Origin of the sequence: Collinsella sp. AF04-24 (assembly GCF_003465685.1) — a bacterium.
GTDB classification, from domain to species: Bacteria; Actinomycetota; Coriobacteriia; order Coriobacteriales; family Coriobacteriaceae; genus Collinsella; species Collinsella aerofaciens_AP.
In genome coordinates, this window is record NZ_QSBK01000007.1 from 1 (window position 1) to 112,542 (window position 112,542).

General features: G+C 58.9%; 87 protein-coding genes, 1 pseudogene and 1 riboswitch. Of the genes and pseudogenes, 46 read left to right on the forward strand and 42 right to left on the reverse strand.

What is annotated here, in order from left to right; genetic code table 11:
- The 3 genes and pseudogenes from DWV32_RS03775 to DWV32_RS03785 form a co-directional block, all read right to left on the reverse strand.
- Window positions 1-222 (reverse strand): annotated as a pseudogene (locus tag DWV32_RS03775) (hypothetical protein); the annotation flags it as partial.
- Complete coding sequence (locus tag DWV32_RS03780; protein WP_117645867.1) at window positions 210-908, reverse strand: hypothetical protein; 699 nt, start codon at window positions 906-908, stop codon at window positions 210-212. The pseudogene DWV32_RS03775 and the gene DWV32_RS03780, both read right to left, overlap by 13 nt.
- A 3-nt stretch (window positions 909-911) precedes the next feature.
- Complete coding sequence (locus DWV32_RS03785) at window positions 912-1,889, reverse strand: Sir2 silent information regulator family NAD-dependent deacetylase (protein WP_199407956.1); 978 nt, start codon at window positions 1,887-1,889, stop codon at window positions 912-914.
- Between the two features lie 143 nt (window positions 1,890-2,032).
- On the opposite strand from DWV32_RS03785, the gene DWV32_RS03790 reads away from it, so the two are divergent.
- Window positions 2,033-2,593, forward strand: a complete 561-nt coding sequence (locus DWV32_RS03790) for a TetR/AcrR family transcriptional regulator (protein ID WP_117645865.1) — start codon at window positions 2,033-2,035, stop codon at window positions 2,591-2,593.
- A 417-nt stretch (window positions 2,594-3,010) separates the two neighbouring features.
- Entirely contained in the window at window positions 3,011-4,300 is a 1,290-nt protein-coding gene (locus DWV32_RS03795; protein WP_117645863.1) for an ATP-binding protein, read from the forward strand.
- Between the two features lie 98 nt (window positions 4,301-4,398).
- Here the strand turns inward: DWV32_RS03795 and DWV32_RS03800 are convergent, their stop codons facing one another.
- The gene (locus tag DWV32_RS03800; RefSeq protein ID WP_117645861.1) at window positions 4,399-6,639 is read right to left on the reverse strand and encodes a DNA gyrase subunit A; all 2,241 of its coding nucleotides are present in this window, start codon (window positions 6,637-6,639) and stop codon (window positions 4,399-4,401) included.
- 45 nt (window positions 6,640-6,684) lie between these two features.
- Complete coding sequence (locus DWV32_RS03805) at window positions 6,685-8,682, reverse strand: type IIA DNA topoisomerase subunit B (RefSeq protein WP_117757251.1); 1,998 nt, start codon at window positions 8,680-8,682, stop codon at window positions 6,685-6,687.
- 234 nt (window positions 8,683-8,916) lie between these two features.
- On the opposite strand from DWV32_RS03805, the gene DWV32_RS03810 reads away from it, so the two are divergent.
- The 3 genes from DWV32_RS03810 to DWV32_RS03820 all read left to right on the forward strand — a co-directional run bounded on the left by DWV32_RS03810 (window position 8,917) and on the right by DWV32_RS03820 (window position 10,572).
- Window positions 8,917-9,477 carry a sugar O-acetyltransferase gene (locus tag DWV32_RS03810; protein WP_117757252.1) on the forward strand — a complete coding sequence of 187 codons (561 nt, stop codon included), beginning with the start codon at window positions 8,917-8,919 and terminating at the stop codon, window positions 9,475-9,477.
- A 270-nt stretch (window positions 9,478-9,747) separates the two neighbouring features.
- Window positions 9,748-9,978, forward strand: a complete 231-nt coding sequence (locus DWV32_RS03815; RefSeq protein ID WP_055252407.1) for a helix-turn-helix transcriptional regulator — start codon at window positions 9,748-9,750, stop codon at window positions 9,976-9,978.
- Between the two features lie 9 nt (window positions 9,979-9,987).
- The gene (locus DWV32_RS03820; protein WP_055252406.1) at window positions 9,988-10,572 is read left to right on the forward strand and encodes a hypothetical protein; all 585 of its coding nucleotides are present in this window, start codon (window positions 9,988-9,990) and stop codon (window positions 10,570-10,572) included.
- Between the two features lie 90 nt (window positions 10,573-10,662).
- Here the strand turns inward: DWV32_RS03820 and DWV32_RS03825 are convergent, their stop codons facing one another.
- Together DWV32_RS03825 and DWV32_RS10295 are read right to left on the reverse strand one after the other, a co-directional pair.
- Window positions 10,663-14,976, reverse strand: coding sequence for a hypothetical protein (locus DWV32_RS03825; RefSeq protein WP_147346209.1), 4,314 nt, complete (start codon window positions 14,974-14,976; stop codon window positions 10,663-10,665).
- Between the two features lie 209 nt (window positions 14,977-15,185).
- On the reverse strand, window positions 15,186-16,190 hold the full coding sequence (locus DWV32_RS10295; RefSeq protein ID WP_199576984.1) for a helix-turn-helix transcriptional regulator: 1,005 nt from the start codon (window positions 16,188-16,190) through the stop codon (window positions 15,186-15,188).
- A gap of 296 nt (window positions 16,191-16,486) precedes the next feature.
- On the opposite strand from DWV32_RS10295, the gene guaA reads away from it, so the two are divergent.
- Window positions 16,487-17,467, forward strand: coding sequence for a glutamine-hydrolyzing GMP synthase (gene guaA, locus DWV32_RS03835; RefSeq protein WP_117757254.1), 981 nt, complete (start codon window positions 16,487-16,489; stop codon window positions 17,465-17,467).
- A gap of 116 nt (window positions 17,468-17,583) precedes the next feature.
- Here guaA and DWV32_RS03840 read toward each other — a convergent pair whose 3' ends face one another.
- On the reverse strand, window positions 17,584-18,732 hold the full coding sequence (locus DWV32_RS03840; RefSeq protein ID WP_117757255.1) for a HAMP domain-containing sensor histidine kinase: 1,149 nt from the start codon (window positions 18,730-18,732) through the stop codon (window positions 17,584-17,586).
- A complete protein-coding gene (locus tag DWV32_RS03845) occupies window positions 18,729-19,403 on the reverse strand; it encodes a response regulator transcription factor (protein ID WP_117655540.1) in 675 nt (224 codons plus the stop codon). The genes DWV32_RS03840 and DWV32_RS03845 overlap by 4 nt, the downstream gene beginning before the upstream one ends.
- A gap of 89 nt (window positions 19,404-19,492) precedes the next feature.
- On the opposite strand from DWV32_RS03845, the gene DWV32_RS03850 reads away from it, so the two are divergent.
- From DWV32_RS03850 to DWV32_RS03870, 5 genes are all read left to right on the forward strand, one after another.
- Complete coding sequence (locus tag DWV32_RS03850; RefSeq protein WP_199408149.1) at window positions 19,493-19,639, forward strand: CD1871A family CXXC motif-containing protein; 147 nt, start codon at window positions 19,493-19,495, stop codon at window positions 19,637-19,639.
- On the forward strand, window positions 19,632-20,543 hold the full coding sequence (locus DWV32_RS03855; RefSeq protein ID WP_117655538.1) for a 4Fe-4S binding protein: 912 nt from the start codon (window positions 19,632-19,634) through the stop codon (window positions 20,541-20,543). Before DWV32_RS03850 ends, DWV32_RS03855 begins: the two co-directional genes overlap by 8 nt.
- A gap of 35 nt (window positions 20,544-20,578) precedes the next feature.
- Window positions 20,579-21,541, forward strand: coding sequence for a redoxin domain-containing protein (locus tag DWV32_RS03860; RefSeq protein ID WP_117757256.1), 963 nt, complete (start codon window positions 20,579-20,581; stop codon window positions 21,539-21,541).
- 227 nt (window positions 21,542-21,768) lie between these two features.
- Entirely contained in the window at window positions 21,769-25,023 is a 3,255-nt protein-coding gene (locus DWV32_RS03865) for an ABC transporter ATP-binding protein/permease (RefSeq protein ID WP_117757257.1), read from the forward strand.
- Between the two features lie 365 nt (window positions 25,024-25,388).
- Window positions 25,389-26,669 carry an MFS transporter gene (locus DWV32_RS03870; protein WP_117757258.1) on the forward strand — a complete coding sequence of 427 codons (1,281 nt, stop codon included), beginning with the start codon at window positions 25,389-25,391 and terminating at the stop codon, window positions 26,667-26,669.
- Window positions 26,670-26,805: 136 nt separating this feature from the next.
- Here DWV32_RS03870 and DWV32_RS03875 read toward each other — a convergent pair whose 3' ends face one another.
- A complete protein-coding gene (locus DWV32_RS03875) occupies window positions 26,806-27,369 on the reverse strand; it encodes a TetR/AcrR family transcriptional regulator (protein ID WP_158566050.1) in 564 nt (187 codons plus the stop codon).
- Between the two features lie 239 nt (window positions 27,370-27,608).
- Between DWV32_RS03875 and DWV32_RS03880 the strand changes: the two genes are divergently transcribed.
- The 3 genes from DWV32_RS03880 to DWV32_RS03890 all read left to right on the forward strand — a co-directional run bounded on the left by DWV32_RS03880 (window position 27,609) and on the right by DWV32_RS03890 (window position 31,313).
- The gene (locus tag DWV32_RS03880) at window positions 27,609-28,847 is read left to right on the forward strand and encodes an agmatine/peptidylarginine deiminase (protein WP_117757260.1); all 1,239 of its coding nucleotides are present in this window, start codon (window positions 27,609-27,611) and stop codon (window positions 28,845-28,847) included.
- Window positions 28,848-28,971: 124 nt separating this feature from the next.
- Window positions 28,972-30,036: an ornithine carbamoyltransferase gene (locus DWV32_RS03885; RefSeq protein ID WP_117757261.1), complete on the forward strand. Its 1,065-nt coding sequence runs from the start codon at window positions 28,972-28,974 to the stop codon at window positions 30,034-30,036.
- An 11-nt stretch (window positions 30,037-30,047) separates the two neighbouring features.
- The gene (locus DWV32_RS03890) at window positions 30,048-31,313 is read left to right on the forward strand and encodes an MFS transporter (RefSeq protein ID WP_117757262.1); all 1,266 of its coding nucleotides are present in this window, start codon (window positions 30,048-30,050) and stop codon (window positions 31,311-31,313) included.
- Between the two features lie 358 nt (window positions 31,314-31,671).
- Here the strand turns inward: DWV32_RS03890 and DWV32_RS03895 are convergent, their stop codons facing one another.
- Entirely contained in the window at window positions 31,672-32,805 is a 1,134-nt protein-coding gene (locus DWV32_RS03895) for a hypothetical protein (RefSeq protein WP_117757263.1), read from the reverse strand.
- Window positions 32,806-33,058: 253 nt separating this feature from the next.
- On the opposite strand from DWV32_RS03895, the gene DWV32_RS03900 reads away from it, so the two are divergent.
- On the forward strand, window positions 33,059-34,012 hold the full coding sequence (locus tag DWV32_RS03900) for a tRNA-dihydrouridine synthase (protein ID WP_117757317.1): 954 nt from the start codon (window positions 33,059-33,061) through the stop codon (window positions 34,010-34,012).
- 187 nt (window positions 34,013-34,199) lie between these two features.
- On the opposite strand, the gene DWV32_RS03905 is transcribed toward DWV32_RS03900, so the two are convergent.
- Window positions 34,200-34,445 carry a glutaredoxin gene (locus tag DWV32_RS03905; protein ID WP_117757264.1) on the reverse strand — a complete coding sequence of 82 codons (246 nt, stop codon included), beginning with the start codon at window positions 34,443-34,445 and terminating at the stop codon, window positions 34,200-34,202.
- 52 nt (window positions 34,446-34,497) lie between these two features.
- Entirely contained in the window at window positions 34,498-35,325 is an 828-nt protein-coding gene (locus DWV32_RS03910) for a TipAS antibiotic-recognition domain-containing protein (RefSeq protein WP_117757265.1), read from the reverse strand.
- 140 nt (window positions 35,326-35,465) lie between these two features.
- Here DWV32_RS03910 and DWV32_RS03915 point away from each other — a divergent pair, with 140 nt between their 5' ends.
- Together DWV32_RS03915 and DWV32_RS03920 are read left to right on the forward strand one after the other, a co-directional pair.
- Window positions 35,466-36,203 (forward strand): tRNA (N6-threonylcarbamoyladenosine(37)-N6)-methyltransferase TrmO, encoded by a 738-nt coding sequence (locus DWV32_RS03915; RefSeq protein WP_233524950.1) that lies wholly within the window; start codon window positions 35,466-35,468, stop codon window positions 36,201-36,203.
- Between the two features lie 112 nt (window positions 36,204-36,315).
- Entirely contained in the window at window positions 36,316-37,527 is a 1,212-nt protein-coding gene (locus tag DWV32_RS03920; RefSeq protein ID WP_117757266.1) for a MalY/PatB family protein, read from the forward strand.
- A gap of 96 nt (window positions 37,528-37,623) precedes the next feature.
- On the opposite strand, the gene DWV32_RS03925 is transcribed toward DWV32_RS03920, so the two are convergent.
- Both DWV32_RS03925 and DWV32_RS03930 read right to left on the reverse strand, forming a co-directional pair.
- Complete coding sequence (locus DWV32_RS03925; RefSeq protein ID WP_117757267.1) at window positions 37,624-38,103, reverse strand: pyridoxamine 5'-phosphate oxidase family protein; 480 nt, start codon at window positions 38,101-38,103, stop codon at window positions 37,624-37,626.
- A 42-nt stretch (window positions 38,104-38,145) separates the two neighbouring features.
- On the reverse strand, window positions 38,146-40,950 hold the full coding sequence (locus tag DWV32_RS03930) for a transporter substrate-binding domain-containing protein (RefSeq protein ID WP_158566052.1): 2,805 nt from the start codon (window positions 40,948-40,950) through the stop codon (window positions 38,146-38,148).
- A 213-nt stretch (window positions 40,951-41,163) separates the two neighbouring features.
- Here DWV32_RS03930 and DWV32_RS03935 point away from each other — a divergent pair, with 213 nt between their 5' ends.
- From DWV32_RS03935 to DWV32_RS03945, 3 genes are all read left to right on the forward strand, one after another.
- Window positions 41,164-41,589 carry a potassium channel family protein gene (locus DWV32_RS03935; RefSeq protein ID WP_117862347.1) on the forward strand — a complete coding sequence of 142 codons (426 nt, stop codon included), beginning with the start codon at window positions 41,164-41,166 and terminating at the stop codon, window positions 41,587-41,589.
- A gap of 36 nt (window positions 41,590-41,625) precedes the next feature.
- Window positions 41,626-42,159 carry a TIGR00730 family Rossman fold protein gene (locus DWV32_RS03940; protein ID WP_117757269.1) on the forward strand — a complete coding sequence of 178 codons (534 nt, stop codon included), beginning with the start codon at window positions 41,626-41,628 and terminating at the stop codon, window positions 42,157-42,159.
- A 126-nt stretch (window positions 42,160-42,285) separates the two neighbouring features.
- Window positions 42,286-43,590 (forward strand): chloride channel protein, encoded by a 1,305-nt coding sequence (locus tag DWV32_RS03945; protein WP_117757270.1) that lies wholly within the window; start codon window positions 42,286-42,288, stop codon window positions 43,588-43,590.
- Between the two features lie 181 nt (window positions 43,591-43,771).
- Here the strand turns inward: DWV32_RS03945 and DWV32_RS03950 are convergent, their stop codons facing one another.
- Genes DWV32_RS03950 through DWV32_RS03960 form a run of 3 tightly spaced genes read right to left on the reverse strand, consistent with a single transcriptional unit; the run spans window position 43,772 to window position 45,752 of the window.
- Window positions 43,772-44,470 (reverse strand): ABC-2 transporter permease, encoded by a 699-nt coding sequence (locus DWV32_RS03950; RefSeq protein ID WP_117757271.1) that lies wholly within the window; start codon window positions 44,468-44,470, stop codon window positions 43,772-43,774.
- Complete coding sequence (locus tag DWV32_RS03955; protein WP_117757272.1) at window positions 44,467-45,348, reverse strand: ABC transporter ATP-binding protein; 882 nt, start codon at window positions 45,346-45,348, stop codon at window positions 44,467-44,469. The genes DWV32_RS03950 and DWV32_RS03955 overlap by 4 nt, the downstream gene beginning before the upstream one ends.
- A gap of 23 nt (window positions 45,349-45,371) precedes the next feature.
- Complete coding sequence (locus DWV32_RS03960; protein ID WP_117757273.1) at window positions 45,372-45,752, reverse strand: GntR family transcriptional regulator; 381 nt, start codon at window positions 45,750-45,752, stop codon at window positions 45,372-45,374.
- A 215-nt stretch (window positions 45,753-45,967) separates the two neighbouring features.
- Here DWV32_RS03960 and DWV32_RS03965 point away from each other — a divergent pair, with 215 nt between their 5' ends.
- The 8 genes from DWV32_RS03965 to DWV32_RS04000 all read left to right on the forward strand — a co-directional run bounded on the left by DWV32_RS03965 (window position 45,968) and on the right by DWV32_RS04000 (window position 59,667).
- The gene (locus DWV32_RS03965; RefSeq protein ID WP_117757274.1) at window positions 45,968-47,581 is read left to right on the forward strand and encodes a peptide chain release factor 3; all 1,614 of its coding nucleotides are present in this window, start codon (window positions 45,968-45,970) and stop codon (window positions 47,579-47,581) included.
- A gap of 156 nt (window positions 47,582-47,737) precedes the next feature.
- A complete protein-coding gene (locus DWV32_RS03970; RefSeq protein WP_233540396.1) occupies window positions 47,738-48,460 on the forward strand; it encodes a VUT family protein in 723 nt (240 codons plus the stop codon).
- A gap of 9 nt (window positions 48,461-48,469) precedes the next feature.
- Window positions 48,470-49,150, forward strand: coding sequence for an SDR family NAD(P)-dependent oxidoreductase (locus DWV32_RS03975; protein ID WP_117757275.1), 681 nt, complete (start codon window positions 48,470-48,472; stop codon window positions 49,148-49,150).
- 132 nt (window positions 49,151-49,282) lie between these two features.
- A complete protein-coding gene (locus DWV32_RS03980; RefSeq protein WP_117757276.1) occupies window positions 49,283-50,926 on the forward strand; it encodes an ATP-binding protein in 1,644 nt (547 codons plus the stop codon).
- 2 nt (window positions 50,927-50,928) lie between these two features.
- Window positions 50,929-51,882, forward strand: a complete 954-nt coding sequence (locus DWV32_RS03985) for a MoxR family ATPase (protein WP_117757277.1) — start codon at window positions 50,929-50,931, stop codon at window positions 51,880-51,882.
- Between the two features lie 35 nt (window positions 51,883-51,917).
- Window positions 51,918-53,090, forward strand: coding sequence for a DUF58 domain-containing protein (locus tag DWV32_RS03990; protein WP_117757278.1), 1,173 nt, complete (start codon window positions 51,918-51,920; stop codon window positions 53,088-53,090).
- A 1-nt stretch (window position 53,091) separates the two neighbouring features.
- Window positions 53,092-55,404 carry a transglutaminase domain-containing protein gene (locus DWV32_RS03995; RefSeq protein WP_158566054.1) on the forward strand — a complete coding sequence of 771 codons (2,313 nt, stop codon included), beginning with the start codon at window positions 53,092-53,094 and terminating at the stop codon, window positions 55,402-55,404.
- Between the two features lie 159 nt (window positions 55,405-55,563).
- Window positions 55,564-59,667: a leucine-rich repeat protein gene (locus DWV32_RS04000; RefSeq protein WP_147346210.1), complete on the forward strand. Its 4,104-nt coding sequence runs from the start codon at window positions 55,564-55,566 to the stop codon at window positions 59,665-59,667.
- Window positions 59,668-59,672: 5 nt separating this feature from the next.
- Here the strand turns inward: DWV32_RS04000 and DWV32_RS04005 are convergent, their stop codons facing one another.
- Window positions 59,673-60,401, reverse strand: a complete 729-nt coding sequence (locus tag DWV32_RS04005) for a uracil-DNA glycosylase (protein WP_117757281.1) — start codon at window positions 60,399-60,401, stop codon at window positions 59,673-59,675.
- 86 nt (window positions 60,402-60,487) lie between these two features.
- On the reverse strand, window positions 60,488-61,390 hold the full coding sequence (locus DWV32_RS04010; RefSeq protein WP_117757282.1) for a DMT family transporter: 903 nt from the start codon (window positions 61,388-61,390) through the stop codon (window positions 60,488-60,490).
- 158 nt (window positions 61,391-61,548) lie between these two features.
- Here DWV32_RS04010 and DWV32_RS04015 point away from each other — a divergent pair, with 158 nt between their 5' ends.
- Window positions 61,549-62,415 (forward strand): LysR family transcriptional regulator, encoded by an 867-nt coding sequence (locus DWV32_RS04015; protein ID WP_117757283.1) that lies wholly within the window; start codon window positions 61,549-61,551, stop codon window positions 62,413-62,415.
- Window positions 62,416-62,442: 27 nt separating this feature from the next.
- Here DWV32_RS04015 and DWV32_RS04020 read toward each other — a convergent pair whose 3' ends face one another.
- The 3 genes from DWV32_RS04020 to DWV32_RS04030 form a co-directional block, all read right to left on the reverse strand.
- The gene (locus tag DWV32_RS04020) at window positions 62,443-63,825 is read right to left on the reverse strand and encodes an MATE family efflux transporter (protein ID WP_117757284.1); all 1,383 of its coding nucleotides are present in this window, start codon (window positions 63,823-63,825) and stop codon (window positions 62,443-62,445) included.
- Window positions 63,826-64,006: 181 nt separating this feature from the next.
- Window positions 64,007-66,952 (reverse strand): response regulator, encoded by a 2,946-nt coding sequence (locus DWV32_RS04025; RefSeq protein ID WP_199576985.1) that lies wholly within the window; start codon window positions 66,950-66,952, stop codon window positions 64,007-64,009.
- 5 nt (window positions 66,953-66,957) lie between these two features.
- Complete coding sequence (locus tag DWV32_RS04030; protein WP_117757285.1) at window positions 66,958-68,823, reverse strand: ABC transporter substrate-binding protein; 1,866 nt, start codon at window positions 68,821-68,823, stop codon at window positions 66,958-66,960.
- 411 nt (window positions 68,824-69,234) lie between these two features.
- Here DWV32_RS04030 and DWV32_RS04035 point away from each other — a divergent pair, with 411 nt between their 5' ends.
- The gene (locus DWV32_RS04035; RefSeq protein ID WP_117757286.1) at window positions 69,235-70,047 is read left to right on the forward strand and encodes a putative RNA methyltransferase; all 813 of its coding nucleotides are present in this window, start codon (window positions 69,235-69,237) and stop codon (window positions 70,045-70,047) included.
- A 130-nt stretch (window positions 70,048-70,177) separates the two neighbouring features.
- Here the strand turns inward: DWV32_RS04035 and DWV32_RS04040 are convergent, their stop codons facing one another.
- On the reverse strand, window positions 70,178-70,579 hold the full coding sequence (locus tag DWV32_RS04040) for a hypothetical protein (RefSeq protein ID WP_117757287.1): 402 nt from the start codon (window positions 70,577-70,579) through the stop codon (window positions 70,178-70,180).
- Between the two features lie 435 nt (window positions 70,580-71,014).
- On the opposite strand from DWV32_RS04040, the gene DWV32_RS04045 reads away from it, so the two are divergent.
- Window positions 71,015-71,719, forward strand: coding sequence for a class I SAM-dependent methyltransferase (locus DWV32_RS04045; RefSeq protein WP_117757288.1), 705 nt, complete (start codon window positions 71,015-71,017; stop codon window positions 71,717-71,719).
- 35 nt (window positions 71,720-71,754) lie between these two features.
- Here the strand turns inward: DWV32_RS04045 and DWV32_RS04050 are convergent, their stop codons facing one another.
- Complete coding sequence (locus DWV32_RS04050) at window positions 71,755-72,051, reverse strand: hypothetical protein (protein WP_117757289.1); 297 nt, start codon at window positions 72,049-72,051, stop codon at window positions 71,755-71,757.
- Between the two features lie 76 nt (window positions 72,052-72,127).
- Between DWV32_RS04050 and DWV32_RS04055 the strand changes: the two genes are divergently transcribed.
- The 4 genes from DWV32_RS04055 (at window position 72,128) to DWV32_RS04070 (ending at window position 78,682) form a co-directional block, all read left to right on the forward strand.
- The gene (locus DWV32_RS04055; protein WP_117757290.1) at window positions 72,128-72,616 is read left to right on the forward strand and encodes an N-acetyltransferase; all 489 of its coding nucleotides are present in this window, start codon (window positions 72,128-72,130) and stop codon (window positions 72,614-72,616) included.
- 305 nt (window positions 72,617-72,921) lie between these two features.
- Window positions 72,922-74,925, forward strand: a complete 2,004-nt coding sequence (locus DWV32_RS04060) for a translation factor GTPase family protein (protein WP_117757291.1) — start codon at window positions 72,922-72,924, stop codon at window positions 74,923-74,925.
- A gap of 93 nt (window positions 74,926-75,018) precedes the next feature.
- Window positions 75,019-76,137, forward strand: coding sequence for an AAA family ATPase (locus DWV32_RS04065; RefSeq protein WP_117757292.1), 1,119 nt, complete (start codon window positions 75,019-75,021; stop codon window positions 76,135-76,137).
- A gap of 52 nt (window positions 76,138-76,189) precedes the next feature.
- A complete protein-coding gene (locus DWV32_RS04070) occupies window positions 76,190-78,682 on the forward strand; it encodes an excinuclease ABC subunit UvrA (RefSeq protein WP_117757293.1) in 2,493 nt (830 codons plus the stop codon).
- A 42-nt stretch (window positions 78,683-78,724) separates the two neighbouring features.
- On the opposite strand, the gene DWV32_RS04075 is transcribed toward DWV32_RS04070, so the two are convergent.
- The 7 genes from DWV32_RS04075 to DWV32_RS04105 form a co-directional block, all read right to left on the reverse strand.
- Window positions 78,725-79,825: an AAA family ATPase gene (locus DWV32_RS04075; RefSeq protein WP_117757294.1), complete on the reverse strand. Its 1,101-nt coding sequence runs from the start codon at window positions 79,823-79,825 to the stop codon at window positions 78,725-78,727.
- A 111-nt stretch (window positions 79,826-79,936) separates the two neighbouring features.
- Window positions 79,937-80,536: a tRNA (cytidine(34)-2'-O)-methyltransferase gene (locus tag DWV32_RS04080; RefSeq protein ID WP_117757295.1), complete on the reverse strand. Its 600-nt coding sequence runs from the start codon at window positions 80,534-80,536 to the stop codon at window positions 79,937-79,939.
- 95 nt (window positions 80,537-80,631) lie between these two features.
- Window positions 80,632-81,762 carry a GTP-binding protein gene (locus DWV32_RS04085; RefSeq protein WP_117757296.1) on the reverse strand — a complete coding sequence of 377 codons (1,131 nt, stop codon included), beginning with the start codon at window positions 81,760-81,762 and terminating at the stop codon, window positions 80,632-80,634.
- An 86-nt stretch (window positions 81,763-81,848) separates the two neighbouring features.
- The gene (locus DWV32_RS04090; protein ID WP_022093957.1) at window positions 81,849-82,190 is read right to left on the reverse strand and encodes an arsenate reductase family protein; all 342 of its coding nucleotides are present in this window, start codon (window positions 82,188-82,190) and stop codon (window positions 81,849-81,851) included.
- Window positions 82,191-82,207: 17 nt separating this feature from the next.
- Window positions 82,208-82,831 (reverse strand): flavodoxin family protein, encoded by a 624-nt coding sequence (locus DWV32_RS04095; RefSeq protein WP_117757297.1) that lies wholly within the window; start codon window positions 82,829-82,831, stop codon window positions 82,208-82,210.
- Between the two features lie 111 nt (window positions 82,832-82,942).
- The gene (locus tag DWV32_RS04100) at window positions 82,943-84,475 is read right to left on the reverse strand and encodes a diguanylate cyclase domain-containing protein (RefSeq protein WP_117757298.1); all 1,533 of its coding nucleotides are present in this window, start codon (window positions 84,473-84,475) and stop codon (window positions 82,943-82,945) included.
- Window positions 84,476-84,601: 126 nt separating this feature from the next.
- Window positions 84,602-87,319 carry an EAL domain-containing protein gene (locus DWV32_RS04105; RefSeq protein WP_117757299.1) on the reverse strand — a complete coding sequence of 906 codons (2,718 nt, stop codon included), beginning with the start codon at window positions 87,317-87,319 and terminating at the stop codon, window positions 84,602-84,604.
- Between the two features lie 329 nt (window positions 87,320-87,648).
- Between DWV32_RS04105 and DWV32_RS04110 the strand changes: the two genes are divergently transcribed.
- Complete coding sequence (locus DWV32_RS04110; RefSeq protein ID WP_117757300.1) at window positions 87,649-88,518, forward strand: patatin family protein; 870 nt, start codon at window positions 87,649-87,651, stop codon at window positions 88,516-88,518.
- Between the two features lie 223 nt (window positions 88,519-88,741).
- Here DWV32_RS04110 and DWV32_RS04115 read toward each other — a convergent pair whose 3' ends face one another.
- Genes DWV32_RS04115 through thiM form a run of 3 tightly spaced genes read right to left on the reverse strand, consistent with a single transcriptional unit; the run spans window position 88,742 to window position 90,618 of the window.
- Complete coding sequence (locus tag DWV32_RS04115) at window positions 88,742-89,437, reverse strand: thiamine phosphate synthase (protein WP_117757301.1); 696 nt, start codon at window positions 89,435-89,437, stop codon at window positions 88,742-88,744.
- On the reverse strand, window positions 89,434-89,775 hold the full coding sequence (locus DWV32_RS04120; RefSeq protein WP_006234516.1) for a thiamine-binding protein: 342 nt from the start codon (window positions 89,773-89,775) through the stop codon (window positions 89,434-89,436). Before DWV32_RS04120 ends, DWV32_RS04115 begins: the two co-directional genes overlap by 4 nt.
- 3 nt (window positions 89,776-89,778) lie before the next feature.
- Complete coding sequence (gene thiM / locus DWV32_RS04125; protein ID WP_117757302.1) at window positions 89,779-90,618, reverse strand: hydroxyethylthiazole kinase; 840 nt, start codon at window positions 90,616-90,618, stop codon at window positions 89,779-89,781.
- 51 nt (window positions 90,619-90,669) lie between these two features.
- A riboswitch (TPP riboswitch) is annotated at window positions 90,670-90,780 on the reverse strand.
- 61 nt (window positions 90,781-90,841) lie between these two features.
- Between thiM and DWV32_RS04130 the strand changes: the two genes are divergently transcribed.
- The 4 genes from DWV32_RS04130 (at window position 90,842) to DWV32_RS04145 (ending at window position 95,401) form a co-directional block, all read left to right on the forward strand.
- Window positions 90,842-91,750 (forward strand): HAD-IIB family hydrolase, encoded by a 909-nt coding sequence (locus DWV32_RS04130; protein WP_117757303.1) that lies wholly within the window; start codon window positions 90,842-90,844, stop codon window positions 91,748-91,750.
- Between the two features lie 10 nt (window positions 91,751-91,760).
- Window positions 91,761-92,657 carry a LysR family transcriptional regulator gene (locus tag DWV32_RS04135; RefSeq protein WP_117757304.1) on the forward strand — a complete coding sequence of 299 codons (897 nt, stop codon included), beginning with the start codon at window positions 91,761-91,763 and terminating at the stop codon, window positions 92,655-92,657.
- 152 nt (window positions 92,658-92,809) lie between these two features.
- Window positions 92,810-93,943: a 5-methyltetrahydropteroyltriglutamate--homocysteine S-methyltransferase gene (locus DWV32_RS04140; RefSeq protein WP_233540397.1), complete on the forward strand. Its 1,134-nt coding sequence runs from the start codon at window positions 92,810-92,812 to the stop codon at window positions 93,941-93,943.
- 123 nt (window positions 93,944-94,066) lie between these two features.
- A complete protein-coding gene (locus tag DWV32_RS04145) occupies window positions 94,067-95,401 on the forward strand; it encodes a uracil-xanthine permease family protein (RefSeq protein WP_117757306.1) in 1,335 nt (444 codons plus the stop codon).
- A 63-nt stretch (window positions 95,402-95,464) separates the two neighbouring features.
- On the opposite strand, the gene DWV32_RS04150 is transcribed toward DWV32_RS04145, so the two are convergent.
- The 4 genes from DWV32_RS04150 to DWV32_RS04165 all read right to left on the reverse strand — a co-directional run bounded on the left by DWV32_RS04150 (window position 95,465) and on the right by DWV32_RS04165 (window position 101,621).
- Window positions 95,465-96,130 (reverse strand): alpha/beta hydrolase, encoded by a 666-nt coding sequence (locus tag DWV32_RS04150; protein WP_117757307.1) that lies wholly within the window; start codon window positions 96,128-96,130, stop codon window positions 95,465-95,467.
- A 207-nt stretch (window positions 96,131-96,337) separates the two neighbouring features.
- Complete coding sequence (locus DWV32_RS04155) at window positions 96,338-98,050, reverse strand: hypothetical protein (protein WP_117757308.1); 1,713 nt, start codon at window positions 98,048-98,050, stop codon at window positions 96,338-96,340.
- A 271-nt stretch (window positions 98,051-98,321) separates the two neighbouring features.
- Window positions 98,322-100,103, reverse strand: a complete 1,782-nt coding sequence (locus DWV32_RS04160) for a hypothetical protein (RefSeq protein ID WP_117757309.1) — start codon at window positions 100,101-100,103, stop codon at window positions 98,322-98,324.
- A 207-nt stretch (window positions 100,104-100,310) separates the two neighbouring features.
- The gene (locus tag DWV32_RS04165; protein WP_117636875.1) at window positions 100,311-101,621 is read right to left on the reverse strand and encodes an NCS2 family permease; all 1,311 of its coding nucleotides are present in this window, start codon (window positions 101,619-101,621) and stop codon (window positions 100,311-100,313) included.
- Window positions 101,622-101,814: 193 nt separating this feature from the next.
- Between DWV32_RS04165 and DWV32_RS04170 the strand changes: the two genes are divergently transcribed.
- Window positions 101,815-102,234 carry a peptide deformylase gene (locus tag DWV32_RS04170; RefSeq protein ID WP_117757310.1) on the forward strand — a complete coding sequence of 140 codons (420 nt, stop codon included), beginning with the start codon at window positions 101,815-101,817 and terminating at the stop codon, window positions 102,232-102,234.
- Between the two features lie 131 nt (window positions 102,235-102,365).
- Entirely contained in the window at window positions 102,366-103,331 is a 966-nt protein-coding gene (gene bsh / locus DWV32_RS04175) for a choloylglycine hydrolase (protein ID WP_117757311.1), read from the forward strand.
- 79 nt (window positions 103,332-103,410) lie between these two features.
- On the opposite strand, the gene DWV32_RS04180 is transcribed toward bsh, so the two are convergent.
- Window positions 103,411-105,660: a KUP/HAK/KT family potassium transporter gene (locus DWV32_RS04180; protein WP_117757312.1), complete on the reverse strand. Its 2,250-nt coding sequence runs from the start codon at window positions 105,658-105,660 to the stop codon at window positions 103,411-103,413.
- A 139-nt stretch (window positions 105,661-105,799) separates the two neighbouring features.
- Window positions 105,800-106,711 carry a DMT family transporter gene (locus DWV32_RS04185; protein WP_117757313.1) on the reverse strand — a complete coding sequence of 304 codons (912 nt, stop codon included), beginning with the start codon at window positions 106,709-106,711 and terminating at the stop codon, window positions 105,800-105,802.
- 118 nt (window positions 106,712-106,829) lie between these two features.
- Between DWV32_RS04185 and DWV32_RS04190 the strand changes: the two genes are divergently transcribed.
- Together DWV32_RS04190 and DWV32_RS04195 are read left to right on the forward strand one after the other, a co-directional pair.
- On the forward strand, window positions 106,830-107,687 hold the full coding sequence (locus tag DWV32_RS04190) for a LysR family transcriptional regulator (RefSeq protein ID WP_117757314.1): 858 nt from the start codon (window positions 106,830-106,832) through the stop codon (window positions 107,685-107,687).
- A gap of 202 nt (window positions 107,688-107,889) precedes the next feature.
- Window positions 107,890-109,371, forward strand: a complete 1,482-nt coding sequence (locus DWV32_RS04195) for an aminotransferase class I/II-fold pyridoxal phosphate-dependent enzyme (RefSeq protein ID WP_117757320.1) — start codon at window positions 107,890-107,892, stop codon at window positions 109,369-109,371.
- 221 nt (window positions 109,372-109,592) lie between these two features.
- On the opposite strand, the gene DWV32_RS04200 is transcribed toward DWV32_RS04195, so the two are convergent.
- Window positions 109,593-110,003 (reverse strand): peptide deformylase, encoded by a 411-nt coding sequence (locus tag DWV32_RS04200; protein ID WP_117655208.1) that lies wholly within the window; start codon window positions 110,001-110,003, stop codon window positions 109,593-109,595.
- A gap of 204 nt (window positions 110,004-110,207) precedes the next feature.
- Between DWV32_RS04200 and DWV32_RS04205 the strand changes: the two genes are divergently transcribed.
- Together DWV32_RS04205 and DWV32_RS04210 are read left to right on the forward strand one after the other, a co-directional pair.
- Window positions 110,208-111,623 (forward strand): MFS transporter, encoded by a 1,416-nt coding sequence (locus DWV32_RS04205; RefSeq protein WP_117757315.1) that lies wholly within the window; start codon window positions 110,208-110,210, stop codon window positions 111,621-111,623.
- A 152-nt stretch (window positions 111,624-111,775) separates the two neighbouring features.
- On the forward strand, window positions 111,776-112,542 hold a 767-nt coding region (locus DWV32_RS04210; protein WP_117757316.1), incomplete at its 3' end, for a hypothetical protein.

The window sequence follows — 112,542 nt, forward strand, 5'->3', positions numbered from 1 at the left end:
CTGCTGCTCGAGGCTGGGGTAGAGGTGGTAGAAGCCGTCGAAAAGGCTCTTGAAGCCAAAGGCTTGCTGCCAGTCCGTCATTCCGGCGCGCGCCATGCCTGCGCGGTTGTAATGGTTGAACCCGGCGGCGCTTGACATGCCCGAGCCGATGCCGACGATGATGGCGTCGGCATCGTCGATAAGGCTTCGAAGCCTATACGCTTCCCTCTCTAGAGACGGCATTGGGCAATCTCCTCGAAAGCCGGGGTCATATCGCCGTCAACGAGAATCGTCTCGCACGAGGCGTCGGGCGCCATGGCCTGGCTGTAGTTGAACACGATGTAGGTGGCGTGCTCGCAGACGTTCGCGATCTGGGCGAGCATGTGCTTTATGATGCCGTTGCGCAGTCCCACGCCAAGTTCGAGGATGGCGACCCTGCCGTTGCGATGGGCTTGCACAAGGCGCTCGAGCTCCTCGAGCTGGGCCGTGGCGAGGGCGTCTGGATGGGCGAGACGCCGCTCGTCGATCGACGTGCGTATGCCCCCCTCCGTCTCGAGCACGCGGTTCTCGTCGAACCCGGCGCGCGCGAAGTGCCCGTCGATGTTGCATGTGACCACGAAGGTGTCGGCGTGCTCCGTAAGACGCCGCAGCCCGTTCATGAGCGAGCCGGGCTCATATTCGAGATACTCCTTTTGATGGAACCGCTCGGCCCATCGGCGTCGCACGCTGGCATCCGGGGAAGCGAGCCCCTGCAGTATGCAGCCGATGCCGTCTGCCTGGGCGAGGTCCCCGTACGCCTCTTGGAAATGAGCATCGGCGCAGAAAAGGTTGAGCCCCTCCGCCATGTCGAGTCCGTTGCTAGCGCCGATGATGACAAGATCCGCTTCGGCTAGCGCCCTGCCTATGCGAACTGCTTTCGCCGTCTCCATGCGCTACCTCCCCAGCGTCTTGCGCACGTCGGCAAGCACGTCGGCAAGCACGTCGGCGATGTCGGCGCGAACGGCGAGCCCCCGATCCTCGATCGCGCGGGGGAGAAACTGCGTCTTGTTGTTTACGGCGATGTAGCTGGCCTGCGGTAACTGCGCCGTGAGGGCCCAGAACGGCTCCTGGATAAACGCGGGCGTCATGCGGCCCACACCCAGCTCGAGGAAGAGGATCCTCTGCCGTGCGTGCGCGTCGAGCCATTCGGACACCTTGCGGTACTGCTCCTCGTAGAGTTCGCCCTGCAGGAAGTTGCCGTAGCCGCGAACCCAGGGGAACGCCTCTGCCCCGCAGTGCGGGCAGCGCGGCACGAGCTCTGTCGGAACCTCAAGGCCGTCTCCCATGGCCTCTACCATGTTGGAGACCGGCTCGACCGCATCCCACACCGCGTCGGTGCAACAGCGGGAGCACTGAAAGAAGCGGTGGTCGCCTTGGATCTCTGCCACTTTCTCCCAGGGATAGAGCTTCACAAACTGCGTGTCCTGGTTGGTGGTGAGCACGAAGAAATCCTTCTCGGCGAGAATGGCGTCGAGGTCCCTGTAGGGCTTGCGCAGCGGGGCGTTGAGCGTGGTGTCGAGGAAGGTGGCGAGGTATCCCCAGCGCGCCTCGGCGGTGGGCCAGCGGTAGAACGACCCCTCGAAAGCGCCCTTGAAACCGTAGCGCTCGGCGAATTTGCCGAAATGCTTGCGATAGGTCGCGTTGTCCTCGTAGTAGAAGTCGCCGCCGCCCGCCGCGGAGAGCCCGGAGGCCCCGCCCACCAGCACGCAATCGGCTTCTTCGATCATACGGGCGAAGTCCTCGATTTGCTGGTCGTAGGGCTCGGGCTCGCGGTCACTCAGCTCATAGGGCGTGCTGCCGCTGCGGTAGGCGGCATGAAGGGAAAACGATCGGTTGGTGAGCTCGATAACGAGCTGCTCGTACAGGGTCACTGGATACCTTCTTTCAGCTATTATAAACAGGTGTCTATAAAAAGTATCCATGTCGATTTGCTTAAGAGCAATGAACAGCTTCGGCCTGCTGTCGATAAACGAGCGTTTGCCGGGCATTGTCGAGCGTTGCAATTGGAGGGGTAATGGAAGCGGGGAAGATCGATCGTCGCCGACGCTATACACTCTCGGTCATACGGGAGGCGTTCTTCGCGCTGCTGGCCGAGGTCGGCTTCGCGAAGATGACGGTAGCGGATATCTGCCGCCGCGCCGATATCAACCGTGGCACGTTCTATCTGCACTACGAGGACAAGTTCGCCCTGCTCGACGCGCTTATCGACGAGGCCTTGGCGGCGGTGCCGCCGCTCGAGGGAACGGAGGCGGGTGCCCTCTGCCAGCGTCCGCCGGCAAACGATGACTATTATCTGCTCTACTCGGATGACGACGCGTACGCCCGGGTGGCACAGCGCGTCGTCGAGCGCGGCGCCGAGCAGATGGTTCCCTCGATCATGGAGGAGACTGGGCTTTCGCGCGAGGAGGCCTATCTGCTCTTCGTCCACAACGTCCAGGGAAATCTCGCGGTCAACCGCCTGCTCGGTTGGAGGCGAGGGCCCGAGTTTGCCCACGCTCAGGAGCTGCTCAGCGCCTATTCCGAAGGAGGCTTGCAAGCGGTTACGACTCGCCATGATTCCTGCAGTTCATCTTGACTGCGGGTCATTTCAGGCAGGCGGCGCAGCTATGAACAAGAAGATCGCATGGCAATCGGTGTTGGTGGAAATGCTTGCTGCCCTTACCAAGAGGAGTGCTGATTGCCATGCGTTGATGCTCCCGCGGACAATTCCGTCAGCCACCGCTTGCATCCATTTTGGCTAGCTCTGCATACCGAACATGGCGTTGAAGAGCGTGTTCTGCTCCGGGGTGAGCTGTGCAATGACGTTTTTATCGTTCTGCATTGGGCCCCTTCGCTGGCGTCTCGTGCAATCGAATGTAGCGCGAGTATATGAATAGGGGCGCATTCCCTCAAGTGCTGTATAGAACAATTTTTAAACGCAGAAAAATAACTGAAAACAAATTAATCCGCGTTAAAATATTGTCAAACAGAAGTTCATGAGGGAAGGTTGCGCATGCGTCGCAAGGCAGACGAGCTCCTTAGGGAATGGCGAGACAGAGCCGATAGAAAACCTTTGCTGGTCAAAGGCGTGCGCCAGTGTGGCAAGACCTATTTGCTCAGAACGTACGCCCAGGATCTTTTCGAATCGGTTGTCTACGTTAATCTTGAGAACGACCGGTCGGCGCGAGCGGATTTTTCGGGCGGTCTTGACCCTCATTCGATTGTACGCGCGATCGAGGCTCGTACGGGACAGCGTATCGTGCCTGGCAAAACCTTACTGTTCATTGATGAGATCCAGGTATGCGAGGAAGCGCTCACTTCCCTTAAATACTTTTGCGAAGATGCTCCCGAGTATTACGTTGCGGCTGCTGGGTCGCTTCTTGGGGTTGCCATTAACCATCAGTCGTATTCGTTCCCCGTCGGAAAGACCGACTTGATTGAGATGGCTCCACTCGATTTCGAGGAGTTTCTCTGGGCGATGGGGCACGATCAGCTGGTCGACGAGATACGCTCATCATTCGAGTTTATGGGTCCTCTTGCGCCAAGCCTTCATGAAAAGGCGCTTGGGCTCTATCGGCAGTATCTTGTTGTTGGCGGAATGCCCGAGGCGGTCCAAACGTACATCGATGATCAGTCAATCATTGATGTGGCCGAAAAGCATCGGATTATTCTCGACGGATACTCCGCCGACACTAATAAATATGCTGATGAGCGCTTGAGCGCAAAGACGCGTGCGTGCTTCGATTCCATTCCACAGCAGCTTGCCAAAGAGAATCGTAAATTTCAATACAAGGTAGTGCGAGCGGGGGGCAATGCGTCTCTCTTTGGAGATGCTCTCGACTGGCTTGTATTGTCGGGTACGGTGGCGCGCTGCAGCCTAGTCGGGCAGATCGAAAGCCCTTTAGAGGCCTTCGTTAACCCTTCTGCTTTTAAAATCTATCAGGCGGATACAGGGCTGCTCGTCTCCAAGGCCGGTGCTCAACGCGCCGATATTCTTGCCGGCATCGGCGGCACATTCATGGGTGCACTTACCGAAAACTACGTCGCCCAACAGCTTTCAGCCATGGGCTATCCGCTGTATTATTGGGCGCGAGATAATCGTGCGGAAATCGACTTTGTAGTAGAGAAGCAGGGATGCTTGTCTGCGATTGAAGTCAAGGCGGGAGAGAACACAAGATCTCGAAGCCTGTCCTCACTTAAAAAGACCCATCCGGGCGTGCGCCGAATCAGGCTATCGACTAAGCCCTTCGGAATGAATGATGGGCTGATGTCTGTTCCACTTTATGCGGCATTTTGTCTATAGGGATGATGCTGCTGTAATGCATGGGGCCCGGAGTGCGATGTTGCTGCGCTCCGGGCCCCGCTGCTTAGTTAAACCATGACGGTTTGGTCGCCGTTGTTTTAGTCAAACAAGCTCGGCATGTCGTTTTCCTTCATGAGCGCACCGGCAGAGGGGAGGCTCTGTGCGGTGAACTTCTCGGCCGAGACACCGGCGCCAAGAATCTCCTCGGTCGTGCCGACGGTGGTGACCGAGCGGCCTTTCTTGGCCGTGAAAGCCTGGACGCCCTGCGTGTTGGTGGTCGTCTTGGTCTTGAGCAGCGACGTGTTGAAGTTCATCAGGCGGTAGTCGCTCGAGACCAGCGCGAGGTCGCGGTCTTCCTTGAGCACCTGCGCATACAGCAGCTTGCTGCCGCCGTAGATGGCGTTCTTGAGGCGCTTGCGGTTGGTCTTGGTGACGTATCCGGAAAGTGCGACGCGCACCACGCGGCCGTTCTCAAAGACGAACAGCACATCGGCCTTGTAATCCTCGGGGTCGATGACCCAGATGACGCTCTCGTCGGGTTCCATCTCAAGATCGGTCGGCAGGTACGAGCCCAGCTGGGCCGACTTGGTGTCCTCAAACGCCGCAACCTTGCACTTGTACACCTGGCTCTTATTGGTAAAGACCAGCAGCTCGTGGGTGTTGGAGGACGGGAACTCGATAAAGGGTTTGTCGCCGTCCTTGTACTTGAGCGTGGTCGCCTTCTTGAGCACGCGGTCCGTCATCTTCTTAAGATAGCCATCGCGCGAGAGCATGATGGTGACCGGGTACTCCTCGACCTCGGGCTCCAGGCTCACCTCGATAACCTCATGGGGCTCGATCCTGCCCGTGCGGCGCGGCATCACGTACTTCTTGTTGACCGCTGCCAGCTCGTCGCTGATGACTTTCTTGATGTTCTCCTCGCTGGAGAGGATCTCCTCAAGCTCGGCAATCTCGCCCTCAAGCTTGGCAATGTCCTTGGTGCGGTTGAGGATGTACTCCTCGTTGATGTTGCGGAGCTTGAGCTCGGCAACAAACTCGGCCTGGGTCTCGTCGATGTCGAAACCCTTCATAAGGTTGGGCACGACCTCGGCCTCGAGCTTGGTGCCGCGGATGATGGCGATCGCCTTGTCGATGTCGAGCAGAATTGCCTCGAGGCCGTGCAGCAGGTGCAGACGCTCGGACTTTTTGCCCAGGTCAAAGTTAATGCGGCGACGCGTGGACTCAATACGCCACTTGACCCACTCGTGCAGGATCTGGCGCACACCCATAACGCGAGGGTAACCATCGGCCAGCACATTGAAGTTGCACGAGAACGAATCCTGCAGCGTGGTCGAGCGATAGAGCTTGGCCATGAGCTTGTCGGGGTCGACGCCGCGCTTAAGATCGATGGCGATACGCAGGCCCGAAAGGTCGGTCTCGTCACGGATGTCGGCGATCTCTTTGACCTTGCCCTCCTTGGAGAGCTTGACGATGCGCTCGATGATGACATCGGTTTTGGTGGTGTAGGGGATCTCGTAGACCTCGATGATGCGCTCTTCGGGAATCCAGCGCCAGCGGGAGCGGATCTGGAAGCTGCCAAGGCCGGTCTCGATTATCTTTTCCATCTCCTCGCGGCGGTAGATAATTTCGCCGCCGGTCGAGAAGTCGGGCATGGGCATGTACTCGAGCAGGTCGCAGTCGGGATCCTGCAGGTAGTGCATCGTGGCGGTGCAGACCTCGTTGAGGTTGAAACCGCAGATGTCGGACGCCATGGCGACGCCGATGCCCTTATTGGCCGAGACAAGGATGTTGGGGAACGTGGTGGGCAGCAGGCGCGGCTCCTTCATGGCGCCGTCGTAGCTGTCGACGAAGTCGACCGGGTCCTTGTCGATGTCCTTGAAGATCTCGGCGCTAATGGGGGAGAGCTTTGCCTCGGTATAGCGCGAGGCGGCGTAGCTCAGGTCGCCCGAATAGTACTTGCCAAAGTTGCCCTTCGACTCCACGAAGGGGGCGAGCAACGCCTCGTTGCCGGTGGCCAGGCGCACCATCGTCTCGTAGATCGCGGCGTCGCCGTGCGGGTTGAGCTTCATGGTCTGGCCCACGATGTTGGCGCTCTTCTGGCGCTCGCCCTTGAGCAGACCCATCTTGTACATGGTGTAGAGCAGCTTGCGGTGCGAGGGCTTAAAGCCGTCAATCTCGGGGAACGCACGCGAGACGTTGACGCTCATAGCGTAGGGCATGTAGTTGACCTCGAGCGTCTGCGTGATCGGCTGATCGGTGACCTCGGAGTGCAGGCCGATGACGTTCTCGGCGTTGACCTGCTTTTTCTTGGGCTGGTTCTTCGTCTTCTTCTTTGCCACGATTTCCTCTTGAACTTCTTATGGGCCGTCGTTATCGATTTGCTGCTACTGCAGGTCCAGCTGGTCCAGGTATTCCTTGCCGTGCTCGGAGATGTGACGCTTGCGGCCCGTCTCGTCGTTGCCCAGCAACAGGTTGAACATGGTCTCCATCTTGGTGACGTCCTCGGGTTCTACCTTGATCAGGCGGCGCGTCTCGGGGTTCATGGTGGTGAGCCACATCATGTCCGGATCGTTCTCACCAAGACCCTTGGAGCGGTTGATGGAGCACTTCTGGTCGCCAATCTCCTTGAGGATCCCGTTCTTCTCGAGCTCGGTGTAGGCAAAGTAGGTCTTCTCTTTGCAGTTAATCTCGTAGAGCGGCGACTCGGCGATATAGACGTAGCCCTCGTCGATAAGCGTGGGCACCAGGCGATAGAGCATGGTGAGCACAAGCGTGCGGATGTGATAACCGTCGACGTCGGCGTCCGTACAGATGATGACCTTGTTCCAGTTGAGGTTGTCCAGGTCGAAGGCACCGAGGTTCTTGATGCGCTTGTCCTTGATCTCTACGCCGCAGCCCAGCACGCGCATGAGGTCCATGATGATGTCGGACTTAAAGATGCGCGGATAATCTTCCTTTAGGCAGTTGAGGATCTTGCCGCGGACGGGCATGACACCCTGGAACTCGGCATCGCGCGACGTGCGAATGGCGCCTGCTGCCGAGTCGCCCTCTACGATGTAGATCTCGCGGCGGCTCTTGTCCTTGGAGCGGCAATCGATGAACTTTTGCACGCGGTTGGCCATGTCGGTCTTCTGTTGCAGATTGGTCTTGATGCTCTGGCGCGTCTTCTCGGCGTTCTCGCGCGAGCGCTTGTTGATGAGCACCTGCTCCATGATCTTGTTGGCGGCGTCTTTGTTCTCGATCAGATAGGTCGAGAGGCGCTCCTTAAAGAATGCCGTCATCGCCTGCTGGATAAAGCGGTTATTGATGGCCTTCTTAGTCTGGTTTTCGTAGGACGTCTGGGTGGAGAAGCAGTTGGTCACCAGCACCAGACAGTCCTGGACGTCCTGCCACTTAATGCCGCTCTCGTTTTTGTTGTACTTGCCCTGTTGCTTGATGTAGGCATCGATGGCGCTGGTCAGAGCACTACGGGCGGCCTTTTCGGGCGAACCGCCGTTCTCGAGCCATGATGAGTTGTGGTAGTACTCCTGCATCATGAAGGTGCGCGAGAAGCACATGCACGCGGTAATCTTGACGTTGTAGTCGGGCAGGTCCTCGCGGTCGCGACCGCGGCGGTCGGCCTCGATAAAGAAGGGCTCGGTGAGGTAGTCGGCACCGACCTTCTCGAGCACGTAGTCCTCGATGCCCTTGGGATAGCAAAAATCCTCTTCGGAAAACTCGCCATCGTCGCCCTCAATGCGCAGGCGGAAGGTCACGTTGGCGTTGACCACGGCCTGGCGGCGCATGGTCTCGCGATACCAGTCGTGGGGAATGCTGATCGAGGTAAAGACCTCAAGATCGGGGCGCCACTTGATGGTGGTGCCGGTGCGGTCCTCGTCGCTGGGCTCGATCTCAAGCGCTTTCTTTTTGGCGCCAACGACCTTGCCTTTCTTAAAGTGCAGGGAGTACTTGTTGCCGTCGCGCCAAACCGTGACGTCCATGTACTCGGATGCGTACTGGGTCGCGCACGAGCCCAGGCCGTTGGTACCGAGCGAGAAGTCGTAGTCGCCGCCCTGGTTGTTGTTGTATTTGCCACCTGCGTAGAGCTCGCAAAAGACGAGCTCCCAGTTAAAGCGCTTCTCGGAGGGGTTCCAGTCGAGCGGGCAGCCGCGGCCGTTGTCCTCTACCTGAATGGAACCATCGCGAAAGGCGGTAAGGGTGATGAGCTTGCCGTAGCCCTGGCGCGCCTCGTCAACGGCGTTGGACAGGATCTCGAAGGCGGCATGCGCGCAGCCGTCGAGTCCGTCCGAGCCAAAGATAACGGCGGGGCGCAGGCGTACGCGCTCCTCGTCCTTGAGCTGACGAATACTGTCGTTACCATAGTTTGCGGTGTTTTTTGCCATGCTCGCTCTCTCGATGCTCCTTTGCTGCGTTGTAGTCATATAGATAGTCAAGGTAGCATAGCCCAGGCCTCGGACGATTCCAACTAACACGAATTCCATCGAACGCGCGTTCGGAGTCGGTGACCTTTAGCTTCTGCGGTCATTCCCTGCGCGGCGTGGTGCTCGTGTTAAAACCGTGGCTTATCGGCTGGTAGAATTGCCGCATCAAGACTGCATGTTGTTTGAGGGGGCGCAATGACTGAGAAAGAGAAGATGGAGCGCGGGGAGTGGCATGATGCCAACTTTGACGAGGAGCTCCTGGCGCAACGCGCAAAGGCGGAGGCGCTCTGCTATGACTTTAATATGGCAAAACCCGGAAGCGACGCGCAGCTTGACGCTTTGAAATCCTTGCTCGATACCGATCTTCCGCAAGGGCTGACGGTCCTTTCGCCTGCCTACTTTGACTACGGGAGCAAGACGAGCTTTGGTGAGGGCTGCTTTGTAAACCATGGCTGCTACTTTATGGACGGCGGCTCTATCACCTTTGGTGGCAACGTGTTTATCGGGCCGTTTTGCGGCTTCTACACCGCTTCGCACCCCCTAAAGTCAAAGGACCGCAACTTGGGTCTCGAGAAGGCTCTGCCTATTGTTGTAGGCGATAACTGCTGGTTTGGCGCGAACGTATCCGTGTTGCAGGGGGTTACCATCGGCAGCGGTTGCGTAATTGCCGCGGGCAGCGTCGTGACGGAAGACCTTCCGGACAACGTGGTGGCGGCAGGCGTTCCCGCGGTCGTCAAGAAGATCATCGAACAATAACGGAGCTATTAAACGATGGGGCACGCATGGTTCCGGCAAATCCGGTTATTGGCGTGCGCGTTGGCCATGCTGATAAGTTCCACTTACTCGGGTCCTTCCGACTCGGTTTTGTCCGAGTAAGATTGAATAGCGAATCGAAATTGTTATGTCCACATGGCGATGGCGGACATGGTTTCCATAATGACAGATATAGTTGACATCTTGTGAAGGATGCAATATATTTCTGTCATGTTGCAACGGATATCTGTCCATTACTACGAAAGGAACTCCATGCCGGGCAAAAAGAACCTACGCATGAAGGCGGCACGCGCGGCGGCTGGCCTTTCGCAAGCTGACTTAGCCCAAGCCGTGGGCGTTACGCGCCAAACCATCGGCCTTATCGAGGCGGGCGGCTACAACCCCACGCTCAATTTGTGCGTGGCAATCTGTAAGGCGCTGCGCGTTACGTTGAACGACTTGTTTTGGGAAGACGAAACCGACGCCGACCCTAATGCTCTTTAGGAGTTCACTATGAAATATGAAGATCTGAAAATCGTGCAAAAGTGGCGCGAATATGCCGGCCCAAAGGATGAACGCCTGGAGGCTGAGAACGCGAAGATCTACAAGATTGGCTTCGTGCTGCTTTCGTTTGGCATGTTGATGATCTTTTTCTACCAGTTTATAGCTCGACAGGTTACGTGGGTTCACAGCGACGCTAGTGAAATGCCGCATGGCTTTGCAACGCCGTTCGAGGCAGCCATGTATTTGTGGCTCGTTCTCGTGATGTTGATTTGCGCAGGACTGCAAACGCGGAAGGGCTATGTCGATACCAATCGTTTTGGGCAAACCGAGCATCTTCCTGTTGGATATTTCCTGCTTGTCAGCGGTCTTAGCGGCGCCGCGTTCGCGCTTGTTATTGCCGCAATGCGCTGTATCGCTGAGGCGCAGATCGTACCGCTCGAAAGCGTCTTTTGGTTGGCGAACCTGGTCACGGGCGTGTTCTGCGGTGCGACGATTTTCGCGGCCACGTTTGCTGTCCTGTGCGCAACGTTTTTCACGGCGAAAAGACGCCGTGCCAAGCTCGAGGCAGAACTCGACTCCTCAGACGACATTTAATGCGCAATGGGCTGGCTCTGGGTATTCAGAACCAGCCCATTTTGATGTTCGATGAGCCGAGTCGGCGTCTCTCACAAAGGTAACTAGGAGCTAGCGAGGCCTATCCGAATTGACCTCATTGGCGGTGTCGGTTTCGAGCGCCGTGCGGCGGGCGCTGTAGGCGACGAGGCCGGCGCCTGCCGCGGCGAGTGCTGCAGCGGCTGCCGTAAGGGGAGCGTTGACATCGCCCGTGCCCGCAAGTGCGCCCGCTTTTCCGGAGCGCTTGTTATTGTCGTGGTCCTTGCCACTGCCGGAGCCACTGCCGCCACCGGAGCTGCTTCCGCCGGAGCCACCTCCACTCGAGCCGCCATCGCCATCAATCGTCATCGGTGCATCGTGAAGCCCCGTCGTATCCGCGCTGTCGCATACGCCGACCTGAATTTCTGAGCGTTCGCATGCCGCGTCGGGCACATGAAGCTCGTGCAGTACGGCACCCAGCGCCGAGTTTGCGCCCGGTCGGATTTCCTTGAGCGTTACGGGATCGAGCGCCACCAGGTCACGCGCCTTCGCATACAGCGTTACGCGTTTGCCCACTTCGTCGCTCCAACTCTCGGGGATAGCGAAGCTCATGCGGAACTGTGCCGTGCAACCCGGTGCCAGCACGGCGTTGCCGTTGTCGGCTACCAGCGGGTGCGTTGCAAAACATGCGCCCAGCGTCTCGAGCGCGTACTTCACGCGTGCCATGTCGTTGGCCGAAGCGTCTTCGGCAAGCTCTGGATCGTGGATCGAAGCCATGCGTGCGTTCGCTCCGAATCCGATGGATGCGCTGGAGAACGGCTGGCTGGAGCCCTCTCGGTACAGATCGATCGTGCCGGCGGTCAGCAAAGTGTTGCCGTCGTTTCGCACCGTGACCATGAAGGACTCGCCTGCTGCTCCGGGCACCACCGCGCCCGAGGTAGCGACCGCGCCCGTCGGAGTGGCACACGCCACCAAGGGCACTTCGATGCCGTGCAGCTCCGCCTTGCTCTGCTCGGCACTCACAATGTGCGTGGCGAGCGCGGAGAGCATGCCTCCCGACGTCAAAAATGTCGTTATCTGATCGACGGGATGGTCCAGCTCGCACATCACGAACGGCTCCGTGAACAGATCGCCTGCCAAGGTGCTGGCGAAGATGCGGAAGTGCTTGCCCATCACTGCTACCGGGTTGCCTTCTTCGTCGTAGGTTTGTCCCACCTTGCCATCGGTGTTCTCTACATAGAGCACGCACCTGCCGTTGCTGCTTACGCTAAACGATGCCGGGCCACAGCCTGCGGCACCCACGGGCTGCGTTGCAAATGCCGATGCGCCTCGCGTCCAAGTAATATGCTGCAGTTGTTCGTTGACGGTGGCCAAAAAGCCCGTGTGCTGCGGCCATGGCACCGCATGGGGCACCGCGGCGTCCGGCGGCATAACGCCCCAGCCCGCGATAGACTGGCCGATCACGGCGTACGATGCGCAGCCGCAACCGTTTGCGGTCTCGTACGTAACGGGCACCACCATTTTGCCGTTGATATTCTCGGGCTCGCCCAGCTCGATACTCGACGGTGCTTGCGGAAAGCGGAGAACTTGGCGGAACGTCAGGCTGTCGCCCGAAACGTCCGACCACAGGGTAAAGCACTCCAGCGCAACCTCAGCCTCGCTGCCGAGCGCCTTTTCTGCGGTGGTTCCGCGGCGGTGGAGGTAGGCACCCGACAGGCGCCCGTCGACCAGCGTCTTGCCCACCGTGATACGTGGGCACTGCAGGCAATGGTAGCCATCCTCTTGCAGGCGGCCGCGCGAGATGCTGCGCCATGACGTATGCGACACCACGCGGGTCTCGTCATTACTTATGCGCAGGCGCACGACGGACAGTATGCCGGCTGTGCTTGCCGTATCGAAAAGGGTGTTGTCGCCGTCGGGGCGCTCGCCCGAGACCAGCAGCACGTAGGCGTCCTGGTTTCCCCTCCCGTCCGTATATTCCACCACGTCGAAGTCGTAATCGTATATGCCGTCGCGCTCCACGTCGCCCTCGCCAAACCCAAGGGGGAAGTCCACGGGCGTGGGGGCGGACCACGTGCCGTTTGCCCTTGTGTGCACCACCAGGCGCGAGCGGCCATTGTCGCCGTAGCACACCGAGGCGATACGGAACAGGCATTCTATGCCGGCAATCATTGCCAGCTTCATGTGGGCTTCGCTGAGCACGCCGGAAAACAGCACGTTGTCGCTCGAGGGTTTTATGCCGCCACGCTCGTCCTCCGACATGCCGGCAGAATTGGCGTTGGGGTCCGCAACGGCGTTCGTCGCCTGCCCGATATAGGTGTACTTATACATTGGCGCGGCGTTTTCGTCGTTCTCTATCAGTGCATGGACGAAATGCTCGATCTGTCCCGTGTCGTCGCTTTCTGCATCCGCCTCGAGCTCAATGCGCGTGACCGCTTGATCCCAATCGCGCACGACAGGCGCGGCGTTTACGGCAGTGGCCTTAACCTCGGCGCGTGCGAGCAGCTCGGCGTTGGTGACGATGGTGGCCGACGCGATAAACTGCGGCACACCACCTGCCTCGGCGTTGCCGCCCGAGCCGAAGCAGGCGTTCAGCGTATAAGGCGTATCTCCACCCAAGGCCAGCTCAGAGCGCTGGAGTACATACTGGTCGCCGTTGTTCACCGACATATTCCACGAATCGGCGAGTGTGGGCCACGATCCCGACCAAGCCTTGGTGGTCCACTTGAACATAACGAACTGGAGTATCACATCGACATCGACGTCTGCACCTACGCGCAGTCGCGGAAGCGGGTGTCCATCTGCCTTCTCGTACCCAATGAACAGCGTGAGGGATGCGGCGCCGCGCACGGCAGACGAGGCGACGCCCGCAACGCCGGCTCCAAAGGTAACGGCAAGCCCGATCTGGATGGTGAACGAGCCCGACGTGTTTGACCAATCGAGCGAAATGTTTTTAAAAAACGCCGCGCCGCTACCGTGCGTGTGGGCGCCCACGGCGAGCGCCAGTTTTGCTAGCACCCAGGGGTTGACGTTTAGGAAAAACGGCACCGGTCCCAGGGTAAACTGCTCGGTCCAATTGAGGTCGGTTCTTACCTGGAAGAGGGCCTTAATATTGCCGTATGCGGGGTCGTTGTTGTTGCCCCAGGTTTTGCCCACCCAATCGTAGGCGAGCGAGCCGTACAGCTGCGTGGCGATATCCATCGTGAACAGCAGCGTGCAATGGTGGCGAAGGAGCTTGGTGTTCCTTGGATCGGTGCCCGAACCGGCGCTCATGCTCTTGTACTGATTCCACTTCCCCTCCATCTCGTCGAGATAGCGGTTTGCCTGCTTGGCGCCCGACTCGCGCGGCGATTTCTTCCAGTATTCCGGATCAGGGCTGCCCGAATCGTTCATATAGCTGGCTGGTTTGTATCCTCCGCCAAACAGCACGTACCCGGCAAACGAGAAATCGAAGAGGATCGGAAATGTGGGCATCCAACACGTGAACTTATTACCACCGATGCCGGGAAACGATGCGGGGAAATCAAACGGAGTGACCCCTTGGTCCATGGTGGTGGGAATGATGGTGGTCGAGCCCGATTCCGCCTTTGCGGCCGGCGCGGTGACAACGGCCATGGGGGAGGAGAGCGTGTAGGTTTTGCCCTGATAGTCGAGGACAAAGCGCAGCTTGCACCCTTCTTCCAGAAGGCCCGATGCCGCATCGAGGAACTTATCTTCGAGTGTGAACGTTGCCAGATTATCCGTGCCCGATGCGCTGGCCTTGACTTGGCCAATCTGCGTGACGGTTTCGGGTGAGCTGCCCGCGGCAGGCGTCACTTTATTGATATGTAACGTTGCCTGCCCGCCCTGCGGCAGATGGGCCTGCACGGTAAAGGCGTGCGTATCGGGCTGCTCGTTTGTCGTGTCGTTCTTCGGCAATGCCATGAACGTGGCGTCGGCGTACTGGATGTCCCATTCGTCAAACGTGAGCTGGCGGAAGTACGGCTCGCCGTCGGAAAACGGACGTGTGGGCGCGGTTATGGCGGTGCCGCCCAGAATGCGAGCAAGGGGAATCTCGACATCACGGTATCCCGCCATGCTAATGGAGATGCCGCCGTTAAATTCGTACGCGTCGAGAAGCGTTGCCTCGTCCACGTAGCCTTCCGAAAGCGGCGCGACCTCAAAGATGGCCGTGCCCTCGTCATCGGTAGTGGCGGTGAGCTGCTTGCCTGCAGCATAGCGCGATGTGAGCGTGACCTGGGCACCCGTGATGGGCGTATTCTTGTTGGCGACGTCGACCACGACCACACCAAACATGGTGCGCGAGAGCACCAAGACCTTGAAGGGGTCTTCTTCGTCGGCATAGGCCGCGGTGGGCGCGAACGGCAGCAGGAAGGCATTTTCGCTTCCCGGCACGCGAGGCAACATAATGCTCGCTAGCGAGGACGCTCCAGCAACAAGTAACGAACGGCGATCAAGCATCTTTGGCCCCCATCCAGCAGGTATCGATGGAAATAATCCAATTTTGCAAGAAGGCATCCAGTCACGGTAGTGCCGTTCAAGGGTCAAAATGTCCAAATTGATCGAGCGAAGCGCCGGGTTCCGGAACGCGTTCGATGCGCTTGGCAGCCCGGTCGCTAACGCAACATATGCGCGACCAGCTCGGCGCGTGTGCCGATGCCAAGCTTTGCGTATACGCCGGATAGGCGGTTTTTGACGGTGCCCGGCGATACTCCCATATGGCGTGCGATTTCGGCGTTGGTCCACCCACGACAGGCGAGCATGGCCATGGTGAATTCCGTGGTCGTTAAATCGTCAGCAACGTCCTCGCCCGAATCGGGGTTGTGGATGCGCCGCCAGCCGTAGCTGAAGCGGTACGTGATCTCGATGATGTGCGCGAAGTCGTCAGGGTATTGCGTTTTTAGGCACGCCTCGATAAGCCCCTGCAAAAGGCCGTGGTGCTCGCCGATGAGCTCGATAAGGCCGTCGGGGCGCGCAATGTCCCAAGCGGCTCCAAAATGCGCTTTTGCGGCGTCGATGTCCTTGAGGCTCATGCATGCCATGGAAGCTGCCAGGTGCAGGAACAGTTCCGAGATGGGATAGCTTCCCTGTTTCATAATTAGGGCGTTTTCCGCCATGCCCAGGCTGCGGCCGTATTCGCCGCGCAGATACAAGGCGTGCGCCATCACGTAGCTGGCGAACAGTCGCAGGCCTTCGGGTAGGTGCGCCGCAAGTGGATAAAACTCTTCGGCAGAATACGGGGAAGGCAAGTGCAGCAGGACGCTCGCGGCCGAGGCGAACAGGATATGCGTGGCGTGGACGGCGGGCGATTCCTCGTCGGCCGGCGTATCGAGGATGCCCGCAAGGCACCGGCGGGCGTCGGCGATACGGTTGAGCGACAGACTGGCGTATCCGCAGATAAAGCATGCGGAATAGCGCAGCGCGGGATCGGTGACGTCAAGATAGGGGCGCGCCGTCTTGGCAGCGAGGGTGGCCTGTCCGCGAAAGTACAGCGCTTCTGCCGTGGCAATGGCGCGCGAATCGGGGTCGGAAATGCCTGCAACCGCAGCGTCAATCTGCCCCGGCACAAAGGCAGCGCACATCAACGGCATGGGAACGCATGGGTAGCCATCGCAGTCCATCTTCCATCTCCCAACAGCTGACAACAATAGCAGCCATTTTACTCCTGTTGCCCGGAACTGGAATTTGTGGGTATCGCCTACGATTATGCCGAACGCATAAAGGAAGAGTCTATTGGCGATGCTCTTAAGGTGGCTACCGAAGCCTAGCTGACCTTGGCATAAGGAAAAACTGCCGCCCCTGCAAAAAGCTCCGTCGCAGCGATGGGAAACGAACCTCGCTCTGCATATAATGAGGACATATGACAGCGCGTTTGCATATGCGCGGCGCGTTCCATCGAATCGAAAAGGAGCCCTGCATGGATCCCAACAAGCGTCCCGACGATATGGTGCGTATCACCACTCCCGAACTTGCCCAGGCGTTCATCGACGAGCAGGTCACCGCAATCCGCGAGCAGATCGGCGACAAGAAGGTCCTGCTGGCCCTTTCCGGCGGCGTCGACAGTTCTGTTGTCGCGGCCCTGCTGATCAAGGCCATTGGCAAGCAGCTCATTTGCGTGCATGTGAACCACGGTCTCATGCGCAAGGGCGAGAGCGAGCAGGTCATCGACGTCTTTAAGAACCAGATGGACGCCAACCTGGTCTACGTTGACGCCACCGATCGTTTCTTGGGCAAGCTCGTGGACGTTGAGGAGCCCGAGGCCAAGCGTAAGATCATCGGCGCCGAGTTCATCCGCGTGTTTGAGGAGGAGGCCCGCAAGGTTGGCGACGAGGTCAGCTTCCTTGCCCAGGGCACCATCTACCCCGACATTCTGGAGTCCCAGGACGGCGTGAAGGCCCACCACAACGTTGGCGGCCTGCCCGAGGACCTGCAGTTTGAGCTCTGCGAGCCCGTTAAGCTGCTGTACAAGGACGAGGTCCGCGTCGTGGGCCGCGAGCTCGGTTTGCCCGAGAACATGGTTGAGCGCCAGCCGTTCCCCGGCCCCGGCCTGGGCGTCCGCTGCTTGGGTGCCATTACCCGCGATCGCCTCGAGGCGCTGCGCGAGGCCGACGCCATCGTGCGCGAGGAGATCGATAAGGCCGGCCTGACCATCTGGCAGTACTTCGCCGTGGTGCCCGACTTCCGCGCCACCGGCGTGCGCGAGGGCAAGCGCGCCTACGACTGGCCTTGCATCATCCGCTGCATCAACACCGTCGACGTCATGACCGCCGAGGTGCCCGAGCTCGATTGGGCGCTGCTCAAGCGCATCACCGCCCGCGTGACCGCCGAGGTCCCCGGCATTTGCCGCGTTTGCTACGACCTCACACCGAAGCCCGTCGGCACGGTCGAGTGGGAGTAAGCTAACTCAGCTGGTGGGCGACGAGAGCTAGCAGATGTGACGAAGGGACAGTCCCTTTGTCACATCGGCGATGATATGTGCGGGACGGTGCGCCACACGGCGTGCCGTCCCGTTCGTTATTTTGATGAGCCGAGCGCGCGAGTGGGAAGAGTCACGAGCATAGTCGTTCCCCTCTCTGAGCTCTCTTCGACCTCGATGGAACCGCCGTGGAGTGCGGCGATCTCCCAGACCAGCGCAAGCCCCAGCCCCACGCCGCCATATGCCCTGCTGCGCGATTTATCGACGCGAAAGAAGGGCTGAAAGATGCTCGTCTGGTATTGCTCGGGAATGCCTTGTCCCTGGTCGTGCACCCGTAGCAGTATACGGTCGCCCTCGACGCGGGCGCTGATTCGCACGGTCGAGTTGGGCGTGCTGTAGCGAATGGCGTTTTCGGCCAAGTTGAACAGCAGCCGATAGATCAGCGTGTCGCTGCCGGTCGTTTGCGCGTCGCCCTCGCTTGCGAGCGCGATGCCCTTTTGCTCGGCAAGGGGCGCCAGGTCGGTGAGCACTTCTTCGATCATCGGCGCCAGGTCAATCGCATCGTTGCAGGGGACGCTGCGCAACTCGCTCATCTCGAGCAGGGTCTTTGTCACGTGCGTCATTCGCTCGGTCTGCTCTTGCAGCAGCCCGAGCAGACGCGCTGTATCTGCATCGGCGTCGGGGTGCTCGGCGCAAAACAGCTCAACCTGAGCTTGCATGAGCGCAAGCGGCGTGCGCAGCTCGTGCGCTGCATTGCCCGTAAACTGTCTTTGCGCGGAAAATCCCTCCTCAAGGCGGGCAATCATGTCGTTAAACGACGCGCTGCAACGCCTAAGCTCAGAGGGCACATCCTCGCTGATCTTTGTGTCGGCGAGGTTATCGGGCCGCACGCTCTCGACTTGTGCCGCAAAGGAGCGCAACGGCTGCAACGCATGCCCGCTCACAAAGTAGGCCAGGACGCCACCGAGCAGCGTCACCGCTGCGGTTATGTACCAGCTCGTCGCGCCAAACGATTCTTGGGCGTCGCTCACGACGATGGTCAGCTCATCGTCGAGCTCCTTGCTCGTCGGGTCGAACGAGCTGGGCGAGGCCGCCTCCACCTTGCTATGCTCCGACATTTCAGTACCGATTGAGTCCATGTAGCGCATGCCGGAGTAGCCAACCAGGCAATTCATAAGTACGCAGGTCGAGCATACCAGCAGGGCTGTCATCAACGTGATGCGCCACTGCAGGGACAGCCGCTTCATTCGTCGTCCTCCATAACGTAGCCCTCGCCGATTCGGTTGCGGATGGGGTCGTGCCCCAACGCGCCGCGTAGCTTTTTGCGCAGCGACGAGATATGCACGCGGGTCGCGTTGCTAAAGCTGTTGACACTGCTATCCCATACGTGGTCGATGAGCTCCTCCTGGCTTACCGGTCGCCCCTGGTTGAGCATCAGATATTCCAAGATGCCGGTCTCCTTGCGCGTGAGGGATAGAGGCTCGTCGCCCACAGAGGCGACGCGCGCTTTGGTGTCAAAGCTCAGCGATCCGCAGGTCAGGACAACATCGCTTTGCGTAAAGCGCCTGAGCGTGAGGCTGCGGATACGTGCCGCCAGCTCGTCAAGATGGAACGGCTTGGTGAGGTAGTCGTTGGCGCCTGCATCGAGCCCCGCTACCTTGTCGGCGACCTCGCCGCGGGCCGACAGCACGAGCACCTTGGTCTCGCAATCGGTAATTCTGAGTTGCCTGAGTACGGTCATGCCGTCGACATGGGGGAGATTAAGGTCGAGCACCACAAGATCGAAGGTCTCGATATCGAGCAGGTCGAGCGCCTGCTGTCCGTCGTAGCAGCAGTCGACGCTATAGGCCAAGTTGCGCAGGCTACGTGCGATTGCATCGCACAGTGCCCGCTCGTCCTCGACGACCAAGATGCGCATAACGTTCTCCTTGCATAGTCATTCGCGCTTAACACGGATTTTATAGTCGGTATGGTCCAATGGGTCGCGAAACGAAAGGAGTGGTCAGATTGTTCAAAGCGATTAAACCTGTGGCGCAGGTGGCTTTGCTGATCGCAGGGATTGCCATGGTGTGCTTTGGCATCATGCGCGGCGAGGCAGACGCCGTATTGGCCAAGGCAATCAGGCTGTGCTTGGAGTGTATCGGAATTGGTTAAAAGAAAAAATACCGTATCGCATCTTTTGGCGCGATTTCGCGGATTGATTCAGGCAGCGGCGACGCTTGCGACCAATATTCACCTGCCCAACTTTGCCAAGGGCGGCATCTACCAGGGAGCGGGCAAAGCCGTCTGCGTGCCGGGTCTCAACTGCTACTCGTGTCCGGCGGCCTCGGGTGCGTGCCCCATCGGGTCGTTTCAGTCGGTGGTGGGATCGTCTAAGTTTAGCTTTTCGTATTACGTCACCGGAACGCTCATTCTGATCGGCGTGCTGCTGGGACGTTTTGTATGCGGCTTTTTGTGCCCGTTTGGATGGCTGCAAGAGCTTCTGCATAAGATTCCCAGCAAAAAGCTCTCCACGAAAAAGCTCAAGCCGCTCACGTACATCAAGTATGCCGTGCTGCTGTTTGCCGTGGTGCTGCTGCCCGTCTTGGTGGTAAACGATGTGGGCATGGGTGACCCGTTCTTTTGCAAGTACATCTGTCCGCAGGGCGTGCTCGAGGGCGCGATTCCGCTGTCCATCATGAACGTGGGAATCCGCTCCGCGCTGGGAAAGCTCTTTACCTGGAAGCTCGCGATCCTCATTGCGGTTACGGTGCTGAGCGTGCTGTTCTACCGCCCCTTCTGTAAATGGATTTGCCCCCTCGGCGCATTTTATGCACTCATGAACAAGGTGTCGTTGCTGGGAATTCGGGTCGATCATTGTAAATGCGTCTCGTGCGGCAAGTGCGCCAAGGTGTGCCAGATGGACGTGGACGTTACGCGTACGCCCGACCATGCCGAGTGCATTCGTTGCGGCAAATGCGTGGGCGCGTGCCCCGTCGATGCTATTAGCTTTCGCTACGGGCTGGGTGTGACGGGCGACAAACCCGCGCAGTCCACGCAAGCCTGCGAAAACAAATAGGTACCTATATAAGTTTCGATATAAACGGAGGAACTATGAAACTGTCAAAAATTGCGGCTCTGTTGATGCTGCCCGTGCTGGCGCTGACTCTCGCGGCGTGCTCTGCCCCCAAGGGCGACGCGAAGGGTGCTACGAGCGGCGATGCGCAGATTGCCGAGCTCATAGCGCAAAAGCCGTCGAGTGCCGAGGAGGCGGCCGAGCTGTACCAGCAGCTGCTGCAAAAGGAAAACGAGATCTTTGCGAGCGATAACGCCCTATGGGAAAAGGTGTTCCTTGCGGCCAACAAAGACACTCCCATGATTGAGGACGGCAAGAACTACGGTGACTTCTTGCTCGATACCATCGAGGGCGCCAAGGATCAGTTTGCGGCTGACGAGCTTAAGACGCTTAAGGCCGGCGCGCAGCAGGTCAAGGAGATCGAGGACAAGCTCATGGCGCTGGAGAAGGAGTTCCCCGGATGTGGCAGCACGCCCGGCGAGGGGGAGAGTGTTGATGCCTCGACCGCGGGCATGACCAACGGCGAGAGCGGGGAGACGAAGTTCCCCAGCTTTAAGGGCAAGGACTTGGACGGCAACGATGTAAACAGCGACGAGCTGTTCTCCAAGAACAAGGTCACCGTCATGAACTTCTGGTTTACCACCTGCAAGCCGTGCGTGGGAGAGCTGGGCGATCTGGAGAAGCTCAACAAGGAGCTTGCCGAGAAGGGCGGCCAGGTCGTGGGCGTTAATTCCTTTACGCTCGATGGCAACAAAGACGCGGTGGCCGATGCCAAGGACGTGCTTTCCAAGAAGGGCGTGACGTATAAGAACATCTGGTTTAAGTCGGACAGCGAGGCCGGAAAGTTCACCTCCAACCTGTACTCGTTCCCGACCACCTACGTGATCGACCAGAACGGTAACATTGTGGGAGAGCCGATCATGGGCGGCATCAACTCCGCTGAGCAGCGCGAGGCGCTCAACAAACTGATCGATCAGGCACTCGCGAAGAGCGAACAGTAAGTCCGAATGTGACAAAGGTGTGACAAAGTGACAGCCTCTTTGTCGCATCGGGGATGTTATATGCGGGATGGTGCGCCATGCGGCGTGCTGTCCCGTTCGTTTTTTGGCGCGGTTCGTTACATTCCTCACTGGTATCGGCCAAAAATGAGGATAGAGTAGGACAAACGCGCCGAACGTGAACGGCGGGGGAGCGGGCGAGCGCACCCGCGCGAGAGAGGTTGCCGTCCATGCTGGATCTCAGAGATATTTGCAAAAGGTACGTTACGCAGTCGTTTACGCAGGTAGCACTCGACAGCGTAAGCCTGTCTTTTCGCGATAACGAGTTTGTAGCCATCCTGGGTCCCTCGGGTTCGGGTAAAACTACGATGCTCAACGTCATTGGTGGACTCGACCATTTCGATTCCGGCGACCTGCTGATCGATGGCATCTCGACCAAGGACTTCAGCGACCGCGATTGGGACGCCTATCGTAACAATCGCATCGGCTTTGTGTTCCAGAGCTATAACCTCATTCCGCATCAGACCATTTTGGAAAACGTGGAGCTGGCGCTTACGCTCACGGGCGTGGGGCGTGCCGAGCGCCGCCAGCGTGCGCGCAAGGCGCTCGAGGCAGTTGGCCTGGGCGAGCACGTTGACAAGCGCCCGAGCCAGCTTTCGGGCGGGCAGATGCAGCGCGTCGCCATCGCCCGCGCCTTAATCAACGATCCCGAGATTGTGCTGGCTGACGAGCCGACCGGCGCCTTGGACTCAACGACATCCGTACAGGTCATGGATTTGCTCAAGGATGTTGCGCGCGATCGTTTGGTCATCATGGTCACGCACAATCCCGAGTTGGCATACAGGTACGCCACACGCATCGTCACCCTGGCGGACGGCAAGATCACCGACGATTCAGATCCCTTTGATGCTACCGAGGCCGCGCGTCGCGAGGCCAAGCCCACGCGCAAAACCTCGATGAGCTTTGTGACGGCGCTGGGGCTTTCTGCCCGAAACCTCATGACCAAGAAGGGCCGTACGGCCATGACTGCCTTTGCGGGTTCGATTGGCATTATTGGCATCGCAGCGATTCTGGCGCTGTCCAACGGCGTAAACGGCTACATCAAAAAGGTCGAGGAGGACACGCTCTCGAGCTACCCGCTTACGATTTCCAAACAAGATTATGACCTGTCATCCATGATGGGCGGGAATGGGACTGCGGATGAGGAGGCGTCCAAGGGCGAGGGCTCGTCTGACGGCGCCACCGGCGGCAAGGCTAAGGGAACCGATACGATTCCCGTGGTCACGGCCGTAAAGGATATGTTCGCAAGCGTTAAATCTAACGATATGACGAGCTTTAAGACATGGCTTGACGACGGCGGCAACGGTATCGACAAAGAGGTCAACGCTATCCAGTATGGTTACGGTGTGACGCCGGTTGTCTATCGTTTGAACGAGGGCGACGAGAAGCCCGTCCGGCTTGTCCCCAACGCTATGACCGAGGCCATGAGCGGAGGCGCGAGCTCGGCGGCAACGGTGAGCATGGAGTCCATGGGGACCTCGGTCTTTAACGAAATGATTGACGACCAGAGTCTGCTCGATAGCCAGTACGATGTCGTTGCCGGCCATTGGCCTACGTCCGCCAACGAGGCTGTGATGGTGCTTTCGAGCCGCGGCACAGTGGGCGACTACACGCTCTACAGCATCGGCGCGCTGGATATCGATGAGCTCAACGGCCTGGTTAACAGCGCCATGACGGCTGACGGCAGGGTCGAGACGCCCAAGAGCGGCACCGACTTTACCTACGACGATGCGCTGTCTACGACGTTTAAGGTGCTGTCGCCGGCAGATGCCTATCGCAAAAATGAAGAGACCGGCATGTGGACTGACATGTCTGGCGATGCCGACTTTATGGCGGCCAAGGTTGCCGACGGCATTGACGTGCGCATTGTGGGCGTGGTGCGACCCAACGAGACGGCCAACGCGAGCGCATTATCCCCGGGCATTGCCTATACGCATGCGCTGACATGCCAGCTTATGAAGCGCGCCGCCGATTCGCAGATCGTGCAGGAGCAGCTTGCCCACCCCGAGACGGATGTCTTTACGGGCAAAACCTTTGACGAGTTGCAAGGTGAGGCCAAGCAAGGCGTGGATCTGGGCAGTATGTTCAGTGTGGACGAGGCGGCGCTGAAGAGCGCGTTCTCGTTCGATGCATCTGCGCTCTCGGGCGCGGCGGGCGGTGTCGACCTTTCTGGTATCGATTTGTCCGGGCTGAACATTGACCTTTCGGGCGTTGGTAAGGACATCGACTTTAGTGACATCATGGCCAAAGCGCCGGCCCCCGATTTCTCGGGTATCTTTGACGGTCTGGAACTTGCGCCCGAGCAAATGAAGCAGGTGGGAACACTAGCCAACCAGCTGTTTGAGGGCTTTTTGCGGTCTGATCAGTTTAAGGAGCTGACACCCGATGATCTTAAGGACGCGTCAAAGCTTGCCGCCGCGTTCTCGACGTATCTTGAGAACGATACGGCAGCTCAGCAAATCCTGGCCCAGCTCAAAGCGCTCGGCGGCGATGCCCTGGCCGAGCGCCTGCGGCAGGCGATGACCGACTATGTGCAAAAGCAACTGGCTCCGTATCTGCAGCAGGCTATGGATCAGGTGATGAAGGCAATCAGCGAGCAAATAGCGTCGACGGTATCGTCCCAGCTCAAGGCGGGCGCGGCAGGGCTCATGGACCAGATGGCGACGCAGATGTCTTCGAGTTTTGCCAACCTGGCGAGTGCCATGCACGTGGATGCGAGTGCCTTTGCTCATGCTATCCACTTCAACATGGACGCCGAGGACCTGAGTTCGCTCATGATGAGCTATGCCAAGGCGTCGAAGCTCACCTACGATAACAATCTGACCACGCTGGGCTATGCGGATGAGGCAGACCCCATCTCGGTTAAGATTTTCCCGCGCGACTTTGAGGCCAAGGAGCGCGTGCTCGATCACATCGATGCGTACAACAAGCAGGTCAAAGCTGCCGGCCACGATGAACAGGCAATCTCGTACACCGACTACATGGGTATCATCATGGGTTCGGTGACCGACATCGTGAACACCATCAGCTTGGTGCTCATCGCATTCGTGAGCATCAGCTTGGTGGTGAGCTCCATCATGATCGGCATCATCACCTACATCAGCGTACTGGAGCGCAAAAAGGAGATTGGCATCCTGCGCGCGATCGGCGCGTCAAAGCGCAACGTGGCCAACGTATTCAATGCCGAGACCTTTATCGAGGGCCTCATTGCCGGCGTCTTTGCCATTGTCGTTGTGGTGCTCGTGAGCTTCCCGGTTAATGCCTGGGCGCTTGCTGCCAAACAGGTCCCCAATCTGATGAGCCTGCCCGTGCAGGATGCGCTGGCGCTCATTGCGATATCGGTGCTGCTGACGGTCGTCGCCGGCCTGCTGCCTGCCCGCAGCGCATCCAAAAAAGACCCCGTAGAAGCCCTACGCTCCGAATAATGTGACAAAGGGACAGTTCCTTTGTCACATTGAGTGGCTTGTAAATCGAGGTCTAATACTTTTCCCGAGAAGTGAACGAGTGAAAACGGGCCCCCGAAGTATCGGCGCTTTCGAGATGCAATTTCCTGCGGTTTTGCCAGTCAAATCCTGCGGGCTTGACGTCTAAAAATGTCGATGCTTCGGGGGTCCAAAAACGGTCGTTCACTTCTCGGGAAAAGTATTAGACCTCGATTTTGCAAGGGCCCAATTACCGTTCGGCACGTTAAGAACTCCCTTTCCCCGCTTAATGCTTGACGAAGAGTCCCCTGGTTTATATACCTATCGGTAGGCATATAGGATGTAATGCCGATAGAAATGGAGTGACCATGGCTCTCACCGTACCAGACGAAAAAGACCGTCCTCGCGAGAGCGGCGCATTTGCTTGGATTGTCGTTATTGCGCTCGGCTTAATGTCCGCCGGGACGACTGGCACATATAGCATTATTGCCGGCTCATTCGTTGCTCCAGTATGTGAAGACCTGGGCTTTGAGTACACCTCTTTCTCTTTCTATTTCACTGCGATTCTTCTTGGCCTTGCACTTGGACTTCCACTTTTGAGCCGTTTCATTCCAAAAGTAATAGGCAAACCGGTGCATATTTGCGTTGAACTCGTCCTTATTGCCGCCGGCGCCGCAATGGCGTTCTACACCGAAGTCTGGATGTTCATCGTCTCCGCTGCGGTGATCGGCATCTGCTTTTCATTCACAACGGGCGTCTGCATGTCCGATGTTATTGACCAATGGTTCAGTAAATCGTCCGGTCTTGCCATCGGCCTTGCTTGGGGCGTTAATTCTCTCTGTACGCTGTTGTTGAGCCCTGTCATTACGCTGGTTATCGAGCAACAAGGCTGGCGTACGGGATACATCGTACTTGCGGCCGTTTCTGCAGCTATGATTTTACCTGCGAGTGCATTTATCATTCGCCTTAAACCCTCTGATCGCAACATGCTTCCGTACGGAGAGACCGCCTCTGAAACCCATGAGAGACACAGCGTCGATGAGCGGGAAGATACCCTTTCGGGCATGGCACTACGTGATGCCACGAAAACGCCGTCTTTTATTCTCTGTGTCCTCCTGCTTTGCGTGGCGCAGCTCACCTGCTGCATGAACCAGTTGTTTCCGACCTATGCAAGCGAGGTCGGTTTCAATCCCATCGTAGGAAGCTTAATGGTTTCGGCAGCTTCGTTCTCCGACATCTTCCTAAATCCCTTCGTAGGCAAAACATGTGACAAGCTCGGCTCTATTAAAGCAACAGTCGCGTGGACAGGTGTCAGCATTTTTTCGTTCCTGCTTCTCATCATTGGCGGAAGCAATGAGACTGTTTCAATCATTGCAGCTGGCGTAAACGATGCCATGTTCGCCATTGTTGGAACCGCAATGCCGATGCTTCTCCTCTCGCTCTTTGGATCACGCGATTTTGGAAGGATCTATTCGATCGTTTGCTCAGCGGGCTATGTCGTCGGTGCTTTTGGAATGCCGGTCATGATGAAGGTTTACGGCATGGCAGGGTCATTCCAGGGAGTATTTATCTTCTGCATTGCCTGCAACCTTATGATTGCTGCGTTTGCTATCGTTTCCGGCTTTCTCAGTAAGGCTGCTGAAAAGTAATAAGCGCCGATTGCATCGGCATAGATTGCCACGCAACAGGGGTCGACTCCAAGCCAGACTGGAGTCGGCCCCTGTTTTCGTTTAAAGGTTGCCCGCAGGCACCATGTGTGCCAACATGCGTTTCAGCTTGGCTGGTCTATTTGAACATAAGCTCGACTATTCCCGCCCAAACCGCTTTTTCATCAATATCCTCACCTTGAGCGACCGTATTGCTCGCTCCCTCCAGAACGGTATAAAGAATTTGTACGTAGAGCATCACGTCGGCACTATCGGAAAACGCGCCAATCTCTACACCATGAAGAAGGATGTCTTTAAGCGCATCCATGGTTCGTTTGGTCGCCGTCGCTTGACGTTCCTGAACTGCAGGAATTCGATTTGCTTGAACGCTAACCTCGGCCAGCACGCGCCGGCGTTTTTCATCGCTTCGATAGCCACCTATAACTGAATTGCCGAGCTCGATAAGCGCGGCCTTGAATCCGTCCCTATCGACTATTAGCGAGTAGTCGCGCTGATAGTCAATGGCCGGAAACATGCTGTCCAAGAGCGTAGTGAAAATCTCCTCTTTAGAGGGAAAGTAGTAGTACACCGACGGCTTGGATATACCGACAAAGTCGCAAATCTTTCCGATAGACGCTTTGTCATAACCGACTTCTGCCACAAGATCGTACATTGCGTCCAATATTTTTTTTCTTGTGCTCACGCTGCATTTCTCCATTGCAAATCACTTCCGCACTACCAACATTATTAAGGATGGCAACGGAACATCAATTCGTGTCCAAACATGACCACTATATACGGTGAACGGTACGTATCAGTAGGCGAGCGGCAATTATTCAAAACTATCTACCGAACGGTAGGTATAGTAGTACTATAGCAGGTGAAACCCCGCTATTGTCGCGGCCGGACAGCATCGCGGGAAACCCGACGGAAGGACCAACCATGTACGAGAACTATCGTATGCCGGGCGAGTTCGAGAAGCGCTCCAACGTCTATGTGACATGGCTTCCCGATTACATCCGTGCAGAGGGCTACGATAACCGCCAGCCCTGCGTTGACGTGATCAAGGCTCTGCTCGAGTATGGCGACGTTACGGTCAACCTCAATTGCGGCACCCCCGGCTCCTATGAGGAGGCTTGCTCACGCCTGAAGGAGGAGGGGGTTGATCTCGATCGTATCGAGATCACGCAGTTCGAAGACTCCAACTTCTATGTCCGCGACAACGGCCCCAGCATCATGGTCGACGACAAAGGCCATTCTTATATGGTCAACCCTGCTTGGACCTATTACGGCGTGTGGGACAAGAACTCCCCGGAGTGCCAGTCCGCACGTAAGGCAGCCGTTCACATGGCGGTTGCGCTCGGTTGCTTCGATATCGTCAATTCCGAAATGGTTTCGGAGGGCGGCGATCGTGAGTTTGACGGTCACGGCACCCTGATCGCCATCGAGGACACGGAATGCCGTAAGCGCAATCCCGAGTTCACGAAAGATGAGGTAGAGGCCGAGTATAAGCGCATCTACAACCTCAACAAGGTTATCTGGCTTCCTCAGCCCATGCTTGAGGACGACGATTATCGACTGGGCATCCTCGACGAGAAGGAAGACGGAACCCCCGTCTTTGGCATGAGCTTTGCCGCTCACATCGATGAGATGTGTCGCTTTATCACTCCGAACAAGATTCTTCTTGCCGAGGTGTCCGATGAAGAGGCAGCCTCGAGCAAGGCTGGCGCAGAGTCTCGTCGCCGCATTGAGGCGGCCTACGAGATCCTGAGCAACGAAACGGACTGGGAGGGCAAGCCCTTCGAGATCGTTCGTATGCCCACCGCCGAGCCGATTGAAGTCGTTATCGCCCCTGGCGATGAGGATTACGAGCTCTATAAAGGCTTCATCGACGAAATGGGCGGCAAGTTTATGGATGGCACCCCCTGGCCCGAGGGCCCCGTCCACTTCTACGCTGCAGCGAGCTACTGCAACTTCCTGATCTGCAACGGCGTCGTTCTTGGCCAGCGTTATTACCACGAGGGCATGAGCGAGGTCGTGAAAGAGAAGGACGAGCAGGCCAAGGCGGTTCTTGAGAGCTGCTTCCCCGATCGCAAGGTCATCATGATTGATTCCCTCGCGCTTAACCTGTCCGGCGGCGGCGTGCACTGCTGGACTAAGGACGTGGCGGCCAGTCGTTAGTGAGCCTTAGAGCCTGCGCTCTTTGGCTTAGGCGCCACATGTACCGCTCCCCGAGGGATATCCGTGTTTCCTTCGGGGACACATTTAGCAATAATTTTGATAATAATTCGAAAGGAAAATAGGCATGAACAACAGCCTCCGCGGCCGCGACTACATCAACATCCATGATCTCTCCTCCGAGGATTTCCGCTATCTCATCGATCTTGCCTGGAACCTTAAGGCTCAGAAGAAGTCTGGTGTCGACCAGCGCTACTTCCCCGGCAAAAACGTCCTCGCCAACTTTGAGTGGGGCTCGACCCGTACTCGTTGCGCATTCGAGACCTCCTGCAACGATTTGGGCATGGGCTTCACTTATCTGACCAACTCCCACATGGGTGACTGCGAGACCGTCAAGGATGCCATGCGCGTCTTCAACGGCATGTATGATCTCATCGTCTACCGCGCACAGAAGGACGAGCAGTTCCTCTATGACGTCGCCGACCTGGTTGACATCCCGGTCATCAATGCCCTTACTCTCGGCGATCACCCGACTCAGATGCTCGCTGACGCTCTTACGATGGAAGAGCAATGGGGCGGTCTGCGTACGAGCCGCGGCAAGAAGATGGCTTTCGTTGGCAACTGCGCCGGCGCCCCGGTGTGGTATGGCCGTCTGTGCGCTATGCTCGACATGGACTTCCTCGCCATCGGTCCCGACGACCTCCGTCATCAGATGTGCAAGGAAATGGTCGAAGAGGTGGAGGCCTGCTACGCCAAGTACGCTCCCAATAGGACCTTTACCATCACCTCTGACCTCGATGCCTTGGATGGCGTTGACGTTATCGTTACCGAGGAGTGGCGCTACATCAACCCCGAGTGCGGCGAAGAGGTTCTGGATCCCGACGACTACAACTCCTGGCTGGGCGATGCCGAGTCTCTGTACCCCTATCGCGTCACCAGCGAGCTGTGCAAGCGCACCAACAATCCCGACATCTTCTGCATGCATGAGCTTCCTTCTGTCCACAACGCAGATCACCGTGTTGGCAAGATGCTCCTCGACCAGTGCAAGAACGACCTCCATCGCGAGATCATCACCGAGGGTTTCGAGATTGCCGACGAGTGCTTTGAGGCCAACGCTTCGGTCATCTTCCGTGAGGCAGAGAACCGTCAGCACACCATCAAGGCCGTTATGTGTGCCCTTCTAGGTCTCTAGGAGTTGTATCAATGGAAAATGCAAAGTTAAAGAGCAGCAAGGTCTACGCATGGGTTCTCGTAATCGCGCTTGGCCTCATGTCTGCTGGTACGACCGGATCCTATAGCGTAATCGCCGGCTCCTTCGTCGCGCCCGTGTGCGAGGAGTTCGGGTTTGACTATTCAATCTTCTCGTATTACTTCACCGCGACGCTCATCGGTCTTGCGGCGGCGCTTCCGTTTGTCGGAAAACTCATCCCCAAGGTTGTTGGCAAGGTTTGGCTCCCCGTCGTCGAGCTTATTCTGCTCGCCGCCGGCGCAGGCATGGCTTTCTACACCGAAGTTTGGATGTTCATCGCCGCTGGCGCCCTGATTGGCATTTGCTTCGCCTTCACCACCGGCGTCGCCATGTCCGACGTTATTGACCAGTGGTTCAAAAAATCTGGTGGCCTGGCAATTGGTCTTGCTTGGGCAGTGAACTCGATTTACATGCTCATCATGAGCCCCGTCATCACCTCTGTCATCGAGGCCGCTGGCTGGAGGACTGGTTATCTGGTGCTCGCTGGCGTCTCCGCCGTGCTCATTCTCCCCGCTTCCGTCCTGATTATCCGCTATAAGCCTCAGGACAAGGGCATGCTGCCCTATGGCTACGTCGAGGGCGAGACGGTCGCCGAGACCGAGGAGACGACCGAGGATAGCACGCGTGGCGTTAGCTATGCGCGCGCCATTAAGTCGCCTGCCTTCTTCTTCTGCATCGGCTTCCTCTGCCTCGTTCAGCTCACTTGCTGCATGAACCAGCTCTTCCCGACGTATGCTTCCGAGGTTGGTTTTAGCCCCATGGTGGGCGGCTTCATGGTATCCGCTGCATCGCTCTTCGATCTGTTCCTCAATCCGATCGTCGGCACCACTTGCGATAAGTTCGGCAGCACGAAGGCCATTCTGGGCTGGCTCGCTGTCTCCATCCTCTCCTTTGTCATGCTCATGATGAGCAGCGGCAACTCGACGCTCAGCATCTTCGCAGCAGGCGTGAACGACGTAATGTACGTCATCGCTGGCACTGCCCTGACCGTTTTGGTTATGGATGTCTTTGGCTCCCGCGATTTCGGTCGCATCTTCGCGCTGATCTGCTCCGTGGGCTATATCGTCGGCGCCTTTGGCATGCCCGTTATGATGAAGGTCTATGAGCTTGTCGGCTCCTTCCAGGGCGTCTTCATCTTCTGCATCGCATGCAACGTTATTATCGGCCTGTTCTTGCTGCTGGCAAAAAAGACTGGTAAGAACCTCTCCTGGGACGAATAGTCCGATTCGTCTTAGACATACGCTGTAGGGCTTAACCTGCAGCCGCTTTGGGGCATCGACTAACGTCGGTGCCCTTTTTCATCGAATGTGACAAAGGGACAGCCCCTTTGTCACATTGAGTGGCTTGTAAATCGAGGTCTAATGCTTTTCCCGAGAAGTGAACGAGTCAAAATGGACCCCCGAAGCATCGACACTTTTGGCGAGCAATTTCCTGCGGTTTTGCAGTCGAATCCTGCGGTTTTGATGCCTAAAAATGCCAATGCTTCGGGGGTCCAAAAACAGTCGTTCACTTCTCGGGAAAAGTATTAGACCTCGAGATATAGACGATGTTCGCGAGCGGCAATTAGAGCGTAAGCCTTTAGTTCTTTTTTGCAGAGAGCATGAGCCTAATTTCCGGATGGGTGTATTCGTCGAAATCTTCTGCGGCTTCGGTGTCAAAGGTGTAGTACGACTTGATAGATTCGTCCTCCGTCTTGATGCTGATTTCTTTATATAGGGATCCGGCTAAAAATGTCTGTTTAAAATCATCCGACAGGCTGCATGGCGTGAGGAGGCCCGGTGTGGCAACGGAAATGTCCAACCCGTTGAGCGGGGCGCAGAGCGTCGCGATGTCCTGCTCGGCGCGAGCGAGGTTGTCTGCAAGGCTTTCCTCGGGGTTGACCTGACTGGTGTAATCGACGTCCGTGAGCATGCCGTCTGCATCAAAAGAAAGGTAGACATAGGCTGCTTGAGCGCCAAGGTCATTGTCGCGCAGATAGCCGATAATGCGGTAGCCGTAGTCGTGATACGACTCGTATGGGTCGTCTGCCGCGACGCGTTCACACACGGGCTCCAGGGCATCTTGCGCGATGGCGAGCTGCTCGGCGACTGCAGCCTTTCTCGCCTGAAGCTCGTTATTTCCCTGGACAAACTGCGGGATGTAGACGCCAAGCAGCACAATGGCGGGCACCACTGCGAGAGCTATGGCCTGCTTCTTGACGCTTGGAATCGTCACGCCGTATGCGTTTGCCATGGCCTCGGCATTGCTCGAGGTCTCGGCTAGCACGTCTGCCGCGGTGGCAACTGCCCCTACGGCGCCGGCGACCTCCGCGGCGCCGCCCAGGTTGCGCGCGAGATCGTTATCACTGTTCTTGAGCAGGCGGCCGGCAGCTTGCGTGGCGAGCACGCCGGCGACCTCCGCGGAGCGGTCTTTGTTGGTTTGGGCTACCGCAAGCCTGCTCTGCAGCTCCTTCCACTGTTTGCCCTGCATTCCAAAGCGCGGCGCAAGAGCGCAATAGCAAAAGACGACGAGTTCGATTACGGTGAGTGCGATGGCGGTATATATGCCCGCGGGTTGGAATTCCTTTTGGTGGAACGCGATATCGTTGATCATTTGGAGCGGCAGCATGAGCAGACATGCTACGAACGACATGACGAGTGCGGTCGCTGCGATCTTGGGGTACGCACAGTACCGCTGAATGCGTTTCTTTTCACGTTCGGTGAGCTGATGCATGGGGGCCTCGACTCTCATCGTTTTTCGGGGGCGATGCGCACACGCTCTTGAGTATAGATGAGTGGGGGAGCTGCTGCGGGGCGGCCCTACTTGCTGTTCGTGGACACCGTTCACCTTCGTTGCACAGGGATGGTTGGAGGGCTGGTTGGCGTCAAGTAACCGCCTCCGCCTTGTGGGCCGCCTCGAGGACAAGGCATAATGCATGTGACAAAGGGGCAGTCCCTTTGCCACATTGATTTGAGAGTAGATGTTGATGATTCTATCGCTTGCCCCTATGGAGGGGATTACCGGGCATGTGTTCCGTCGCGTGCATGCGGAGTGCTTTGGCGCGCTCGACTGCTATTACACGCCGTTTTTGCCGCCGCCGCGGGTTGGCAACCGTTTTGGTGGCAAGGCGTTTAAAGAGGTCGACCCTGTCAATAACCAGGGGCTCAACGTGGTGCCCCAGCTCATGTCCAAGAATGCGGATGAGTTTGTGTGGGCGGCGCACGTGCTCGCCGACATGGGCTACCGCGAGGTCAATCTCAACCTGGGTTGTCCCTCGGGAACGGTCGTTGCCAAGGGCAAGGGCTCGGGTTTCTTGCGTAATCTCGACGAGCTCGAGGTGTTCTTGGGCGATGTGTGCGAGCGCTCGCCGTTACCGGTATCGGTAAAAACCAGGCTGGGGTTGGAGCGCGATGACGAGTATGAGCGTGTGCTCGATCTGTATTGCCGCATGCCGCTGGCAGAGCTGATTGTGCATCCGCGCGTGCAAAAGGACCGCTATACGGGCTCGCCGCGCAAGGAGTTTTACGGCGAGACGCTGGAACGTGCGCCGTTTCCGGTGGCATACAACGGCGACATTTTTGATCTTGAGGATATGGACGCGCTGGTGGAGGCCTATCCCGGCACGCGCCATGTGATGCTGGGGCGTGGCCTGCTCGCGAACCCCGCTCTGGCTCGTATGGTCAACGGCGGTCCTGCTGCCACGGCAGCCGAACTGCAGCGTTTCCACGACGCGCTATTCGCGGCCTATGCAGAAGAGATTGGTGGCAACGCGGTCTTTCGCATGAAGGAGTGGTGGTTCTACGCCAAGTGCGCTTTCGCCGACCCCGCTACCGTTCACAAGCTCGTACGCAAGACCAAAAAGGTCGACGAATACCGCGCCGCCGTTGATCGTGTCTTTCGCGAACAGTCACTCGCGCCCATAGCCTGTTTCCACGGCTAGCTAGTCATCGGGGACGTTCTTTAACGACTAGCTATTTAAGAACGTCCCCGATGACTATGTTCCCAACGACTATGTTGCAAAAAGCTGTACACCAGCATCCAAAGATGTCGAAAAATGTCGACTTTGGATGCTGGCGTACTTGTTTGGGCCGTATGGGATGGAGCCTTGGACGGACGGGGTGCGCGTGCTAGAGCAGGTTCTTTTGTGCCCACGCGATGATGTCGCTCGATTCGTAGAGCGGCTTTCCGTCAATGAATAAGCAGGGAACCTGGCGTTTTCCGCCGACGGCGATGAGCGTCTGCTCGGCATCGGAGTCGATCGAGATGTTGCGCTCAGGGATGGTCACGCCGTTATCGGCCAAAAAGCGCTTGACCTTTATGCAATACGGGCAGCCAGTCATAACGTAGAGCGCGAGTTCATGATCAGTAGCCATGGTGTCTCCAATCGGTTGCGGTTTTGATTGAAATACCCAAAGCCGCCGCAATCTATGCGCGGGCCAGCGACGACTCGATGGCCTGTACCAGAAACGCCGTAGCTCCGGTGCCGCAGGGCTTGTCGTAGTAGTCAACAAAGCGCTGATCGGCAAGATAGCCGTGGGCGAGGCCCAGGTATGCTTCGTCTTGGGGTTCGTGTCCCCAGTTAAGGCCAATCCATCGACGGTGCATTGCGACAAGCTTGCGCGCCTCGCTTCCATCCGGTTCGCCGTCGCCCATGGCGATCGAGAGCTGGCCCAGAATAGCGCGTTCAAGTTCCTTCATGTCGTTCCATGTCTCGGGGTCCATGTCCAGCAGTGCCTCGTTTGCTGCATCGACGGCCTCGTCGCCATAGCGCGCCCGCGCCTCGGCACCGTAGCGCTCCTCGTTTTCCTGCACGGTGCGCCAGCGCTCCAATTGCGGCAGCACGGCGCCCATGAGCGAGACGGCTTCGTCGAGCGACATACCGGTGTTTTGTGCCAGGCGCGGGGCGCAATCCTCAATCATGGCCTCCATCGTGGTCTCGTAGGTGTACTTGCCGTGGTCGTAGCACCACTTGCAGTAATGGTCGGTCGTTGCGCCGTGAGCATCGGTGCCGCAGTCGTCGGGCGTGAGTATCATGCCGCAGCTCTGGCAATAGTGCTCGGGCATTTCGAGCAGGTGGGACAGCGGTTCTCCGGTTATGGCGGCAATGAGCTTCATCATGTCGATGCCCGGCGTGACTTCGCCGCGTTCCCAACGGCTGACGGCTTGGCGTGTGACGAAGAGCTTGGCGGCGAGTTGCTCTTGGGTGAGATTGTTGTCCCGGCGGATGGCGATGAGCTTTTCTGCAAAGGCCATGACGGCTCCTTTCTGCTGTTTGTTGCTTTAAGCATACGCGGCGGCCGGCACCCTTCCAAGCAACCGTTGGTTGCACGACGGGGACCGCGGCGAAGAATTGCGCGCAACACCCCACGCCTCCATGCCGTACAATGACCGGCATGGAACCTATTGCACACATACATACCGACCTGCCGCAGAAGTTCGGCATCCCACGCAACAGCTTTTTGGCGCCCCATCTGCAGGGACGCATCGTCTTTGAGCCGGAATTTGCCTCCAACGCTGCAGTTGAGGGTCTGGACTCCTTCTCTCACCTATGGCTGCTATGGTGCTTCGAAAACGGAACGCCCGGCGGCACGGCTAAGGACATAGCCGCCGATGCCAAAACGCAGGACAGGTCCGGCACCAACGCAAAATGGTCGAAAACCGTGCGCCCACCGCGTCTGGGTGGAGCCGAACGCGTGGGCGTGTTTGCCACGCGCAGTCCGTTTCGCCCTAATCCCATCGGGCTCACCTGCGTCAAGCTTGATCGTGTCGAGCTCACCGACGATGGTCCCATCATCCATGTGCTGGGGGCCGACCTGCGCGACGGTACGCCCATCTACGACATTAAGCCTTACATTCCGTTTGCGGACTGTCACCCGGATGCGACGGGCGGCTGGATTGAGGACGCGCCATGGCAAGAGCTCGATGTCGAGCTCCCGCAAGCGCTGCGGGACATGGTCCCGGACACAAAGCTCCCCGGCTTGATCGAGGTGCTCCGCCAAGATCCGCGCCGTGCGGGCAGCAAACACGAGCCAAACCGCGTTTACCATTTGGCTTACGCTGGGCTTGACATATCGTTTACGGTCGACGGAACCAGGTTGACGATAACCGCCATCAACGACGCGCGAGACTAACCAGCCATTCGTCCGCACCCGTCAAATTAAGCGCCAAACTCCGCTCCAAAACCGCCCACGCTGGTGGACAATAACGCCTACCGAAACAATCCGCTTTGCACGGGAGCTCAGCATGAAATACGACTTTACCTCGCTTATCGACCGCCACGGTATGGACGCCATCGCCGTTGACTCCTGGGGAGAAATTCCCGACATGGCTCCGAACGCACCCGACGAGGGCTTCGACCGCATCCCCATGTGGGTGGCGGATATGAATTTTGCCACGGTGCCCACGGTTCAGGAACACATCATTCAGCGCGCCCAGCATCCCATGTTTGGCTATTTCAATCCGCGTGACGAGTACTTCGACCGCATCATCGAATGGCAGAGCCGCCGCAATGGCGTTAAGAGCCTGCTTCCTGAACATATCGGTTACGAAAACGGCGTGCTGGGCGGTGTTGTGTCGACGCTGCGCGCGTATGTCCAGCCGGGCGATGCGGTGCTGGTCCACAGCCCCACCTACATCGGCTTTACCAAGTCTATCGAAGCCGCGGGCTATCGCATTGTCCACAGCCCGCTTAAGCTCGACGACCAAGGCGTGTGGCGTATGGACTTTGAGGACATGGAGCGCAAGCTCGCCCAAAACCACATCCATGCCGCGGTGTTCTGCTCGCCGCACAATCCCTGCGGGCGCGTATGGGAGCGCGACGAGATCGAGCGCGCCATGGACATCTATCGCCAGCATGATTGCGTGGTGATCTCGGATGAGATTTGGTCCGATATCATCCTGCCGGGTCACAAGCATATCCCGACGCAGTCGGTGAGCGAGGATGCCCGCATGCGCACGGTTGCCCTTTATGCGCCCAGCAAGACGTTTAACCTGGCGGGCCTGGTCGGCAGCTACCACATCGTCTATAACGAGACGCTGCGCGACCGCGTGTGCGCCGTGTCCGACAAGACTCACTACAACGAGATGAACGTCCTCTCCATGCATGCGCTTATCGGTGCCTATCAGCCTCAGGGCTATGAGTGGGTGGACGAGCTCAACCAGGTGCTTGCCGGTAATATCGAGTGCTTCTGCGATTACGTTGACGAGCATTTTGCGGGCGTGTCCTATTCGCGTCCGCAAGGCACGTACATGGTGTTTCTGGACTGCACCGAATGGTGCCGCGAGCATGGCCGCGATATTCAGTGGCTGCTCGACGAGGGGGCGCGCGTGGGCGTGGGGTATCAGGACGGCCGCCCGTTCCACGGGCCCTGCCACATTCGCGTGAATCTGGCGCTGCCGCTTTCGCGCGTAAGGGAGGCGTGCGACCGCCTGGACCGCTACGTTTTTGGGGTATAGGGGGCGCTCGATTCGAGTGCTGCCCCATGCGCCCACGCCGTCAAAATGCGTGGGCGCATGGGGCGCAGAGGGTAGCGAGCGCGTTTTCCGCATTCGCTACTTTTCCTGAATCTGCTTGCCGCAAAGATGTTCAATCGAAATCTCGTAGAGTTGGACGCCCTTTATGTCTTTGGCGATCTCCTTCTCGACTTCTTCGGCAGAAGGGTAGTACTTAAGCGCGAGCTGGCGGACTTTGTCCTCGATAAACGCGGGGGCCTCATCTACCAGACGGCAACGGCCAAAGACCACGGTACTCATAACGTAGGGAGCCCAGTCATCGTCCTTGTACCACTCGTTGCCGTAAACGGTAAAGCAGACTTTGTCATCACGCCTGAGTGAATCGACCTTGTGGCCAGCCTTGGCGCCATGGAAATAAATCTTGTCGTGCTCGGTGTCAAAGAAGTAGTTGACGGGAATGGCATACGGGTAGCCATCGTCGCCGTTGACGGCAAAGACGCCGCGCTTGCAGATAGCGAGCAACTCGCGCGCTTCCTCGTCAGTGATGGCGCGTTTCTTTCGGCGTAAGGGCCTAAACATCGTTGGCTTCCTTTCTAACTGTGCATGGTGGGTGGGCACAAACTATAGCGAAACAGTTCCGTTTTTCTTGATGCGGGCGAGGATGTTTTTGAGCTTGTTAAAGTCGAGCGGTTTGGGCAGATGGGCGTTCATGCCGGCATCGTGTGCCGCCTTGGCGTCCTCGGCAAAGGCATTGGCGGTGAGCGCGATGATGGGGATGTCGGCTGCATCGGCCTTCTCGCTCAGACGAATCGCGCGAGTTGCCTCGTAGCCATCCATACCCGGCATCATGATGTCCATCAGGATCGCATCGAAGCTGCCGGCGGGACGACTAGTGTATAGTTCGACCGCTTCTTTGCCGTCGGCGGCGCGAGTTACGACGATGCCTTCGCTTTTGAGCAGGGCCTGGGCAATTTCGGCATTGAGCTCGTTGTCTTCGGCCAAAAGAACGTTCATGCCGGCAAGCGAGCAGCTGATCGCCTGCTCGTCCGCACCTTCTCTTGCCTGAGGGTTCTTGTCGATATCGAGCGGAATCTGGACGTTGAACGTACTTCCCACGCCGACCTCGCTCGAAATCTCAATCGTGCCGCCCATCATGTCTATGAGCGATTTGACGATCGGCATGCCCATGCCAGTTCCCTGAAATTTACTGCGGGCATCGTTGCCCTCTTGGGCAAACGGTTCGTAGATGTGCTTAAGAAACTCGGGCGACATGCCGATGCCGGTGTCCGAGACGCTAAAGCAAAAGAGCACCTGGCTATCATCGATCGGTTTAATCTGCGATGCAAAAGCGACAGTCCCGCCATCTTTGTTGTACTTGATGCTGTTGTCGAGCAGGTTGATGATAATCTGACGTACATGAGTGGGGCTTCCCATTACATGTGGATTGCAGAGGGGATGTGCTCTTTGATCCTGCATCGTAATATTGCGATCGGAAGCGCGGAGCTTGCACAGAACAATTGCATCGTTGCAGAGATCTTCGAGGTTAAATGAGACATGCTCAAGCGTTAGCTTACCATTTTCAATCCTGCCCATTTCTAGAATGTCGTTGATGAGTGAGAGCAGATGGTTGGCGGCGATTCGCGCCTTAGCTCGGTTTTTACGGGCGGCATCGACATCGTCTTCGTGCAATTCTTCAATTTCGATGAGCCCCAGAATGCCGTTGAGCGGCGTGCGGATGTCATGGCTCATGCGGGCGAGAAAGGCCGTTTTGGCCGCATTGGCGGCGAGTGCCTTGTTTTGCTCTACTCTGGCTCGCTGCAGGGCCCAGGTTAGAACCGCTACCCCAGTCAACAGTACACCGACGATGATGACGACAATCGAGCTACGATGACGATATATAAACCTGAACGCGTCTGATTCCTGTGCGCTATACGACGTAGAGGAATAATTGCTCGCAGAAAGCGATTCTCCGGCGTTGATGATGCCCTTGTTGACGATACTCAATAATTCGGGATTTCCGCGTCGCATAAGGCAAGAAAGTTCGGCCGTGCGTGAGAGTTCCTGTATCTCGTAGTCTCTGATATCGTAGCTATCTCGGATGGTTTCCAGCCGTGCGTTGGGAACAACGATGCAGCTTGATCTTCCGTCCTTAAGGGCAGAAAGCATGTCGTCTGCAGACGGATACTCGGTTACATTTGCATTTGGAAACATAGTTTTTAATTCGCTGCGGTTGACGATGGAAAACCCTGTGCAACAGATATTACGGAGATCCTTGTTGAGATCGCTGGTGGCGTGGATGGCGGTAAGAGAGATCGTTCCCATCGAAATCGATTGAACGGTCCCCATTTGCTCGGCAAGCCAGTAGTCGCGAAATGCCGGTAGGGCGATGTCGATATTTCCCTTTGAGAGCGCTTCCATCATTTGCTGGTTGCTTGAAAAAGCGAGCGTGTGTACGGTAATGCCAAATTTGTCGTGGAGCGTCGTAACGAGTGAGACGAGTGACCCTTCCATTTCTCCGTTTGCATCTTGGTTGCAGAAGGGGAGATTGTTGTTGAGATAACCAAGTGTAAGCGTGTTGTTATTGGCCTTGAGCCACGACCGTTCGGAGTTGGTAAGTGATGCGGATCCGCTATTTTGCGCCGAGTAGTTGGATTTGACTTCGTCGTTGTAGCGCGGGTTGGTGCGGTTGATTGCCGCCATGGCCGAGTTGATGTCGTTCATCAGATCGGGGCGGCTTTTGGGAACGGCAAAATAGTAGTCGCTCGAGCCTACGTAGAACATGGGCGACGCATCGGGCGACGAAATGGTGTCGTTCATGATGACGGCGTCGACCTCGCCGTCTGAAAGTGCCTCAAAGAGGGCGCCGCCGGTGTCGATTTCTTTATAGGTACAGGTGACACCTTCGTTGGCGAGCCACTGCTGGCCGACGAAGGTTTGCATAACGCCAGAGTTGCAGCCGATGGTGAGGCCTTGGAGTGCCTGGGGGTCACCCTTGGCCAGATCGTCGCGATCGGGCTTGGCGTAGATGTAGTAGCGCTCGGTGCCCTCGGGGTTTGAGGAAAAGAGTAACTTTTGCTCGCGTTCTACTGAATGCGAGATGTTGGGCATGAGGTCGATTTCGCCCTTCTCGAGCATGTCCATGAGCTCGGTGAAGGTGCCGGACACGTATTCGTACTGCCAGCCAGGGGTGTAGTACGAGAGGGTCTGGAGGTACTCGTAGCCCCATCCCGAGAGGCGCTCGCCCGGTGTGCCTTCCTGGAACCCCTCGTTGTTGACAAGCCAGCCGACGCGGACCGTCTTGACCTGCTGGTCGGAGTCGGCGGCAAAGGCCGGGGTGGGCATGACGGCGCTCAGTAGTGTGAGCGCAGCAAGCGCGACGGCTAGGGTGCGATATAGAGCTAAGCGAAGGACGGCGGAAGGTTTCACAGACAATCCTATCGAGTTGAGACAGTTTCGCATAAGGATACCAGCTCAGCCTGCCCATTCAGCCGCCGCACCGCTAAACGGTTAGGTAGTCATTGGGGACGTTCTTAACTGACTAGTCGTTTAAGAACGTCCCCAATGACTAGTTCCGTTTGCGGGGGAGGCGTGGGACAATACCGAGCGAATGTGATTGGGCGTCTGGGAAAAGGGGTCGCGATGAACAAGTTGAGGACGCTTGCCGACGTGTTGCGCCAGGCTGGCTTTGCGCGCATCACCGGCCTGTTCCTTATCTTCTACCTGCTGTGCTCGACGGCCGTCTGGCTGTCCGACCCTGCGACCCTTACGTTTGGCGATGGCCTCTGGTTTAGCTTTGAGACCGTATCGACGATCGGCTTTGGCGATATCCCGGCCGAAACGCCGGTTGCCCGCGCTATCACCGTCGTTTTGAGCGTCATCAGCATCTTCTACATCGCCATGCTCACGGGCGTGGCGGTGAACTACTGCAATACGCTCATCAAGATGCGCCAAAAGGACACCATGGCGCGCTTTATGGACGATCTTGAGCATCTGGAAGAGCTCGATCGCGATGAGCTCGCCGACCTGTCGCGCCGCGTGCGCGAATATCGCCGACGCCAACGCTAGGGCGGGCGCCGCGCGTCACGATGAGGGGGACTGAATATGAATATCACCGTGTATCTGGGCGCCAGCGTCGGTAATGACCCGGCGTTTCTGCCCGCGGTGCAGGAGCTGGGCAACTGGATTGGCGCCAACGGACATGCGCTGGTGTACGGCGGCTCCAAGTCAGGCCTGATGGGTGCGCTCGCCGATAGCGTGCTCGATGCCGGCGGGCACGTGACGGGTGTGGAGCCGAGCTTTTTTATCGAGGCTGAGTTTCAGCACGACGGAATCGACAACCTCATCGTGACGAGCGACATGGCCGAGCGTAAGGCAAAGATGATCGAACTCGGTGATGCGTTCATTGCCTTTCCCGGTGGGACGGGCACGCTCGAGGAGATTGCCGAGGTCATGTCGGCCGTGTCGTTGGGACATCTGAGCGCGCCGTGCATCCTGTACAACTTGGACGGTTACTACAACGACCTTAGGTCGTTGCTCGAGCACATGATCGATAAAGGCCTATCGAGCTCGCAGCGTCAGGCCGGCATCTACTTTGCCGACGACCTGCACCAAATTGTATCGATTATCGACAACTAGGCCTTGGGGTCATCGCGTGTGCGGCGCCCAACGGTGCCGTTTGAGGCGTGGATGGTCGGCACGTCCGCGCTGTGCCCGTCTTACAATAAAAGTTATCTTTGTCGCTTTTGACCACGGGAGGACCCGATGGGTAACCTTTCCAAACCCAAAAACCGTGCGCTGTTTTTAGTTAGCGTAGCCGTGACCGGTGCGTTTGCAGGCGCCGCGGTCTGGCTGTTCTTTTTTGCGATGGAGCACGGTATCGACTATCTATGGACCGAGATCCCGCATATGCTGGGCGTCGCTTCGCCCGAGCTCGTAAGCGGCCCGTTTGGCTTTCTGCCGTACCCGTTTTTCGTCTGCCTCCTGGGCGGCCTGCTGATCGGTCTGTACGAAAAGCTTACGGGCACCAAGACCGATGACCTCAACCAGGTGATGGCTAAGGTTAAGCAAGACGGGTGCTACCCGTACGACAACCTTGGCAAGCTTTCGCTCGCGGCATTGCTGCCGCTGCTGTTTGGTGGAAGTATTGGACCGGAGGCCGGCCTGACCGGCGTTATCGCGGGCCTGTGCAGCTGGGTCGGCGACCGCATGCGTCGCTTTGGCGCCGAGTTTAGGCAGCTCACGCTGCTGGGTACTCAGGCTGCCCTGACGGCGCTCTTCACCGCGCCCGTGTTTGGCTTTGTGGCGCCGCTCGCCGGCAGCGCCGACGGCCAGGACGCCAACGGCGACGAGGGCTCCGAATCCGACGAGATCACCATCAAGCTGCCCAAGGCGCAAAAGACCGTGGTCTACGGCATTGCGATTGCCGGCGGTCTGGGTACCTACCTGCTGCTTGGCCAGCTTGTGGGCGGCGGCATGGGCATGCCGAGGTTCGAGGCCGCCCAGGTGGGTAACCTTGAGCTTGCCTGGCTTATCCCCCTGTCGCTCGTCGGCACGGTCTGCGGCTGGCTGTACTTTGTCTCGGAGCACGCGAGCGAGGCTCTGGCGCACGCGATGGGGGAGCGCCCCGTCGCCAAGGCCATACTGGCCGGTCTGGTACTTGCCGCCTGCGGTACGGCTCTGCCCTTCACCATGTTTGCCGGCGAGACGCAGGCCGACGTGCTTATGGAAACCTATCTGACCATCCCCGCCGGCGTGCTTATTGCAACCGGTCTGGTCAAGGCCATGCTGACGCCCGCCCTCATCAACCTGGGCTGGCGCGGCGGTCACTTCTTCCCCGTCATCTTTTCGGGCGTGAGCCTGGGCTACGGCTTCGCTATCCTTACCGGCGCCGATCCGGTCTTTTGCGTCGCCGTCTGCACCGCCTCGACGATGGGCGCCGTTATGCGTCAGCCCGTCATGGTCGTGGGCCTGCTGCTTATGTGCTTCCCGCTCAAGGGTATCGTCTGCATGATAATCGCCGCCGTCATTGCGGCAGGCATTCCGCTGCCCAAGCCGCTGTGCAAGTAGCACGGTGGCGCACGGTCAATACGGGTATCTCGAGTCCGGTGTGAGGGTTTTCAAGTTGAGCTTGTGCTCCTGACGGATCGTTATTTCCAAAATGCTGCTGTAACCCACGACACGGGTTGAGCGCCTTCCCAAAACAGACCGCGCCAGACCTACGGTGCATGCCCGATGATGCCGCGCTTGCCTACAGGTCGCGCGTTCGATAGACCTTGGTGCTGATAGCGCAGCTCAGTCCAAATAGTACGAGGGCCAGTGCGGCAATTCCTGCGCATAGGCAGCCGAGGACGGCGGGATCGGGATTTGCCCCGGCAATCGACATGAGCCAGTTGCTGATGGGGTTGGAGGAGCTCAGCGTGGCCATGGCAAGGCATCCGAGCAGGGCAAACAGACCAACGGACAGGCGCAGCGCCTCCATGTGTCCAAAACGAAAGAACAGCGGCTGCGCCAAAAACACCATCATGAGGGAGATGAGCATCGAGGCTGCCGAGGCGGCTGCGATCTCAAAGACGGCCTGTCCCGTCGGAGGGATGCCTGCATTATTGAAGAGTGGGATGGTGACGATGTTCAACAGTGCAGCCGCACATGCCATGATGGCCGAGAAAGCAACGATACACAGGTAGCGTGCGCAGATGATGTCTTTGCGCGAGAAGGGCAGCGTTGCCCGATAACGCTCCCAACCGTTTTGATTGTCGAAGCCGGCCAGCGAGCTCATGACCATGATGGGTGACATGGCACTGACCGCGCAGGCGCCGGCGCTCATGCCGGAATCGCCATCCGACGCGTTGGCGAGCGTCAGCACGACGAAGATGAACAAGCCGACGCCCGCAATGCTCGGGACAAGCGTGCGAACGATGGCGAGCTCGGACATAAAGGCGCGTTTCATTTCGAAGCCCCTTTCAGCATGAGGCGAAGATAATCATCAATGGTTGCCCGGTCGCAGGGAATCTCGGGGAAAGCCTCGAGCGTATCGCGACGGTTGGGCACGAGCACGTCCACGCTATAGGCGTGGCGGGCGGCACGGGCGCCTTCGACGCAAGCCATGAGCTCTGCGGCCTGTGCTTGCGTGCAGTGGGCGATGCCGGCGCGGTCGGTAATGTCCTCGCGTGGTAGGTCAAATACAATCGAGCCATTATCGATGCAGATGACGCGGTCGGCGGTACGATCGAGGTCGGACGTAATGTGGCTCGAGAGCAGCACGCTGCGCTGGCCGTCGGAAACAAAGGCGAGCAGCTCATCGAGTAGTTCCTCGCGCGCCATGGGATCGAGGCCCGCGGTGGCTTCGTCCAAAACGAGCAGCTTGGCATTGTGGCTGAGCGCACAGGCGAGCTGCAGCTTCATGCCCATGCCGCGGGAGAGGTCTTTGACCTTGGTTTTGGGATCAAGGCCAAATCGGTCGATAAATCTGGCGAATGTTTCGCGACTCCATGTGGGGTACGCCGGGCCTACGAGCGTCTCGATCTGGCCCACCTTGAGCGTGGAGGGGAAAGGGCACGTGTCCAGGACAAGACCGACGCGGGAGCGCAGGTGGCGCTGTGCCTCGCCGGGCGCATTGGCATCGCAGCGCTGGCCAAGCAGCTGCACCTCGCCGGCATCGAGCTTTATGAGCCCGAGCGCGGCGCGAATGGTCGTTGTCTTGCCGGCGCCGTTTGCGCCCACAAAGCCGACAATCTGGCCGGGCTCCACGGTGAGTGTGACATCGCGTAGCGAAAAGCGGTCGCTTACGCGGCGTGAAACGCCTTTGAGTTCTAGCAAGTTTTGCATGGTATAGCCTTTCTTGCAGATGGCTACTGCATGGTTTCGGGAGCTACAAGGTCGAGCATCTCGTGCAATTTGTCGCGCGTGACGCCCAGGGTTTCGGCCTGCGTAGCGGCCTGCGCAAGCAACTCTTCGATATGGCAGAGCTGGTTTTCGCGCAAGAGTTCCTGGTTGCCCTCGGCGACAAAGCAGCCCTTGCCCTGCACGGTGCAGATAAAGCCGAGTTGCTCCAGGTCGGCGTAGGCGCGCTTGGTGGTGATGACGCTCACGCCGAGGTCGCTCGCGAGCGTACGGATGCTGGGTAGTTTGGCTCCCGCAGCGAGTGCGCCCGAAAGGATCTGCGCTTTGACCTGCGAGGAGATCTGCTCATAGATGGGCTTGTCGCTCGAATTGGATAGGATAATGTCCACAGCGGCTCCTTAGCTGTTGGGCTACACGTGTATATAACCGGTAAGCACAGTATATATACACTATGTACAGTTACGCAAGAGACAAATTCGGATTGGGCCGGCTACCCAGGCCCCAACTGATGAATTTGTCCTGATAGGTGCCCTATGGCGGGATTTGGCGGCTACAATAATGCGGTTACAACGACGTAATGCACTCAATGCAAGAAAGGATCCGCATGGCAAGCCTGTCGGATGAAATCTCGTCGCGCCGCACATTCGCGATCATCAGCCACCCGGACGCCGGTAAGACCACGCTTACCGAGAAGCTGCTGCTCTATACCGGCAGCATCCAGACTGCCGGCTCGGTTAAGGGCAAGAGCTCGGCCAAGCATGCCGTCTCGGACTGGATGGACATCGAGAAGGAGCGCGGTATCTCCGTCACCTCTTCGGTGCTGCAATTCACCTATAACGGCGCCTGCGTCAACATCCTCGATACCCCCGGCCACCAGGACTTCTCGGAGGATACCTACCGTACCCTTATGGCTGCCGACGCCGCGGTCATGGTCATTGACGGCGCTAAGGGCGTCGAGGCCCAGACCAAAAAGCTCTTTAAGGTCTGTACGCTGCGCCATATTCCCATCTTTACCTTTGTGAACAAGCTCGACCACGAGGCTCGCGATCCGTTTGAGCTCATGGAAGAGATCGAGAATGTTCTGGGGATCAATACGTATCCCATGAACTGGCCGATTGGCAGCGGTCGCAATTTCCGCGGCGTGTTCGACCGCCAGACCCGTCGCGTTATCGCCTTTGAGGGCGACGGCCACGCCAATGCCACCAAGAAGGTCGCCGAGGTCGAGGCTGAGCTGGGCGATCCCGCCATGGACGAGCTTATTGGCGAAGAGAACCATAAGAACCTGATGGACGACATCGAGCTGCTCGATGGTGCCGGCGACGAACTCGACTTGGATGCCGTGGCCTGCGGCAAGCTGAGCCCGGCGTTCTTTGGCTCGGCGCTTACCAACTTTGGCGTGGAGCCTTTCCTGAAGGAGTTCCTGCGTCTGGCCCCGACACCGCGCGCCTATACCGATACGCTCACCAGCGAGCCGATCGATCCCTGCCGTGACGACTTTAGCGGCTTTGTGTTTAAGATCCAGGCCAACATGGACAAGAACCACCGCGACCGCATCGCCTTTGTGCGCATTTGCTCGGGCAAGTTCGAGCGCGGCATGGACGCCTTCCACGTGCAGGGCAACCGCAAGCTCAAGCTGGCGACGGGCACCTCGATGATGGCCGACGACCGCGCCATCGTGGACGAGGCGTACGCGGGCGATATCGTGGGCCTGTTCGATCCGGGTATCTTTAGCATCGGCGACACCGTGTGCTCCGGCAAGCGCCACGTGCAGTATCCGCAGATCCCGACGTTTGCCCCCGAGATGTTCGCTCGCATTACGCAGGTCGACACGCTCAAGCGCAAGCAGTTTGTGAAGGGCATGGAGGAGCTTGCCCAGGAGGGTGCCATCCAGATCTTCCGCGAGCTGGGTGCCGGCATGGAGAGCGTCATCGTGGGCGTGGTCGGCGTGCTGCAGTTTGAGGTACTCGAGCGCCGCCTCAAGGCCGAGTACCGTGTTGAGGTCCGTCGCCAGCCGCTGCCCTATACGGACATCCGCTGGATCCAAAACGACCCCGACACCATCGACATCCCGGGCCTTTCGCTCACGCGCGATACCCTGCGCGTCGAGGACATGCGCGGCGGTAAGCTGCTGCTGTTCACGAGCCCGTGGAACGTGGACTGGGCAACCGACCACAACCCCGACCTTGTCCTGTCGGAGTTTGGCAACGTAACGTTTTAGTGCGCCGGCGCGGTGGTCCTGCGGGGCTGCCGCGCCGTTTGCTTGCCTGCCGCCGCGTGAGCGGCTATCATACCCACCGTCGCCTCAAGACCGTGGCGGCCGAGCAGTTCGGGTCCGATATCCTGCTCGTTAAACCTAAAACCAAAGGAGTACATAATGATCAAGAAGGTCATGGAGGACTACAAGGTCCTGTTGCGGAGCATTCCCGCGGCAACGGTTTCGCTGTTTTTCGTGAGCGTCATCATGATGAACCTGCTGGCCAACAAAGAGCTCATCAGCCTGCCGTATCTGGCACTCGATTGCGGCTTTGTGGTGAGCTGGGTTTCGTTTTTGTGCCAGGACATGATCTGCAAGCGCTTTGGCGCCAAGGCATCCATCAAAATCTCTATCCTCGCGCTGCTGGTCAACCTGGCTGTGAGCCTGTGCTTTTGGGCATGCTCGCTCACGCCCGGCATGTGGGGCGCCTACTATGACACGGGCATGATCGAGGTCAACACCGCCCTTAACGCCACCATCGGCGGCACCTGGTACGTGGTGTTTGGATCTTCGCTCGCCATGCTCGTTTCTGCCGTGGTGAACTCCACGCTCAACCAGTCGCTCGGCCGTATGCTCAAAAAGAATAACTTTGCGAGCTTTGCCTTCCGTTCCTATGTGTCCACGGGTGTTGGCCAGTTTATCGACAACCTGGTCTTTGCCATTGTGGTGAGCCACACGTTCTTTGGCTGGACCTGGGTGCAGGTCCTTATGTGCTCGCTGACCGGCGCTGTTGCCGAGCTGCTGTGTGAGGTCTTCCTGAGCCCCGTGGGCTACAAGGTTGTGCGTGGCTGGGAGCGCGAGAATGTGGGCGCCGAGTACCTCGAGCGTCACGCAACCGCCTAAGGAGCAAGTATGCGGGTTTTGATCACGGGTGCCTCGGGCGGTATCGGAGCCGCGTGCGTGCAGCGTTTTTTGGACGAGGGCCACGAGGTCGTGGGCTTTGATCTGCTGCCGGCGGCGATCGAACACGAGCGCTACCGCCATCTGATCGTTGATGTCCGCGAGCCGGACTCGTTTCCAGGCGAGCTTGAACCCCAGGTGATCGTGAACGTTGCCGGCACGCAGGATTCGGCCGACGATATTGCCGCCAACCTGTGCGGCACCATCAACGTGACCGAGCGCTATGCCTTTGTGGGGGAGGGGCTTGCCGCCAAGCCGGCGCCGGCCATTACATCCGTGGTCAATGTGGGGTCGGCGAGCGGGCATACGGGATCGGAGTTTCCCGCCTATGCCGCCAGCAAGGGCGGCGTTATCGCCTACACCAAGAACCTTGCAAACCGCCTGGCGCCGCAGGCCATCGCCAACAGCGTGGACCCGGGCGGCGTTATCACGCCGCTCAACCGTTGCGTGATGGAAGACGAACACCTGTGGAACCAGATTATGGAGCTCACGCCGCTTAAACGCTGGGCCACCGCCCAAGAGATCGCCGAGTGGATCTACTTTGTGGGCGTGACCAACCGGTTTATGACCGGGCAGAGCCTGCTGATCGATGGCGGAGAGGCCGGCCGCACCCAGTTTATCTGGCCTGAATAACAAAACGCGCCCGATGGCAAGGTTGCCTCGGGCGCGTTTTGCATCAATAATTGCTAACTTTAGCTGGGTATTATCTCTGTAAAGTGCCTTTGAGTTGGTAGACTAAACCCCGAAATATGAAAAGGGGGCATATTGGGGCTGTTCGGTTCACACGAGAAGCGCGACGCGGACCGAGCGCGTCGACTGTTTGAAGAGGCGCTTGCGCAGCAAGGGCCCAACGTTGCGCTGGTCTTGCGTGCCAGCGACTGTCTTCCGCTCTATATCACCCCAAATTTTGAACGCGTCTTTGGCGTATCGCCCGAGCGTATTGGCGACGACATCGAGACGCTGTACCGTTTTATTCCCGATAGCGACCGTGTTCGCATACAGCGACAGGTGAGGGACTGGGACCACGCGACTCCGCTGAACCTTCTGTGCTCCTACCATGCGCCCCATGGAGAAAAAACGCAGCTCAGCATTAGGTTTACGATTGCGCTCATTCAAGACGGCACGCAGTACCTGGTTTCTGCAGTCGATGTGACGACCGAAAACGAGCGTATCGCCAAAGCGGAGTCCGAGCGCGATCGCGCCGTCGAGACCGCCAACGCGCGCACGGACTATATGAACCAGATGAGCCACGAGATCCGCACGCCGCTCAATGGCATCGAGGGCATGATTTCGCTTGCCCGCGAGCATCATGCAGATGAGCCTCGCCTGATGGACGACTTGTCTCGCGCCTCGCAGCTTTCGGCCTACTTGCTTTCGCTTATCAACGATATGCTCGATATGAGCCGCCTCAACAGCGGGCGCGTGCGCCTTGACGATGCGCCGTTTGATATGCGTCTGTTTGCCGACGAGATCGAGCGCATGTTTAGCTCGCAGGCAGCCGACAAAGGGCTTACGTACTCGGTCAATCTGGAGGACTGCGAAAACGTTTTTGTCGTGGGCGACCGCATGCGCCTGTCGCAGATCGTCATCAACTTTATCTCCAATGCGGTCAAGTTTACCGAGCAGGGCGGCAGCGTTACCGTGACTCTGCGCGAGATGTACCAGGCAGACGGCGGCGTGAGCTATATGCTGCGCGTGCGCGACACGGGCAAGGGTATGGATCCTCGCTACGTCAGCAAAATCTTTAAGCCGTTTGAGCAGGAGGACCGCACCATCGCGCGCCGCTACGGCGGAACGGGCCTGGGCATGGCCATTACGAGCGCGCTCGTCGACCTGATGGGCGGCGAGATCGTCGTCGATACCGAGCCCGGTCGTGGCTCAACGTTTTCGGCCTACATCCCGCTGCGCCTGGCCACGTCCGAGCAGGTTGAGGACCTTAAACTCAAAGGGCAGACGCTCGAGACGGCGTCCGATTCCATGGGGTCGTCGTTTACCTACCAGTTTGAGGGCAAGCGATTCCTGCTGGCCGAGGATAACGAAATCAATGCCATGATCGTGATTGAGCTGCTGGCAAGACGAGGCGCGGCGGTCGATCGTGCCGAGAACGGTCAGGCGGTCGTCGAGCGATTCCGGAGCATGCCCGTGGGCACGTACGATGCGATCCTCATGGATATTCAGATGCCCGTGCTGAACGGCTGGGAAGCGGCGGAGCGGATTCGAGGGCTCGATCGTGAGGACGCCGGCGCCATTCCCATCATTGCGCTTTCTGCCAATGACTACACCGAGGACGTTGAGCGCTCGCGCAGTGTGGGCATGAACGGACATGTGGGCAAGCCCATCGATCTGAACGTTTTGAAAGCACAGCTGGCGGCCGCGACGGCCGAGGCAGCTTACCGAGGAAATGAGTAACCGTGATTGTCGAACAGTCCAACAGCATCATCAACGAAGTGAGCCGCGCCCTGCTGGGCAAGCGCGATGTGATCGAGAAAGCTCTCATGGCCATCTATGCCGGCGGCCACATCCTGCTGGAGGATGTGCCCGGTACCGGCAAGACGACGCTGGCCCTGGCGCTTTCGCGCGCGCTGGGTCTGGACTTTAAGCGTGTGCAATTTACGCCCGATACGCTGCCCTCGGACATTACGGGCTTTACGATGTTCGACCGCGACTCCGGTACGTTTCGCTTTGTGTGGGGCGCCGTCAACTGCAACATGCTGCTGGGCGACGAGATTAACCGTACCAGCGCTAAGACGCAGTCGGCCCTGCTCGAGGTTATGGAAGAGCGCGCGGTGACTATCGACGGGCAGACGCATCAGGTCCCGCGTCCCTTTGTGTGTATCGCAACCGAGAACCCGGTGGGCTCGGCGGGCACGCAACCGCTGCCCGATAGCCAGCTCGATCGCTTTATGGTTCGTCTGTCCGTTGGCTATCCGTCGCGCCAGGACCAGATCGATATCCTCAAGGCCCGTCGCTATGTCAACCCGCTCGACGACATTAAGCCCATGGTTGCCTGCGATGATCTGCTCGATATCCAAAACTACCTGGGCAATGTACAGGTTGCCGACACGGTGCTGGATTATATCGTCCGCCTGTGCGAGGAGACCCGTAATGACGATCTTGTCGAGCTGGGCGTGAGCCCCCGCGGCATTATCGCGCTCACCCGCATGGCGCGCGCCTGCGCATTGATTCGTGAGCGCGACTATGTGGTGCCCGAGGACGTGCGCGAGGTATTTAAGGCTGTTTGCGCCCACCGTCTCGTTTTACGCCCCCAGGCGCGTATTGAATCGATTGGCGCCGCCGACGTCCTCGACCGCATCCTCGCTGCCGTTCCCGCCCCGTCTATGGGTCAGGTTCGCGGCCGCTCGTAGCGGATCGTTTACCTTTTGCGTCCTACGTTACGCCCATGAATGCCAACAAGATTACCTATATCGTGTCCGTCGCGCTCCTGCTCGCCACGTTTGTGTTTACCGCCAATGCGGCCGCGCTCGCTGCTGCCGCGGCGTTGATCGCCATGCCCGTGATTACGGTGGCGGCGTGCCGTTCGAGCGTTGCCCTGCTCAAGCTTAGCTTTGAGCTTCCCCGGTCGTGTGTTGTCAACGCGCCTCTTGTATTGCGCATCACACTGGATCGCCCGCTTATGTTTCGCGGTCGTATGGAGCTGTCGTTTTCGGTTTATAACCAGCTGACGGGAGCGCGGACAGTCTATCCCGTAAGTCTTGCCCCCGCGACGGGCAGGCCCGCTTTGTTTGAGCTGGAGCTCGATTCGACCGTCTGCGGTGCGCACACGATTACCCTTGACACCGCGCGCCTGGTCGATGAGATGGGCTTTACGTCGCTTGCTCTCGAGAATGCAGACTTTCATGGGTTGTTTACGGTCTATCCCGAGGTGCTCGACATCCAGGTTGTTCCTAACCAAAGTGCTTCTGCCGGTCTTGAGGGCACGAGCTACGATCCCCATCGAAGCGGCCAAGATGCCTCCGAGGTCTTTGACATAAGGCCCTATCACGAGGGTGATGCCGTTAAGTCGATTCACTGGAAGCTGTCGACGCGTTTTGACGACATGCTGGTGCGCGAGGCTTCGCGCCCACAAGACCACGCTATTGCCATCTTGTTTGGTGCGTTTGCGTGCGATTTTGAGCACGCAAGCCACGCTGAGGTTCTTTCTGCGGTGCTGGGTTTTACCGCATCGATATCGCTGGCGCTTATGCGTCAGGGATGCCATCATGTGGTCGTGGCTGCCCCCGAAGGCTCTTTGGCTGTCTATCCCGTTGATGACCGACGTGGGTTCAATAGGATGCTTGATGCTTTGACGGCAACGCCGCTTGGCCCTGCCTATCCAACATCGCACGAGCACTATGCCAAGCTCGTGGCAGCAAAGGGCATTGGCAAAACGGTGCTGGTAACGGTGGGCGTCGATGAACAGGCCTATATCGAGATAAGCCGTCTGACCGATCTATCGGTACTCCATGTGTCGGATTCGGTCGAGTCGTATAGCATCGAGCACGGAGCCAACTACATCATCACGCATTGCCCGGTATCGAGTGATTCGGCCCGTATCAAGAGTCTGGAGCTCTAAGATGAACTTTGTGACTCTTACCTCGACGGAGCGCATCGCTTCGAATGGTCGCGTTGTTGCCATGTTCCTGTCGGTGGCTCCTGCGGTTTTATTGTCTGCGGGCTTCTGCTGCACAATTGCTCGGTGCCTGAGTGCAACGTGCATGGGGATAATGCTGGCCGTTGCCGTTGGCGTGGCCGTTGCGCTGGGCGCTTTGGGCGTTTTGATGGCTTCGAAAAAGGCTCCCCTCCGGATTGCCTTGGCTGCGGCGTCCGTAGCGCTTTTATGTGCGCTCTTGATTCCTTCGGCACGCTGGGGCTTCTATGCGTGCGTCAATACCGTTATCGCTCGCGTCAACTCGATCTGTGAGCTGTATATTCCATTGGTGGCAGACGCCGGTCTGCTGTGTGAAGCCGTGTCGCTGGCGGTGCTCGCCGGCATGTTTGCCGGCTCACTCGCCTGGCTTTTTGCCAACTTGAGCGTTTCGTGGCCCACGCTCTTAATCATCGTTATCTGCGGCTCGGCTTCCATGGCGCTGCAGCTTGGTGATTCTGCGATGTCTATGACGCTGGGCGTTGCGGGCTGGCTTGTCCAGTGCCGTGCTGACGAGTTGCGGGGCTCTACGGTAGGTTTGCCCCAGGTTCTATTTGGTCTTGGCGGCCTGTGCGTTGCATGCGGCGTTCTCTTTGCACTGACCGTTGCCCTTGTACAACCTCTTCCCGCGTTGTCCACCCTGTCGGCGTCTGCCGTCAGAGCAGTCCGGGGCGTTCGATTTGGGGACGATTCGCTGCCCGAGGGCGACCTTTCGCAAGCGGCGGACATGAACGAAGGCGAGTCCACGACGCTGTCGCTTGCCGCCAGCAAGACGCTCGGCGACGATCTGCTCATGAAGGGCTTTGTGGGCACGACGTTTGATGGCATGTCTTGGGGGCGCGGCGACTGGATGTCCTACGAGGGTGAATGGTCCGGCATGCGTGATTGGCTGCGCCAGAACGGTTTGACGGTAGCCGAGCAGCGCGCCGCGTTTGACGCCGAGGCCGAGCGCGAGGGTGGCGAGCCTGTCGAGGCGGTCGAGATTTCGGTCGATGCGTCGGGCGCCAACCGCAGATACACCTATGCTCCCTATACGCTGCGCTCGCTGGGCGGTACCGGTGCAATGTTGACGGCCTCGACGATGCTAAGCATGGACCTTTTGCCGTCTAAGGCGTATCGCGTGATTGTCGATAACGTGCCGGTGGATGACGTCATTGCAGATTCGAGCTGGCTGGCGTCCTCCAAGAGCGACTATGCAAAAAGCGAGCGGGTGTACGCCGCTTTTGTTCGCGATAATTACTTGGACGTTCGCGAAGAGGAGCGGGATGCCATCGATGCATACCTGTTCTCGAGCGACAGCTGGGATGCTGGGGCGACTGTTTCGGATACAGCCGTGATCAGTCGCGTGCGCACGATGTTGGCTTCGCTTGCGGGGCAGACGGATAACCCGCCAGCCTATACCGGGGCGATGTCGTTTGTCGCGTGGTTCTTGGGCACGGCGCACGAGGGCAACTCTGCTTACTTTGCCACGGCGGCGACGCTCGCGTTTCGATCTCAGGGAATTCCCGCACGCTATGTCGAGGGCTATCGGGCAACAGATGATCAGCTGACCGCTGCTGTTGGGGCAGGCGTGGCGCTCAACTTGACGGCTGCCGATGCGCACGCATGGACCGAGATCTACCTTGACGGTCAGGGATGGACGCCCGTGGAGGTCACCCCTGGATACTATAGCCAGACGCTCGATGCCGATAAGATTATCGATGTGGGCGAGGCATGGAGCAACGGCGCCAACGATAAGACGCTCGATGCGGGCTCGGTCGCTGGACAGGCCGAGGATAAGCATCGCGAGGATGTGCCGGTAATGCATAACATCCCCGTTGTGGCCAAGGTTGGGGTCAGTTTGATCGGCACGGCGATCGCCGCCCTGCTCGCTCTGTTTGTTCGCAGGTTTGTCTTGCGCGCTCGGCGCACGCGGGCTATCGAGAGCGATGAGCAGGATATATGCGTGCCGGCGCTCTACGGCTATCTTGCCCTTGTGATGAACCAAAGCGGTCTCGACGCCTTTGACGAGACCAAGCCGCTCGATTGCCTGGACACCTTTGCCGCGGTGTTCCCCCAGATCGACCCGTGGGAATACCGCCGAGCGATTCAACTCCATCAAGCCTATGCGTTTGGTGGGCGCCAGCTTAAGCCAAACGAGTTGCGCACGCTCCGTCGTTTTACCGAACGCCTGCATCGGAGCATGCCGGCTCCGCAAACTGTTATTGAACGCTTCCGCCGCTACATGCTGCACGCGTTGTAGAGGGAGTAGGTCTACGTGTTTTCTAAATATCCTCAACATATGGCTTCGCACAAGAACGCGGCGTCGGCCAAATTAAAAGGCCCGCGGAATGCGTCCGCGCGCGTTCAGCATGCCGCTAAAAATATGTATCGCGCCAAGCCTTTGGCTGCAACGCGCGTTGTGGCAGCGGCGGTTTCGGTTGCTGCGGTCGGCGTATTTGGCGCGGTCGCCTTTGAGTTGGCTCAGAGTAACCTGAGCTTCGATCCTTCGGGGTATATCGCTGCATACAGTCACGGTGACGCGGAGTCCGGCGAGGCGTATCGGATCAGTCCGCTCTCGACGGATGCCGAGGCAAATCGTCATGACGAGGATAGCGACAGCCGGGACACGAGCGCACGTGAGCAGCAGGCGCGGCTCGATAATGCGCAGGGACAGGTAAATCTGACGGGGCAAAGCGGCACGACCGCCTACAACGTTACCGGCAGCGCCGATGGAACGGGCGTAGGAGTTGCGGGTGGTTCGGGCAGCGGCGCGGGCGTCGCCGGCGGCTCGGGAGGCGGGCAAAACGTTCCCGTTATCAATGCGGGCGGAGCATCTGGCGGCAATGCCGGCGGCGGTGCGGGCGGAAACGGTTCGGGCGGTAACGGCGGTAGTGGCGGCTCGGCCACCTCGACGGCCAATTCCTACAAGTATCTTCTTGCGGACCCCGCGCCCCAAAAGGGTGCCCCCATGGGAGACACAACGTTCTTTACGCAGTTTAACGGTGCAAATGGATTGATCGATCCCCATGAGGTGCAGATTTCACCCATGGAGGATGCAATCTACGATGGGCAGATGCTCGACGCCTGGACGCTGTTCTGCGCCATGGATGTCCACTGGAGTGACGACAAGGGCCTCTACTATCTTGCCTGCACCAAGGACGAGTTCGCCTCGTTTCCGTATCTCCGCATCGACTCGTGGACCAATGCCGCGGGCGAGAAGAATCCGGCGCTGTGCTCGAGCCAGCTGCTCACGGTAAGCGTCTCGCTGCGCTTGTCGCAGGATACGGCGTGGACGACGCGTAACGTTACCATCCAACCGGCGCGGTCGCGCCTGTTTGTGGTCGGCCAGCCCGATTCGATGGGCCAGCGAAGCGTGATTTGGAGCACGCTGAGCTCCAAGGAGAACCTGCTGGGTGTCAACACACAAGAAGCCTTTATGAAGCAGGCGGGCCATGTCGATTCGGAGGGCTACCTCAATGCCTTGTTGCTGGGGTGGCGCGAGAACGAGGCGGCCGTCCCGTATTTCTACACGCTGACACCCGGTCGCCATGTGGTGGTTCCCAGCGACGTCGTGTCCATCGACCCCGCCTACAAGGTGCGTTTTCAGGGTTATGCTCTCGACGAGGACTATCGCTTTGACGACGACCCTACCAGCCTCAATAACTCACGCCTGCAGACGCTTGTCGATGTGGATGAGTCGGTCATGTCGGTCGATGGCGGGGGCGAGACGCTCAGCGTTCCGCAGGGTGTGCAGGCGGTCGACGCCTATACCGACAGTCGTCAGCGTGAAGTCTTTACGTGGCAGATCAACAATCTAGAGCTACCGTCCTCGGTGTACTACGTCAACGTCAATGCGGGCTTTCAGGTGCTCGATGCCTACCGTGTCGCGTCGGATAACCCCGTCTATGCCGCAACGGATGAGGGTATCTTGACCTCTCGCGATGGCAAGGAGTATCTGGGCGTTCCCTACCATACGCGCGAGCTCGATGTTCCCGCCGATATTGCCCATGTCGTCATTCCCGATCGCAATAAGCTCGATCGTATTGTTCTGCACGCGTCCAAAGAGGGCGAGTTGCCCCAGATTGACGTGAGCAATCTGCAGGACTGCACCCTGGTCGTCGACGATGCCGCGCTGCTCGATTTTATTACCGAGCACGCGGACGAACTAGAGAATGCCTACGGCGTATACGTGTCGCCCGCGACCAACCCCAGTGTCCAGCTCACGTACTCACAGGGGCTGGTGTACAACATTAATTCGCAGCTCAAAAGCGACCTGTGCTATGTGCTCGATACGGGTTCCAATATTGCCCTGGTGCAGATTTCCAACACCATCAAGAAGGGTGCCTTTGCGGGCAACACTTCGGTGGACACGCTGGTACTCATGCCGTGGTTTGACGATAAGGTGACGCTCGAGGACGGCAGTCTTGAGGGCGGTTCCGTGCGGACCATCGTGTGCGCAACCGATGAGCAGGTCGCGTATGTCGAACAGCGCAAGGCTGCCGCCGGTGCACCCGATGCGCGCGTGATTAAGATGAGCCTGTCTCAAGACGGATACTTGTATTATGCCAACGCCGACAAGACGATTTTGCTGTCCGCTGCAGGCGATGAGGATGGCAACCTGTCCGCGACCTTTGACGGCACCTTGCTTGCGGATGGCGGCAAGCAGCTCCAAGTAGATTCCATCGCACCGTATGCTTTCTCGGGCGATGCGGAGCTCAGGTTTGTCAATCTGGGCGAGAAGACGAGTACCATCGGCCGTAACGCGTTTGAGAACTGCCAAAACCTTCAAGGTGTGTTTATCGGCACGCCCGATAGCATTGAGGTGGGTGCCGATGTCTTTAAGGGCTGCACGGGCCTGGGCTTTGTGGCGTCGCGTGCTAAAAAGGCTGTCTTTGCCACGACCGAGAATCCCAATCCGGCCGGCTGCACCTGGTATGCGCCCGATGGCGAGCTGCAGGGCTACGACAGCCGCTTTGTCACTGTCGACGGCATTTACGATTTTGCTTGCGATGCCCAAAGCGACGACGCGCCCCTTCTCTACGGCTATTACGATGGCGACGAGGAAGGCAAGCCAAGCATCCTGCTCGGTGCGCCCTCGATGCTCAACGGTACGATTGAGCTGCTGCCGAGTACGATTGAGATCTTTGGCGGCTATTCCTTGTCTGGCGCCAAGGACCTGCCTGGTGCCTTTGAGGGGACCGGAGGCGCGTGGGATGTCGATTGGGCTTCGGCTCCCAATCTGGCATATATCGATCGCTATGCCTTCAGGAATTCCGGCATCGCCGGCGACCTGAACATCGATCTTCCCGATAACGATATCTACGTCGGCGTGTCGGCGTTCGAAGGCTGTACGAATCTTGTCTCGGCGTCTGTGCACGCGGCAACGATCGAAATCAGCGACCAGGCATTCATGGACTGCCCGAGGCTCGCGAGTGCATCGTTTGTGGCGGATACCAATGGCGACTACGACGCAGCTACGGGTGCGGGCTCTCGAAACTACCTGGCGTCATCGGTGTTTGGCAATGATGCCGCCTTTACGAACTTGACCGTCGGTACCGGTATCGCGACGCTGGGCTATCCATCGCCGGGTGTGGGTTTCTTCTTGGACGGCGCAACCGATGCCCAAGAAGAGGCCAGCCGCATTCACCTGTCGTTGCCCAGCGGCATGGAGCAGGACTACCTCAATGCATGGGTCTACGGACTCATTGGCTACGACGACTACGACACGTATTATGGCGTTGTGGAATTTGGCATGCTTTCCGATTGGTTCATGGGGGAGGGTCCAGAGCCGACGGCCGATGCGGTTAGGGCGCAGATGGCTCAGAACCTATTGCAGCCCGAGAATCGCCTGCGAACCATGATGGGGCTGCCGTTGGTCGAGGCTTCTACGGTTATCCAGGCGGACGGCGATGCGTTCGAGAGCGATGAATGGAAGATCGAGGACAGCGGTGACGGTACCGCCACGCTGGTCTCGGCGCCGTCCGATATCGAGCGTGCCGATTTAGCGAGTGTGTTGACGGGACCGACCGTAATCGACTCGAATGCCTTCTCGCACTGCTCGAACCTCATCGAGATTGAGCTGTGCGATAAGGTGGTCGGCATCCAGAGCGGTGCGTTTGCGGGCTGCAGCGGCGTGACGGTGACGCTGCCTACTGGCTGTCTGCTGCCGGAGTTGCTGGGCGGGATGGAGAGCATGCCGTTCTCGTTTGGCGGCAACGTGGCGCTCAATATTGCCGAGGCCGATCGCGAGCCGCTGCTCAAGACGTGGTCTCGTCAGATGGTGGGGGTTGCCACAGACGACGAGGAGGCCGACTACGTTGAGAGCAAGTGGTTCGGCAACGTCAACATGGATACGTTTGAGTCGCCGACGTTCGATGTGCTCAATAAGGCCGTAAATGAGCCCATCATGGAGTGCGAGAATCGCTTGCGCTCGCTGATGGGCATGGAGGCCATAAGCGATATCGGCGAGCTCGGCGGCCCCATTGATATCAATAAGTATCCGCAATATTGGATCGCCGGCTAGGCAGGTTATGAAGCGAGGCAGCCCCAGTCGATGGGGCTGCTGCCGTTTTGCTCGAGCAATTCATTGGCTGCCGAGAAGGGACGCGACCCCATAAAAGCGGGGAGTTCTGCCGTGGCACGGTTGGCCGAAAGCGGCGAGGGGTGCGTGGAGGCAAGGCAGAACTTGCCGCCCGCCTTGCCCGCGCCGGTCGCGGCGAGCTTGCCCTCGACCATCTGCTGGGCAAAGCGGCCCCATGCCAAAAAGACGACCGGCTGGGGCAGCTGACAGCAGCGTTCGATAACGTAGTCGGTGAGCGTGCTCCAGCCCAGCTTGGCGTGCGAGTTCGCGGCATGTTCGCGCACGGTGAGCGTCGTGTTGAGAAGCAGGACGCCCTGTTGTGCCCAGGGGGTTAGGTCTCCCGTGGCGGGAATGGGGCAGCCCAGATCGGCGTTGAGTTCCTTATAGATGTTGCGCAGGCTCGGCGGCAACTTGGTTTGCGTCGCAGGCACCGAGAACGACAGCCCCATGGCCTGGTTGGGCCCGTGATAGGGGTCTTGGCCCAGGATGACTACCTTGACCAGGTCGGCCGGCGTGTAGGCGAGGGCATTGAGGATGTCGTCTTGTGCCGGGTAGATGGTCTGCTCGGCACGCAGAAGGGCGATGCGCTCGAGTAGCTGGTTCGTAGTGTCACGTACCGGCTGCGGCGCATCGCCCAACCAAGTTGCTATGTTGCGGTCGCGAGTTGCAGCGTCCATGGAACTCCTTTAGGGCAGATGCTTTGTCGGCATCTATTGTAAAGGCGTCAGAGACCTTTATGCCGCGGCTGTATGAGGAGTGGGGTCTACGAGACGTGCTCGGGCGCTGCCGCCATATGAGCATGCCCATGTGCGCGAAGGCGCGGAAGCTCGACAGTTGCCACCATGACGCCGGTGAGGATGAGGGCAGCGCCAAGGAAGGCGATAGGGCTCAGGACCTCGCCGACCAGGAAAAACGAGAAGACGGCGGAGCAGACCGGCTCGAGCGAGAAGGCGAAGCCAGTGGTTTCGGCAGGTACGTGGGGCTGCACGAGCGTCTGGGTGATAAAGCCGTAGGCAGAGCAGATGAGTGCGAGTGCAACGATAACGACGATCTCGCTCGGCGTGCTGGGAAGCGTGAAGCCGCCAAAGGTAAATGCGGCGATACCCGAGAACAAGCCGCCGAAGCCCAGCTGCCAAACGCCCAGAGCCAGCGGATCGACTTCTTCGACAAAGCGCTTGGCGATGATAATGTGGCCGGCATAGATAAAGGCCGAGAGCAGCATGATGATCGCGCCGGGATTCAGGCTGGTAAAGTCGGCGCCCGAGAGCAGCAACATGCCGCAGGTGACGATGCCGGTGCCGATGAGCACCTTGCGCTCGGGAGCGCGACGCAGCAGGGCCGCGTTGGCAAACGGCACGATTACGACCGTCAGGCTCTGCAAAAAGCCGGCGGTGGAGGCGGAGGTGAGGCTGGAGCCCAGGCACATGCAGGTGATCTCGGTTGCCATGATGGCGCCGATGATGGCGGCGCGGACCATCAGGTCACGGTTGATGCGCACCGCGTGCTTGTGGAAGAGCAGCAGGCAGGCCGCAAAGGCGATGATGCAGCGCAGCGCGACGATGCTCGTGGCGTTCATGCTGTCCATGCCGATCTTCATGAGGGGGTACGAAAAGCCCCATGCGACGGGAACGGAAAATGAGAGCGCGATTGCTTTTTTGCGATCCATGGGACTCCTTTTGTTACAGAACGGTTTCGCAAAAAGGATTCTGCTCCCAGATATGGATGTAGTAAAGCGAATGTATCTTCAGTATGATTAAGAAATACTAATGTTGGAAGAAAAAGCCCTGGCAAAACGTTTTACGGCTACATCGATGTGGAGGCACGATGGCATCGCGGTATCAGATTGTATGTATGGTGGTCGATTGCGGCAGCCTGAAACGTGCCGCCGACGAGCTGGGCTATACGCAAAGTGCGGTGAGCCAGGCCGTCAAGGCGCTCGAGCGCGAGCTGGGCACCACGATTATCGAGCGTGGCAAGCAGGGCGTCTCACTGACGCGCGACGGCAAACAGTATCTGCCGTATCTGCGCCAGATCGTTACAGCCGAGGCCGAGCTTGAGGGCAAGCGTCAGGAGTTGCTGGGGCTTTCGTCGACCGACATTCGCATTGCGACGTTTACCAACGTGAGTCGTACTGTGTTGCCGCGTGTGATCCGCGACTTTGGGGCCCTGCATCCGGGCGTGCGCTTTACCCTCAAGCAGGGCGATTACACGCGCAATGCCCAGTGGGTGCACGATGGCATGGTCGACTTTTGCTTTACAGCGCGTGGATTTACCGAGGGGCTCGAGAAACGCGTGGTCTATCACGACGAGCTGGTGGCGCTGTTGCCAGCCGTCCATCCACTGGCGGCAAAGGAAAAGGTGACGCTTGCCGACCTGGCGTCCGAACCGTTTGTGCTGCTGGATGAGGGCGAACAGAGTCTGGTGCTCGATGCGTTTGCCGCGCACGGGCTATCGCCGCATGTGACGAGTGAGGTCACCGATGACTACACCATTATGGCGATGGTGGAGGAGGGCCTCGGTGTGAGCATGCTCTACCGCCGTACCGTCGAGGGCATGCGGGCCGATATTTGTGTGCGCCCCATCGTGCATGCTCCCTCGCGCGACGTCGTGGCGGCTTGGCGCAGCTGGGACACCATGCCTATCGCCACGAGGCGCTTTATCGACTATATGAGCTCGCATATTGTCAATTAATGACTGGCGTGGCGTTGAGTGTGGTGATTAGCGGGCTGTCGCTTTGGCTTGCGCCAGACGGTAGGTGCGTGCCGGATGGCAGAGCAATACCGCCACGACCATAAAGAACGCTGTGGTGCCCAGGCTGATGGGGTAGACCATCATGATGTTCGCAAAGGTGCGGAAGTGCGGGAACACGCAGAATACCCAGTAGAAGCGGATGCCGCAGACACAGATCATGGTGATGAGGGCGGGCATGAGCGAGATGCCAAAGCCGCGCAGGTAGCCGGACATATTCTCGTAGAACATGCTAAAGGCGTATGCCGGGAAGATCGAGCACACACGGATATAGCCGATCGAGACGATGTTGGGGTCGCTGTTGAACAGCGCCAGGATCTCGCGCCCCAGACCGACGATGATGACGATGGTGGTGAGTGCAACGATGCCGCCTTCGACCAGGCAGACCTTGAGCGTCTTGGTGCAGCGGTCGATCTGGCGCGCGCCGTGGTTTTGTCCCACAAAGGTAGTGCAAGCCTGACTAAAGCTGTTGAGCAGGTTGTAACACACATACTCCAGGCTCATGGCAGCGCTGGATGCCGCCATGACCTCGGTGCCCAAGCTGTTGATGGCGGACTGGATGATGATGTTAGCGACGGCAAAGACGGCGCTTTGGATGCCGGCGGGCAGGCCGATCTTAACGATGCGCTTGAGGGCGACGGGGTCTAAGCCTAAGTCGCGTGGGGTGACGCGGACGACGGAATCGGTCTTGAGCAGACGGATAAAGAGCGTGACTGCGCTGACGGTATAGGCGATGGCGGTGGCGACGGCGACACCCGCGACGCCCCAGTGGAGCACGGGGACAAAGATGAGGTCCAGGCCAATGTTGAGGACGGTGGACACGGCAAGCGCCTGCAGCGGCATGCGGGTGATGCCGACGGAGCGGAAGATTGCGGCCTCAAAGTTGTAGAGCAAGATCGAGGGCATGCTGAGCAAAAAGACGCGCAGGTAGAGCGATGCGAGCGGCATGGTTTCGTCAGGGACGTTGAGCGCGGCGAGCATGGGCTCGGCAAAGATCTCGCCCAGCGCGATGACGACAAAGCCCACGAGTGCCATCAGAATCGAGGTATGGACGGCGCGCTTGACCATGTTCTGATCGTTGCGGCCGATGGCGTTGGCGATGACCACGTTGGAGCCAAGCGACAGCCCAATAAACAGGTTGATCATAAGACTGGTAAGCGGAACATTGGAGCCGACCGCCGCCATGGCGAGGGTTCCCTGGTCGCCCGAGAAGTTACCGATGATGACCGTGGCGATGAGGTTCGACAGCTGCTCAAGGATGCTCGTGGCGGCGACGGGAAAGGCGAACAGGGGAATATTGCGCCACAGCGAGCCGGTGGTCATGTCAATGTGCTTGGACGCGGTATCAGTCATACGCTCTCAATCTCTAATATGCGATTCGCTCCTTATTTGCGCAGACGATAATACTCCTATTGGGTAGTCTTTTTGGGACAGGGCTCTTTTAGCTACCCCTGCAGACAACGCGACCGGTTTGGTCGATTAACGGCAGGGCAGCTAAAAGAGCCCCGTCCCAAAAAGACTACCCTGTTCCGAGTTACCTGATCTTGCGTATCTCCTGTACGAGGTCGGTAATCACAATGGGCTTGGACAGGAAGCCGTTCATACCGCTTTCCAAGGCGTTGCGGCGGTCCTCATCAAAGGCATTCGCCGTCATGGCAAGAATGGGGACGCCTGCCAACGCGGGGTTTTCCAGTTCGCGGATGCGGCGGGTGGCGGTGTAGCCGTCCATGATGGGCATCTGCACGTCCATCAGTACCAAATCGTACTGCCCGGGCGCTGCAGAGCTGACCTTATCCACAGCGATAGCGCCGTTTTCGGCGGTGTCGACCTCAAGGCCGTAGGCCTTCATAATCTCCTCGGCAATCTCGCGGTTCAGCTCGTTATCCTCGACAAGCAGAACATGCATGCCCTTGAGGTCGGTGGCATTTTGGGGCAATATGCTCTGCTCCTCTTTCGCCTGTTCCTGCCCGATGACGGTCATCAGCGTGTCGCGCAAGTCGGACATAAACATCGGCTTGGAACAGAACGCCGTGACACCGGCTGCCTTTGCCTCCACCTCAATGTCAGACCAGTCATAGGCGGTCAGGATAATAATGGGCGTATCGTCGTTCAGGGCGCGAATCTGGCGGGTTACCTCAATGCCATTCATATCCGGCAGGCGCCAGTCGATGATATAGGCCTTAAAGGTATCGCCCATCTCGAGGGACTGCCGTGCGCGCAACACGGCCTCCTTGCCGGAAAGCGTCCATTCGGCGCGCATCCCCACCTTGACCAGCATCTTGGTCACGCTGTCGCAGGTGTTGAAATCGTCGTCAACCACCAGCGCCTTCAGCCCTTCCAGCTCGACGATTTTTACCTCCCTACGGCGTTCTGTCTGGGCGCGCAGCGGAACACGGACGATAAATTCAGAGCCTTTTTCCGGCGCGGACTGTACCTCAATGGTGCCGCCCATCATATCTACAATGTTTTTGGTAATGGCCATACCCAACCCAGCGCCCTGTATTCTGCTTACCGTTGAGGAGCGCTCGCGCTCAAAGGGTTCAAATACCTTTTTGGCAAAATCCGGGTCCATACCGATACCGCTGTCCTTGACACGGAACTCATACTGCCCGCATCCGCCGACCTTGCCTGCAAGCTGGCGCACCCGCACCGACACCGTGCCGCCCGCGGGAGTGAACTTGATGGCATTGGACAAAAGGTTCATCAGAATCTGATTGAGCCGGGTCTTGTCGCAATAGATGTCCTCGTCGGTAACATCTATCGCGTCCATATACAATTCCAGTTGCTTTGCGTAAATCTGCCCGCTGACGATGGTTTTAATATCGTGCAGTACATCGGAGAGATTGACCTCGGTTTCGTCCAGCTGTATTTTTCCGCTTTCGATACGGCTCATATCCAAGATGTCATTGATGAGCGAGAGCAGATGGTTGCTGGAGGCAAGGATCTTGGCAAGGTAGTCCTTCACGCGCTCCTTATCGTCCAGATGGCTGACCGCCAGCGTGGTAAAGCCGATGATGGCGTTCATAGGCGTGCGGATATCGTGGGACATGCTGGAAAGGAAGGTGCTCTTGGCGCGGTTGGCGTTTTCGGCGGCGGCAACGGCATCCGAAAGTGCCTGGTTCACCTGCTTGTCGGCGGTGCGGTCAGACAAAACCAGAATGTACTTGGTTTGCCCCTCGACCTCGCTGCCCATGGCGACCACATGGAACCAGCGCCGTTCCCCCGTTTGCTGATGGATATATTCCATATCCCATTCGCGTTGCTCGCCGCCGGCGAGTCCCGCCAGATGGTCTTTGGCAGGTTCGACGGTATCCTTCGGGTGCAGCGTGGCCAGCGTATCGATGTTTTTACGCACGCTCTCCTGCGTCAGTCCCAGCAAGCGTTCCATGTTCGGGCTAATATAATCTGCCTTGTAGGTTTTTGCATCCAGCATCAAAAAGACGTCGTTCACGTTTTGGGACAGTTTCCGGAACAGCTCTTCGCGGTACAAGATTTCGGTATTCTTACGGCGCAGCTTGACGCGGCCCCTGTTAATAACCAGCAGAATGGTCATGAGCGAAAGACCGCCTGTAATGCCCACGATTATTTGTACCGTTCTCTGCCAAAGCTGATTCATACTGGCATTGACGACATCCACGGGGACAAGTTCCACCAAGATCCAGTCCTGGATGCCGGTACTTTCGTACGCCAGATAGTATCTTGTGCTGCCCAGCGTTACCTCATAGTTTCCGCTGGCACCTTTTGCAAAATCATTGGCGAGGTCTTGCACCTGCGCCTCGCTGAGGTCGGAATGTTCGCGCAGCACTGCAAGCAGGTTATAGATGTTTTGCTCGCCCTCTGCGATCTTTTCGATCACGACCTGTCCATCCGGGTAGATGGTATAGATGCTGGCAGTTCCGCTGAACGCCGAATTGCCCACGGCTTTCATCACATCGTCGTTGTAGCGACTGATGGCAATGGCATCGTAGGAAAATCCGCGGTAGACCCCCTTTGTTTCGGGGCAGATAAACACCAGCGTCGGCTTCTGCCCGGGCAAGGCCGCGTTCATCACAACGTCGTTTTGATCGGCAAGCGTCTCGTCAAGGTTGCTCTGCAAACCAAGATAGCCTGTTTCCCCGCGAGGTGTCATGTAGTTGCCGTCATAAGAAAGAAAGTAGAATTCGGCAAAGCCAAGCTCCTGCTTTGCGGATTCCAGATACATCTGAACTCCGTCATCGTCGGGGTTGCTGTCTAAAAAGCCGTTCCACAAATGCAGATAAGAGATGTTTTTGTTGGCGATCATGCTTGGCATGCTGTTGGATTTATGCAGAACTTCCTCTAAATGCGAGGTGCTTTCTTCGTAGACGGTCTTGGACACAAACGAAAGGTACTGTACGCCAAGGCCGATAAAGCACGTTATCGTCAGCACAACGGCGGCAACGGTCAACCCTTTGCGCGGTAAGTGCCATGTTCTTTTAGTTTTACGCTTGTCTACTTCCACGCCGCTTACTCCAACGTAACGTAGCTTTCCGGCGCGGCAAGCACCACGCCGCCGTCGGAAAGTGCCTTGCTCCAGAGGTCTTTGACCGTATTCTCTCCGCGTTCAAACGCGTAGGTTTTGTCCTGTAGCAACGGTGTCATCTGCTTTTCCGTTGCCAGGCAGGTCACGGTAACGGTGTCATCGTCTCGCAGGGCCTTTCCGTTGCGGGTAACGCCGGTGAGCTTGTAGCTGCCGTCGTTCTCTTTTACCTGCACGGCAATGCCACTGACCACCGGCAGGGAGCCACGGTTGAACGGGGTAAAGCCGCCCTCGCACCCTTCCACAAAGACGCGCAGGGTGTCCTTGAGCTCGGCGCCCGTCATGGTTCGTTGGTACGACAAAAGTCCGTTAGGCATGATCATGGCGCGTGCCGTTGTTTGGGTATAGTCGGCCTGCAGCACACTGCCGGTAAAGCTGCTGGAGGCTGCCACCAGCACGTCGGTGTCGTAAAGGCCGCGCAGCGTGTTTGCCATAACTGAGAAGGACGCATTGCCGCCGTTTTTGTGGAACACGTTGGAATAGGCCTTTTTGCTGCTCAACACAGTATCGCCCGTGTCGGGCGTTTCCTCTGACAAAAGAGCGGCATTGAACGCGCTGTAGGCTTGCGCGGCGTCATACTCGCCCGCAATCATTTTGGAAACCACATCCTGCGAGATGGCAAAGAAATCGTTGGAGGCGATGCGGATATACATATGGTTTTCTTCTACCACCGGGCGCACGTCCTCCATGGTGTCGGACAGGCGGTAGTCGACGTTTTGGCTGTAGCTGAGCAGGTCCTGTCCTTCTGCGAGAATCTGCTCCTGCGCGTCCTGCGACAGCATAACGTTCAAAACCTGCATCGCCTTTGCGCGCCGCGCGTCGTTCTGCTCTAAATCACGGTTCAGCGCCACCTGGAAGTAGGGCGTGGTCACCAGCCACTTTTCACCGTTTTGGCCAAAGATTGGCAAAAAGGTTGCGTCAATGCCCTGGTCTTGGAACATCTTTACGCCGGCAGAGCTGCCGAAGTACATGGCAAGTTGTCCGTTGCCGAACATCTCGGTCACGTCATCGTAATTGAGCTCTAGATCGGCCGCGGAAAGACCCGTGTCCTGAATGAACTGCTCCATGCGCTCGAAGTTGCCCGGCCACACGGTGTCGTCCAGCCCGACGCGGGCGTCGTTGGCGGGGTCGCTGTAGGCGGTGCGCCATTTGCGTCCATCTATGGTCGTAAGCTCGGAGGTAGAAAGCCCCTGCAGCGTTTCCATGCAGATGTAGTCGTACTGATAATCGGCGGTATAGCCGCGGATACCCACTTCCTCAAAGGCTTTACAGGCTGCTACAAAGCTGGCGTAATCGGTGGGCAGCGGAATGCCGTACTGCTCAAAAAGATCGCGGTTGACCAAAAGGCCGTGGGAATCGGCGCATACGGGCAGCCAGTTTACGCTGCCGTCCTCATTTTTGAAGTTGTTGAGGTAGGTGTTGTAGATGGCACCTGCCTCGTTGGTGGTGGAAAGGTCCATCAGGCTGTCCTTTAAGGGAGCAGCATCGTGCAGGGAGAAACGGCAGCAGGTAATAATGTCCGGCAAGCCGCCGTTTTGCTGCAAGAACTTATAAAAGTCCAAATCGTTGTTGCCGACGATAAACTCGATGTTCACGTCCGGCAGCTGCGCCTGCACATAGGGGGCGTACTTCTCGTACAGGTTGGCGGTCCACAGGTATACCTGAATGGTCTCTTTATCCTCCTGCGCCTGCTGCGATTCAGTGCCTTTTTCGACGAAGCCGCTCAGCAGGGATACGCCCAGCACCATGGCAGCAAGCAGTGCAAAAGCGATGCACAGTTGTTTCTTCTTCATGCGACCCTTTTCCTCCCGAACCGAAGGCGGCCTGCCCGTATACAGAACTGCTCATACATGCTTTGCAAGTCCATTCCGGGTAGTGCGTCGATTGTTGGCGTAAGCCGTCCTGGTGCGGAACAGCCGAAGGCTGCCCGAGCGGGCGGCATCTTGGTCCGGATCGATTAGATCGCGCCCTAGAATGTTTGCATGATACCACCGCTACGCTGCCATTCTGAGCACGTCGCAGCACTCATTGCGGCACTTAGGGACGTTCCTTTTCTGCCGGCAGTTGGGGACACTCCTTCCAAGGTGCGGGTAGTCATTGGGGACGTTCTTAAATGACTAGTCGAACAAGAACGTCCCCAATGACTAGGTGGGGGAGGCGTGCGACAATGGTGGGCGTTGTGTTGTTCGCGCTAAGGAGTTGCCATGTTGTTGTGTCCTGTTTGCCATGAGCCTTTGGTGGACGACGAGCGCGGTGCTGTGTGCGCGGGCGGACACCGGTTTGACCGTGCGCGCGAGGGCTATCTGTATCTGCTGCGCTCGTCCAAGAGCGGCGACTCCATGGGCGATCCCAAGTCGCAGGCGCGCAGTCGTCGCGACTTTTTGAACCGCGGTTACTATGCGCCGTTGCGCGATGCGATGGTCGAGCTGGTGCGCGAGCAGGCGCCTGGGTGTGCGGCATCTACCGGCACCCCCATGACCTTGCTCGATATTTGCTGTGGCGAGGGCTACTACACCAGCGCCATGGGTGCGGTGCCGGGCGTGGATGCTTATGGGTTCGACCTGGGCAAAGAGATGGTGCGTCTGGCCGCCAAGCGCGGCGATGCGACCTACTTCGTGGCCAACATGAAGGACATCCCCGTGGCCGATGGCACCTTCGATATGGTGACCGAGCTCTTTGCCCCCTTTAACGAGCGCGAGTTTGCCCGCGTGCTGGCGCCCGAGGGCTCGCTCTACACCGTGGTGCCGGGCGCCCGTCACCTCTTTGGGCTCAAGGAGGTGCTCTACGACACGCCGTACCTTAACGACGAGAAGCTGCCGAAGACAACCGAGCTCGAGTTGGTGGGAACGCAGCGGGTGTCTGCGAACATTACGCTCCAGACGCAGGCCGACATCGAGGCGGTGTTCCAGATGACGCCGTACTACTACCGCACGCGCCCCGCCGACAAAGAGCGCCTGGCAAACCTCGATACCCTTCAGACCGACATCGACTTCATCATCGCCGAATACCGCCACTAACCTACCAAAAAGGGACAGGTTTATTTTTGGCAGGTTTTATCTGGGCAAACGTAAAGGGCCGACCGCGTTGCTGCGCGATCGGCCCTTTTTAGTTGCTTGGCTGTAGGGAATTGTGGGGGGGGGCAGGTGACTACAGGCGGTCCTTGTTCTCGGCCTTAACGGCGTGCGCCTGCTGAACAAAGAACAGGTCGTAGACCACGATGACAAAGGCGCCATAGTTGATGGCGTCGCCGCCAAACGCGGGAAGCGTGAGCACGGCTTGCGCAATCGTGGCGAGTGCGGCAACGATGCCGAGCTTAAGCGCGCCATCCACCTGCGAGGGCTTGTTGGCGCCCTTGATGCCCGCAACACCTGCGGCGAGATCGATGAGGCCCTTGGCGACAAGCACGACCGTGGCGAGCATGGCGTTCGGCCCGTAGGTGGACTCGAACTTGCCGGTCGCGATGCCGGCGATTCCAATGACGAGACTGGCGATGCCCAGAACAAAATAAATCAGGGCAAGGATTTTGAGTGTCTTGCGAGCGGCGCTCATAACTGGTCCTTTCGATGCGGGCGCGGTGAATCTGTCGCGCCCAGGTTGCGGCATATATGGTGAAGCACATTGTAGTTCAACGCGGCGATGCATGCGCCTGAAAGCGACTCTTGCCTGTGCGGTCCAACCTTTCAAAAAGGAAAGCTGGACGTAAGTCAAATCGATGGCAGCGTATGCGCGGCGCTGCGATGATGAGGCCATGGTAAGAGCTGGACCGAAGGAGGAGCCGTGATGTACGGAGCCAAGCAAGTGCGTGAGCCGCGTTCGTTAGGAAGGCGTATGGGCGATTCCGTGATCGCTGCCGTGTGCACGGGATTGATGGCGGTGCTTTGCATTGGGATGCTGTGGACCATGTCGCGTGTGGGACAATAGCGGACGGTTGGGTGCCAACTGAGGTGGCGCTCACGTATTCGTTTTGCTTGCTAAGGAGTGTCCATGGGCGTCGTCGATCCCTTTTCTGTTGCTCGGGCTGCTGGGCTCGAGCTCGTGCGGACGTCCGAGGGCCTCACGCTCACCGATGGCACGATGGGGCTGCGTGCCGATTTTGGCCGCATGCTTCCGCGGCTCAAGCAGGGTCGTCTGCAGCAAGAGCTGCTGGTGAAGGCTGCGCGCACAAAGGGCGTCGAGCGCCCATGGGCGATTGACGCCACGGCAGGCTTTGGCGAGGATTCGCTGCTGCTGGCTGCCGCGGGTTTTGCGGTCGATTTGTATGAGCAGGATTGCGTGATCGCGGCGCTCCTCAAGGATGCTTTGGATCGCGCGGCAGATGATCCGGCGCTTGCGACAGCCGTGGCGCGCATGCGCTTACATGCGGGCGAGGACAGCATTGCCGGCCTTCGCCATACAGCTGAGCTGATCGGGCAGGGCGAGCTCACCGCTCCCGACGTGGTGTATCTGGACCCCATGTTTCCCGAGCGCACCAAGAGCGCGGCGGTGAAAAAGAAGTTCCAACTCTTGCACCATCTGGAACAGCCGTGTGCCGATGAGGAGACGCTGGTCGAAGCTGCGCTTGCGGTGCGGCCGCGCAAGGTCGTTATCAAACGGCCGGTGAAGGGGCCGCTGCTTGCCGGCGTCAAGCCGAGCTATCAACTTGCGGGCAAGGCCGTTCGTTACGATGTTTTGGTGCCGCCTCGCCCGTAGCTTGCGCTTCGCCAGCCATCGTGCCGATGCGAGGTCTATTTCCAAGGGTGTGACGTCAGATGCCATCCGCCGCAGTATTCGCATTTGTAGCAGGCTAAACCGCGTCGTCCGCGGTTTTCGCAGTCGGCCATAACGGCCTCGGCCTCGGCGCGTGTGTCGTACCGGTTTTTGCGCTCGCACGACTTATAGCGCCAAGCCTCATCGCGCTCGGCGTCCAGGGCGTCGCGGCGCTCGTCCTCGCGCGCAAACAGGTCGCTCATATTGCCGCCGGTGGCAGCGCCCAAAAACTCGCTTTTGGCCTTTGACCAGGCGGCTCGCTTCTTGCTCCCCATCTGCTTCGCACCCTCTCCAAACGTTGGTATCATTGCTCAATCAAAGTGATACCAATAAACGTGAGGTCGCCGCGTGATGATCAGAAAAACCCTCGATACCGACATTCCCGCCGTCATGGCTACCTATGACGCGGCTCGTGCCTTTATGCGCGCGCATGGCAACGCCACGCAGTGGCCCGAGGGCACGCCTTCGGTCGAGCAGGTGGCTGCCGATATCGCCGCCGGTGGCAGCTATGTGTGCGAAGTCGACGGTCGCGTGGTGGCGACGTTTGCCTTTTTACCGGGTCCGGACGAGTGCTATGACGTCATCGAGGATGGCGCCTGGCGCAGCGACGCTCCATACCATGTGCTGCATCGCGTGGCGTCGGACGGCACCACGCATGGCGTCGCTGCTGCGATGTTTGCCTTTGCCAAGGAACGCACCGACCATCTGCGTATCGACACGCACCAAGACAATCTGCCCATGCAGGGCGCCATCACCAAGGCCGGGTTTAAGCGCGCCGGTATCGTATATGTGTCGGACGGTACGCCGCGTGTCGCGTTTGATTGGCTGCGCGAGGTGTAGGAGCCAAGGCACGTATCATCACCCAGCTCAAATAAAAAATGGCCTCGAGTGGGGCCATTTTTGGTAAAACGCGTCGTTGTGGGGCTCGCGTTGTCACCGCCCAGATGAGTCCGGGCGGACAAAAAGGGGAGGTGCCGGCTTTCGCAAGGCGCGAACCTACGAAAATCGCCGCGCGGCAACGCAGGGCGATGAGCTCGGTCGGGGGATAGGGCCCGCTTCGCCCGCCGGCCCGTAAATTGTATCATCCAGTGTGGAACGAGGATGCCCGTTGCCGCGTGCGATGGGCTTGTAATAAGAGGAGAGCCATGTCGAAGCAAGCGGTCGTTGGAATCTTGGCACATGTCGATGCCGGCAAGACCACGCTGGCCGAGGCTATGCTGTTCAACGCGGGCCGCATTCGCAAACGCGGCCGTGTGGACGATGGCGATTCTCACCTGGACACTAACACGATCGAGCGCGAGCGTGGCATCACGATTTTCTCGTCGCAGGCCGTGCTCGACCACGACGATACCCACGTCATGCTCGTGGATGCACCCGGCCACGTCGATTTTTCGGCCGAGGCGGAGCGCACACTGCGCGCGCTCGACTACGCGATTTTGGTTGTGGGCGCCAACGATGGCGTGCAGGGGCACACCGAAACCCTGTGGCGCCTGCTTGCGCGCTATGACATTCCGACGTTCATCTATATCAACAAAATCGATTTGGAGAATCCCGGCCGCGATGTTTTGCTGGCACAACTCGGGCAGCGTCTTTCCGAGGGCTGCCTGAATGCCAACGAACTGCTGGCGGGCGGTGCCGTTCAGGAGGATGCTGCTGCGTTGGACGAGGCGGCGCTCGAGGAGTTTCTTGAAGCGGGTGAGCTTTCCGTCGCAACGCTGTCGCGCATGGTTGCCGAGCGCAAGCTCTTTCCCTGCTTTGCCGGCTCGGCGCTCAAGGACCAAGGCGTGGACGAGTTGCTGGACGGCATATGCGCGCTGATGCGTGAACAGGCGTGGCTCCCGGAGTTCGCCGCGCGCGTCTATCGCGTCAGCCGCGGCGATCGCGGCGAGCGCTTGGCTTGGGTAAAAGTGACCGGCGGCACGCTGCATGCAAAGCAGATGATCGAGGGGCGCTCCGGTGCCGAGGCATGGGAGCAAAAGGTCGATCAGGTGCGCATCTATAACGGAGAGAAGTACGAGCTTGCCCAGGAAGTTGCCGCTGGCGGTATTTGTGCCGTGACGGGTCTTGCGCACGTTCGCCCGGGGGATGCCTTGGGTGCGGAGCCCGGGTGCGATGCGCCCGTCATTGCGCCGGTCCTTACCTATACGGTGCTCCCGGGCGAACATGATGCCCATGCGGTGTTTAAAGCGCTGACTGAGCTGGCGGACGAAGACCCCATGCTCGGCGTAAGCTGGAATACGCATCTTGAGCAGATTCACTTGCAGTTGATGGGCGCCGTGCAGCTCGAGGTCTTGCAGCGGGTATTGGCCGATCGCTTTGGCCTTACGATTGAGTTTGAGTCCGGCGGCATTCTCTATAAGGAGACGATCTCGCAGCCGGTCGAGGGTGTGGGCCACTTTGAGCCACTGCGCCATTACGCCGAGGTGCACCTGCGCCTGGAGCCGCTGCCAGCGGGCTCGGGCGTGCAATTTGGTACCGTTGCCTCGACCGACGAGCTCGATCTTAACTGGCAGCGCCTGGCGCTCACCAACGCCATGGAGCGCGATCACCTGGGTGTGCTGACCGGCTCGCCCATTACCGATGTGCGCATTACGCTCACGGGCGGCCGCGCTCATGCCAAACACACCGAGGGCGGTGACTTTCGGCAGGCAACGTACCGCGCGATTCGCCAGGGTTTGATGCAGGCGCGTGAGGCCGGCGCGGCGGTGCTGTTGGAGCCGTGCTACCACTTTGAGCTCGAGGTGCCGGGAGATTGCGTGGGCAGGGCGCTTTCGGATGTCACGCGCATGGGCGCCGAGTACGAGCCGCCGGCGATGGCGGGCGACCGGGCGAAGCTTGTGGGTCGCGTGCCAGCATCCGAGATACAGGATTATGCGCTGGAGGTGGCTGCCTACACGAGCGGCCGCGGACATCTGTACCTGGAGTTCGCCGGTTATGCGGCATGCCATGATGCCGAGCGCGTCATCGAGGCGGCCGCCTACGAGCCCGAGGCCGATCTGCCCAACACGCCCGATTCGGTCTTTTGCGCCCACGGCGCCGGCTATACGGTCAAATGGTACGACGTGCCCGCCGCGGCACACGTAAAGATCGATCCCGCCACCTTCCGCCCCTATCGCCCCGCCGACGCGGAATTTTTCGGCCACATGTGACAAAGGGACAGCTCCTTTGTCACATTCAGTTGGTATAACTCGGTATAAGTTGGTATAACTATTGCTAGCCTTTGCCAATCCGAGGAGGCCGACATGAATCCAAATCCCTTTAAGCCAACGGCTGGTAAGCGGCCTCCGATACTCATCGGTCGCGAGTCGGTCATCGAAGATTTTGAGGAGGGGCTCGATAACGGTGCCGGAGCGCCGGGCAGACTCATGCTCATTACAGGAAACCGCGGCTGTGGCAAAACAGTTCTCCTGCGGGAGCTGCAACGTCTGGCCAGTGAGCGCGGATGGGCGGTTGTCTCCGATTCCGCTTCGCTTGGTTTATGCGACCGCTTGGCCGACGCACTCCGCTCGAATAAGCCCGTTGTGACGTCAATGGAGTTTGGCCCATCGTTTGGACGGATGTCGGTTGAGGCGGCGCGGGCAAAAGGCGAGACGTTGCGAGGGCTGGTCAACGAACGTCTCAAGAAGCTCGGTCCAGGCAAGGGCATACTGTTTGCGATTGACGAGGCTCAATCTGCGTCTATCGAGGAGCTGTCGGCTCTTGCCGTTCTCTATCAGCAGGTGCTGGGAGATCAGGATGCTACGGGCTTGCCCGATGGCGACCAGCGTGGTCTTGCGCTGGTCTTTGCCGGCTTGCCCAGCATGGTTGACGATCTGCTCGAAGAGCCGAGCGTGACGTTTTTGCGGCGCGCCCAGCAGCGTACGTTGGGGGCGATTTCTTTGCCCCAGGTGCGCGATTCATATATCCAGACGGTCGAATGTGCTGGTCTTTGCATTGATGCGGGGACGGCGGACCTTGCGGCGCACAAGAGCATGGGACATCCCTATATGGTTCAGCTGGTGGGATATTACATGTGGCGGTCTGCTGTCCGGCGTGGCTCGCAGGTCATTGAAGGGTGCGATGTCGAGGTTGGTCATGCGGATGCCGTCTCTGAGTTCTACGAAGCGGTTGACGCGCCTCTGTATTACGGGCTGCGCACCCCACAGCGCCTCTTTATCGAGGCTATGGCGGTTGACGAGGGCAAGCTGACGCGCATGGCGGATATCATTGAGCGCTGCGACCGCACCCAGAGCTGGGCGAGTAAATATCGCGCAAGCTTAATTCGCGAGCGCGTCATCGAGGCCGCCGGATACGGTCTCGTCCGGTTTAGCGTGCCTATGCTGGGCAAGTACATTCGCGATCGTGTTTTATGGCACGAGTAACGTGACAAAGGGACAGTCCCTTTGCCACGTTCGGCTAACAGGAAGGGGAGCGATGGCGGTGTCGCAACAACCAAGTGCTATCGAGGTGCGCGGTGCGCGCGTACACAACCTTAAGGACATCAATATCGATATTCCGCTGGGAAAGCTCGTGGGTATTGCCGGCGTGTCGGGGTCGGGCAAGAGCTCGCTGGCGCTGGGAGTTCTGTATGCCGAGGGCTCGCGCCGTTACCTGGAGGCGCTCAGCACCTATACCCGCCGACGGCTCACCCAGGCCGAGCACGCTCAGGTGGATGAAGTGCTGCACGTGCCGGCGGCGCTCGCGTTGCATCAGCGCCCTAGTGTGCCAGGCGTACGCTCGACCTTTGGCACCATGACCGAGCTCAACAACAGTCTGCGTTTGCTCTTTAGCCGCTGTGCCCATCACGTGTGCCCACATTGCGGGGCGCGTGTGGAGCCGAGCCTTAACGTGGCCGCAGGCCTGTCGCTCACGTGTTCGACATGCGGCCGCGAGTTCTACGCGCCGAGTGCCGAGGATTTGGCTTTCAATAGCGGCGGTGCATGCCCCACCTGTGGCGGTACCGGTGTCATGCGCGAGGTGGACGAAGCGAGCCTGGTGCCCGACGAGTCCAAGACCATCAACGAAGGCGCGGTGCTTCCCTGGGGCACGCTCATGTGGGACTTGATGAAGCAGGTAGCTGGCGAGATGGGTGTGCGTACCGATGTGCCGTTTAACCAGCTCACACCTCAAGAGCGCGACATCGTGTTCCATGGTCCGGCGGTTAAGAAGCATATTCTCTACGTTCCCAAAAACGGCGAGGGCGCCACGCCGCTCGACTTCACCTATTACAACGCCGTCTATACGGTCGAGAATGCGCTCGCCAAGGTTAAGGACGATAAGGGACTAAAGCGCGTGGCTCGCTTTTTGCGCGAGGGCCCGTGCCGTGACTGCGGCGGCACGCGTCTCTCCGAGGTTGCGCGCCAGCCCCAGGTGCGCGGTATCAATCTGGCGCAGGCCGCGGCCATGACGCTTGGCGATGCGATTGAGTGGGTGCGCGGGGTGCCCGCATCCTTGTCGGCCGAGATGCAGCCCATGGCGACGGATATCTGCGATTCGTTTTTGGGCGCGGCCCGTCGTCTGGTCGACCTGGGCCTCGATTACCTTTCACTCGATCGCGCAGGTGCCACGCTCTCCACGGGTGAGCGCCAGCGCGTGCAGCTCGCCCGCGTGGTGCGCAACCGATCGACGGGCGTGCTCTATGTGCTGGACGAGCCCTCGATCGGCTTGCATCCTGCCAATGTCGACGGCCTGGTGGGCGTAATGCGCGATCTGGTGGATGACGGCAACACCGTGGTCGTTGTCGACCACGACACGCGCGTGCTGGCAGAAGCCGACTATCTGGTCGAGATGGGCCCCGTTGCGGGAGCAGGCGGCGGCCATGTAATCGCCGCCGGTACGGTAGACGAGGTCGAACAATCGCAGGGCAGCCGCATCGCGCCGTTCTTGCGCTCGGACCCCAAGCGTCTGCGCCCGCAGGTGGCTGACGACGAAATGTTCGACCTAGGCCATATCCGCATGGCGACCGATGCCATCCATACCGTCAAACCACTCGAAGTCGATATCCCGCGCGGCCGCCTTGTCGCGGTGACGGGTGTTTCGGGTTCGGGCAAGACGACACTGGTGCTCGAGACGCTCATTCCGGCCCTCAAGGCGCAGGCAGATGGAGAACATCTGCCAAGACACGTGCGTTGGGTCGATGCCGAGGGCATCGCGCGCGCCAACCTGATTGACGCCACGCCCATCGGCGCCAACGTACGCTCGACGGTAGCGACCTATGCCGACATCCATGATGAGCTGCGCCGCGCCTTCGCCCGTACGCCCGAGGCCAAGGCGGCAGGGTATAAAGCGGGTGCCTTTAGCTACAACACTGGCGCTTTGCGTTGCCCCACGTGCGATGGCACGGGCTCGATATCGCTCGACGTGCAGTTTTTGCCCGATGTCGAGATCGTCTGTCCTGCATGTCGCGGCTCGCGTTATGCAGACGCGGCCTCGCATATCCATCGTGAGGGCAGGGACGGGAGCCTGCTTACGTTGCCGCAGCTCATGGACATGAGCGTGGACGAGGCCCTCGATGCCACACTGGGACTCAAGAAAGTTCAGACGCGTCTGCAGACCCTGCACGACCTGGGGCTGGGCTATCTCACACTCGGCGAGCCCACGCCGGCGCTCTCGGGCGGCGAGGCACAGCGCCTTAAGCTTGCAAGCGAGATGGGCCGTGTGCAGGACGATGCCGTATTTGTATTCGACGAACCCACGATCGGCCTGCATCCGCTCGATGTTCAGGTACTGCTGAGCGTGTTTGACGGACTCGTTGCCAAGGGCGCCACGGTCATCGTGATCGAACACGACCTCGACCTTATCCGTAACGCCGATTACGTGATCGACATGGGCCCGAGCGGCGGTGATGCGGGCGGGCAAATCGTCTGCGTCGGCACGCCAGACGACATCGCGGCCTGCCCTAAGAGCATTACCGGCCGCTACCTCTAACCGAATGCGACAAAGGGACAGTCCCTTTGTCGCATCCGATGCCTATTTCACGCATTGAGCGGCGAGATAGTCGCGGAAGAACGGTAATTCAAAAGCGACGATTCCGCGCCCGCGTTCTCCAATGATGCCGGCGTCTATCATGCGGCGTCGGTAGCGGGAGACCTGTTGCGGCGAACGCTTAAGGCGCTCGACAAGGTCAGCGGTGGTGGACTCTTTCTCGTCATCGAGCATGGCGATGAGAAATCGCTTGTCCTCTGCAGTGAGTTCCCGATAGGTCGCCGCGAGGATCCGGTCGTCCATTTCGTCGCGTGCGATTTTGATTCCCTGGTCAAAGTCGCGAGATGATATTTCCCTCGAGTTGCTCGTGAGATCCCAGGCGCGGTAACCCACAAGCTGCAAAAGGAAAGGAAAGCCCGAAATCGAGCGAACGGCCTTATCGATTCCCTCGGCATCCGCCAGACGGTCGTTTTCCTGGATCGTTCGGATCAAGGCCTCGCGTACATCGTAGTCGGCGATACGCCCCAGATGATATTGCTGGGCGCGACGAAGGAACAAGACCGTCTTGTGGTTCAGCAACGTCGAGACGTTGTTGGGAAGTCCCGCCATGAGTAGAGCGACGCGTTTCCCATCGGTCACAAAGTGCTGATACGTGGCTGCGAGCTGGATCATCTCGTCGAGCGTCGGGTCGACCTCATCAACCGTGACGAGTAGACCGGTGCCCGTTTCGTTGAGCTGGTCGATGATGTCGCTCATGCGATAACGCCAAGTCGAGGCATCGTGAACGCGATTGACCTCGATACTGCCGAGCGGCGCGATTCCGAGACCGGTGACTTCGAAGTTGTTAGACGGGTTGATGAGATGGCCTGCAGCACGTTTCGCCCCGAGCTCGATTTCCTCAAGCATTCCCGAGAGCGCGGTCGTCTTTACCGCTATCCAGCCGTGGGATTCCGCCCTTGTTGCGAGCGACGACATGAGAGCGGTTTTACCGGTTCCACGCGCGCCTGAGAAGATCGAGGTCAATTCCGGGCGTCTACGCTGGCTCAAGAAGGCACGGTCCAAATCCCGAATAATCTGTTGTCTGCCGGCGAGATGGGCAGGAACCTCACCAAAACTGGGGGTAAACGGGTTCTCGAGATATTCCACAAGGCTCTCCTTTCACATCGCCGTTTAACTCCATTTTATTCTAGTTAATTCTGATTAAAAGCGACGGCTCGTTATTTGGTGCATCAATGTGACAAAGGGACAGTCCCTTTGTCACATGCCGGGGAAGCCTGTCTGGCGGAGGGCCTCGTAGAGGACGATGGCGGCGCTGTTGGAGAGGTTGAGGGCGCTGATGCGGTAGTCGTCCGGGTCTACAAAGTTGCCGCAGATATCCTGCCGAAGGATGGCCTCGTGGCTGTCCTCGGTATGCCCTAGCGATTCCTCGTGGGCTTCCCATGTCTCGGCGTTGTCAAGCGAATCGCAATCGCGCAGCATCGGGATGCGCTCGCAGCGCTCGGACTCCGCGGCAAGCAGTGGCTCGGGGATGCCTGAGCTCTCGCTGCCAAAGACCAAGTAGTCGCCGTCGCGGTAGGTGCTTTGCGCATAGGTGCGGCGTGCCTTTTTGGTCAGCAGATGCAGGCGCTCGTCGGCGGGGGAGAGGCCGTTGCGCGCAAGGAAATCCTCCCAGCCGGCATAGGTCGTCACGTCCAAGTTTTGCCAGTAGCCCAGGCCGGCGCGACGCACTGTCTTGTCGTCGAGCGAAAACCCCAGCGGCTCCACCAGATGCAGGCGGGTACCGGTAACCACGCAAGTGCGGCCGATATTGCCCGTATTGGCCGGAATCTCGGGCGCATACAGCACAATGTTGAACATGAATCTCCTTGGCTCAGAACGAAAAACCACCACGAAGGGCACCTTCGTGGTGGTTTGGCGGTTACGTAGGCGGAAAAATACTCGCTTGGATAAACCTAGGCGCGGTGCCAGTCGGTCAGGCAGGCATCGAGGGAGGCGATGAGTGCGTCCTTGTCCATGTGACGGCCGATGATGCACAGGCTCGTCATGCGGTCGCCCGTCTCGTCGTCCCAAATCTGCATGATTTCGGGGTTCTCGTCGATGATCTTCTGCTTCTCGCCCTCGGGCGCGGAGTCAACGAACAGACCGTTCTCCATCAGGCGCATCTGGTGGCCGGCCTGCTCAAACATGTAGCACATGTCCGGATCGCCGGTCTGCCACAGCGGGCCCTTGACGCGAATGACCTCGTCGGGCCACTCCTGCTCAACAAAATCGGTGAACTTCTGCAGGTCAAACGGCTTGCGGCGCGAGTACACAAAAGTCTCGATGTCGTACTCGAGCACCTCGGGGTCGTCGTGCTCCTCGGGATGTTCCATGGCCTCGATCCAGGCGGCGGAGTTGTAGGCGCGCATAAAGTCGAAGCGGTCGGTGTCGAGCAGCTCCTCCATGGGGACCTCGCCGTTTTGAGCTTCGACGATCACGGCGTCCTTCTGCAGGCTGCGCACGATGGCTTTGAGCTCTGCGATCTGCTCAGGGGTGACGGTGTCAGTCTTATTAAGAATCAGCGTGGAGCAAAACTCGATCTGCTGGATGAGCAGGCTCTCGATGTCGTCCTCGTCGATATCCTCGGCTAGCAGATCGCGACCGCCGTTGAACTCGTCGTACATGCGGGCGCAGTCGACCACGGCCACGATGTTGTCGAGCGCGAGCTTGGGCTCGCCGCCCACCTTGGCCTCGTCGCAGAAGCTCGAGATGGTGTAGGCGATGGGGATGGGCTCGCAAATACCCGAGGCCTCGATGATGATGTAGTCGAACTTGCCCGAATCGGCGATGCCCTGCAGCTGGTTGGCCAGATCGTCCGAAAGCGTGCAGCAGATGCAGCCGTTGGTGAGCGGGATGAGGTCGTCGGTCTCGGAAAGGCCGCCGTCGGCGATAAGGCTGGCGTCGACGTTGATCTCGCCGATATCGTTGACGATCACGGCGGCGCGGATGCCGCCGTCGTTAGCGAGGATGTGGTTGAGCAGCGTGGTCTTGCCGGCACCGAGGTATCCGGTAAGCATGATGATCTTCACGGGTCTGTTGGGCATGTGCCCTCCTTTGTTAGACATGGCTTACAGTTAAATCTTATGCCAAACGCCTGCTCTTATACCCACGCGCCGGCAAATAACACAGGCTACTCCCAGGCTCCCCATACATCGGGGCAATAACCGACGGTGGCCTTTTTGCCGTTGCGCACGATGGGCTCGGCTAGAACCTGCTGGTTCTCGAGCAACTTGTCGAAGCGCTGGCTAGGGGTGAGGTGCTGGATGAGCGCGAGCGTCTCCTCGTCCTTGGCTTTGGGGTTGAGCAGCTTGTCGATGCCGCCGACCGCCTGCATCACGCTCGTGAGCTCGCCCTTGCTCATCTCCTTTTCCTTAAGGTCGATAAACTGCACCTTAATGCGGCGCTCCTTAAAATAACGCTGGGCCTTCTTGGTATCGAAGGACTTCTTAGTCCCGAAAATTTGAATATTCATATCTATGTTCCGCCGTTCTACCTGATGAAGTTGGTCCTAGCGCGATCGGCCTGGGGCGCTTCGATGCCGGCGGACTTTCCCACCTCGATGCAACGCAGCAGCCAGGCCATGTTTTTGCCGATGTTTCGCATGGTGGCAAGGCCTTCGGCGTCCTGGGCGGCCTCGCCCGGCATGGCGCCAAAGACGTTGTTCCAGTAGGTGGATGCCACCACGGGCATCTGGTTGATGGTGAAGTACTTGTTGAGCACATCGAAGGTGGTCGACGTGCCACCGCGACGGGCAACGGCGACAGCGGCGCCCGGCTTGTGCGCAAAGGCCTTGCTGCCTGCATAGAATGCGCGGTCGAGTGCCGAGAGGATGCGTCCGCTGGGGTGCGCATAGTAGACGGGCGAGCCAAAGACAAAGCCGTCTGCCTGCTCGGCAGCGGCAATCAGCTCGTTGACTACATCGTCGTCAAAGGTGCAGCGGCAATCGAGCTTGCCGCACTGGCCGCACCCGATGCAATCGCGAATAGGCTTGGCGCCCAGCTGAAACATCTCGGTATCGATACCCTCGGCGTTGAGCTGCTTGGCGACCTCGGCGAGTGCGCGGGCGGTGTTGCCGTTTGCCTTGGGGCTGCCATTGACCAAAAGAACCTTCATCACTAACTCCCTCTGCTGTCGGTGACTTCTGCGGAGGATTATCGCACGAGCGGGCAGATGGCGTGGGGCGCGATGCGAAACGGGCTGTGTTTCGCATCGCGCTCCATAACGCTAGTCCAGCTTGGTGCCCGGTACCTGTGGCGCCTCTCTAATCAGCGCATTAAGTTCGTTCAAAATGGAAACGGGCTGTCGGTCGACGGCGTCCAGATGAAGCGTCGCCACGCGAAGGGGCGGCTGATATTCAAATGAGCCGAGGAGCACGGGCGATCCCAAGAACCGTTCGATTTCGTCTGCAACCGCGTCGGTCTCTTCGGGATCAAGCTCGTCAAAGAGCGCCACGAACATCGGTCCGGTCGAGCGGAACAGACGACCCTTGCCGCGCGAGCAATCCATGAGGCAGGCGGCGCTTTCTGCCAAAACGCGGTCGCCTGCATCAAAGCCAAAGCGGGCATTGACCTGTGCGATTTCGTCGATTTTAATGGCGATCAAGCCCGCGTTTCGTGCCACGCGACGCATCTCGCCAATGGCGTTGACCAGGGCATGGATATCGCCCAGACCGGTCACGGAATCGGTCGTATCTGCCAAGCTTCGGTTGGTGACAATGCCCACATACATGTTGGGCTCGGTATCGGTGCCGTCCAGGCGGTAACCTGTGCAGTCGCAAAGCGCGTATTTTCCGGCGGTATTCATGACGCGATACTGCATGCAGTGGAAGTGCCACGTGCCGTTTACCACCATATCGAGCTCGGCACGTACGTTGTCGCGGTCTTCGGGGTGAACACGGGCAAGCCATATATCGAGCGAGTTGTAGGGATGCTGGGAGGGTAGGTCAAAATCGCGCACGGCATTAACCGACCATTGCGATTCGCCGGTGTCGAGGTTAATGATGAACGGATAGCGTGTCTCGGAGCTCATGGAGATCGCTTGGAACACTCGGTCGTTGCAGGGGGGGGGTTGTTCGGTGACCGGGCGTTGCGGCGCATCGCCTTCTTCCGGTTGTTGCACACGGTACATGAGCTTGTAGCGATACATTTTGCGGTCGGCGTCCTTTGTCATCTGGCGACGCGTATCGCCTGCAAGCGGGTCGACGCGCGAGCAGCCAAAACTAAAGCTGGCGATCATGGGCGCCTTGCCGTCCGATGTTGCCTCGATAAGATTGGCACGCGTCCGCTCCAGGCGCTGCTCGAGCTCGGCTTCGTCTGTCGTGGGGGATATAAGTACAAATTCGTCTCCACCGATACGGAACAGCAGCTCATCGTGCTCCATTGTCTCGGTGAGTGCGCGGCAGATGCTCAGAATGTAGCGATTGCCCTCGGCGTGGCCAAACTTATCGTTGCAATGCTTAAGGCGGTCGATATCGATATAGGCGCAGGTGAAGGGGGTGCCTTTGCGCCAGAGCTGATCGACATGGCGGTCGAGTCCGCCACGGTTGCCAAGATTGGTGAGCGAGTCGATATAGGCGCTGCGTTCGAGCAGCTGACGCTCTTGTTGCAGGACGGCGAGCGTTTTCTGCAGTTGCTCGCCGATGGCGCGCAGCTCCGTGGGCAGTGCAGCGACATCGAGCTCGGCGGTCGAGGCCCCGTTCGCGAGTCGCTGAAGATGGGTAATGATTGATTGCTCGCCCAGGCGATACGACTCGTTCATGATGGATAACCTCCTTGGGCACAACAGTGGTTTGTATCATATTCCCAATTCGGTTTGGATTGGGGGAATAAGTTAGCCGATGGGGACAAACGCCCCTTCGGCGGTAGTGTTTTGTGCGTAAGCGTATCAGTTGCGGCCGCCGCCATCGAGCAGCGCTTCAAAATCCTCCACCTGCATGGGGCGGTAGTAGAGGAAGCCCTGAGCGTAGCGGGCACCCATGTGGCGCAACATGTTTGCCTGCTCTTTGGTCTCGACGCCTTCGATTACAACGGGCAGATGGAGCGATTGTGCCATCTCGAGCATTGATGAAACGATTTGCGCGCTACGGCTTTGATCGCGGTCGGCGGGCACAAACGTGCGATCGAGCTTGATGACGTCGACGTTGACGTTCTTGAGCATCGCGAGCGTAGACTGGCCGGTGCCAAAATCGTCCATGTAGGTCGAGAAACCGCGAGTGTGTAGGTCGGCCGTCAGCTTATCCACGGCCTCGGACTCTCCCGTATAAGCCGTCTCGGTGATCTCGATGCGCATGAGCTCGGGCGGTAGGTTGTATTGGGCGGCAAGCGCCCCCATATGCTTGGCGACGTCGCAGGCAAGGATATCCACGCGCGACACATTGAGCGAGATCGGAACTACGCGCAGCCCTCGATCGATGCGCTCACGCAGCCACGAGGCAACGCCCTGCCAAACGTATTTGTCGAGCGTCACCACAAAACCGCTTTCTTCGAGGGCGGGGATAAAGGTAGCGGGTGAAATGAGGGAGCCATCCTTGTCAATCCAGCGCGTGAGTGCCTCGGCGCCAATGATCTCGCCGGTTTCCATGTCGACCTGGGGCTGCACGTAGTAGGTAATGCGGCCGTTTGAGAGCGCATACTGGAATTCGGTCAGCGTGCGGTGGAACGCGATTTCGTGCTCGTATTCCTCGGGGCGGAAAATGGCAATGCGCTCCTTAAAGTCGTTTTTTGCGCGCCGATTGGTAAACATGGCCTTGGCCTGCGCATCGATGGTGATTTCCTCGTTGGAGTCGATGGGGTAGACGCCCATGAACGGCCAGAAGCCCACGCCGTCATCATGCTTGACCACGGCCTGGCGAACGCGGCTATAGATCTGATGGACGGTGTCGTGTTCAAAGGGGATGAGTACGCAAAAATCGTCTTGGCCCCAGTACCCTGCGACGCCCATGGCGGCATTCTCGATGTCCTTGAGAACCGTGCCCACATCGGCGAGTACGCGGTCGCCCTCGGCCTGTCCGTGCCATTCGTTGAACAGTCGCATGTGCCCCATATCGACGGTGGCGATACACCAGGCGCCGTTGCGCCTTGTCTCGAGAAATTCGTTGGCGCGGCGCATAAACTCGCTGGGTCGATAGAGACCCGTGAGCGGATCGATGCGTTCGGCGATGGCGCTTTTGCGCTCCACCTCGGGTATGGGGAGGCTGTCGTTGGGAACAAGCCCGCCGGCCGTGCGAATGCGACGGTCGAGTTCGCCTAAAACGGCGGCCGTTTGATTGGTCAGGTGCTCGTAAAAGGCCGGAACGACAAGACAGACGGGGGTAATAGTGTCGCCCGCGATTCGAACGGGAGCGAAAACGGCCTCTTTGAGATGTTGGATCAGTTGCTCGAATGCTTCGTGATCCAAATTGTTGCTAAGCACGACGAACTGGGCGTTGCGTGAACGGAAGACGCGACTCCTGCCGCGAGTAATCGACAGCATGCGGCCTGCGTATTCGGCGAGCATGTTGTCGACGGCCTCGGCCCCGTAGAGCTCGTTGAGCTTTGCCGTGCCGCGAACGCGCACTGCTATAAGCCCCGTCTCGCAACGGTCGCGACGGCAGGCATCGATAGCGTTGATCAGCGTGCGCTGCGTTCCGAGACCCGTGGCGGCGTCGACGGTCTCGGCAAGCGAGTGGTTGACGAGCTCGCCGACATAGAGCGAGGGGACATTTCCGTCGCCGTCGATACGAAACCCGCGAGCACGGCCGAGGATGTAATCGCCGGCGGCATTGCGCACGCGGTACTGCATGACGTGACGATGTTTGGAGCCGTCATAGATTTGGTCGATGTCGTTGGTATAGGCCTCAAGGTCATCGGGATGGACACGCGTTTTCCAATAATCGTGACAGTTGTCTATATGCTCCGAAGGAAGACCAAGATCGCGCAGGGCGCCTTGTGACCAAAGGGTTCGATGTTTGTCCAAGTTCTCGATAAAGAAATAACGGCCTTCGTTGAGCATCGAAAGGGCGTCGAAAATTCGATCGCTTATTTCGAAGTCGTCGGTGTGGGCTTGTGCGATATTGCGTCGATCAAGGTGCACGGCATGACGTAGCTTGTAGTCGTACATGCGATGGTCGGCATCGTTCGTCAAGCGATTGGGGGCTTCGCCCAGGGCGGGGTCGGCGTGTGCCACTCCGTAGCTAAACGAGTGAGGCATCTCGGCATCGTTGTTTTTGAGCAGGACCGTTCGGCAGCGTTCCAGACGTTCGGCGAGGTCGTCCTCGGTTGCAATCGTAGACAGGATGGCAAACTCGTCGCCTCCCAGACGAAACGCCGCTTCGTCCACCTCCATATACAGCTTGAGATAGAGGCTTACCTGCAAAATATAGCGGTTGCCCTCGTCATGGCCAAAGACGTCGTTGCAGTGCTTGAGATTGTCGATATCGATGTACGCCATGGTAACGGGGGTGTCCTGCTCCCAGAGCTCCTCGAGGGAACGGGCAAAGCCGCCGCGGTTGCCAAGCCCGGTAAGCTGGTCGGTAAAGGCGGTCCTGACCAGATCCTCCTGACGCTTGAGAAGGTCGCGGACGGTCTTTTCGAGCGTTTCAGTGTAATTGCTGGGGGTATCCATGCTGTAGGCGGCTTTCTGGGGTCGGGGCGGATTGCGTCGGGCGAGCTCGTTGTGCACACGCGTTGTTGCTCAACGCCTCGCGTGTTTCCAAGCCCCCGCCTTGCTGCGTCGTTGGGTTTATTTGTCGGCTGACGTTCGTTGCTGATAACTACTGAGTAGTATAAACAAGTGTATGGAATTATGCAGGGGTGCCCATGTTGCGGGCGGCCATTATTCGCCATTATTCGCCAAACGGTAACGCGACGATGTTCGATGAAAATGCGACTGAGGCGATATATGTTGACGGGTATACTTGTTTCGTTTTAAAACGCAGGAACGGAGATGGTCGCATGGCACAGCCAGATACGACGCCCACGGTGGGGCTTGCGCTCGAGGGAGGCGGCTACCGCGGTATGTATACGGCGGGCGTGCTCGACGTATGGATGGAGTGCGGCCTGACCTGTGACCATATGGTGGGCGTCTCGGCGGGCGCGGCGTTTGGCTACAACTTTAAATCGCGCCAGATCGGCCGTGCCATTCGCTACAACAAGGCCTATTGCGCCGACAAGCGCTATGCGAGCGTGACGAGCTGGCTGCGAACCGGCGACATGTTCAATGCCGAGTTTGCCTATCACGAGGTTCCCATCGAGCGCGATCCCATCGACCTGGAGGCTTATCGTGCCTGCCCCATGCGGTTTACCTGCGTGTGCACCGATCTTAAGACGGGGCGGGCCGTCTACCATGACCTGCCTTACGGTGATGAGCATGATATCGAGTGGATCCGGGCGTCGTCGGCGATTCCCGTGGCAACACGACCCGTTGCCATTGAGGGGCACAAGTACCTGGATGGCGGCGTTGCCGATTCCATTCCCAGCGCATGGCTGTTTGCGCAGGGCTATGACCGCAACGTGGTGGTGCTGACGCAGCCGGCGGGCTTTGCAAAGCAGCCCAATAGCGTGATGCCTATGCTGCGTCGCGTGTATCGTCACTATCCGGAGTTTGTTGCGGCGCTTGAGCACCGGCACGAGGTATATAACGCCACGCTCGACGACCTGGCGCGTCGCGAGGCCGCTGGCGAGATCTTTGTGGTGCGGCCGAGCGAATCGGTGAAGGTGCCGTCGCTGTGCCGCGAGCCCGATGAGCTTGAGCGTATCTATCAGATCGGCCGTCGCGATGCGGAGGCGACGCTGCCCGCGCTGGAAGCGTATCTGGCGGGGTAAGGGCTGCTACGGAAAGCGCATTCCGGAATATGCGCTCAGACTGGGATGCGGTTTCCGCGAGGGGGCGGTCGCGGAAACCGCATCCCAAAATTTGCGCTTGGAATGGGATGCGTTTTCCGCTGGCCCTCTATATGGAAAGCGCATCCCAGAATGGACGTCCAAACTGGGATGCGCTTTCCGCTGTCGAAGGTATGAGGCTGCGGAGCAGCTGCTCGGCATAGGCCTATGCCTGCTGCCAGGTGTCGACGAGTTCCTTGGCAGCGGCGTAGGGGTCGTCGGCACTGCAGACGGCGCTCACCACAAAGAAGCCGTCGACGCCGGTGGCCTTGAGCTGCGGCAGGTCGGCCATCTTTACGCCGCCGCCCACCACGATGGGCACGGGGCTTGCCGCGTGGAGTGCGGCCAGGTCCTCAAAGCTTTTGGTGATGATAGAGCCGTCGGCCGCGCGTCCGCAGTCGCGCTTGGTCTCGGTCTCGTGGAGCGGGCCGATGCCCAGGTAGTCGACTAGGCTCATGTCGGCGGTCTTGACGTACTCGAGCATCTCCTCGCAACGGGCCGAAAGGCCCACGATGGCATCGGGGCCCAAAAGTTTGCGGCAGACCTCGACGGGAATATCGCTCTGGCCCACGTGCACGCCGTCGACAGCAATGCCCTGCTCGCGCGCGGCGAGTACGCAGTCCAGGCGGTCGTCGATCAGCAAAGCGACCTGATCGGTCTTGCCAGCCTGTGCGATTGCCTGCGCGGCGTCGCCGGTCAGCGCGATGATCTCGCGGGCGCTTGCCACCTTGGAGCGCACCTGGATGCAGGTAAAGCCGGCATCGAGTGCCTGGGCCACCACATCGCCCACGGGGCGCCCGAGCGTGTTTTCGGGGCCGAGTACCAGATAGGCCGAGATATCAAGGTTGTCGCGGATGCTCATCGTGCTTCCTCCTGCTTTTTGATCTGTGCTTCCATGCGCTCGAGTTTGCCGGTCATGGTGTCGGTAAATCCGGGTCGAATATCGGCTTTGAGCACGACTTCGGTGCGGATGCCCTTGCTCGCCAACACAAAGGTTGCGTCGCGCACGACCTGCATGACCTCGTCCCAGTCGCCCTCGATCTCGGTGAACATCGAGGTGGTGCGGTTGGGAAGGCCGCTCTCGCGAATGACGCGCACGACTTCGGCGACCTCGGCAGACAGCTCGTCGCCGGTGCCACATGGGGCAATGGCCACAGCGATCAGGGTGTTCATGCCGGCATTGGTTGCGGGCTCGGACATGGCTTATGCCTCCTCGAGCTCGAGTCGGTTATCGGCAATGTCCTGGGCGGTCGCACGGTAGAGCTCGTCGATAAAGGCGACCTTAAAGCTTGCCGGCGCGTCGGCGACAGCAGCGGCACGCGTACCGGCAACGTTGTAGACGGCGGTGCCGCAGATGGCTGCCGTAAACGGATCGGCAGCACAGGCGTACACGGCCAGCACGCCGCCCTGTGAGCAACCACAGCCGGTGATCTTGGACATGAGTGGGCTGCCGCCGTGGGACTTGGCCACGGTCGTGCCGTCGGTGATCAGGTCGACTTCACCCGAGACCACTACGGCGCCGCCGGTGTAGCGAGCGAGCGCCACGGCGGCATCGCGGGCGGCGTCGACCGTGTCGGTGGTGTCGACACCGCGTACGCGGCTCAGATCAGCCGCCTCGCCCTCAAGACCCCACAGGCCGGCGAGCGCGATAATCTCGGAGGCGTTGCCGCGCACGATGGCGGGTTTGTACTGCTTGAGCTCGTTTACCAGCTGGGTGCGCAGGCTACCGATGCCCAGGCCAACCGGATCGAGCACCCAGGGCTTGCCGGCGTCGTGTGCCGCCTTGGCCGCGCGGGGAATCGTCTGCTCGTAGATGGGGAAGAGTGTGCCCATGTTGAGATAGATGGCGCCGCCGCCGGCAACGAGCGCCTCGCCCTCGTCGGGCAGATAGACCATGGCGGCCGATCCGCCCACGGCGAGCTGTGCGTTGGCGACAAAGTCGATCGTCACCGTGTTGGTGATGGAGCCGGCCATCGGATTGGTGGCGCGAATCTCCTCCACGGCCTTGATCACTTGTTGCTTGAGCTGTTTCGAATCGATCACTGCACATGCCTCCTTGGCATAGAAAAGGGGCGCTGTGCATAGACAGCGCCCCTGTAAAGGCGGCATGCTCCCTACGCCAGCATTAACTGACAGGTTCAAAGGATTGGGCCCCATGCCCTCTCAGCCTTGTGGTTTGCACCGCCGGCACTCCCGCATCGAATCTGTTGTTCCCTATACTAGCGCATCGGTACAATGGTTACGATGAAAACGACTGGGGGACCCTATGATCAAACTTGTGCTGACCGATATGGACGATACGCTGATTCCAGCCGGGCATGACGGCGCCAGCGACTACGCCATTGAGGGTATCCATGCCATGCAGGCGGCGGGTCTGCACTTTGGCCCGGTTTCGGGCCGTCAGCCGTCCGCGATGGGCTGGATGTTCAAAAATCGTTCCGAGTGTTTTTCGACCGGTGCGTTCTGTAACGGCCAGGTGATGTTTGTCGACGGCGAAGCGGTCGCCTCACGTGCGACCGATAGCGACGCGCTTATGCGTTTGGCCGCCTATCTGGAAGAAGAAACCGACGATACCTATCTGAAGGTCTACAGCTTAGGTGATGACTTTTGGGATAACGATGCCTATTGCGTGACACGTGATGCCGAGCGCGTGCGCCGCGCCATGGAATCAGGCGGCAATGCGTGGCTCAAAGGCGAAGAGGCCCCGTGTCGTCCCGTTGTCGATGACGCGCCGGTGTTTAAGGCGAATATCTGGAGTGCCCGTTCGCGTGAGGAGCTCGCGGAGCTACGCGAGTGCGTTGCCGCCGAGGTGCCGGAACTCTCGCTTGTGTTTCCCAACAACCGAGTGCGCCTGTTCGACATCCTTCCGGCCGGTTGGGACAAGGGCTGTGCTGCGCTGGAGCTGGCGCGCGCTTTGGGCCTGACGCCCGACGAGGTGGCCGTATTTGGCGATTCCGATAACGACCTGCCCATGATCGATGCCGTTCCCAACTCCGTTGCAGTCGCCAATGCCAACGAGGCCGTTACGGCGGCGGCGCGCTGGCATATTGGCGCTGCGGCAGATGATGCGGTCGCCGGGGCTCTGCATCAGATTGCCGCCTGCGCCGCGACGGGGGAGATGCCGTCGTTTATGCGCCAGATGGACGCGGCGGGTCTTGGCGCCGTGAACGTCTAGGGAGAAAGTCATGAAGCTTCAGCAGCTCAGGTATGTTGTCAAGGTTGCCGAATGCGGTAGCATCACCGAGGCCTCGCGCCGACTCTTTGTGTCGCAGCCTTCGATTACCGCGTCGATTCGCGACCTCGAAAACGAGATGGGCGTGCGCATCTTTGAGCGCACCAACAAGGGCGTCATTGTGTCCGAGGAAGGCGAGACCTTCTTGGGCTACGCGCGCCAGGTACTCGACCAGGCCGACCTGCTCGAGGGCAAGTACAAGGGCGCATCCGAGCAGGTGCCGCACTTTAGTGTGAGCTGTCAGCATTATTCCTTTGCCGTTAACGCGTTTGTTGACGTGATCCGCGAGTTCGATGCCGCGCGCTACGACTTTACCCTGCGCGAGGAGCAAACCCACGAGATTATCGAGGACGTCGCGCACATGAAAAGCGAGCTCGGCATCCTGTATCTGTCGGAGCGCAATCGCGAGGTCATCGAGCGCATGTTGGCGGCCAACGAGCTCGTGTTCGAAGGGCTCTTCTGCGCCACGCCGCATGTCTTCGTGTGCGCCGACCATCCGCTGGCGGGCCGCTCGAGTGTGACGCTCGAGGACTTGGAAGACTACCCGTTCCTGTCCTATGAGCAGGGCAGCTATAACTCGTTTTATTATTCTGAGGAGCTGACCTCGACCTTTGAGCGCCGCAAGAATATCCGCGTGCGCGACCGTGCGACGCTGTTCAACCTAGCTATGGGCCTTAACGGCTACACGGTGTGTTCGGGCGTGATCAGCCATGAGCTTAACGGCCCCGGTATTATCTCGATTCCGCTCGATGTAGACGAGTACATGGAGATCGGCATTATCACGCGCAAAAATACGACGCTCACGCGCTATGGGCAGGCCTATATCGAAGCGATTCGTCAGCATATTTAGCTCACTTCGAGATACCCATGTGAGGCTGAGCTCCACTGTTGCTCAGTATAGAAAAAACTAATAACAAACCTATATAAACGTATATTTTACGATGGCCATATAAGCGCTCATACTCTGTCCCAGTAAAGCAACCAATGCAAAGGGAGATATCTATGAGCACTTCAATTCAATCGAACGCGCCGTTTCGCGCTGATATCGTCGGCAGCTTTCTTCGTCCGCAGGCCGTAAAGGATGCCCGCGCTGCCTATGCGGCAGGCACGCTTGATGCCGAGGGGCTTAAGGCCGTCGAGGACGAGGCCATTCGCGATTTGGTGGCAAAGCAGAAGGCCGCCGGCCTGCAAGTTATCACCGATGGCGAGTTCCGCCGCAGCTACTGGCACCTCGATTTTATGTGGGGCCTTAACGGCATTGAGCGCCGCACCTCGCGTACAGGCTATATGTTCCACGATGAGGAGACTACCGCCGACACCGCCGTGGTAACCGGTCCCATTGGCGGCAAGAATCATCCGTTCGTCGAGCATTTTAAGTTCGTCAAGGCGCTTGAGGGGGAGGGCCAGGTCGCACGGCAAACCATTCCGGCACCGATCCAGACATTCTCCGAAGTCACGCTCGACCGTTGCGATGGCCAGCAGGAGAGTCTGCGCGCCGTCTACAAGACCGACGAAGAGCTCGCCGATGCCATCGCGGCAGCATACCGCACCGTGATTGCCGACCTGTACGCAGCAGGCTGCCGCAATATCCAGTTTGATGACTGTACTTGGGGTATCTACTGCGACACCGATTTCGTGGCAAAGACCGGCATGAGCCCGGTCGACCTGCAAAAGGTAAGCGAGCTGGGCGTGGCGCTCAACAACGCCGCCATCGAGGGCAAGCCCGACGATCTGGTCATCAACACGCACGTGTGCCGCGGCAACTATCACTCCACGTATGCCTTCGAGGGTGGTTACGATCCCATTGCACCGTACCTGTTTGCGCACGAGGATGTCGACGCGTTCTACCTTGAGTTCGATACGCCGCGCGCCGGTGGCTTTGAGCCACTCAAGTATGTTGCTCCCGGCAAGAAGGTCGTGCTGGGCCTGGTGACCACCAAGGCCGCTGAGCTCGAGGACGAGGATGCCATCGTCGAACGTATCCACGAGGCCGCAAAGTATGTGCCGCTCGTGAACCTGTACCTGTCGCCCCAGTGCGGCTTTGCCAGCTGTGAGATTGGCAACAAACTGACCGAGGACGAACAGTGGGCAAAGATCGCGCTGGTCAAGCGCATTTCCGAGCGCGTTTGGAAGTAACGCTACCGTTTGCAGGTGACGGCGCGTGCGAGACATGGCATATCACGTACAATGGTTCGGATCGTATCGTTCGGGCAGGTTATCCGATATGCCTGATCGCCCTTCCATCATGAAAGGACTTCCATGTCCCAATCCTCGACGCCCGCCGTCACCGATGCCATCTACGATGCATCGTCGCTCGGCCGCCCGCGCATGTTTGTGTTGGGTTTGCAACACATGTTTGCGATGTTCGGAGCCACGGTGCTCGTGCCTGTGCTCACCGGCCTTTCCGTTTCGGCGACGCTTCTGTTCGCCGGCATCGGCACGCTGCTGTTTCATTTTCTATCGCGCGGTAAGGTGCCCGCGTTTCTGGGCTCGTCGTTTGCTTTTATCGCGGGTTATGCCGCCATTGCACCCAACGGCGAGGCCGAGCTTTTGCCTTACGCTTGCCTGGGCGTAGCCTGCGCCGGCCTGCTCTATCCGGTGCTGGCGGCGCTGTTCCGCGCATTTGGCGCCAAGCGTGTCATGCGCTTCTTTCCGCCGGTGGTGACCGGTCCCATCGTCATTTCCATCGGCCTGATCCTGGCGAGCTCTGCCATTGCCAACTGCCAGACCAACTGGCTTGTCGCCGTTATCGCTGTGGCCGTGATCGTCATCTGCAACATCTGGGGCCGCGGCATGATCAAGATCGTGCCGATTTTGCTGGGCGTTGTGGTGAGCTATGCCGTTGCGACTGCGCTCGGCGAGGTTGATTTCTCGGGCGTTGCCGCCGCTCCGTGGGTCGGTCTGCCCATCGTGTGGGACAACACCGTGTTTGCACTCTTTGGGCCGCAGTTCGATAGCGGTCTTGCCACGACGGCCATCATCACCATCATGCCGCTGGCTTTCGCGACCATGATCGAGCATATCGGTGATATCTCGGCTATCGGCTCCACTTGCGAGCGTAACTACATCGCCGATCCCGGCCTGCATCGCACGCTGCTCGGCGATGGTCTCGCCACGATTCTGGCGTCGCTCTTTGGCGCTCCGGCCAACACCACGTATGGCGAGAACACCGGCGTGCTCGCCCTGACGCGCGTGTTCGACCCGCGCGTGATTCGCATTGCCGCCTGCTGCGCCATCGTGCTTTCGTTCTGCCCCAAGTTTGCTGCCGTGATCGCCGCCATGCCAGCGTGTGTAATCGGCGGCGTGTCGCTCGTGCTCTACGGCATGATCAGCGCCGTGGGCGTCCGTAACCTCATCGAGAATCAGGTTGATTTCCAGAACAACCGCAACGTGCTGGTGGCGGCTCTGGTGCTCGTGCTTTCGCTCGGCATTGCCTACAGTACCGCCGGTGCCATCGTGCTGGAGCTGGGCGGCGTGACCATTTCGCTCTCGGGCCTTGCCGTGGGTTCGCTGGTGGGCATTGTGCTCAATGCCATCCTACCGGGCAACGACTTTGAGTTCGACGTCTCTGAACTCGAGGAGGCCGCCGAGTAAGGCCGGCTATCGATAAATCTAAAAAATGGCTCCCATGCGTGCAGCTACGCGTGGGAGCCATTTTTAGTGCGTGAGTATCCAGTGGATGCCGCGGGCCATGCGCAAGTCGGTTTGGGCAAAGTGATTGCCGGGGTTGAGCTCCAGCGTTGTTGGAATGTCGCGCTCGACGAGCAACGCTTCCATCGCGCGTGTGTCGTCGAGTACGTGCCGCATCATGCGGTTGGGCGTCTTGGTTTCCTTTTTGCCGAGTGACAGATAGATGGCTTGCGGGCTGCCGGCAAATGGCGCCGTGCTGGCGCGATCGACAAATTCGGGAAACCACAGCGACCCCGATGCGCTTGCAGCGCGGTCAAAGGCGTCGGTTTGCCAGAGAGCCCAAAGCGAAAAGAGGCCTGCCAGCGAGTAGCCAGCAACGCCGTGCCAGGTGGGCGGCTGAGGAAGCGACGACTCGACCTGGGGGATTATCTGATTCAGCAGCTCATCAAGAAAACCGGCAGCTTGGCCGCCGAAAGGCTCGGCATCGCGCACGGTTCCGTCGCATGCCCAGGGGCTCAGCTCGCGATTCCAATCGAGCCCGCCAATGGCGACGAGGGTGAATGGCGGACAGTCGAGCTCTCGGCAGCACTCGTAGACTTTACTACCGTCGTCCATGACAACGGGGAGGTAGATGACGGGCGCGCTTTCCGTATGCTCCGAATGAACGGTTATCTGCTTATGATGCGCTTCCAAGGCAGGCTTCTCTCGGCGTTGTGATATCGACGGCCCCCATTGTCGCACGCCGGCTCATGCAGGTTGGGCTAGACCAAAGACAATCTCGTGCATACCCTGCGGACGCATATGGAAAACGCCACCGCCGGAGGGGAGCTCGGCGGTGGCGTTGTTAAACGGTGCTGGGACTCGGGGCCTTCGCGGGAGCTGCCATGTGCGCAGAGGCGTCTAAGAGCGCTTGCGGCTCGCCATGGTGCCTGCGGCGATAGCGGCTGTTCCCGCAAGGACGGTTGCCACGATGGCCACACCCGAGGTGTCGCCGGTTGCCGCGAGCACGCCGGTAGTCTTGGCTTTCGTGATTGAAGCCGCAACGGCCTTGGTCGGCTTTGAGCCCTCAGGCTTGGGGTTCTGCTTGGACTCCGCGGGCTTGCTTTCTGCGGGCTTGGTCTCGTCGGGCTTGGGGTCTTCCGGCTTGGCTACCTCGGGAGGTGCGATGACCATGCTCTTGGCGACAGCTTCGTTATAGGGGGAGTCGATCACAGCGTCGCCCGTGCCGATGGCTTGGCCTGCCTCGTAGATGCCGTTACGGAGCTTGCGATAGTCAATGACCTTGCCGCCTTCGGGCGTCTGGATGGCGGCGTTCTCAATCTTGATGGTGCCGATTGTCTTGCCGTCAGCGCTCATGGCACGGGCAAAGATTGCCGCTGTATCTCCTTCGGCCGTTACCTTGCTGCGGATGATCGAGATGGCTGCGGGTGTGACGCCCTCGCTGGTCTGGGCGATGATGCCGATGTTCTCGCCTTGGGGCTCGGGGCTCGTCTCACCATCTTGGTTTTCGCTGTAGGGGATGGGGCCGTCGCCGTTCTCGACATAGCGGGCTATGGCCTTGACAACGGAGTCGCTGATGTAGATGTGGCCACCCTCCTCGTTGGGTCGATCGTTTCTGGTGGAGAATGCAGCCGAAACCTCACCTTCCGCAAACGCGTCCACGGTGGAGCCGTTCTTGACGACGATGTCGTCCTGGTAGGTGAAGAGGGCGATGGCGCCACCGTATCTGCCTTTACCTGCACGGACCGTCACGTTTGCATGATCGAGGGTGATGCCCTTGTGGGCATAGACGCCATATTCAACACCGTTTACGTTGAGGGAGGCGTTTGTGGCTGCGAGGCTGCCCTTGGCCTCGACGGCAGCGTCTTTCTCGGAGCTTGCCTCGACCGTCCCGCCACCCTTGATGGTGAGGTCCTTGTCGGTTCCAATACCCTTGTCCTCGGTAGCCCTGGCGGTGACGGCTCCGCTGTCGTCAATCGTGATATTGCCGTTTGCCCTGATGCCATCCGATGCACCCGTGGCGTTGACGTTGCCCGAACCTTTGATAGCGAGATCACCCCCGGCATTGATGGCATCAAACCCAGTGCTCGTGGCGTTGACGGATCCGGCTCCGTCGATGTTGATATTACCCGTGGAGAGGATAGCGTCCTCAGTAGATGTCACGCTGAGCGTGCTGCCCGCGTCGCCTTGGATATTGAGCTCGGCATTCTCGTTAGTGCCATGAGAAACGTTGATGCTTTCGATCCATTCGGCAGTGACGATGTTGGTTCCCGAGTAATTCACGTTGAGCTTGCCTGCGGCCTGGATCTCGCCGCCGTTATAGTTGTTGAGCTTCAAGTCGTCGGCGCCGTCCCACGACCAGGTACCGGCCTCGTCGCTCGCCGCGGTGTTGTACTTGTTGCCGCCGACCTTGACCCATTCCGCTGCGAGCGAGACGCTCGGCATGAGCAGCGAGCTCACCGTGAGCGCGCACACGGCGCCCGCGACGATGCGGCGCGTCACGCGGCGCCAGCTGCCGTGCGCGAGTCCTATGCGACGGCGAACGTCGGGTTCGGCAACATGGGTTCCGGCGGTAGCGTCATTGCGTTTGGGGGTCGTGAACAAGGCTGCCATGGTTGCTCCCGTTCTCATAGGGCCTATACGGCTAGGTTCAGCGTATCTGCTGGATGTTGCCGGCGGTAGTGCCGTTTGGAGGGCAAAATGGCCAAAATGGGGGAGAAATAGGCCGCACGCCGGCGCAGGGACCGACGTTAAAAGAAAAGCGCGGGGCCGCATGGCGACTCCGCGCTTTATTGTTCAGCTTTTGCAGCCTTGCCCTTACGCTACGAAGAAGTAGACGGGGAAGGCAAGGGCTGCGACCCACCCGTCCTGTGCGAAAAAGTGTTTACGAGCGTTTGCGACTCGCCAGGGCGCCTGTGACGATAGCGGCCGTTCCTACAAGGGCGGTCGCTATGATGGCCGCGCTCGAGGTGTCGCCGGTTGCGGCGAGGATGCCGGTGGTTTTGGCTCCCGCGGTTGCAGCCGCAACGGTCTTGGTCGTCTTCGTGCCCTCGGACTTGGAACCCGGCTTGGTCTCGCCGGGCTTCTCCTCGGGTTTGATCTCCTCGGGAGGCACGATGGCCGTGCTCTTGGCGACAGCGGCGTCATAGGGGGAGTCGATCGTGGCGTCGCCCGTGCCGATGGTTTGACCTGCCTCGTAGGAGATGCTGGGGCCGCACTCTTCTTCGTAGCGATAGTTAATGATCTTGCCGCCTGCGGGCGTCTGGATGGGAGCGCCTTCGATCTCGATGGTGCCGATCGCCTTGCCATCCTCGCTTATGGCAAGAGCGAAGATTGCCGCCGTGTCTCCCTCGGCCGTGAGCTTGCTGCGGACGATCGAGATGGTCGCGGGCGTGATGCCCTCGTAGGTCTGGGCGAAGATACCGATGTTCAGACCCCTAGGCTCAGGGATGACCTCGCCGCTTTGGTCGTTGCTGTAGTGATCGGGGCCATCGCCACCGGTCTCGACATAGCGGGCTATAGCCTTAACAACGGAGTCGCTGATGTAGATGTGGCCGCCAGCGACGTTTGGCTGGTGGTTTCTGGTAGAGATTGCAACCGAGAATTTGCCTTCTGCGAACGCGTCCACGATGGAACCATTCTTGATGACGATGTCGTCCCCGTCAGTGATGAGGGCGATGGCCTGGCCGCCGCTCGCGCTTGTGCGGACCGTCACGGTCGCGTGATCGAGCGTAACGCCCTTGTAGGCATAGACACCATATTCAACACCGCTTGCGTCAAGGGAGGCGTTCGTGACCGCGAGACTACCCTCAGCGTCGACGGCAAGATCTCCCTGGGAGCTTGCCTCGACCTGGCTGCCGCCCGAGATGTCGATGTTGCCGTCAGCCCAAATCGCCGCTTCTTCTATCGAGCTTGCTTCTACCTTGCCACCGCCTTTGATGATCAGGTCACTGCCCGCGGCGATGCCGTAACCTTCGCTTCCTTTAGCGATCACTGTGCCAGAGGAATCGATGGTGGTCTTGCCCTTGGATTGGATGCCTTCGGTACCGCCCGTTGCATTCACGGTGCCCGAGCCCGTGATAGAGAGATCGCCCTTTGCCTCAATTCCGTCGGAAGTAGTGCTTGTGGTGTTCACAGTGCCTGGGCCAGAAATGGAGAGGTCGCCTGTGGATTTAATTGCATCGGCCTCAGCTGTCACATTGAGCTCATCCGTGCTATTCGAGCTCGTTATGTTCAACTCTGCTTTCTGGCTAGTGCCATCCTGCGCCTTGATGGCGGCTCCGGTGTAATCGGGCTCGGTTTTCACGGTGTTCTTTCCCTCGTAGGCAATGTTGAGCTTGCCCGCAGCCTGGATCGCACCGCCGTCATAGCCGTTGAGCTTCATATCGTCGGCGCCGTCCCAGCTCCAGGTGCCGGCGGCGTCGCCCGCCGCGGTGCCGGCGTTGTACTGGGTGCCGCCGACGTCCACCCACTCGGCCGCGAGCGAGACGCTCGGCATGAGCAGCGAGCTTACCGTAAGCGCGCATACGGCGCCTACAACGATGCGGCGTGTCACGCGGCGCCAGCTGCCGTGCGCGAGCAGCGTGCGACGGCGCAGGTCGGGCTCGACAAAATGGGCTCCAGAGGTTTTGTCATTGCGCTTGGGGGTCGTGAACAAGGCGGCCATGGTTACTCCCATCCTCATAGGGCCTATGCGGCTACATCCAGCATATCTGCAGGATGTAGCCGTCGGTAGTGCCGTTTGGAGAGCAAAACGTCCAAAACTTGCGAAGCAATACATCGCGTGTCCGTGTGGTGCCTGGCTTTAAAAGCAAAGCGCGGAGCCGCTCGATGCGACTCCGCGCTTTGCTGTTTGGTATTGCGAATCTTGCGCCTACGCTACAAAGAAGTAGACGAGGAAGGCAAGGGCTGCGATCCACATGAGCGGCTTGATCTTGGAGGCCTCGCCCTTAAAGAGCGCGACGATCACGTAGGCGATAAAGCCCAGGCCAATGCCGGCAGAGATGGAGTAAGTGAAGGGCACGCCGGCGACAATCATGAACGCCGGGAAACCCTGCGACACGTCGGACCAGTCGATCTCGGAGGCCTCGCTCATCATGAGGTAGCCAACGTAGACCAGAGCACCGCAGGTGGCGGCGCTGGAAACGATGGTGACGATGGGGGAGAAGAACGCGGCGAGAATGAACAGCACGCCGGTGGTGACGGAGGTGAGGCCCGTGCGGCCACCGTCGGCGGCGCCGGAAGTGGACTCGACGAAGGTGGTGATGGAGGAGACGCCCATGAAACCGCCCACAGCAGCGGCGGCGGAGTCGACGATCAGGATCTCCTTGATATTCTCGACGTTGCCGTCGTCGGTGAGGAACTCGCCCTGCTTGGCCACGGCCATCGCGGTGCCCATGGTGTCGAAGAAGTCACTCATGAGCAGCGAGAACGAGATGACGAGGAGCGTGGGGTCGGTAAGGACCTTGACGATGGCGGGCACGCCGCCGGCGTCGGCGATGGGGCCGCCGATGCTCGAGAAGTCGAGCGGGGCGATGATGCCGGTCGGAGCCTGGGTCACACCCAGGGGGATACCGGCGATAACGGCGACGATGATGCCGATGAGCAGCGAGCCGGGGACGTTGCGGCAGGCGAGGGCGACCGTCACCAGGATGGAGATGATGCCGACGATGAAGGTGGGGGAGGTGATGTCGCCCAGACCGACGAGTGTACCGGCGCCAGCGGTGATAATGCCGGCATCGCACAGGCCAATCATGGCGATGAACAGGCCCAGACCCACCGAGATGGCGTGACGCAGGACAACCGGGATGGCGTCCATGATGGCCTCGCGCAGGCCACAAAGCACGAGCAGCAAGATGACGACGCCCTCAAGGAAGATGACGCTCATGGCCACGTGCCAGTCACCGCCGCAGACGGTGGTGGTGATTCCAGCGATCATCGCGTTGACGCCTAAGCCCGACGCGCAGGCGAGCGGGCGGTTGGCGAAGATGCCCATGCAGATGGTCATGATGCCGGCGCCCAGGCAGGTGGCGCAGGCGAGCGCTCCCGCATCGATGCCAGCGCCCGAGAGCACCGCGGGGTTGACGGCGATGATGTAGGCCATCGCCAGGAATGTTGTCAGTCCAGCGCGGAGTTCGGTCCCGATTGTGGACTTGCGCTCACTGACGTGAAATAGTTCGTCCATGCATACCCTTTCCTTGTTCGGCCCCGAGTTTAGGCCGATTGACACGAACTCACCCACTATATCGCCTTTGTGAAGTTGGTGTTCCTCACATGTTGATGTTCGGCGGTTTGTAACGGACGGGCGGTATCTTTTGCATGAAATTGTGTAGGTACCGTATACTTAAGCGGTTACAACGACCCCTATGGAGGAACGTATGATTAAAGAGCTCTGCCGCGACGAGGCTATCCTGTCTCAGCGTTGCGAGGTTGCGACTGTCGAGGACGAGTCGGTCGCTCAGGATCTGATTGATACCATCAAGTCGCTCGATGATGCCGGCTGCTTGGCCGCCAACCAGATCGGCGTCACCAAGAAGGTCTGCGTCTATCTGGACGACGCCGGCGAGCCCCACGTACTCTACAACCCCCGTCTGGTGTTTGGCCTGGGCGCCAGCAAGATGGAGGAGAGCTGCCTGACGCACGAGGAGGTCACCAAGTCCACGCGCTATATCAAGTGCAAGGTTGCTTATGACGTGATCGTTGACGGCAAGATGCGCGAGCGCAAGCAGGACTTCGTCGGCTTCGAGGCGCAGATGGTCCAGCATATGATCGATCACTGTCTTGGAAAGTTGGTCTAAGGGGACCAAAGCACCACACTTCGTCTCTTATGGTCCGGGCGTGACATTGTTGCCATGTCCGGGCTTTTGTGTTTAGCGCCTTTTTGTTTGGTGACAATAACCTTAGCAGGAACGTAAAGCTAGGAGGCGCTATGTGTACGAGCATTCGATTTACCGATAATTCTGGCCACATGTATCTAGGCCGCAACCTCGACTGGAGCTTTGACTACGGCCAACAGGTTCGCGTGATGCCGCGCGGGTTCCACATTCCGTATTCGTTTATCGACGACGCGACAGCGGCACACGCGGTGATCGGTATGTGCATCGATTACAAGAACTATCCCATGTTTTTCGATTGCGGTAACGATGCGGGTCTGGCTGTGGCGGGGCTCAACTTTCCCGGTTATGCCGAGTATGCCAAGGGGCCGGTTGATGGAAAGACCAATATCGCGGCCTATGAGTTTCCCCTGTGGGTGGCAGCGACGTTCTCGACGGTCGATGAGGTCGAGGCCGCGCTGCGCGATACGGTGATTGTTGCCAAATCTGCAGGAGAGGGGCTGGGCGTGTCGCTGCTCCATTGGATTATCGGCGACAGCCAGCGCAGCATCGTGGTCGAGATGATGGCTGACGGCCTGCATGTATACGACGATCCGGTCGACACCCTTGCCAATCAGCCCACCTTCCCGTGGCACATGGAAAACCTGCGCACCTATATCACGGCCACAAGCGATTTTCCGCAGACGGCGACATGGCGTGGCGCCGAGCTCAAGCCCTATGGCGCGGGTGCCGGCATGCGCGGTATTCCGGGTGACTGCTATTCGCCGAGCCGTTTTGTAAAGGCGGCGTACCTCAATGCCAATTACCCGCAAAAGGAGAGCGAGACCGAAAACGTCGTCCGCATGTTCCGTTCACTCGAGGGCGTGGTGATGATTGAAGGGGCGTCCAGGATGGGCGATGGCAAGTTCGAGAAGACTATCTATACCGGATGCTTTAGCGCGCGCACGGGCAATTATTACTACGCGATGTATGGGGATCCGTCGATTCGCTACGTGAGCCTGATGGATGCCGAGGGCGCGAGCCCCGATAGGCTCGTGGTTCCCGAGCCGCGTCGTTCGTAGCCGATAGCTTTACTGCAATGCAAAGCGGCCCTGCATCTCCCGTGAGGTGCAGGGCCGCTGTCGTTGATACGCGACGTCGCTAGAAGTTGGCGTCGTTGAGTTGTTCGCTCTCGAGGCCGTCGAGCTGTTGCTGTTCGGGCGTATCGGCGACGCTCTCGAGCAACTCGGTGGGGTCGACGTTCATGTTCCTGCCGGCTTCGTTGCCGTTGACCAGGTCGTCCGAGAAGATATCGACTTCCATTTCCTCGGCTTCCTCGATCTGGACTTCGAGCGGCACATGGGTGCGTACGAGTTTGACCGCCGGGCGCATGCGGGCAAAGAGGGGCACGTACTCGATGATGATGGCCGAGTTCTCAAGACCGTACCAGCGTGCCGGGCTTCCGCAGGCGCGGCGGACGGCGTACTTGATGGCCATCACGCGGTGGTCGTTGCGGTTGATGTCCGTTTCGGGGGCAAGCATCTTGCGCAGCATGCAAAAGCGGAAGTCGCCCACGTTGCCGCGTGTCTCGTAGATGGAGTAGGTGTGATGCTGCGGCGGCAGCTCGCCCGATGCCATCAAGTCGCCGACGATCTGGCGCAGATAGGCGTTGATGCGCTGGTTGACCTTAAAGCCCAGGTCCAGGCGTACGCGGAACAAAAAGTCCGTGCCAAAGGTCTCGACGGAATACTCGTGCGTATAGGGCTCATCGGTAACGTGTACGTTGATGAACCAGTATGCCTTGGCGCGCTTGGGATGTTTGTCCAGGATGGAATAGAGCACGTCGCGGTCGAGTGTGAGCGGGTCGGGGCTGTTGGTGAGAAATACCAGATTGTCGGCGAGCACGGGATAGGTCTCGTCATTGCGCAGGCGATTGAGCTGGTCGATGTACTTGGAGACGGGCAGCAGGATCGTCTGCGTGCGCTCGATGGCGGTGCCGCGACGCCACACATACATAAGGCCAAACAGCAGTGCGGCCAAGAAGATCATCACATAGCCGCCGTCAAAGAACATGGTGAGGCACGAGGCGAAAAAGCACAGCTCAATGGCGCCGAAGAGCAGGGCGAAGACGCAGGCGCCCAGCTTGTGCTTGAGAATGCCGGCGATATAGCTCGTCAAAAGCGTGGTGGTCATAAGCATGGTCACGGTAATGGCGAGGCCGTAGGCACTCTCCATGCGCTCGGAGTTTTGGAACAGCAGCACGATGAAGATGCAGCCGACCCACATGATGTTATTGACGAGCGGAATATAGAGCTGGCCCTTGGTGTCGCTGGGGTAGTGGATGCGCAGGTGCGGCATAAGGTTGAGACGCGTTGCCTCGGATACCAGCGAGAACGAGCCGGTGATGAGCGCCTGTGAGGCGATGATGGCCGCCACGGCCGAAAGCACGATGGCAAAGGGGCGTAGGGGCTCGGGGAGCATCATATAGAACGGGTTGACGATATCCATCGCGAGCATCTGGGGGTTGGAGTTATTGGCGAGTAGCCAAGCTCCCTGACCCAGATAGTTGAGGATAAGGGCCGCCTTAACAAATGGCCAGGATGCATAGATGTTTGCCTTGCCCACGTGGCCCATGTCCGAGTAGAGCGCTTCGGCACCGGTTGTCGACAGGAAGACAAAGCCGAGCACCATAATGCCCGAATGGTTGATGGGCGAGAACAGGAACATAATGCCGCGGATGGGGTTGAGCGCGCGCAAGATGGACAGGTTGTCGAGCATGTTGAACAGACCGGCGCCTGCCAGGAACAGGAACCACAGCGTCATGAGCGGGCCGAAGAGCTTGCCGATTGACGAGGTGCCGGCGCGCTGCATGGCAAATAGGCCGCAGATAATGATGATGGTGATGATGATGACGTTGGTCTGGCCGTCGCCCAGCAGCGCATGGCCCCATTCGATGGTGCGCAGACCCTCGATGGCTGTGGTGACCGTGACGGCGGGGGTGAGGATGCCGTCGGCAAGCAGTGCCGCACCGCCGATCATGGCGGGCAGAATCAGCCATGGTGCCACCTTGCGTACGAGGCTGAACAGGGCGAAGATGCCGCCTTCGTTGTGGTTGTCGGCCTTCATGGCGATTATCACGTACTTGACCGTGGTCACGAGCGTCATGGTCCAGATGACGAGCGAAAGCGCGCCCAGGATCATGTCCTCGCTGACGGTACCGATGCCGCCGTTGTTGGCGACGATTGATTTCATGGTGTACATGGGGCTCGTGCCGATGTCGCCATAGACGACGCCGAGCGTTACGAGCAGCATGCCAGCGGAGAGGGGAATGGCTCCGTGCCCGCCCTGCCCATGCTGGCCTTGGAGGTTTGCCTCCAGTTTGTTGTGTGCCACGTGGACTCCCTTAGACATCCGGTTATCTGTCTAGGACAAAAAACTTTATGCCGTCTTTATACATACAAGAGCAGTTTGGCACATCGGGTTATTTTAGACAATAATCCTCAGCTGGGGATTATTTATCTACGCCGGTAGCATTTCAAAGCAGGGGCTTTTAAGCACGTGCTGTCTGGGCGATGCCAGCCTTGGCGTTTGCGCGTTTGCCGGCGAGTTCGCAAAAAATCGCGCCGCCGATGATAAGCGCGGCGCCCATCAGGCGGACCGGTGTTATGGCTTCACCCAAAAGGGCGGCCGAGAACACGACCGCCGAAAGCGGCTCGAGGTAGCCGACGACGGCGACGGTCTGGACGGGCAGCTTGGCGACGGCGCTAAAGTAGAGCAGGCAACCAATGCCGGTGTTGACGACGCCGAGCATAGCGACGGCGCGCCAATCAATGCTGGCGGCGACGCCGGCGGACAGGAACGAGGGAGCGCCCTGCGTGATGAGCGTGAGGGCCAGTGCGGTCACAAAGGCGGCGCTCACTTGGAGTGCGGAGTTCTCGAGGCCCTCGATGTGCGGCGCACCCTTGCTGGCGATGACCATCAATGCATAGCAGAAGGCCGAGGCGATTCCACAGACGATGCCCGCAATGGGCATATTGCCGCCTAGACCTTGCGCTGCAATGAGAAAAGCACCGCAGGCGACGGCGACAAAGCCGGCGATTTTGCCGCCGGTCAGCTTTTCGCCAAAAATGAGCGGGGAGAGGGCCATAACGATGATGGGGCCACAGTAATACAACAGCGAGGAGATACCAACGCCGATCGTCTGATAGGCGCGGAACAGGAAAATCCAGCTGGCGCCCAGCGCGGCGCCCGAGACGATGAGCGCTGCGGCCTCGCGGGGGCGAGACGGAGCCTGCAGGTTATGGCGCTTGGTTATGAAGAGGATGGCGGCAAGGGTGAGAGCGCCCAAAAACGTGCGCAACAGTACGATATCGGAGCTCGGCAGCGCGATGGCAGCGGCGATGATGCCGTTGGAGCCAAACAATAGCAATGCTGCTAAGTACGTAAACAATCCGTTGTTCATGTGCTGACATCCCCTCTATATCCGAACATGTTCACTATGGGTGAACTGGCTTTAGAAGAAAAGCGAATATAATGCATGGATAACATGACAAAAACTCATGTAAAGGTGGAGGGGTGCCGTGGAAACGAATATTCAAAAGATGCAGGTGCTGCTCGAGACCGTGCGGGCCGGCAGTTTTACGCGCGCCGCCGAGCGGCTGAGCTATTCGCAGTCGGGCGTGAGCCGCATGGTGGGCGACCTTGAGACCGATTGGGGTTTTAAGGTGCTCGACCGCAGCCGCGAGGGTGTGGTGCTTTCTGCCGATGGGCGGCAGATCATGCCGGCGGTTGAGGCGCTCTGCGAGGAGTTTGGCCGCCTGCAGCGACACGTGGACGAGATGCGTGGGCTCATGCGCGGCAAGATCTGCATTGGTACGTTTTCGAGTGTGGCGACCCACGTGCTGCCACCGGTCATAGCGCGTTTTCGCGCCGATCACCCGGACGTCGATTATGAGTTGCTGATGGGCGATTACTCAGAGATTGAACAATGGGTGGCGGAGGGGCGCTGCGACCTGGGCTTTATCCCGCGTGAGCCCCGAGAAAACGGCATGGCATCACGGTCTTTAGTGTGTGATGAGCTGATGGCGGTGGTGCCGACAGATTCGTTGCTTGCCACGGCGGAGTTCGTCTCTCTTACCGATTTGGCAAGAGAGCAGTTTATTCTGCTGGAACGGGGTACCGATGATGAGATTACGCCGCTATTCCGTCGGGCGGGGCTGGCGGTGCGCTCAAAACTGTCGACTTGGGATGACTATGCGATTATGGCTATGGTCGAGGATGGCCTGGGCGTGAGCATTCTTCCCGCGCTCATCTTGCGTCGCTGCCAGTTCGATGTTGCTGTGCGTCCGCTCGAAGGGCATCCCCATCGGCAGATCAACGCCATATATCGAACGGCCGATGTTTCGCTTGCCGCCGCTCGTTTCCTCGAATACCTCTAAATGCGTGCACGTCGTTATCGCCTTTGGATAAATCTCGAGGTCTTGCTCATTTTATTTTTGAAATTGAACTTTTCGAAATAGCACGGCGCTATACTGCTGCCTAAATTGAACTCAGGTTCAATTCGTGTTGTATAAATTGAACTTTGCCAGCAAGGAGGTTCTAGTGGCCCAAGAGACGTTTAGCGATCGTCTGCGACAGGCTATGTCCGATCGCGACGTTCGCCAGTCGGACGTGATCCGCGCATCGGAGATGCTCGGCAAAAAACTCGGCAAGAGTCAGATGAGCCAATATGTGAGCGGCAAGACGATTCCGCGGCGCGATGTGGCTGAGCTGCTCGCCCGTATTTTGGAGGTCGATGTTACCTGGCTGCTTGCCGGCGACGCCGATCAAGGCGAGGCATCATCACCCCGCAACGATTCCAAGCCCGAACCCCATCCCTCAGCTCAAATTGCAAGGAGCACCACCATGCGTACTTTTTCTAAATCCACCAAGCTCGATAACGTCCTGTATGACGTGCGCGGTCCCGTCGTCGACGAGGCCGCCCGTATGGAGGACGAGGGCGAGCGCATCCTCAAGCTCAATATCGGCAACCCGGCGCCCTTCGGTTTCCGCACGCCCGATGAGGTCATCAAGGACATGCGCCAGCAGCTGCCCGACTGCGAAGGCTATTCCAACTCGCGTGGCCTGTTCTCCGCGCGCAAGGCGATCATGCAGTATTCGCAGATCAAGGGCCTGCCCAACGTTCAGATGGAGCATATCTACACGGGCAACGGCGTGTCCGAGCTCATTCAGCTTTCGATGAACGCGCTGCTCGACAATGGCGACGAGATTCTGATCCCCAGCCCCGACTATCCGCTCTGGACGGCGTGCGCAACCCTTGCCGGCGGTCATCCTGTGCACTATCTGTGCGATGAGCAGGCGGATTGGTATCCCGACCTGGAGGATATGGAGTCCAAGATCACGAGCGCGACCAAAGCCCTCGTTATCATCAACCCCAACAACCCCACGGGCTCGGTCTACCCGCGCGAGGTGCTCGAGGGCATCGTCGAGGTTGCACGCAGGCATCAGCTGATGATCTTTGCCGATGAGATCTACGACCGCCTGTGCATGGACGGCTACGAGCACGTCTCGATTGCCTCGCTCGCTCCTGATCTGCCCTGCGTCACCTTTAGCGGCCTTTCCAAGTCGCACATGATCGCGGGCTATCGTATTGGCTGGATGGTGCTTTCGGGCAACCAGCGCTGCATGAGCGACTTCATCATGGGCATTAACATGCTCTCCAACATGCGCCTGTGCTCCAACGTGCCGGCTCAGTCGATCGTTCAGACGGCGCTCGGTGGCCATCAGTCCGTCAACGACTACATCCGCCCCGGCGGCCGTGTCTACGAGCAGCGCAACTTTGTGTATGAGGCGCTCAACAAGATTGACGGCATCTCGGTGGTTAAGCCGCGTGCGGCGTTCTACATCTTCCCCAAGATGGATGTGAAGAAGTTCAACATTACCGATGACGAGCAGTTCGCCCTTGACCTGCTGCACGAGAAGAAGATTCTCATCACGCGCGGCGGCGGCTTTAACTGGGCTGAGCCCGACCACTTCCGTATCGTGTACCTGCCGCGCATGGAAGTGCTCAAGGAGTCCCTCGAAGACCTCGCCGACTTCTTCGATCACTACCGCCAGTCCTAATTAGTTCCGCCGTTCTGCCGAACGGCGGACCGCTTGACGTTGCGCGAGCTGCATTCACACCAATCTGACGTTCAATTTCGAGGGCGCGACCAGAAGGTCAGCGCCCTCTCATTTCGCGTCACCTTGGCGCAAATGCGGCTCGCTCGCTGGCGTGTGCTCAACCTGTATCGTTATCACGATCCGCATGCAACGGAGGAAAGCAGGTCATTTTCCTTGGCTTTCTAGATAACGATTCCGCAACAGTGGTCGATTTCGTGTTGGATGATCTCGGCGGTGTAGCCCGAGAAGTTTTTGATGCGGTGGACGAAATTCTCGTCCAAATACTCAACCTTAATGCGGCGATAGCGAGTACAGGGGCGCTCGCCGGAAAGCGAGAGACATCCTTCGCTCGTCTGATAGGAATTGACCTGCTCAAGAATTTGAGGGTTGTACATCAGCAGCGCCCTGTTGCCGTCCTTTACGCAGATGATGCGTTTGCGCACGCCAATCATGTTGGCGGCAAGGCCCACGCACTCGTGCTCATGCTCATGGAGCGTATCCAGGAGGTCCTGCCCGGTCGCGGCATCGTCGGGTCCCGCGTCTTCGGAAGGCAGGCGCAAAAAGAACTCGGATTTCATGATGGGCTTAATCATGGCGGGCTCCTCATGTCTCGTGCTTTCGTGGACTTTTAATAATAGCGCGGAAGGAAAGCTGCGCGTCAGCGTTACAATCTTTCAACGTTGGACCATGTTGTCGGATCCGTCGCGTGCGGCGTCTGACGTAAGTCTAGGGCTCATGCTCGCCCTGGACTGTTCCTCTGGGGCGATGCGACTGTCGTTCCAAGAGGAAGGAAATGCATGGGGAGCAAATCTCAGCAACAAGTTCAAGCAACGCCATCGGCCACTTCGGCGTTTCTCGTCGTAATGTATATTGCAGCCTTTGTCGCCGCGTTTAACGAGAACATCATTAACGTGGCACTGCACGACATCATGGCGGTCTTTTCGGTGAGCGCTACCACGGCGCAGTGGCTCGTTTCGGGATACATGATCGTGACGTCGATCTTTACGGCCATCATGGCCTTTCTGTCCGGTCGTTTCTCGACGCGCAAGCTGCTGTTTTTCGCATGCGGATGCATGGTCGCCGGAGAAGTCCTGTGCCTGGTCGCCCCGTCGTTTACCGTTTTGCTGCCAAGTCGTATTTTGCAGGCTGCGGGATCGGGCATCTTGTTTCCGCTCATGATGAATGTGGTGCTATCTTGTGCTCCGCGTGAGAAGCTCGGTCTGTATCTGAGCTTGGGCGGTGCCTGCATTACGCTAGGGCCGGCGTTTGGGCCCGTGATTAGTGGTCTTATGTGCACGTTGTTTGGCTGGAGGGCGGTGTTCGTAGTGCCGCTGGTGGGCGGTGTCGTGGTCGCCGCGGCGGCAGCAAAGCTCGTTCGGAATGTCGGAGAGTGTTCGAACACCACGCTTGATATTCTGTCGGTTGTTTTGCTCACTGCCGGCATTACGGCGTTCGTGTATTCCGTAGGCGAGTTCTCGACCAATGTGATGGCCGGTATCGTGGCGCTTTTCGCCGCTGTTGTGGTGCTCGGCCTGTTTGCGGTTCGTCAGCTCAAGCTCGAGCATCCGGTGCTTAACGTGCGTCCCATGGCGAGCGTTCGTTTTTGGCCTGCATGCCTGCTTGTGGTGGTGTCGATGATGACGACGTTCTCGATGAGCGTTTTGTTGCCGCTCTATTTTGAGGGCGCATACGGCATGACCGCACTTGTCGCGGGTTTGCTCATTTTGCCGGCGATCGCCTGCAACGCCGTGACCTCGATTGTGGGCGGACGCGTGATGGATGCCCGTGGTGCGTGGCCGCTGCTGCCGGTCGGCTTTGCCCTGATCGCTGTGGGGCAGACGGCAATCTCGATGACCGCGGCAAGCATGAACAGCGGCGTTGTCGTGCTGCTGACCGTTGTGGTGTATGCCGGCGTCGGTTTGGTACTGAGCCCCTCGCAGACCGCCGGTTTGGAGACGCTCCCCGCCGCTGAGCATCCTCACGGAACGGCATTGCTTAACACGTGGAACATGATTGCCGCGTCGTTTGGTCCGTCGCTGTTTATCGGCCTGCTTTCGAGTTCTGCGGTGGCTGCTGGCGCCGCAGGCGTTGCGTCGGACGTTGCCCAGGCGATAGGATTTGCAGCCGCCGTGCGCGTGGCGGCCGTGATTGCCGTTGTCGGGTTCGCGGTGTCGCTGGTGTACGCTCGCCGCGAGTCGCACATGTCGCATTAATGTGTGCACATAGATTCTGCAGCTAGATTGGATGGCGACACCATAAACTAATGGACGTTTTGCCGAGAGGCATGAATGTATAAAGCGCAAAGAGTGCGCGACGGGCCCCGCGAATGGGGCGATGATGCCCGAGAGGGCCAAGAAGGAGTCTCATGTCTGAGAACGAAGAGATCATGAACGAGACCGAGAACGAGACCATGGCTGCCGAGGTCGAGGCAGTCGAGACCGTGGAGACCGAAGCTGCCGAGGTTGAGGCTGCTGACGAGGTTTCCGCCGAGGAGGCCGAGGTTGTCGAGGCCGCCGCTGATTACGATGACGAAGAGCTGATGGACAAGATGCAGAAGGCCGCCCGCCTGCTGCGCAGCCGTCGCTTTGCTATTTCCAAGGAGGAGGAGGCCAAGGCCGAGCGCATGGCGAACATCGAGCGCGCCATCAAGCTTCTTGACCTCAAGCCCAAGATGGAGCAGAAGGAAATGTCCGACCTGCTGGGCATGCGCCTTCGTGAGCTCGATGGCCTGATGGCCGAGGCCGAGGCTGCCGATCTGGTCGGCCGCATCGACGACGCCGAGGGCGATATGCGCAAGATCGTTGTCTTCGCTGCCGAGGATGCCGCTGAGGGCCTGGTCGAGCTTGCCAACAAGAAGGAGAAGCTCCTGCCCGAGCTTTCTTACGAGGAGGCTACCGAGCTGATGGCCGCTCTCGATAAGGTTATCGCTCCGCTCGTCGCCATGGGCCTGGACGAGGACCGCGGTCCTCGCGGCGGCCGTGACGAGCGCGGTGGCCGTGGCGGCGACCGTGGCGGTCGCGGCGGCTTTGGCGATCGCGGTGGCCGTGGCGGCGACCGTGGCGGTCGCGGTGGCGATCGCGGTGGCCGTGGCGGCTTTGGCGACCGTGGCGGCGACCGTGGCGGTCGCGGCGG

Excerpts from the sequence above, each read along its gene's own strand:
- DWV32_RS03780 (WP_117645867.1), bottom strand. The coding sequence starts at position 908 with ATGGAGACGGCGAAAGCAGTTCGCATAGGCAGGGCGCTAGCCGAAGCG.
- DWV32_RS03790 (WP_117645865.1), top strand. The coding sequence starts at position 2,033 with ATGGAAGCGGGGAAGATCGATCGTCGCCGACGCTATACACTCTCGGTC.
- DWV32_RS03795 (WP_117645863.1), top strand. The coding sequence starts at position 3,011 with ATGCGTCGCAAGGCAGACGAGCTCCTTAGGGAATGGCGAGACAGAGCC.
- DWV32_RS03805 (WP_117757251.1), bottom strand. The coding sequence starts at position 8,682 with ATGGCAAAAAACACCGCAAACTATGGTAACGACAGTATTCGTCAGCTC.
- DWV32_RS03810 (WP_117757252.1), top strand. The coding sequence starts at position 8,917 with ATGACTGAGAAAGAGAAGATGGAGCGCGGGGAGTGGCATGATGCCAAC.
- DWV32_RS03815 (WP_055252407.1), top strand. The coding sequence starts at position 9,748 with ATGCCGGGCAAAAAGAACCTACGCATGAAGGCGGCACGCGCGGCGGCT.
- DWV32_RS03820 (WP_055252406.1), top strand. The coding sequence starts at position 9,988 with ATGAAATATGAAGATCTGAAAATCGTGCAAAAGTGGCGCGAATATGCC.
- DWV32_RS03825 (WP_147346209.1), bottom strand. The coding sequence starts at position 14,976 with ATGTTGCCTCGCGTGCCGGGAAGCGAAAATGCCTTCCTGCTGCCGTTC.
- DWV32_RS10295 (WP_199576984.1), bottom strand. The coding sequence starts at position 16,190 with ATGGACTGCGATGGCTACCCATGCGTTCCCATGCCGTTGATGTGCGCT.
- guaA (WP_117757254.1), top strand. The coding sequence starts at position 16,487 with ATGGATCCCAACAAGCGTCCCGACGATATGGTGCGTATCACCACTCCC.
- DWV32_RS03840 (WP_117757255.1), bottom strand. The coding sequence starts at position 18,732 with ATGAAGCGGCTGTCCCTGCAGTGGCGCATCACGTTGATGACAGCCCTG.
- DWV32_RS03845 (WP_117655540.1), bottom strand. The coding sequence starts at position 19,403 with ATGCGCATCTTGGTCGTCGAGGACGAGCGGGCACTGTGCGATGCAATC.
- DWV32_RS03860 (WP_117757256.1), top strand. The coding sequence starts at position 20,579 with ATGAAACTGTCAAAAATTGCGGCTCTGTTGATGCTGCCCGTGCTGGCG.
- DWV32_RS03865 (WP_117757257.1), top strand. The coding sequence starts at position 21,769 with ATGCTGGATCTCAGAGATATTTGCAAAAGGTACGTTACGCAGTCGTTT.
- DWV32_RS03870 (WP_117757258.1), top strand. The coding sequence starts at position 25,389 with ATGGCTCTCACCGTACCAGACGAAAAAGACCGTCCTCGCGAGAGCGGC.
- DWV32_RS03880 (WP_117757260.1), top strand. The coding sequence starts at position 27,609 with ATGTACGAGAACTATCGTATGCCGGGCGAGTTCGAGAAGCGCTCCAAC.
- DWV32_RS03885 (WP_117757261.1), top strand. The coding sequence starts at position 28,972 with ATGAACAACAGCCTCCGCGGCCGCGACTACATCAACATCCATGATCTC.
- DWV32_RS03890 (WP_117757262.1), top strand. The coding sequence starts at position 30,048 with ATGGAAAATGCAAAGTTAAAGAGCAGCAAGGTCTACGCATGGGTTCTC.
- DWV32_RS03895 (WP_117757263.1), bottom strand. The coding sequence starts at position 32,805 with ATGCATCAGCTCACCGAACGTGAAAAGAAACGCATTCAGCGGTACTGT.
- DWV32_RS03900 (WP_117757317.1), top strand. The coding sequence starts at position 33,059 with ATGATTCTATCGCTTGCCCCTATGGAGGGGATTACCGGGCATGTGTTC.
- DWV32_RS03905 (WP_117757264.1), bottom strand. The coding sequence starts at position 34,445 with ATGGCTACTGATCATGAACTCGCGCTCTACGTTATGACTGGCTGCCCG.
- DWV32_RS03910 (WP_117757265.1), bottom strand. The coding sequence starts at position 35,325 with ATGGCCTTTGCAGAAAAGCTCATCGCCATCCGCCGGGACAACAATCTC.
- DWV32_RS03915 (WP_233524950.1), top strand. The coding sequence starts at position 35,466 with ATGGAACCTATTGCACACATACATACCGACCTGCCGCAGAAGTTCGGC.
- DWV32_RS03920 (WP_117757266.1), top strand. The coding sequence starts at position 36,316 with ATGAAATACGACTTTACCTCGCTTATCGACCGCCACGGTATGGACGCC.
- DWV32_RS03925 (WP_117757267.1), bottom strand. The coding sequence starts at position 38,103 with ATGTTTAGGCCCTTACGCCGAAAGAAACGCGCCATCACTGACGAGGAA.
- DWV32_RS03935 (WP_117862347.1), top strand. The coding sequence starts at position 41,164 with ATGAACAAGTTGAGGACGCTTGCCGACGTGTTGCGCCAGGCTGGCTTT.
- DWV32_RS03940 (WP_117757269.1), top strand. The coding sequence starts at position 41,626 with ATGAATATCACCGTGTATCTGGGCGCCAGCGTCGGTAATGACCCGGCG.
- DWV32_RS03945 (WP_117757270.1), top strand. The coding sequence starts at position 42,286 with ATGGGTAACCTTTCCAAACCCAAAAACCGTGCGCTGTTTTTAGTTAGC.
- DWV32_RS03950 (WP_117757271.1), bottom strand. The coding sequence starts at position 44,470 with ATGAAACGCGCCTTTATGTCCGAGCTCGCCATCGTTCGCACGCTTGTC.
- DWV32_RS03955 (WP_117757272.1), bottom strand. The coding sequence starts at position 45,348 with ATGCAAAACTTGCTAGAACTCAAAGGCGTTTCACGCCGCGTAAGCGAC.
- DWV32_RS03965 (WP_117757274.1), top strand. The coding sequence starts at position 45,968 with ATGGCAAGCCTGTCGGATGAAATCTCGTCGCGCCGCACATTCGCGATC.
- DWV32_RS03970 (WP_233540396.1), top strand. The coding sequence starts at position 47,738 with ATGATCAAGAAGGTCATGGAGGACTACAAGGTCCTGTTGCGGAGCATT.
- DWV32_RS03975 (WP_117757275.1), top strand. The coding sequence starts at position 48,470 with ATGCGGGTTTTGATCACGGGTGCCTCGGGCGGTATCGGAGCCGCGTGC.
- DWV32_RS03990 (WP_117757278.1), top strand. The coding sequence starts at position 51,918 with ATGAATGCCAACAAGATTACCTATATCGTGTCCGTCGCGCTCCTGCTC.
- DWV32_RS03995 (WP_158566054.1), top strand. The coding sequence starts at position 53,092 with ATGAACTTTGTGACTCTTACCTCGACGGAGCGCATCGCTTCGAATGGT.
- DWV32_RS04005 (WP_117757281.1), bottom strand. The coding sequence starts at position 60,401 with ATGGACGCTGCAACTCGCGACCGCAACATAGCAACTTGGTTGGGCGAT.
- DWV32_RS04010 (WP_117757282.1), bottom strand. The coding sequence starts at position 61,390 with ATGGATCGCAAAAAAGCAATCGCGCTCTCATTTTCCGTTCCCGTCGCA.
- DWV32_RS04015 (WP_117757283.1), top strand. The coding sequence starts at position 61,549 with ATGGCATCGCGGTATCAGATTGTATGTATGGTGGTCGATTGCGGCAGC.
- DWV32_RS04020 (WP_117757284.1), bottom strand. The coding sequence starts at position 63,825 with ATGACTGATACCGCGTCCAAGCACATTGACATGACCACCGGCTCGCTG.
- DWV32_RS04030 (WP_117757285.1), bottom strand. The coding sequence starts at position 68,823 with ATGAAGAAGAAACAACTGTGCATCGCTTTTGCACTGCTTGCTGCCATG.
- DWV32_RS04035 (WP_117757286.1), top strand. The coding sequence starts at position 69,235 with ATGTTGTTGTGTCCTGTTTGCCATGAGCCTTTGGTGGACGACGAGCGC.
- DWV32_RS04040 (WP_117757287.1), bottom strand. The coding sequence starts at position 70,579 with ATGAGCGCCGCTCGCAAGACACTCAAAATCCTTGCCCTGATTTATTTT.
- DWV32_RS04045 (WP_117757288.1), top strand. The coding sequence starts at position 71,015 with ATGGGCGTCGTCGATCCCTTTTCTGTTGCTCGGGCTGCTGGGCTCGAG.
- DWV32_RS04050 (WP_117757289.1), bottom strand. The coding sequence starts at position 72,051 with ATGGGGAGCAAGAAGCGAGCCGCCTGGTCAAAGGCCAAAAGCGAGTTT.
- DWV32_RS04055 (WP_117757290.1), top strand. The coding sequence starts at position 72,128 with ATGATCAGAAAAACCCTCGATACCGACATTCCCGCCGTCATGGCTACC.
- DWV32_RS04060 (WP_117757291.1), top strand. The coding sequence starts at position 72,922 with ATGTCGAAGCAAGCGGTCGTTGGAATCTTGGCACATGTCGATGCCGGC.
- DWV32_RS04065 (WP_117757292.1), top strand. The coding sequence starts at position 75,019 with ATGAATCCAAATCCCTTTAAGCCAACGGCTGGTAAGCGGCCTCCGATA.
- DWV32_RS04070 (WP_117757293.1), top strand. The coding sequence starts at position 76,190 with ATGGCGGTGTCGCAACAACCAAGTGCTATCGAGGTGCGCGGTGCGCGC.
- DWV32_RS04080 (WP_117757295.1), bottom strand. The coding sequence starts at position 80,536 with ATGTTCAACATTGTGCTGTATGCGCCCGAGATTCCGGCCAATACGGGC.
- DWV32_RS04085 (WP_117757296.1), bottom strand. The coding sequence starts at position 81,762 with ATGCCCAACAGACCCGTGAAGATCATCATGCTTACCGGATACCTCGGT.
- DWV32_RS04090 (WP_022093957.1), bottom strand. The coding sequence starts at position 82,190 with ATGAATATTCAAATTTTCGGGACTAAGAAGTCCTTCGATACCAAGAAG.
- DWV32_RS04095 (WP_117757297.1), bottom strand. The coding sequence starts at position 82,831 with ATGAAGGTTCTTTTGGTCAATGGCAGCCCCAAGGCAAACGGCAACACC.
- DWV32_RS04100 (WP_117757298.1), bottom strand. The coding sequence starts at position 84,475 with ATGAACGAGTCGTATCGCCTGGGCGAGCAATCAATCATTACCCATCTT.
- DWV32_RS04105 (WP_117757299.1), bottom strand. The coding sequence starts at position 87,319 with ATGGATACCCCCAGCAATTACACTGAAACGCTCGAAAAGACCGTCCGC.
- DWV32_RS04110 (WP_117757300.1), top strand. The coding sequence starts at position 87,649 with ATGGCACAGCCAGATACGACGCCCACGGTGGGGCTTGCGCTCGAGGGA.
- DWV32_RS04115 (WP_117757301.1), bottom strand. The coding sequence starts at position 89,437 with ATGAGCATCCGCGACAACCTTGATATCTCGGCCTATCTGGTACTCGGC.
- DWV32_RS04120 (WP_006234516.1), bottom strand. The coding sequence starts at position 89,775 with ATGTCCGAGCCCGCAACCAATGCCGGCATGAACACCCTGATCGCTGTG.
- DWV32_RS04130 (WP_117757303.1), top strand. The coding sequence starts at position 90,842 with ATGATCAAACTTGTGCTGACCGATATGGACGATACGCTGATTCCAGCC.
- DWV32_RS04135 (WP_117757304.1), top strand. The coding sequence starts at position 91,761 with ATGAAGCTTCAGCAGCTCAGGTATGTTGTCAAGGTTGCCGAATGCGGT.
- DWV32_RS04140 (WP_233540397.1), top strand. The coding sequence starts at position 92,810 with ATGAGCACTTCAATTCAATCGAACGCGCCGTTTCGCGCTGATATCGTC.
- DWV32_RS04145 (WP_117757306.1), top strand. The coding sequence starts at position 94,067 with ATGTCCCAATCCTCGACGCCCGCCGTCACCGATGCCATCTACGATGCA.
- DWV32_RS04155 (WP_117757308.1), bottom strand. The coding sequence starts at position 98,050 with ATGGCAGCCTTGTTCACGACCCCCAAACGCAATGACGCTACCGCCGGA.
- DWV32_RS04160 (WP_117757309.1), bottom strand. The coding sequence starts at position 100,103 with ATGGCCGCCTTGTTCACGACCCCCAAGCGCAATGACAAAACCTCTGGA.
- DWV32_RS04165 (WP_117636875.1), bottom strand. The coding sequence starts at position 101,621 with ATGGACGAACTATTTCACGTCAGTGAGCGCAAGTCCACAATCGGGACC.
- DWV32_RS04170 (WP_117757310.1), top strand. The coding sequence starts at position 101,815 with ATGATTAAAGAGCTCTGCCGCGACGAGGCTATCCTGTCTCAGCGTTGC.
- bsh (WP_117757311.1), top strand. The coding sequence starts at position 102,366 with ATGTGTACGAGCATTCGATTTACCGATAATTCTGGCCACATGTATCTA.
- DWV32_RS04180 (WP_117757312.1), bottom strand. The coding sequence starts at position 105,660 with ATGTCTAAGGGAGTCCACGTGGCACACAACAAACTGGAGGCAAACCTC.
- DWV32_RS04185 (WP_117757313.1), bottom strand. The coding sequence starts at position 106,711 with ATGAACAACGGATTGTTTACGTACTTAGCAGCATTGCTATTGTTTGGC.
- DWV32_RS04195 (WP_117757320.1), top strand. The coding sequence starts at position 107,890 with ATGTCCGATCGCGACGTTCGCCAGTCGGACGTGATCCGCGCATCGGAG.
- DWV32_RS04200 (WP_117655208.1), bottom strand. The coding sequence starts at position 110,003 with ATGATTAAGCCCATCATGAAATCCGAGTTCTTTTTGCGCCTGCCTTCC.
- DWV32_RS04205 (WP_117757315.1), top strand. The coding sequence starts at position 110,208 with ATGGGGAGCAAATCTCAGCAACAAGTTCAAGCAACGCCATCGGCCACT.